We start from the raw sequence: 114,652 nt of genomic DNA, 5'->3' as shown, positions 1-114,652 counted from the left end.
GTAGCCGTGATGCGCGAAGACCGTCTTGAGCAGGCGGTAGTGCCTGTCGTAGATGTAGTAGCACCCGCCCTGTTCGGGCGCGCCGGCCGGCAGGTTCGTATACGCCGGGGGAAGCGCGAGGGTGCCCTGCCACCAGGTCAGCACCGGTTGTCCCCGGTCCCTGGGGCCGTTGTAGTAGGTCTGGACCTTGAAGTCGGCGTTCTGGAGGTTCGTGGAGGGCAGTGGGCGGAACCAGACCGGATCGCCGGAGTTGTCGTTGATCAGAGCTCCGGTCTGGCCGACCATCTGGTCCGCGCTGAACGGGGCGACGAAGATGTCTCCGCGAGCCGTCCCCGGTTTGTTCGCGGTCACCTTCACCCGCATGGGGTGAAGGGCCGGATCGGAGACGAAACTCCACACATCGCTGCCCGACAGGATCGGGGGCGGAGTACTTTCCGATGGGGGGAAGGGCTCCGTCGCGCACAGGCGCGCACCCCCCTGCGGGCTCGCTGAGGCCGAGGGCACGCAGCTTGCGATGACGCACCCCGCGACGAGCAGGCAGGCCCCGACAGTACGGCGGTTCCTGCTTTGTGTCCGGCGAACCCGCAGCTCTCGCGTCGCCATTACCGACCTCCTGGGCATCCGGGCACCCCTTCTCAGATGACGGTGCCGCCAAGTCTTCGAGACCTCTGTCCGGTTCACCCCTCCGACCCGGAATGGCGAAGATCGGGAGTTGTCCCTCGGGTGAGGCTATGCAGCAAGGGGCCTCTGCGTCGGCCTTGAAGCCACTCAAGTAAGCCATTCGGCAGGAGCGGGCCCACCCGGGTGGCACAGGACAGCGCCGTCGGAGGACCCGACGGGCGTTTCCTCGGCGACAACCGACACCGGATCCGGCACAGCAACCCGAATGCCTCACCGAACCGGCTCTCGGCAAGCACGGGCCCCCCTTGCCGCATACGTTCACTTACTGATGAGCACGCGGCCTCGCCGTCCTGTGCTTGCGGACTACGCACGCTTCGGGGCACTGCAGCAGGCATCGCGTGGACAGAAGGCGGAAAGCGGGGCAGCGGACATGACCGACGAAGCCAGACACATTTCTCCGGTGGGGCCCCCTCCCCGCGCCGGTCGCCCGAAGAGGCCGGAAAGACGTGGATTTCGCCGGAGGTCGCTCTTGCACGGGGGGAGAGCGTGCGCGGCTGCGCTGCTGACCGCGGTCCTCATCAGTGCGTTCGTCGCTCCCCCGGAAGGCTCGGGGGTCCCCTCCGGTGGCGCAGGAAACGGCGACGTGGTGGGTACTCCCACCCCTCTGCGTAACATACCCCGGGACATCTCCACCGTCGCCGACGGCGAATTGATCGTCTACCGCATGCCAGGGATGCATGGAAAGCAGACCAATGCGACGGCCATGCTGTTCACTCCCAAGAAAGCACCACCGGCAAAGGGCTGGCCGCTTCTCGTGTGGGGACACGGAACCACCGGATGGGCACGGCACTGCGCCCCCAGCGTGCAACTCCAGGAACACGGCACATGGGCTGACGGCCCGAACTCCGCGCTGCTGGCGTCCGTGCTGAAGATGGGCATCGCCGTCGTCGCGCCGGACTACGAGGGGCTGGGGCCGCCGTCCGCGGGCGTCAGAACGGGTCATGGCTACTACGACCTGTCCAGCGAGGGCTACTCCATGATCTACGCTGCGGTCGCCGCACAGCGACACCTCGGCGGCAGACTGTCCGGGCAGTGGGCCCCGGCGGGATGGTCGGAGGGCGGCTTCGCAGCGCTTGCCGCCGCCTACTACTCCGCCTCGGCCACCGAGGCGAACCCTGCCCTGGAGTACCGGGGCACCATCACCCTCGCCCCCGTGCCGGACGTTCCCGCCATGAACAGGATCCTGTGGCAGGACATCAACAACGCCTCTCAGTCCGGGCTCCCACCGACGGATCACCAGATCAGCCAGCTGGTCTTCGCCAACGCGGAAACCATCTACTTCACGAAGACCGAACGCTACGCGGGCTACGACGTCGACCCGAGACGGGTCTACGGCCCGAACATGCTCCGGTTCTACCGTCAGGACTGGCAGGCCTGCATCGACGACCTGAACGCTGCCGTCAGGAAGGACATCCAAAGCTATCTCAGCGCCTCTCCGGCCCACCGCCTGGACACCTATCCGGGGGTTCGCGGAGACAGCCCCAATTCGCTTCCGGAGAACAGACGATTCTTCGGACAGAACCAGGGGAAGCTCGAAAACTCGACCCTGCCGGGCTCGATCCTGTGGCTGTATGGGGCGGATGACATCACCAGCCCGAACTCCGTCACCTACAACGTCGTCAACAAGATGCTGACCAACGGAAACGACATCAACCTCTCGGTCCTGCAAGGGGCAGGCCACTACGACGTCCCCGTCGTCGGCCGGCCCCTGGTCCAGGCCCGCCTCGAACAACTCTTCGCGCTGGGGTGACGACGAACCGGCCCAGGTTTCGCACTCCTTGACGAGGTGGGCCTGCTGCCGGGCGCTCAGCCTGGGTTGCCGCCACAACCTCAACTCTGCTCCGCACATGTTCTGTTGACACCCCGCCGGGTCAAGCCCCCGTGCGAGACGCTCGCCTGGGTCGGCGCCCTCCTCCCCGTCCTGACAACCCTGGGCGGACCGGACACGCCGGAGCGGCTGTTCGACGTCGTCGAGGAGGTCGCCACCGCCTGGCCCTGACCGCGGAAACTTTTTTCTCCGAGTTTCGCCGAGGGGTGTATCAGGGCGCGGGGTGCGGGCTCTATACGGTGTGACGCCGAAGGTCCGCGGAGGAGATCGGGGGAACACGGGGGCCTCCGCGAGGCCTTTGGCGGAGCGCGCGGGGCCGGTCGACGGGGGGACACAGGGGGAAGGCGCCGCGCACGGGGGGAAGCACCGCGCAGTACAGGAACCGACGGGGGGGACGGGGATCGACGGGGGATCCCCGGCACGGGGGATCGGGTCGGCCGGCCGCTGTCACGGGGAGCGACCGGCCGGCCCGAATCGTGTCCCGGCCGCGCGTCCGGCGGAGCGGGTCAGGAGCGGCCCGATCCCCGGTACAGCTCCAGTTCGCCGTCCAGTTCCACGGCGAGCACCGTGGCGTACGGGTCGAGATCGGAGGCCGTCGGCGGGTCGATCCACAGCACGCCCACCGCCTCGTGCAGTCCGCCGACGATCCGGTGGGGCAGCTCCGTCCCGCTGCCGAGCACGGTGACCCTGCGGACGGGCGTGACGATCCCGCGGACGCCGATCTCGGCGCGCGGGGCGTCGAACAGGGTGAGGTAGAGCGTGCGGCGGTCGGCGGAGAGGGTGCTCGGTCCGTAGTGGTGCCCGGCGGGCAGTCCGCGCACCGTGCCGTACACGGCGTCGGCGTGCTTCGCGATCCACTCCCCCAGGCCCTCGAGCCGCTCGACCTGCGGCTGCGGGATGGTGCCGTCCTCCTTCGGGCCGACGTCGAGCAGCAGGTTGCCGCCCCCGCCGATGGTCTCGGTGAAGTAACGGACGAGCTGGGCGAGTGACTTGTGGTTGTGGTCGTGGTGCTGGTAGCCCCACGAGTCGTTGATCGTCAGACACAGTTCCCAGGGGCCCTCCGGCGGCACGACGGGGGCTCCCTGCTCCGGGGTCGCGTAGTCGCCCTCGCTGAGCATGCGCGCGTTGAAGACGACGTCAGGGGTGTACGAGCGGATGAGCGCGCCGAGTTCGGGGATGCGCCACTGCTCCTCGCTGCGGTCCCACTCGCCGTCGAACCACATCAGGTCGGGCCGGTGACGGGAAACGAGTTCGCGGATCTGGCCGTCGCGGTAGGCGATGAACCGCTCCCAGGCGTCGAGGTCCTCTTCCTCGGCCGGGCATTCGGAGTAGCGGTTGTCCTCCATCTCCGGCGGGCGGCCCGGCTTGCGGGTGGTGGCGTAGTCGGGGTGGTTCCAGTCGGAGTGCGAGTAGTAGAAGCCGACCTTGAGGTTCTTCTCGCGCAGGGCCTCGACGTACCCGGAGACGTAGTCGCGGCCGAGGCCGAGGTCGCCGAAAGCGGTGTCCCACAGGGCCACGCCGTCGTGGTGGCGCGTGGTGAGCACGGCGTAGCGGGCACCCGCGCGGGCGAACAGGTCTGCCCAGGCGCGGGGGTCGTAACGGGCTCCGGTGAACCGGTCGAGCTGGGACATGTACCGGTCGTGCGGCACGATGTCGTCGTAGAACGACCAGGACTCCTGGACGCCGTCGACAGCGTAGATCCCCCAGTGGACGAAGATCCCCAACTTGGCTTCGGTGAACCAGGGTTGCATCGGCATGGCGGAACTCCTCGGCGGGCTGGGGCACTTCGGATGGGGGGCGGGAGCGCGGCGGAACGCGGTCGCGCGCCCGCCCCCGGGTCGGCCTTCCCTATCGGCCGTCCGTGACGCGCTCCAGACGGAGCGTCAGGACCTGGAAGGGGCGCAACGTCACGCTGACGGCGCCCTGTTCGTCGGTGTCGGCCTGCTCCAGGGGGCGTTCCAGCAGGTCGGTCACCTGGGCGCCGGCCAGCGGGAAGCCCGTGCGCAGGGCGCCGGTCGCGCGGCCGCCCCGGGACTCGTACAGGCGCACCACCACGTCGCCGGAGCCGTCGTCGGCGAGCTTGACCGCCTCCACGGTCACGCCCTCGCCGCTGACGGAGACGACCGGCTCGGGGGCGCCGGCCGCGTCCGCCACGCGCAGCGGGAGGTTGAGGGCGTAGCCCTCGGCGACGGCGTCGTCGATGCTCGCGCCGGGCAGCAGGGAGTAGGTGAAGCGGTGGCGGCCCTGGTCGGCCTCGGGGTCGGGGATGCGCGGGGCGCGGACCAGGCTCAGTCCCACGGTGGTCGTCGTGCCACCGTCCTCGCGGACCGTGCGGGAGACGTCGTGGCCGTACGTGGAGTCGTTGATGACGGCGACGCCGTAGCCGGGTTCGCCGATGTGCACCCAGCGGTGGCCGGGCACCTCGAAGCGGGCCGCTTCCCAGGTGGTGTTGGTGTGGGTGGGGCGCTGGACGTGGCCGAACTGGATCTCGGCGGAGGAGTGCGCCGCGCGGACGTCGACGGGGAAGCCCGCCTTGAGGATCTTCTCGACCTCGTGCCAGTCGATGTCGGTCTCGAAGTCGATGCGGGCGCTGCCGGCGCGGAGACTGATCGTCTGCGTGATCGTGGAGCCCTTGCCGAAGGAGCGCGTGACGCGGATCGCCCCGGCCAGCGGGTCGTCCTCGACGACGGTCACCGCGTCGGCGTCCAGGAGGTCGGTGTAGCGGTTCTTGTAGTGCTTGTCGATGTCCCAGGCGTCCCAGCAGTTCGGGAGGTCGGTGTGCAGGCGGAGCAGGTTGCCCGGGCCGGCGAGGACTTCGCGGTTCGCCCGCAGGTCGGTCACGGAGGACAGGGTGCCGTCCGCCGCCACCTCCACCCGGACCAGGCCGTTGTCGAGGACGTGGCCGGTGACCTCGACCGGGTGCGGCGGCTCGGCGTCGTCGGTGAGGGGGGCGCTGCCGCCGGCCGGGACCGCCACGTAGGCGCGGGCGCCGTCGGCGGTGCGGACCACCTCGGCGCGGTCGAAGGGGCTCGTGTTGAACACGCGGGGGCCGCCGGCGCCGAGCGCGGCGACCGCCTGTGCGGTCAGTTCCTCCACCTCGCCCGCCACGCGGGCGTATTCGGCCTCGGCCTCGCGGTGCACCCAGGCGATGGAGGAGCCGGGCAGGATGTCGTGGAACTGGTGCAGCAGGACCGTCTTCCAGAGCCGGTCGAGCTCTTCGTGGGGGTAGGTGTAGCCCGGCGCGTGCAGTGCAGCGGTCGTGGCCCACAACTCGGCCTCGCGCAGGCGGTGTTCGCTGCGGCGGTTGCCCTGCTTGGTGCGGGCCTGGGAGGTGTAGGTGGCGCGGTGCAGCTCCAGGTAGAGCTCGCCGACCCAGACGGGGGCGTCCGGGTACTCCTCGCGGGCCTTGGCGAAGAACGCGTCGGGGTGCTCGACGACGACCTTGGCCGAGCCTTCCAGGTCGGCGAGCCTGCGCGCCCGTTCCATGATCTCGCGGGTGGGGCCGCCACCGCCGTCGCCCCAGCCGAAGGGCGCCAGGGAGCGGGTGCCGGCGCCCTTCTCGGCGTAGTTGCGGACGGCGCGGTCCATCTCCACGCCGTCGAAGCGGGCGTTGTAGGTGTCGATGGGCGGGAAGTGGGTGAAGATGCGGGTGCCGTCGATGCCCTCCCACCAGAAGGTGTGGTGGGGGAACTTGTTGGTCTGGTTCCAGGAGATCTTCTGGGTGAGGAACCAGTCGTTGCCGGCGAGCTTGGCGAGCTGCGGGTAGGCGGCGGTGTAGCCGAAGGAGTCCGGCAGCCAGACGCCCTTGGTCTCGATGCCGAAGTGCTCGATGAAGAACCGCTTTCCGTGGACGAGTTGGCGCACGATGGCCTCGCCTCCGGGCAGGTTGCCGTCGGCCTCGACCCACATGCCGCCGACCGGCACCCACTGGCCCTTCTTCACGGACTCCTGGATGCGGGCCCACACGTGCGGGTAGTTGTCGCGGACCCACTCGTACTGCTGGGCCTGGGAGCAGGCGAAGATGAAGTCGTCGTACTCGTCGGCCAGGGACGTCACGTTGGAGAAGGTGCGGGACGTCTTGCGCTTGGTCTCGCGGATGGGCCACAGCCAGGCGGAGTCGATGTGGGCGTGGCCGACGCCGGAGACGGTGTGCGCGCTGGCGTGGGCGGGCTTGGCGAGGACGGGCGCGAGGACGGCGCGGACGTCGGCGGCGCTGCCGGCGACGTCGTCCAGGTCGAGAGCGTCCATGGCGCGGTCGAGGGCGTGCAGGATCTCGTGGCGGCGGGGCTCGTGCTCGCCGAGGTGGACCATGAGCTGGCGCAGCACCTGGAGGTCGAGGTCGAGGTGCCAGACCTCCTCGTCGAGGACGGCGAGGACGGCGCGGCGGAAGGTGTACAGCGGCTTGTCGCCGGCGGTGAGGATGTCGCCGAGCGGGGTGGGGCGTGCGAAGTCGTCGGCCAGGATGTCGGGGTTGGAGGCGGCCTCGACCAGATAGTCGACGCGTTCGCCGCCCTCGGCGGGGTTGGCGACCGGCACGTACTGGTTGAGCGGGTTGACCGCCTTCAGGGGCCGGCCGTCGGGCAGGTGGACCAGGGCCTCGGCCTGGTTGCCGGGCCAGTCGCCGGTGAAGCCGAGGTCGATGACGGCCTCGACCCGCCGGCCGGCCCACTCGGCGGGAACCTCTCCGGCCATGCGGAACCAGGTCGTGCCCCAGGGCGGCCCCCACGGGGTGTCCATCGTGAAGGGCTCGTACGAGGCGGCCGCCGCCTCCTCGAAGGGGACGGGCTCCCCCGGCGCCTGCCAGGCCTCCACGGTGAGGGGGACGGTGGCCGCGTAGATGGCGGGCTGGATGCGCTGGGTGTGGAGACGCTCGGCGCGCTCCTCGATCCGGTTGCGTTCGTCGTGCATGAGAGGTTCTCCAGACAGGGAGCGGAGAGTGCGGGGAAAGGCCGGAAGAAAGCGCTTTCCGGTCGCGGAGCTTACTTGAGGTACCCGAGTCCGGGGTGCACCCGGGTGTAGCCCTCGACCAGCCTGCGGGCCACGTTGACGGAGTCGACGAGCGGGTGCAGCGCGAAGGCCTTCACCGCCGTCGCCCGGGCGCCGGACTCTGCGGCGCTCAGCACCTCGCGTTCGACCGCCTTGACCGCGCAGACCAGGCCGGTGGCGTGGTCGGGCAGCGGGTCCGCGGCGACGGGGTGCGCGCCGTTGGCGTCGACCAGGCAGGGGACCTCGACGACGGCCTCGGAGTCGAGCGCGGACAGGGTGCCGCCGTTGCGGACGTTGAGGATCAGCGTGGTGCGCTCGTCGCGGGCGATGGCCCGCATCAGCGCCAGGGCGACCTTCTCGTAGCCGCCGGACAGGTCGTCGGCGTCGCGTTCGCCCGCGCCGGCGGTCTCCCGGTTCTCCGCCATGTAGGTGGCCTCGCGCTCGGCGCGGGTGCGGTCCCAGGCGGTGAGGGCGGACACGCCGGGCTTGCGCGTCTCCTCGTAGAACCGGGCCTGCTGGTCCCGCAGGAAGGCCCCACGGGTCCGAGCAGCGGCCTTGTAGGCGTCGACGGCTTCCCTGTTGAAGTAGTAGTAGTGCAGGTACTCGTTGGGGATCGCGCCGAGGGACCGCAGCCAGTCGGCGCCGAAGAGCTTGCCCTCCTCGAAGGAGCCGAGCAGGTCGGGGTCGGCGAGCAGGCGCGGCAGTTCGTCGCGGCCGGCCACGCGCAGGCCGCGCACCCAGCCGAGGTGGTTGAGGCCGACGTAGTCGATCCACGCCTCGCGCGGGTCGGCGCCGAGCACCCGGGCGATGCGGCGGCCGAGGCCGACCGGCGAGTCGCAGATGCCGATCACACGGTGGCCGAGGTGGCGGGACATGGCCTCGGTGACCAGTCCGGCCGGGTTGGTGAAGTTGATGACCCAGGCGTCGGGAGCCAGCCGGGCCACCCGGCGGGCGATGTCGACGGCGACCGGAACCGTGCGCAGGCCGTAGGCGATGCCGCCCGCGCCGACGGTCTCCTGGCCGAGGACGCCCTCGTCCAGCGCGACCCGCTCGTCGTTCGCACGGCCCTCCAGACCGCCGACGCGGATCGCGGAGAAGACGAAGTCGGCGCCGCGCAGGGCCTCGTCGAGGTCGGTGGTGGCGGTCACCACGGGGGCGTCGGGCACGCCGTCCGCCTGTTCGGCCAGCACACGGGCGACCGCGTCCAGGCGGCCGGCGTCGAGGTCGTGCAGGACGACCTCGCTCACCCGGCCCTCGCCGCGGTCCGTGAGCAGTGCTCCGTACACCAGCGGCACCCGGAATCCTCCGCCGCCCAGAATCGTCAGTCTCACCCGTGCACCTCTCCTGCCACGACCACCTCGACGCCCGCCTCCTCCAGGGAGGACCGGGTCGCCGGGTCGACCGGCGCGTTCGTCACCACTGCGTCCAGGTCCTCGGGACCGCAGACCTTCGCCATCCCGGTACCCGGGAACTTCGCCGCGTCGGCGAGCAGCACGACTCTGTCGCTCGCCTTGATCATGGCTCTCTTCACCGGCACCTCTACGACCGTCGTGTCCATCACCTGCCCGCCGGGGCGCACGCCGCTGGTGCCGAGGAAGAGCCAGTCGGCGTGCAGCTGGCGCAGGTTGTCCTCGGTGAGGAAACCGACCAGGGAGCGGTACTCGCGGCGGACCATGCCGCCGAGCAGCACCAGCCCGATGCCCTCGTCGTCGGCGAGTTCCTCGTAGACCACCAGGTTGCTGGTGATCACTGTGAGCCGACGGCCGTGCAGTTGCCGGGCCAGCCGGTAGGCGGTGGTACCGATGTCGAGCAGCACCGACTGCCCGTCCTGGACCATCGCCGCGGCGTGCGCGGCGATGGCGTCCTTCTCGGGCACCCGCACCTCGGCGACCTCGGCGAAGGGCTGGTCGCCCTCGTCGGCGACGGCGCCGCCGTGCACCCGCGTCAGCAGCCCGTCCTCCTCCAGTTTGACCAGGTCGCGCCTGATCGTGGCGGGGCTCACGCCGAGCTGCCCGGAGAGATCGGTCACGGCCGCGGGACCGCCGGAGCGCAGGGCCCGCAGGATGAGTTGGTGTCGTCGTTCCGCCAGCACGCCATGGACACTACCCGTCATCTTCAATCATTTCCATGCTCAGTTCTGCTCGGGTATTGACCAATCTCCCGGAGCGGCGCACGATTCCGGTCACGAAATGAAGAAGTTTGACGAACCCTCCGCGTTCCCCCCGACGAGAGGACGTTTCCGTGGACGACGACCGGCCCGACGTGCTGCTGACCGGGCTGCTCTTCTACGACCTCGTCCTCACGGGGCTGGCGAAGCCCCCTACCCCGGGTGAGGAGGTCTGGACGGCCGGCATGGGCTGCGGCCCCGGCGGCATCGCCAACCTCGCGGTGACCGCCTCCCGGTTCGGCCTGCGGACCTCACTGGCCACCGTCTTCGGCGACGACTTCTACGGCGGCCACTGCCGGGAGGTGCTGGCCGGGCAGGAGGGCGTCGACCTCTCGCTCTCCCGCACGGCCGACGGCTGGCCCACCCCCGTCACCGTGGCCCTGGCCCACGGCCACGACCGGGCGCTGGTCACCCACGGCCAGGAGCCGCCGTACTCGCAGGACGCCCTGGTCGCTGACCCGCCCGAGGCGCGCACCGCCCTCGTGCACATCGAGGCCGAACCGCGCGCGTGGCTCGGCAAGGCCGCCGCGAACGGCACCCTGATCTACGCCGACGTCGGCTGGGACCCGACCCGTCAGTGGTCCCGCGACCTCCTGGACCAGCTCGCCCTGTGCCACGCCTTCCTCCCCAACGAGGCCGAGGCGATGGCCTACACCCGCACCGACAGTGCCGTCGCCGCCCTCGGCACACTGTGCGAACTGGTCCCGGTGGCCGTGGTGACGCGGGGCGGGGACGGCGCGATCGCCGTCGACCAGACGACCGGCGAGTACGCGGAGGCCCCCGCCCTCGACGTCGACGTGCTGGACGCCACGGGCGCGGGGGACGTCTTCGGCGCGAGCTTCGTCGCCGCCTCGCTCGGCGGCTGGCCGCTGGCGGAGCGGCTGCGGTTCGCGGTGCTGGCCGCCGGGCTGTCCGTCCGGCACCACGGCGGCGCGCTCGCGGCGCCCGGCTGGTACGGCGTGGACCGCTGGTGGCGCTCGCTGACCGACCCCGCCCTGAAGCGGGCGTACGGCTTCCTCGCGGACCGGCTGCCGGCCGACCCCGGCCCGCCCGTCCGGCACGCCCCCGTGACCCCGCCGGACCCACGGCGCTGAGCCATGGGCCGGCGCGAGGAACGGACCGCCTTGAACAGGCGCGGGACACCGGCCGACGACGGCCCCGCGAGAGCACCGCTCCCCCGACGGCACACCACCGCACGGTTCCCACCGGAACCGGGTGAGAGCACCCCTCTCCCGACGACTCATGACCGCACGGACACACCAGGACCGGGCGAGAGCACCGATCACCCAGGCGCGCGAGGGAGCCGGACGTCTCCGGCGCACGCGAGCGCCGATCCCGGGCGAGAGCACTGATTCCCCAGTAGGCATGCGAAGAAGCGAAGAGATCCGAAAGGCGGTGGGAGCTGTGCGGCTCTCACGAAGAGGCCTGCTCCGCGCCGGCGCGGCCGGCGCGGCCGCCACGGCGTTCGGCGGCCTGGCGTCCGGCTGTGCCGTCCCGGCCGGCTCCACCGGGCGCGACATGGTCCTGTGGTACTGGAGCGGCGGTCTGAGCGACACCGTCGTGAAGAACGCGAAGGCCCGCTACGGCGGCGAGGTGAGCCTGAAGGCCGTCCAGATCGGCGGCTACTACCGCTCCAAGCTGATCACCACGATGGCCGGCCGCGCCCACATCCCCGACATCGCGGGGCTGAAGGGCGAGGACATGGCGTCCTACCTGCCGAACGCCGGCCAGTTCGTGGACCTGCGCACGCTGGGCGCGGACCGGTACCGCGGCGGGTACCTGCCGTGGAAGTGGGACCAGGGCGTCGCCGACGACGGCACGATGGTCGGCTTCCCCATCGACTGCGGCCCGGTCGCGCACTACTACCAGTACGCCGTCTTCCGCAGGGCGGGGCTGCCCTACGAGCCGCCCGACGTCTCCGCGGAGCTGAACACCTGGGAGAAGTTCTTCGGCGCGGGCGAGCAGCTGAAGAAGCGGATACCGGGGACCTGTCTGCTCACCGACGTCAACAGCGTCTTCGAGAACGCGGTGCAGCAGGGCGGCAAGCGGTACGTCGACAAGGACCGCCGCTTCATCGGCGACCAGGAGCATGTGCGCCGGGCCTGGGACCTGGCCGTGGAGGCCAAGCGGCGCGGCATCGTCTCCGACATCGTCAACGGCACCCCGGACCAGTTGTCGGCGATCGAGTCCGGCAAGCTGCCCAGCCAGCTCGGCGCCTCCTGGGCCACCGGCGACCTCAAGAACGGCGTGCCGAAGACGGCCGGCCGGTGGCGGGTGGCGGACATGCCGGTGCGGCCGTCCAACAACGGCGGCTCCTTCCTGTCGATCACCAAGGCGTGCCGTGACCCCGAGCAGGCCTTCCGGATCATCACCTGGCTGCTGGACCCGGCCAACCAGGCGCGGAGCTTCGTAGACGCGGGCCTGTTCCCCTCCACCCCCGCCTCGTACGGCATGACGGAACTGCGTGAGCCCGACCCCTTCTTCGGCGGCCAGGTGACGATGGACGTCTTCGGGCCCGCCGCGCAGAAGATCACGGTCGCCTACAACAGCCCGTTCGACGTGGCACTCGGGCAGCCGGTCAAGGACGAGATCAAGAACGTCGGCGTCCTCGGCAAGGACCCGAAAAGAGCCTGGAGTGACGCCATGGGCAAATGCCGGCGCATCGCCGAACACCTGGGGGTGAGCTACTGATGGCCACCGTCCCCGCACTGGAGAAGCCCCCGGTCGCCGTGGTGGAGACGCCCGTCGCACGGCCGCGGTCGGCGCTGCGCAAGCACTGGCATCTCTACGCCGCGATCTCGCCGTTCTATCTGCTGTTCCTCGCCTTCGGCCTGGTGCCGGTCGGGTTCTCGCTCTACCTCTCCCTGCACCGCTGGGACGGCCTCGGCTCGATGGAGTGGGCCGGTCTGTCGCAGTACCGGTATCTGATCGGGGACTCGGAGTTCTGGAGCTCGATCGGCAACACCCTCGTCATCTGGGCCCTCGCCACCTTCCCGATGATCTTCCTGGCGATGGTGACGGCCGTGATGCTCAACTCGGCGGTCCGGTTCAAGAACGTCTACCGGTTCGCCTACTTCCTGCCCAACGTCACCTCGGTGGTGGCGGTCGCCATCGTCTTCGGCTCGGTCTTCTCCACCAACTTCGGCCTCGCCAACGCCCTGTTGCAGGCGGTCGGGCTGGACCAGGTGGCGTGGCTGAACACCCCCTGGGGCATCAAGGTCGCCATCGCCACGCTGATGACCTGGCAGTGGACCGGCTACAACGCGATCATCTTCCTCGCCGGTCTGCAGACGGTCCCGGGCGAGCTGTACGAGGCGGCGCGCATCGACGGCGCAGGTCCGGTGCAGACGTTCTTCCGGGTCACGCTGCCGATGATGCGGCCCGTGCTGCTGTTCGTGCTGGTGGTCTCGACGGTGACCGGCCTGCAGAGCTTCTCCGAACCGCAGGTGCTGCTGCAGACCACCGCCAACGACTCGACGTTCTCCGGCGGCCCGGACCACGCGGGGCGCACGATGGTCCTCTACTTCTTCCAGCAGACCTTCGACAACAACGACTTCGGCTACGGCGCCGCCGTCGCGTGGGGCATCTTCCTCGTCGTCGTCCTCTTCTCGATCATCAACTGGCGTCTGGTGCAGCGCCGGGGCGAAGACTAGGAGGGTCTGACGCCATGGCTTCCATCCACGACACGAAGCGGCCCGGGGCGATCCACGGCTCCCGGCGCCGGGGTCTCGCCCTGCACACCGTGCTGATCCTCGGACTGCTGCTCTCGGCCTTCCCGTTCTACTGGGCCGTGATCATGTCGACGCACACCTCGTCGGAGATCTTCTCCTACCCGCCGAAGCTGCTGCCGGGCTCGCATTTCGTGGAGAACGTCCGCAGCCTGTTCCGCACGGTCGACTTCTTCGGCTCGATGGCCAACTCCCTGCTGGTGGCGGGGTCGGTGACGTTCCTGGTGCTGCTCTTCGACTCGCTGGCGGCGTTCGTCTTCGCCAAGTTCGACTTCCCCGGCAAGCGGACGCTGTTCGTGCTGCTGATGTTCATCTTCATGGTCCCGGCGCAGCTTGCGGCGATCCCGCAGTTCGTCATCATGGCGAGGATCGGCTGGATCGGCTCGATGACCGCGCTGATCGTGCCGGCCGCCGCGAACGCCTTCGGCATCTTCTGGATGCGCCAGTACATGAAGGGCGCGATCCACGACGAGCTCCTCGACGCCTCCCGCATCGACGGCGCCGGCTTCCTGCGCCAGTACTGGCACGTGGCGCTGCCGGTCGTCCGGCCGGGCCTGGCCTTCCTCGGCATCTTCACCTTCATGGGCCAGTGGAACGACTACGCCTGGCCGCTGATCGCCCTGACGAACCCGGACAACGTCACCCTCCAGGTCGCGCTGTCCCAGCTGAACGGGACCCACGGCACGACGGACTACGGGATGGTCATGACGGGCGCGCTGCTCGCCCTGATCCCGCTGCTCGTCGTGTTCGCGATCGGCGCCCGCCAGATCATCGCGGACCTCGGCAAGGGAGCCATCAAGTGACCGACCCCCTGTCCCCCGCGGCCGACCCGCTGATCGCACTGCGCCCCTGGGAGTCGCCCGAGACGACCTCCTGGCGGCGGCTGCCCATGAACGCCGTCGACCGTCGCGCCGGCGCTCACGTCCTGGACGGCGAGTGGCGCTTCCAGCTGCTGTCCGCTCCGGACGCACCGGCCGGCGACACCTGGTCGACGGCGGCCGTCCCCGGCGTGTGGACGCTGCAGGGCACTGCGGACCTGCCCCAGTACCTGAACATCCGGATGCCGTTCGCGCAGTTCCCGCCGGCGTCGCCCGAGCGCAATCCGACGGGCGTGTACGAGCGGGAGGTCGACGTGCCCGCCGACTGGGCCGGGCGGCGGATCGTGCTCCAGGTCGGGGCCGCGGAGAGCGTGCTGCTGGTGCACGTGGACGGGCGGCCCGTCGGCCTGTCCAAGGACTCCCACCTGGCCGCCGAGTTCGACCTGACGGACGTGGTGCGCGCCGGGGAGCGGGCCGTCGTACGGCTGACCGTCGTCAAGTGGTCGGACGCCTCGCACATCGAGGACCAGGACCAGTGGTGGCACGGCGGGATCACCCGCTCGGTCCTGCTGTACGCGACCGACCCGCTGCATCTGGCCGACGTGGCGGTGCGGGCTTCGCTGGGCGGTGACTTGCGGGTGGACTGCCGGGTGCGGGACGCACGCGGGGCGCTGCCCGCGGGCTGGCACGTCAGTGCGGAGCTGGACGGGCTGCCGCTCGCGCCGGACACCGCCTTCGACCTGGCCAACGCCGAGGACGGGCGGGTCTCCGACTTCCTCGGCGAGGCCCGGCTGCTCGCGCGGGTGCCCGACGTGCGCCCGTGGAACGCCGAGACGCCCGAACTGTACGACCTGATCGTCCGGCTGCACCGCGCGGACGGCACGGTCGCCGACGTGTCCCGGCACCGGGTGGGCTTCCGCGACGTGGAGATCGTCGGACGGGACCTGCTGGTCAACGGGGAGCGCGTCCTCATCCGGGGCGTCAACCGGCACGACTTCCATCCGCTGACCGGGCGCACGGTGTCGTACGACGACATGCGGGCCGATCTGGTGCTGCTCAAGCGGTTCGGCTTCAACGCGATCCGCACCGCGCACTATCCGAACGACCCTGCGCTGTACGACCTCGCCGACGAACTCGGCTTCTACCTCGTCGACGAGGCGGACATCGAGTCCCACGACCACGCCCACGAGATCGCCGAGGACCCCCGCTATCTGAACGCGTTCGTGGACCGGGTCTCGCGCATGGTGCTGCGGGACAAGAACCACCCGTCGATCGTCGTCTGGTCGCTGGGCAACGAGTCCGACTACGGCGCGGGCCACGACGCGGCGGCCGGCTGGGTGCGCCGCCACGACCCGACGCGGCCGGTGCAGTACGAGGGGGCCGCCAAGCGCGGCTGGGCGGACCCGGACGTGGCCTCCGACATCGCCTGCCCGATGTACGCGCCGCTGGAGGACTGCCTGGCGCACGCGCTGTCGGGGCAGCAGACCAAGCCGCTCATCCAGTGCGAGTACTCCCACGCGATGGGCAACAGCAACGGCACGCTCGCCGACCACTGGGCCGCCATCGAGGCCACCCCGGGTCTTCAGGGCGGGTTCATCTGGGAGTTCTGGGACCACGGAATCCTCCAGCGTGTGAACGACGCGGGACCGGCCGGCCGTGAGGGCGCCGGACACTATGACAACGGTGTCGCCGCGCCCGGCTACCGCTGGGCCTACGGCGGCGACTTCGGCGAGCGGGAGCACGACGGGGCGTTCATCGCGGACGGCGTGGTCTTCCCCGACCGCACGCCCAAGCCCGTGATGTACGAGCACCGGGAGCTCGCGGCGCCGGTGCGGCTGACGGGCTCGCGGCACGAGGGCCTGGTCCTCTCCAACCACCAGCACTTCCGCGGTCTGGAGTGGCTCGCGGCCGAGTGGGAGCTGTCCCTCGAGTACGGCGGCACCCTGACCGCGCCGGCCGAACTGCCGCCGCTGCGGCCGGGCGAGACGGCGGTGGTGCCGCAGCCGTTCGAGCTGCCGGAGGACGGCGGCGAGGCGTGGCTGACGCTGCGGGTGCGCACCGCGCACGACCTGCCGTGGGCGCCGTGCGGCACCGAGGTGTGCGCGCCGCAGTTGCGGCTGCGGGCGGCCGAGCCGGTCGAGGAGCGGTCGGTGGCGGCGCGCGTGGAGGTCGACGACGAGGGGTTGCTGGTGCATCCGCTGCTGAGCGCGGCGCCCACGCTGTCGCTGTGGCGGGCCCCGACGGACAACGACGAGCTGGGCGGTGCGGCGCGGCGCTGGCGGGAGTGGGGACTTGACGCGCTCGTGCGCGAGCCGGTGTCGGTGGGCCGGCACGGCCTGTCGGTGACGGTGGTCGCCGAGTACGCGGGCCCGGCGGGCGTGGTGCGGCACCGGCAGGTGCTCACGCCGGTCGAGGGCGGGGTGCGCGTCGAGGAGGAGGCCGAGCTGCCGGAGGAGTTCGACGACGTGGCCCGGGTGGGTTCGGTGTTCGAGACGGTCGCGGGACCGGACCTGCTGGAGTGGTTCGGTCAGGGCCCCTGGGAGTCGTACCCGGACCGCTGTGCGGGAGCCGCGGTGGGCCATCACTCGGTCCCCGTGGACGCGCTGTTCACGCCCTACCTGCGGCCGCAGGAGAGCGGGGGCCGGCACGGGGTGCGGCGCTTCACGCTGTCCGCGCCGGACGCCACGGGTGTCGCGGTGACCCTGGACGAGCCGCGTCAGGTGTCCGTCACCCGGTACCGCGCCGAGGAGCTGGCGGCGGCCGCCCATCACGACGAACTGACGCCGCGCGCGGGCTGCGTGGTGCACATCGACGCTGCGCACCGGGGTCTGGGCACGGCGTCCTGCGGCCCCGACACCTTCCCCTCGTATCTCGTCGCACCGGGCGTCCACCGCTGGAGCTGGACCCTGCGCGTCCTGTAGCCGCCCGCCCCCGACTCCCCTTCTGCACGACTCACTTCACCCGGCTTTCCCATGGAGCACCCGTGTGTACTTCGCATGCCCGGAACCCGGGCGAGGCCCCGCCGGCCGGCGCCGGACGGCGTGGGTTCCTCAGAGCCACCGCGCTGCTCGGCGCGGCCGCGACGGCTTCGGTGGCGCTGCCCGCGACCGCCGCCGGCGCCGCCGGGGCGGGACGCTCGCGTCCTGATCCCGACAGCCGCCGGTTCACGCTCGCGGTGATGCCGGACACGCAGTACCTCTTCGACGGGCCGAGCATCGACAAGGCCCCGGTGGAGGCGTCGCTCAGGTATCTGCTGGCACACGGGGAGGACGAGAACATCGTCTTCCTGTCCCACCTCGGGGACCTCACGCAGAACGGGACGGAGGACGAAGTAGCCGCCGTCAGTGAGGCGTTCGCCCTGCTCGACCGGCGCGGGGCCGGATACAGCGTCTTGGCCGGCAATCACGACGTGCCCTCGTCCACGACCGACCGACGCGGGGCGACGCCCTACCTGGACGCCTTCGGCCCGCGACGCTTCACGGACAGGCCGACGTTCGGCGGCGCCTCCCCGGACGGTTACAACACCTACCACGTCTTCCGGGCCGGCGGGCGGGAGTGGATGGTGCTGGCACTGGACTGGCGGCTGTCGGACCAGGGGTACGCGTGGGCGGCCGACGTCCTGGCGCGGCATCCGCACACCCCTGTCATCCTCACCACGCATGAACTGGTCCTCGCGGACGACACGTTGTCGCCGTACGGGCAGCAACTGTGGGACCGGCTTGTCGCCGACCACGACCAGGTCTTCCTCACCCTCAACGGCCACTACTGGCCCGCCGGGCGGGCGGTCCGCCGCAACAAGGTCGGGCATGACGTCCACCTGCACCTGACGAACTATCAGAATCGTTACTTCGGCGGCGCGGCGATGATCCGCCTCTACCGCTTCGACCTCGACCGGAACGTCATCGACGTGGAGACGGTCTCCCCCTGGATCCTGGGCCGGGCGGCGAAGGGGCTCAACGAGCTGGAGCGGCAGGAGATCGAACTGAGCGGCGACGCCGACCGGTTCACCGTCGGCATCGACTTCGCCGAGCGGTTCTCCGGGTTCGCCCCCGCGCCGGCCCGTCCCGCGCGCCCGGCGTGGCGGATGCTGGTGAGCGGCACGGTCGCCTACTGGCGCTTCGACACGGCGGTCTCCGGCGCCGTACGGGACCTTTCCGGGCACGGCAACGACCTCGCCGTGGTGGCGGTGGGCGACGGTTCGCTCGGCTGGTCCCCGGACCACCACCCGGACCAACCGGGCCACGGCAGCCTGGAGTTCCAGGGCCACAAGTCCCCGTTGAGGGGGGCGTATCTGCGCACGGTCGACGGTGCGCCCATCAACTCGGCCACCTTCACCGGCGGTTACACCATCGAGGCGTTCTACCGCCTTCCCGCCGACTGGGACCCCGCGCACCACGCCTGGTCCGGGCTGGTCGGCCGCACCGGCACGGGAGGGGCCGCCGGGAAGACCGCCGACGACCTTGACGAGCCGCTCGCCACGCTCTCCCTGTCGAACGACCGTGAGCCGCAGTGGGCGATGCGCCCGCTGAACCAGCTGGGCATCGCCACCAACTAGGGCCAGGAGACGCCTCTTGAGACCTGGTGGCATGTCGCCGTAGTCAACGACGGCAGGCACACCACCCTCTACGTCGAAGGGTGCCCGGTGGTCCGCAACCCGAGGGCGTCCGCCGTCGGGATCGCCTCCGTCGGCCTGCCCTGGCTGCTCGGCGGCTACGAGTACGGCGGTCGCATCGACCAGATCCTGCACGGGCGGCTCGGCGACGTCCGGATCGTCGAACGGGCGCTGCCCGTGACGTCGTTCATGAACCACTGAGATCCACAGAGACCCGCTGAGATTCGCCGAGATCCACCGAGAGGCATCGATGACCGAGCAGCAACTGCCCGCCTGGGCCGATCCGTCCGTCCCACCGGCCGAACTCGACGCCCAGGGCGTGTCCCGGCGCGGAATCCTGCGCGGCGCGGGCCTGTTCGGCGCCGCGTTCGCCCTCGGCGGGGCGGCTACGGCCCCGGCGGCCGCGGCTCCCGCCGCCGCGAGCCCGGGACGCGCTGTCGGGGGCGAGGACCCCCAGCTCGCCTATCTCGTCGGCGACCACCACGTCCACAGCGTCTACAGCCACGACGCGAAGTACACGTTCTCCCAACTGGCCGCGGCGGCCGCCCGGTACGGCCTCGACTGGATGGTGTTCAACGAGCACTCCAACTTCGGGCACGCCCGCTACGGCGCGAAGGCGGAGCACCAGGAGATCCTCAAGGCCCGTGCCGAGAACCCCCGCCAGCTGATCTTCCAGGGCCTGGAGTGGTACATCCCCGCCGCCGAGCACTGCACGGTGTTCGCGGCGCCCGGCCCGCACGAGGTCGACGTGCTCACGCAGTTCGAGCTGGCCTACGACGGCAAGCTGCTCAAGTACACCGAGGGCGCACCTGACAACCCGAACACCGCCCGCAACGAGGCGCACGCCGTCAAGGGCATCAAGTGGCTCGCCGAGCAGCGCCGGACGGGGTATGTCGACGACGTCCTCGTCCTCGCCAACCACCCGATGCGCCTCGGCATCGACTCGCCGCACGAGATGCGCAACTGGCGGGACGCCGCCCCCGAGATCATGATCGGCATGGAGGGCGCGCCCGGCGCCCAGGGCGGCGGCATCCCGGGGTGGGAGGGGCCCGACTCGCAGCGCGGTGAGTACACCAACAAACCGTCGGTGGACTCGTGGGCGGGATACCCGCGGAACGCGTACGTGCTCTACGGCGGCTTCGACTGGATGACGGCGACGGTCGGCGGCATGTGGGACGCGATGCTGGCCGAGGGCAAGCTGTTCACCGTCACCACCAACTCCGACGTCCACCGGGTCGTCTTCGACACGTGGAAGAACGGCGACTGGCCGCCCGGCACGACGTTCGACGACACCGGCCGGCTCCCCGACCCCGTGAACACCGACTCCCCGCAGCCCGGCGGCGACTTCTGGCCCGGCCAGTTCAGCCGCACCCACGTCGGCGTCACCCGATACGGCTACCGCTCGGTGATGACGGGACTGCGCGCGGGCCGGGTGTGGCTGGACCACGGCCATCTCCTCGACGGACTGGAGGTGCGGCTGACCCGCGAGGGCGACCGCGGCCGGGGCGTCACGCTCGGCGGCCGGCTGCGGGTCCGCAGGGGTGAGAAGCTCACCCTGCACATCACCGTGACCACCGCCTCCCGCCCCAACCCCCACGGGATCCTGCCCCGGTTGGCGCATGTGGACATGATCCGCGGCGCGGTGCGCGGCCCGGTCGCCGACCGCGACGACTGGCGCGCGCCCGACAGCAGGGTCGCCTGGTCCCGGGACGTGAGCGGCCGCAAGGGGACGTATACGCTGCGCGTCCCGCTGACCGCGGGCGAGGAGTCCTTCTACGTGCGGCTGCGCGGCAGCGACGGCAAGCGGAACGGAACCGGTTACCTGGGCGCGTCCGTCGACCCGCACGGCCCGATCCCCCACCCGCCGGGCGACGGCGACCCGTGGCAGGACACGTGGTTCTACTCCAACCCGGTCTTCGTGGACGTGGTGCGCTGAAGCGGCCTGTCCGAGGGAACGGCCCTCACGCGTAGAAGCGGGAGAGACTCCGCAGCACCGCCGCCGGCTTCGCCCCGCCCTCGATCTCGATCGTCCCGTCCACGGTGATCTGCACGCCGCCCGGGACCTCCTCGACCTCCGCCAGTTTCCCGGCCAGCCGGATCCGGGAGCCGACCTTCACCGGCGCGGGGAACCGCACCTTGTTCAGGCCGTAGTTGACCTTGGTCGTGACGCCCTGGACGTCCAGCAGTTCGGTGAAGAGGGGGATGAACAGGGAGAGCGTCAGGTATCCGTGGGCGATGGGCGCACCGAAGGGCCCGTCCTTCGCGCGTTCGGGGTCGACGTGGATCCACTGGTGGTCCCCGGTCGCGTCGGCGAACGTGTCGACGCGCTCCTGCGTGACCTCGATCCACTCGCTCGTGCCGAGGTCGCTGCCGGCGAGCTTCTTGAGTTCGTCGAGGCCGTTGACGGTGATGCTCACGCGAGGGTCCTTCCGTGGGTCAGGAGTCGGCGCCGAAGCGTCGGCGCACCCGGGCTTTGAGGAGCTTTCCGGAGGCGGTGCGCGGGAGTTCGTCCGCGATCACCACCGACTTGGGGATCTTGTACTTGGCGAGCCGGCCGTCGAGGGAGGCGAGCACCTCGTCGGGATCCAGCGAAGCGCCCTCCCGGGGCACGACGACCGCGCGGGGCACCTCGCCCCATGTGTCGTCGTGCACGCCGATGACCGCGCACTCGACGATGTCGGGGTGGGTCAGGAGCCGGTCCTCGATCTCGGCGGGGTAGACGTTCTCCCCACCGGAGATGATCATGTCCTTGATGCGGTCGACGATGTGGACGTAACCGTCCTCGTCGACCTTCGCCGCGTCGCCGCTGCGGAACCAGCCGTCGGCGAAGGACGCGGCCGTCTCCTCGGGCAGCCCCCAGTAGCCGGGCATGACGTGCGGGCCGCGCACGACGACCTCGCCGGTCTCGCCGGCGTCGACGGGTGTCAGGTCGGGCCGCACGACGCGGACGTCGCTGAAGAAGTGCGGGACGCCGGCCGAGCCGGCCTTGCTGACGGCGTGCTCCGCGTCCAGGAAGAGCGTGCCGGGCGCGGCCTCGGTCATGCCGTAGCCCTGGAGGAAGGTGAGGCCGCGTTCCTGGTAGGCCGCGATCAACGGGGTCGGGACGGGTGAGCCGCCGCAGGTGAGGATGCGCAGCGAGGACAGGTCGGCGTCCGGCCAGCGCGGGTGGCGGGCGAGCTGGTCGAACATGGTCGGCACGCCGAACATGAAGGTGATCCGGTGCCGTTCGACCAGGTCGAAGGTGGTCTGCGGGTCGAACGCCTCGACCAGGACGCAGGCGCCGCCCTTGAGCAGCACCGGCAGCGTCAGCATGTTCAGCCCGGCCGTGTGGAACAGCGGCGCGGTCACCAGGGCGCGTTCGTCGGCGATCAGGTCGGTGTCGACGAGGACGTTGACCGCGTTCCAAGTGAGGTTGCCGTGGGTGAGCATGGCGCCCTTGGGACGGCCGGTGGTGCCCGAGGTGTACATGATGACGCAGGTGTCGTCGGGGCCGACGGGCTCGTCGAAGGGCTCGTCGTCGGCCGCGGCGAGCGCCTCCTCGTACTCGGCGCCGACCTCGACGTACGCGCGTACGTCGGTACTGCCGGGCAGTCCGGCGACGAGGCCCGCGGACGCCGGGCCGTGGACGAGGACCTTGGCGCCGGAGTCGGCGAGCTGGTAGGCGATCTCGGGGCCGGCCAGACGGGTGTTGAGCGGGACGAAGACCGCGCCGAGGGCGCCGGCCGCGAACAGGGTCTCCAGGTAGGAGGGGTGGTTGGGGCCGAGGTAGGCGACGCGGTCGCCGCGGCGCACGCCCCGGGCGCGCAGGGCGTGGGCCAGGCGTGTGGTGCGGGTGTGCAGGGTGGCGTAGTCGGTCGGCCGCCCGCCGTGGATCAGGGCGGTGCGGTGCGGGGTCTTGCGGGCCCGGCGTGCGGGCCATGACCCCAGTCCCTCGTTGCGCATCTCCACGCCCCTCTACGGTGTGGTCAGCCCGAGCAGACGGGCGGCGTTCTCCTTGAGGATCCTCGGCTTCACGTCGTCCTTGATCGTCAGCTTGTCGAAGTCGGCGAGCCAGCGGTCGGGGGTGAGGACGGGGAAGTCGGAGCCGAAGAGGACCTTGTCCTTGAGCAGGGTGTTGGCGTACTGCACGAGTTGCGGCGGGAAGTACTTCGGCGACCAGCCGGACAGGTCGATGTGGACGCCCGGCTTGTGGGTGGCGACGGCGAGGGCCTCGTCCTGCCAGGGGAAGGACGGGTGCGCCAGGATGATCTTGAGGTGGGGGAAGTCGGCGGCCACGTCGTCGACGTGGAGGGGATTGGAGTACTTCAGCCGGATGCCTCCGCCGCCCGGGACGCCGGCTCCGATGCCGGTCTGCCCGGTGTGGAAGAGGGCGATGGACCCGGTCTCCTCGATCACCTCGTAGAGGCCGTACGCCACCGCGCGGTCGTCGGGGAAGAAGCCCTGGACGCTGGGGTGGAACTTGAAGCCCTTCACCCCGTACTCCTCGACCAGGCGGCGCGCCTGCCTCACGCCGGCCTTGCCCCGGAAGGGGTCGATGGAGGCGAAGGGGATGAGGACGTCCGCGTTCGCGGCGGCGGCCTCGGCGACCTCCTCGTTGGGCACCGGCGGGGTGCCGGTCGCGGACTCGGCGTCCACCGTGAAGATCACGGCGGCCATCTTCCGCTCACGGTAGTAGCGGGCCGTCTCCTCGATGGTCGGCTTCCGCTCGCCCTCGACCTTGAAGTAGGCGGAGGACGCGTCGTGCAGGTCGTCGTCGAGCGAGGAGTGCCCGCTGGAGGACACCTCGGCGTGGGTGTGGACGTCGATCGCGACGAGTTCCTCGACGTCTATGCTCGCCATGACTCACGCCTCCGGGAACGCGGGCGCCGGGATGCCGACGGTCTGGAGCTCGGCGCCGACCGAGGTGGGGAAGGCGTCGGCCAGGGTCGCCGGGGTCCAGCCGCCGTCGGCGTAGGCCGCACGGATCTCCTGCGGATGCGACCAGAGTGCCACCTTGTCGCCGCCGATGCCGATGGCCTGGCCGGTGACGCCCCGGGCGGCCTCGGAGGCGAGGAAGGGCACGAGCGCGGCGCAGTCCTCGGGGGTGCCGAAACCCTCGCCCTTGCGCAGGAAGTCCGGGAGCGCCTCGCCGTTCCTCATGGCCTCGACGTAGGGGGCGAAGGCGGGGACGGTCTCGGTCATCACGGTCGCGGCGACCGGCACGATCGCGTTGACGGTGATGTGCGCGCGGCCCAGTTCCATGGCCCAGGTACGGGCGAAGGCGGCGATGCCGGCCTTGGCGGCGGCGTAGTTCGTCTGCCCGAAGTTGCCACGCTGTCCGGCCGGGGAGCCCACCAGGATCAGGCTGCCGCCCTCGCCCTGCTCGCGCATCCGTACGGCGGCGGCGCGGGCGCAGGTGAAGGTGCCCCGGAGGTGGGTGGCGATGACCGTGTCGAAGTCGTCGTCGGTCATCTTCCACAGCACCTTGTCTCGCAGGATGCCGGCGTTGGTGACCATGACGTCGAGCCGCCCGAACTCCGCGACCGCGCGGTTGACGAGCCGGTCCGCGGCCTCGGTCGTGCCGACCGGCACCACCTCGGCGACGGCGGCGCCGCCCGCCTCGACGACGGACTTCACGGCCTGCTCGGCGGCCGCCTCGTCGACGTCGTTGACGACCACGCGGGCGCCGTGGGCGGCCAGGGCCTGCGCGTAGGCGAGACCGAGGCCCCGGCCGCTGCCGGTGACGACGGCGACCTTGCCGGTGAGATCGATGGGAGGCACGGGTGGGTCCCTTCACGCGGTGACAGGGGCGGTACGGCCCGGGTCGAGCACCGGAGTGGGCCGCGAGATCGAAGGTAGGAGCAATAATTGTCGTCGTCAATAGTTGTTGTCGTCCGGAGGGTGGGTCATGCTGGAATCGGACCCGCGCGGCACGCACGACCGCATGCAGCGCATCGCACCGCACGCACCACCGCCCCCCGCCGGGGCCGACACCAAGGAGCCCGCCATCGCCCGCCGGCACGACACCGTGAACGCCACCCCGATCGACTCGGAGGAGCCGTGGATGCGCGGGCTGCACGCGGACGCGGGCTACCTGCTCTACCGGCTCGGCCTGCGCTCGGGTCAGTTGTTCAACACTTTCCTCCAGGAGTCGGGGCTGCGCCTGCGCCACTACGCGGTGCTGCGTTTCCTCGCCACGACGGAGGGCGCGCTCCAGCGCGAGCTGAGCGCACGGCTCGGGTACGACCCGAGCGCGATCGTCGGTCTCGTCGACGACCTGGAGAAGCTGGGCTTCGCCGAGCGCCGCCCGGCACCCGACGACCGGCGCAGCCGGATCGTCGTCCTCACGGAGGCGGGCGGGGAGTTCCTGCGCGGCACGGACGAGGCCGGCCTGCGGGTGACGAACGAGCTGCTGTCCCCGCTCGACCCGGCCGAGCGGGAGACGCTGCACGCCCTGCTGCTGCGCGTCGCCGGGGACGGGCTCGGCGGATGAGAGGGCCGGGCGGACGATTGACGCCGGCCCGGCGGTCTGCCTAACTTCGCGACGGTGCGGGGCGACGCCCGTCCCGCCGCAGCACGGGGAGGAGGAACCCGTTGCCGACGACGTCGAGGACACCGCCGCTCACGGGCACGCCCGCCGCACCCGTGCCGACGGTCGCGCCCACCCGTTCCGCGCCCGACCGGCTGCTGTCCGTGCTCGCCGCCTTCGACCACGCGCATCCGGCGCTGTCCCTGACCGACATCAGCCGGCGGGCGGGCCTGAGCCTGACCACCGCACACCGGCTCGTGGCGGCGCTGGCCGAGTGGGGCGCCCTGGAGCGGGACCCGGCGGGCACGTACCACGTGGGGCTGCGGCTGTGGGAGATCGCGGCGCTGGCTCCCCGGGGCCTGGCTCTCCGCCAGGCCGCGCTGCCCTACCTGGAGGATCTGTACGAGGCCACGCACGAGAACGTGCAACTGGCGGTACGGGACGGCGCCGAGGTCGTCTACACCGAGTGGCTCTCGGGACACTCGGCGGTCGGCGTGCGCATCCGCGTCGGCGCGCGCTGGCCGCTGCATGTGACCGGCGTCGGGCTCGTCCTGCTGGCGCACGGCGGAGCGGAGCTCCAGGAGACGTACTGCGCCGCCCCGCTGGCCTCGTACACGGCCCATACGATCACCGACCCCGCGCTGCTGCGCCGCACGCTCGCCGAAGTCCGGCGCACGGGAGTCGCGGTGAGCGACCGTCAGGTGACGGACGACGCCCTGTCGGTGGCCGCCCCCGTACGCGGCACGGACGGCGAGGTGGTGGCGGCGGTGTCGGTGGTCGTCCCGGCGGCGAACGCCCAAGTCCCTTCCCTGGCACCGGCGATACGGCTGGCAGCACGAGGAATCTCCCGCTCCCTGGGCTGGCACCCGACGTGAGGCTCACGCATGTTTGACGGCCCGTCATCCGGCGCCTCCTTGACGGCTCGCGCGGGCTGGGGCGCGCCTCACCCTCGCGTCACAACGTGCCCTGCCTGCAGGCTTTCGCATGATGATGTGCGCCGGGCAGGCGCGTCGGCCGCAGGCTCCGCTCACCACCCGTCACGGCGGCAGCCGCAAGCTCCCTTCACGGGCTGAACCCACCTGCACCGCAACGACTTTCACGGTTTCACCTCTTGACGGCCGAGGGCAACGGGAGCACATTGGGCGCACTTTGAGAGCGCTCTCAAAGAGCACTTCCCGCACCCGTACACCCCCACCCCGTACCCGAGAGGCACACCATGAGTGACACCTCCGGCACCCCCCGCGGACCGCGGCGCCCCCTGCGGCGGGCGTTCGTCGCCGTGCTCAGCACCCTCGGTCTCGCGGCGCTCGCCGCCACGGCCGCCACCCTGCCCGCTACGGCCTCCGCGCCCACGCCCCCGGCCGGCTGGACGCAGGTCTTCCTCGACGACTTCGACGGCGCCGCGGGAACCGGCGTCAGCACCGACAACTGGCAGTACTCGACAGGAACTTCATATCCCGGCGGCCCCGCGAACTGGGGCACCGGCGAGGTCGAGACGATGACGAACAGCACGAGCAACGTCTCGCTCGACGGCACCGGAAACCTGCGCATCACCCCGCTGCGCGACTCCGCGGGCCGTTGGACATCGGGCCGTATAGAGACCAGGCGCACCGACTTCCAGCCCCCGTCCGGCGGCAAGCTGCGCGTCGAGTCCCGGCTGCAGATGCCCTCCGTCACCGGGACCGCGGCCGAGGGCTACTGGCCGGCGTTCTGGATGCTGGGCGCGCCGTACCGGGGCAACTACCAGAACTGGCCCTCGGTGGGCGAGATGGACATCATGGAGAACGTGCAGGGCCTGAACCGCGTGTGGGCGACGCTGCACTGCGGCACCAGTCCGGGCGGCCCCTGCAACGAGACCACCGGCATCGGCGGTTCCACCGTCTGCCCCGGCGTCGCCTGCCAGTCCGGCTTCCACACCTACGCGTTGGAGTGGGACCGCTCGGTGACCCCGGAGACGCTGCGTTTCTCCGTCGACGGGACCGTCTACCACACCGTCACCGCGAACCAGGTGGACGCCACGACCTGGAACAACGCCACCCGCCACGGCTACTTCATCATCCTGAACGTGGCGATGGGCGGCGGCTTCCCCGACGCCTTCGGCGGCGGGCTGGACGCCGACACCCGCTCGGGCGTGCCGATGGTCGTCGACTACGTGCGGGTCCTCCAGGCCACGGGCGGCACCGGCGGAACCACGCCTCCCCCGAGCGGAAACCGTGACGCCTACACCGCCGTCCAGGCCGAGTCCCACGACGAGCAGTCGGGCACGACGACGGAGACGACCACCGACACCGGCGGTGGGCAGAACATCGGCTCCCTCGCCAACGGCGACTGGGCGCTGTACCGGGGCGTCGACTTCGGCTCCACCGCGGCGACCCAGTTCCTCGGGCGGGTCGCGAGCGGCGCGGGCGGCGGCGTCAGCGGTCTGGTCGAGGTCCGCCTCGACAGCCGCGGCAGCGCTCCCGTCGGGAGCTTCGCGGTGGCCGGCACCGGCGGCTGGCAGTCCTGGCGGACGGTCCCCGCGAACATCGCCCCGGTCACCGGCACCCACGACGTCTATCTGACCTTCACCAGCGGCCAGCCGTCCGACTTCGTCAACGTGAACTGGTTCAGCTTCGGCCATTGAGGCGACAGCCCGAGGGCCGGAGTTCACCCGGCGGCGTTTCAGCGCATCTCCGCGCGGAACGCCGCCGGTGTCGTGTCCGTGTGCTGGTGGAAGAACTTGGAGAAGTTCGCCGGGTCGGGGAAGCCCACCGCGACGCCGACGCGGCCGATGGGCAGATCGGTGTGCGCCAGCAGGCGCTTGGCCTCCAGGACCACCCGCTTGTCGATGAACCCCTTGGGCGTCTCACCGGTCGCCGCGCGGACCGCGCGCACGAGGGTGCGGCGGGAGTAGCCGAGCGCGTCGGCGTAGGCGCTGACACTGTGGACGGTGGCGAAGTCCCGCTCCACCGCCTCCCGGAAGAGGGTGAACGTGGTGTCGGCCTGCCGGCGGGCCGCCTCGGCGGAGCTGGTGGCGAGGTGCGCGAGGCGCAGCAGGAACGCCGTCAGGCAGTGGCGCAGCACGGAGGTGTGCAGGTTCGGGGGCAGGGTCGCGCTGTCCTCGTACTCGCGTCGCAGGTGGGAAAGGGCCGCGCGCAGAGCGGCCGACCGGGCGGCGTCGGGGCGCAGGAGGGGCGGGAGGTCGTAACGGTACAGGCCGGTGGCCTCGACGGTGTCGCGGGGCAGGAAGCCGGGCTGCATGGTGAGGGCGGTCCCCTGGTACTCGCCGGCCCGGGTGAAGCGGTGGACCTGGCCCGGGCGGATCCACAGGACGTCGCCGGCGGTCGCCTCGTACTCGTCGAAGTCGACCATGTGGCGGACGGGACCGCCGGTGAACAGCAGCACGACGTGGAAGTCGATGCGGTGGACGCGGTCCAGCGGCGCGTCGGCGTGCCAGGTGCGCCCGGCGCCCATGGGGCCGATCTGCATACCGACTCCGCCGACGCTGAGTTCGACGGGGAAGGGGAAGGTTCTGATCCCGTCATCGGCGGCTTCTTGGGTACTTGTATCCACCATGTCCTTCTTGTGCTGCTCCGCCGTCGCGGTCCGTGTCCCACTTTCACCACAGGCTGACACAGGCAGACCTTCCGCCGAAAAAGTCAGACTTTTAAGTTCGAACACGCAAGACCTGATCACCGGCTCCTATCGAGGACTTCTTGAAGATGAGCACGCAGAACCGGAACAGTTTCGAGTGGACCGACCTGGACCGGCGTGCCGTCGACACGGCGCGTGTCCTGGCCGCCGACGCGGTGCAGAAGGTCGGCAACGGTCACCCCGGCACGGCGATGGCGCTGGCCCCTGCCGCGTACACGCTCTTTCAGAAGGTGATGCGACACGATCCCGCGGATCCGGAGTGGACGGGGCGTGACCGCTTCGTCCTCTCCCCCGGGCACACCTCGCTGACGCTTTACACGCAGCTGTTCCTGTCCGGCTACGAGGTCGGTCTGGACGACCTCAAGGCGTTCCGCACCCATGGCTCCCGGACGCCGGGGCACCCCGAGTACGGGCACACGGCCGGTGTGGAGACCACCACCGGTCCGCTCGGCCAGGGTGTCGCCAACGCCGTGGGGATGGCGATGGCCGCCCGGTACGAGCGCGGCCTGTTCGACCCCGAGGCCCCCGAGGGCGAGTCGCCGTTCGACCACACGATCTGGGCGATCGTCTCCGACGGCGACCTCCAGGAGGGCGTGTCCGCCGAGGCGTCCTCCCTCGCCGGGCACCAGAAGCTCGGCAACCTGGTCTTCCTCTACGACGACAACCACATCTCCATCGAGGGCGACACCGCGACGGCCTTCTCCGAGGACGTGCTCAAGCGCTACGAGGCCTACGGCTGGCACACGCAGCGCATCGAGCCGCGGGAGGACGGCGACGTCGACGTGCACGCGCTGCACGAGGCGCTGACGACGGCGCGGGAGGAGACCGGGCGCCCCTCGATCATCGCGATGCGCACGATCATCGCCTGGCCCGCCCCGAACGCGCGCAACACCGAGGCCGCCCACGGTTCCGCGCTCGGCGAGGACGAGGTGGCCGCCACCAAGCGGATCCTCGGCTTCGACCCGGAGCGGACCTTCGAGGTCTCCGACGACGTCCTCACCCACACCCGGGCCGCCCTGGACCGGGGCGCCGAGGCCCACGCCGCCTGGGACAAGCGGCTCGCCGTCTGGCGCGGCGCCGACCCCGAGCGCGCGGAGCTGTTCGACCGGATCGTCGCCGGTCAGCTCCCCGAGGGCTGGGAGCAGTCGCTGCCGGTCTTCGAGGAGGGCCCGTCCGTCGCCACGCGCGCCGCGTCCGGCAAGGTGCTCCAGGCGCTCGGCGGTGTGATCCCCGAGCTGTGGGGCGGCTCCGCCGACCTGGCCGGCTCCAACAACACCACCATCGACAAGACGTCGTCGTTCCTGCCCGCCGGCAACCCGCTGCCCGAGGCCGACCCGTACGGGCGTACCGTGCACTTCGGCATCCGCGAATTCTCGATGGCGGCCGAGATGAACGGCATCGCCCTGCACGGCAACACCCGTGTCTACGGCGGCACGTTCCTGGTGTTCTCCGACTACATGCGCAACGCGGTGCGGATGTCGGCCCTGATGCAGCTTCCGGTGACGTACGTGTGGACGCACGACTCCATCGGCCTCGGCGAGGACGGCCCCACCCACCAGCCGGTCGAGCACCTCGCCTCGCTGCGCGCCATCCCGGGCCTGAACGTGGTCCGTCCGGCGGACGCCAACGAGACGGCGACCGCCTGGGCCGAGATCCTGAAGCGGCACGCCACGCGTCCGGCCCCGCACGGTCTGGCGCTCACCCGGCAGGGCGTGCCGACGTACGCGCCGAACCCGGACGCGGCGAAGGGCGGTTACGTGCTGGCGGAGTCCTCGACCCAGACCCCGGACGTCGTCCTGATCGCCACCGGCTCCGAGGTGCACCTCGCCGTGGCCGCCCGGGAGCTGCTGGAGGCCGAGGGGACCGGGACGCGGGTGGTGTCGATGCCGTCCGTGGAGTGGTTCGAGGAGCAGCCGCGGGAGTACCGCGACAGTGTGCTCCCGCCGTCGGTGCGGGCGCGGGTCGCGGTAGAGGCGGGCATCGGCCTGACCTGGCACCGGTTCGTGGGCGACGCGGGACGCATCGTCTCCCTGGAGCACTTCGGCGCGTCCGCCGACGCGAAGACCCTGTTCGCCGAGTACGGCTTCACCGCCGAGAACGTGGCCGCCGCGGCGCGGGCCGTCCTCGACGCGACCACCGGACCGGGCGCCGCGCGCGGCTGATCCGATCGCCAGAAAGAAGATGATCACAGTGACCGAAGCAGTCGCCACCGGGGGAGCGCTCGCGCGTCTCTCCGACGAGGGCGTCTCGATCTGGCTGGACGACCTGTCGCGCAGGCGCATCACGTCCGGCAACCTCGCCGAGCTCGTCGCCACCCGGCATGTCGTCGGCGTCACCACCAACCCGTCCATCTTCCAGGCGGCCATCGGCTCCGGGTGGGGGTCCCCCCGCTCGGGCGAAGCCGAGAGTGGGGGAGGTTACGAGGAGCAGCTCGCCGAGCTGGCCGCGCGCGGCGTATCGGTCGACGAGGCCGTGCGGATGATGACGACGGCGGACGTGCGCGCCGCCGCCGACGTCCTGGGCCCGGTGCACTCGGCCACCGGCGGCCGTGACGGCTGGGTCTCCATCGAGGTCGACCCCCGGCTCGCCCACGACACCAGGGCCACGGTCGCCGAGGCCAAGCAGCTGGCCTGGCTGGTGGACCGTCCCAACGTGATGATCAAGATCCCGGCGACGAAGGCGGGCCTCCCGGCGATCACCGAGGTGATCGGGCTGGGCATCAGCGTCAACGTCACGCTGATCTTCTCGCTGGATCGCCACCGGGAGGTCATGGACGCCTACCTGGCCGGTCTGGAGAAGGCCGCCGCGCAGGGCCTGGACCTGTCCGCGATCCACTCCGTGGCCTCCTTCTTCGTCTCCCGCGTCGACTCCGAGACCGACAAGCTGCTGACGGTCCTCGGCACGGACGAGGCCCTCGCCCTGAAGGGCCGGGCGGCGCTCGCCAACGCCCGGCTGGCCTACCAGGCGTACGAGGAGGTGTTCGGCTCGGCCGGGCGTCAAACGCCCGCGGGGTCGCGCTGGACCGCCCTGGGCGGGGCGCGGGCGAACAGGCAGCGTCCGCTGTGGGCGTCGACCGGGGTGAAGGATCCCGCGTACAAGGACACCCTGTACGTGGACGAGCTGGTCGCCCCCGGCACCGTCAACACCATGCCGGAGGCCACCCTCGCCGCCACCGCCGACCACGGCCGGATCACCGGTGACACCGTCACCGGCGGGTACGCGCAGGCCCGCGCCGACCTCGCCGCCGTCGAAGCGCTGGGCATCTCCTACGACGAGGTGGTCACCCGCCTGGAGGAGGAAGGCATCGCGAAGTTCGAGACGGCGTGGCAGGACCTTCTGGACGCGGTCGCCAAATCGCTGAACAGCAAGGGAGTTGACGCGGAATGAACGCACGGGTGTGGAGCAACCCGCTCCGGGACCCCCGGGACCGGCGGCTGCCGCGGATCGCCGGCCCCTCCGGGCTGGTGATCTTCGGCGTGACCGGCGACCTGTCCCGCAAGAAACTGATGCCGGCCGTGTACGACCTCGCCAACCGCGGTCTGCTGCCGCCGGGCTTCTCGCTCGTGGGCTTCGCCCGCCGCGACTGGGAGGACCAGGACTTCGCGCAGGTCGTCCATGACGCGGTCCGCGAGCACGCGCGCACGCCGTTCCGTGAGGAGGTATGGCAGCAGCTCGCCGAGGGCATGCGGTTCATACCGGGCGACTTCGACGACGACGCCGCGTTCAAGCAACTGCGGGACGCCGTCGAGGAGCTGGACGCCTCGCGGGGCACGGGCGGCAACTTCGCCTTCTATCTGTCGGTGCCGCCGAAGTTCTTCCCCAAGGTGACCGAGCAGCTCAAGAAGCACGGGCTGGCCAAGGCGCCGGAGGGGTCCTGGCGGCGGGCCGTCATCGAGAAGCCGTTCGGGCACGACCTGGCCAGCGCGCGGGAGCTGAACGCGATCGTGCACGATGTGTTCGAGCCGGACCAGGTCTTCCGCATCGACCACTACCTGGGCAAGGAGACCGTCCAGAACCTCCTGGCGCTGCGCTTCGCCAACACGATGTTCGAGCCGATCTGGAACCGGTCCTTCGTGGACCATGTGCAGATCACGATGGCCGAGGACATCGGCATCGGCGGCCGGGCCGGCTACTACGACGGCATCGGCGCGGCGCGCGACGTCATCCAGAACCACCTGCTCCAACTGATGGCGCTGACCGCGATGGAGGAGCCGGCCTCCTTCGACGCGTCCTCCCTGCTCACCGAGAAGCTGAAGGTCCTGCGGGCCGTGAAGCTGCCGGAGGAGCTGGGCGAGCACACGGTGCGAGGCCAGTACGCGGCCGGGTGGCAGGGCGGCGAGAAGGTGCGCGGCTATCTGGAGGAGGACGGCATTCCCCCGTCCTCGACGACGGACACGTACGCCGCCGTCCGGCTGAACGTCGACAACCGCCGCTGGGCGGGCGTCCCCTTCTACCTGCGCACCGGCAAGCGCCTCGGCCGCCGGGTCACCGAGATCGCGGTGGTCTTCCAGCGGGCCCCGCACTCCCCCTTCGACTCCACCGCGACGGAGGAGCTCGGCGAGAACGCCATCGTCATCCGGGTCCAGCCCGACGAAGGGGTGACGGTCCGCTTCGGCTCCAAGGTGCCGGGCACCTCGATGGAGATCCGGGACGTGTCCATGGACTTCGCCTACGGCGAGTCCTTCACGGAGTCCAGCCCCGAGGCGTACGAGCGTCTCATCCTGGACGTGCTCCTGGGCGACGCCAACCTGTTCCCGCGTCACCAGGAAGTGGAAGAGTCCTGGAAGATCCTCGACCCGATCGAGGAGTACTGGGCCACGCACGGCAGGCCGGCCCCGTACCCGTCGGGCACCTGGGGACCCGAGGAAGCCGACGAGATGCTCGCACGAGACGGACGGAGCTGGCGCAGGCCATGAAGATCGACCTGACGGACACCACGGCAAGCAAGATCAACAAGGCGCTGGTGCAGGGTCGCCGCGCCATCGGCACACCTGCCGTGGGCATGGTCCTGACGATGGTCATCGTCACGGACGAGGAGAACGCCTACGACTCGATCCGGGCGGCGGAGGAGGCCTCGCACGAGCACCCCTCACGCACCCTGGTCGTCATCAAGCGGCACACCCGCAACCCGCGCGACCGCACCAACTCCCGCCTGGACGCCGAGGTGCGCGTGGGCGCCGACGCCGGCACCGGCGAGACGGTGGTGCTGCGCACCTACGGCGAGGTCTCCGACCACGCGGACTCCGTGGTCCTGCCGCTGCTGCTGCCGGACGCCCCGGTCGTCGTGTGGTGGCCGGTGGGCGCCCCCGGGAACCCCGCGAAGGACCCGCTGGGCGCGCTCGCCCAGCGCCGCATCACCGACATGTACGCCGTCGAGCAGCCCCTCAAGGCGCTGGAGCTGCGGGCGAAGTCCTACGCCCCCGGCGACACCGACCTCGCGTGGACGAGGCTGACGCCGTGGCGTTCGATGCTGGCGGCGGCCCTGGACCAGGCTCGGGTGCCGATCACCTCGGCGGCGGTGGAGAGCGAGGCGGAGAACCCCAGCGCCGAACTGCTCGCCCGCTGGCTGGAGGCCCGGCTGAACGTGCCCGTCGAGCGGGTCGTCACCGCCGGTCCGGTCGTCACGGCCGTGCGGCTCGGCACCGACGCCGGCGAGATCGTCATCGACCGCCCCGAGGGCCCGCTCGCCACACTGACCCTGCCGGGCCAGCCCCCGCGCACCCTCGCGCTGAAGGTGCGCGACACCTCCGAACTGATCGCCGAGGAGCTGCGGCGCCTCGACGCCGACGAGATGTACGCCGTCGCCCTGCGGGGCGAGGGCGCCGAGGAGGCCTTCTCCCATGCCTGACACCCCCCTGCTCAGCCAGCGGCCAGAGTGGACCGCCCTGGCGGACCACCGCGCCGGATGGCAGACGCACCTGCGCGAGCTGTTCGCCGAGGACCCCGGGCGCGCCGAACGGTACGTGGTGCGCGTGGGCGATCTGCGGATCGACTACTCAAAGAACCTGGTCAACGACGAGACCCTCGCCCTGCTGCGTGAACTCGCCGCCACCACCGATGTGTTCGGGCTGCGCGACGCGATGTTCCGCGGGGAGAAGATCAACGTCACCGAGAACCGGGCCGTGCTCCACACGGCGCTGCGCGCCCCGGCCGACGCGGTGGTCGAGGTGGACGGCGAGAACGTCGTCCCCCGGGTGCACGCCGTGCTGGACAAGATGAGCGACTTCGCGCGCCGGGTGCGTTCGGGCGAATGGACCGGCCACACCGGCCGCCCGATCCGCAACGTCGTCAACATCGGCATCGGCGGCTCCGACCTGGGCCCCGCGATGGCCTACGAGGTGCTGCGGGCCTACACCGCAAGGGAGTTGACGTTCCGGTTCGTCTCCAACGTGGACGGCGCAGACCTGCACGAGGCCGTGCGGGACCTGGACCCGGCCGAGACCCTGTTCATCGTGGCGTCGAAGACGTTCACGACGATCGAGACGATCACCAACGCCACCTCGGCCCGCTCCTGGCTCCTCGAAGGGCTCGGCGGCGAGGAGAAGGCGGTCGCCCGGCACTTCGTGGCGGTGTCGACGAACGCGGAGAAGGTCACCGGCTTCGGCATCGACCCGGAGAACATGTTCGAGTTCTGGGACTGGGTCGGCGGCCGCTACTCCTTGGGCTCGGCGATCGGCCTGTCGCTGATGATCGCCATCGGCCCGGAGCGCTTCCGGGAGATGCTCGACGGGTTCAGGATCGTCGACGACCACTTCCGCAACGCCGAAGCCGAGTCCAATGCCCCGCTGATCCTCGGCCTGTTGGGCATCTGGTACGGCGAGTTCCTGGACGCCCAGTCGCACGCGGTGCTGCCGTACTCGCACTACCTGTCCAAGTTCACCACCTATCTCCAGCAGCTCGACATGGAGTCCAACGGCAAGTCGGTGGACCGCCAGGGCAGGCCCGTGCAGTGGCAGACCGGCCCGGTGGTGTGGGGCACGCCCGGCACCAACGGGCAGCACGCCTACTACCAGTTGCTCCACCAGGGCACCAAGCTGATCCCGGCCGACCTGATCGGCTTCGTCCGCCCCGTCGCCGAACTGGACGACGAACTCAAGGCGCAGCACGACCTGTTGATGGCCAACCTGTTCGCGCAGGGGCAGGCCCTCGCCTTCGGCCGCACCGCGGAGGAGGTCCGCGCGGACGGCGTGCCCGAGGAGCAGGTGCCGCACCGCACCTTCGCCGGCAACCGCCCCACCACGACCGTGCTCGCCACCGAGCTGACCCCGTCGGTCCTCGGTCAGCTCATCGCCCTCTACGAGCACAAGGTGTTCGTGCAGGGCGCGATCTGGAACATCGACTCCTTCGACCAGTGGGGCGTGGAGCTGGGCAAGGTCCTCGCCAAGCGCGTCGAACCCGCTCTGACCGGGACGTTCCCATCAGCCGCTGACGCGGCGGGCTCCGTCCCCGGCCTCGACCCGTCCACCGCCGCCCTCGTGGCCGCCTACCGCGAACTCAAGGAAGTGCACTGACATGGCATCGATGCAGTTGGGCCTGATAGGTCTCGGCAAGATGGGCGGCAACATGCGCCAGCGCATCCGCAACGCCGGCCACACCGTCATCGGTTACGACCGCAACCCCGAGCTGTCCGACGTGGCCGGCCTGCCCGAGCTGGTCGCGCGGCTCGAAGCGCCGCGCACCGTCTGGGTGATGGTCCCGGCGGGCCCCGCCACCCAGTCCGTCGTCGACGAGCTCGCCGACCTCCTGGAGCCCGGCGACACCGTCGTCGACGGCGGCAACTCCCGCTGGACGGACGACGAGAAGCACGCCGCCGAGCTCGGCGCCAAGGGCATCGGCTTCGTCGACGCGGGCGTCTCCGGCGGCGTCTGGGGCCTGGAGAACGGCTACGCCCTGATGGTCGGCGGCGACAAGGAGCACGTCGACCGTCTCCAGCCCGTCTTCGACGCGCTCAAGCCGGAGGGCCCGTACGGCTACGTCCACGCGGGCAAGGTGGGCGCCGGCCACTTCTCGAAGATGGTCCACAACGGCATCGAGTACGCGATGATGCAGGCCTACGCCGAGGGCTGGGAGCTGCTGGAGAAGGTCGACTCGGTCACCGACGTGCGCGAGGTCTTCCGTTCCTGGCAGGAGGGCACGGTCATCCGCTCCTGGCTGCTGGACCTGGCGGTCAGCGCCCTCGACGAGGACGAGCACCTGGACAAGCTGCGCGGCTACGCGCAGGACTCCGGCGAGGGGCGCTGGACCGTGGAGGCCGCCATCGACAACGCGGTACCGCTCCCGGCCATCACCGCCTCCCTGTTCGCGCGGTTCGCCTCCCGCCAGGACGACTCCCCGCAGATGAAGATGATCGCCGCGCTGCGCAACCAGTTCGGCGGCCACGCGGTCGAGTCCGCGAAGGAGTGAATCCCGGTGCGGGAGCGTGTGGTTGACACCTCCCGGGGGGCCCGCCAGAGTCGCGGCTGATGGAGATCGATGATCTGACACCGGCCGAACAGCGCGTCTGGCGGGCCTTCGCCACGGGGACCACCGTGGACCTGCGCGCCCTGGGCGAGGAGGGCGGCCCCGAACGCACCGTCCGAGCCCTCGTGTTGCGGGCCCTGCTGCTCAACGGCCCCCGTGAGGCGGGCGAAGTGGCCGCGCTCAAAGTGCTGGGGGCGCGTGTCACCGGTGTGCTCGACCTGCGGTACGCGGTCGTCGACAGCGTGGCCCGTCTCGCGTACTGCCGTTTCGAGGAGGCTCCCCGCCTCGCCGGCGCCCAGCTCGGCTATCTCAGTCTGCGCGACTCGGTCCTGCCCGGGCTGTCGGCGGCCAGGACCCGGATCGACGGCAGCCTGCGGCTGACGCGCTGCCGCATCGAGGGGCCGGTGTACCTCGGGGGCGCGCAGATCTCCGGCGCGCTGTTCCTCGACGAGGCGGAGATCGGCGGCGCGGACCCCGCCGAGCCGGTGCTCCAGCTCAACCAGGTCACCGTGGACGACGACCTCTGCGCCCGCGGGCTGCGCGTCCGGGGGCGCATCCGGCTCGACGGCGCCACCGTCGCCGGCTCACTCGACCTCCAGGACGCCGAGCTGAACAACCCCGGCGGGCACGTCCTGGACGCCGAGTCCCTGGACGTGGGCGCCAACCTGCTGGGCCGCCGGCTGCGCACGCAGGGCCGGATCGATCTGCGCGGCGCCCGCATACCCGGCCGGGTGGACCTGATGCAGACCACACTCGCCAACCCCGGCGACACCGCCCTGCGGGCCAGCAGTTGCGTCATCGGGGAGCTGTGGCTGCGCGCGGGCGACCCCGTCGTGGGCCGGCTCAACCTTCGGCGCGCCGAGATCAACCAGCTCCATCTCGCGCCCGAGATGCTGCCCGACCAGGTTCGCCTGCTCGACCTCACCTACACCTTCCTCACCCCGCACGAGCCCGCGGAGCGGCGCCTGCCGATGCTGGAGCGGGACGACGACGCCTTCGACCCGCACGCCTACGAGCAGCTGACCGCCGCGTACCGGCGCGTCGGCGACGACCGGGCCGCCCGCCTCGTCCAGCTCGCCAAGCAGCGCCGGCACCGCGGCACGCTGCCCTGGTACGGCAGGCTGTGGGGCCACCTCCAGGACGCCACCGTCGGCTACGGCTTCCGCCCGCTGCGCGCCGCGGTCTGGCTGCTGTCGCTGCTCGCCGTCGGCTCGGCCGCCTTCGCGCACCAGCATCCGCGGGCCCTGAAGGCGTCCGAGGCACCCGAGTTCGATCCGGTCTTCTACACCCTCGACCTGCTGCTGCCGGTGATCTCCTTCGGGCAGGAGTCCGCGTTCGCCCCGTCGGGCGGCTACCGGACGCTGTCGTACGTCCTCATCGTCACCGGCTGGATCCTGGCCACGACCGTCGTCGCGGGCGTCACCCGCAGCGTCAGCCGCCAGTGAGTCACCGGGAACGGGCCCTTGGAACTCGCGGGGCGGCGTGGCACGATCGCCCGGGTGACGAGCAGACCCGACCCGGCGCGGCGGCTCAGTGATCTGGCGCTGCTGCGCCGGGTGCGTGACCGGATCGACCGGGAGTACGCCCAGCCGCTGGACGTGGAGGCCCTCGCGCGGGGCGTGCACATGTCGGCGGGGCACCTCAGCCGCGCGTTCCGGCGCGCCTACGGCGAGTCGCCGTACTCGTACCTCATGACGCGTCGCATCGAGCGCGCGATGACGCTGCTGCGGCGCGGCGATCTCAGCGTGACCGAGGTCTGCTTCGCCGTCGGCTGCTCGTCGCTGGGCACCTTCAGCACGCGTTTCACGGAGCTGGTGGGCGTGCCGCCCAGCGTGTACCGGCATGATCCGGCGCGTGCGACCGCGGGCATCCCGTCCTGTGTCGCGAAACAGGTCACGCGACCGGTCAGAAATCGAGAAGCGCCGCCCCCCGGACGCCCATAGCGTGTGGCCCATGGACATCAGCACCCACGCGAGCCCGGACGACGACATGGGCACGAGCCACGGCACGGACGAGGGCACGGACTCCCCGGCGCACGCGGCCGACAGCCACGAGCTGATCCGCGTGCACGGGGCGCGCGAGAACAACCTGAAAGACGTCAGCATCGAGATCCCGAAGCGCCGGCTGACGGTGTTCACCGGCGTGTCCGGCTCGGGCAAGAGCTCGCTGGTGTTCGACACGATCGCCGCCGAGTCGCAGCGCCTGATCAACGAGACCTACAGCACCTTCGTGCAGGGCTTCATGCCGACGCTGGACCGTCCCGAGGTCGACGTCCTCGACGGACTCACCACCGCGATCATCGTCGACCAGCAGCGGATGGGCGCCGACCCCCGCTCCACCGTCGGCACCGCCACCGACGCCAACGCGATGCTGCGCATCCTCTTCAGCCGGCTCGGCCGGCCGCACATCGGCCCGCCGAGCGCGTACTCCTTCAACACCGCCTCCGTGCGCGGCAGCGGGGCGATCGCCGTCGGCGGCAAGAAAGCGGTCAAGGCGACGTACTCCCGCACCGGCGGCATGTGCACCCGCTGCGAGGGCCGGGGCACGGTGTCCGACATCGACCTCACCCAGCTCTACGACGACTCCAAGTCGATCGCGGAGGGCGCGTTCACCATCCCCGGCTGGAAGTCGGACAACGTGTGGACGGTGGGGATCTACGCCGAGTCCGGCTTCCTCGACCCGAACAAGCCGATCCGGGAGTACACCGAGCGGGAGATGCGCGACTTCCTGCACGGTGAGCCGACCAAGGTGAAGGTCAACGGCGTCAACCTGACGTACGAGGGGCTGATCCCGAAGATCCAGAAGTCGTTCCTGTCCAAGGACAAGGAGGCGATGCAGCCGCACATCCGGGCGTTCGTGGAGCGGGCGGTCACCTTCACCACCTGTCCCGAGTGCGACGGGAGCCGGCTCAGCGAGGGCGCCCGCTCGTCGAAGATCGGCGGGGTCAGCATCGCCGACGCCTGCGCGATGGAGATCCGGGACCTGGCCGAATGGATCCGCGGTCTGCGCGAGCCCACGGTCGCGCCGCTGCTCACCGCGCTGCAGCACACCCTGGAGGCGTTCACGGAGATCGGCCTCGGCTATCTCTCGCTCGACCGGCCGGCGGGCACGCTGTCGGGCGGTGAGGCGCAGCGCGTCAAGATGATCCGCCACCTCGGCTCCTCCCTCACCGACGTGACCTACGTCTTCGACGAGCCGACGGTCGGTCTGCACCCCCATGACATCCAGCGGATGAACAACCTGCTGCTGCGGCTGCGGGACAAGGGGAACACCGTGCTCGTCGTGGAGCACAAGCCGGAGACGATCGCGATCGCCGACCATGTCGTCGACCTCGGCCCGGGCGCCGGCACGGCGGGCGGCACGGTCTGCTTCGAGGGCACCGTCGAAGGGCTGCGCGGCAGTGACACCGTCACCGGGCGGCATCTGGACGACCGGGCGGCGCTGAAGGAGTCGGTGCGCAAGCCGACCGGCACGCTGGAGATCCGCGGCGCGAGCGCGCACAACCTGAAGGGCGTGGACGTCGACGTCCCGCTCGGCGTGCTGTGCGTGGTGACGGGTGTGGCCGGTTCCGGCAAGAGCTCGCTGATCCACGGCTCGATCCCGGCCGGCGAAGGCGTGGTCTCGGTCGACCAGACGCCGATCCGCGGCTCGCGCCGCAGCAACCCGGCGACGTACACCGGTCTGCTGGAGCCGATCCGCAAGGCGTTCGCCAAGGCCAACGGCGTGAAGCCGGCCCTGTTCAGCGCCAACTCCGAGGGCGCCTGCCCCACGTGCAACGGCGCGGGCGTCCTGTACACCGACCTGGCGATGATGGCCGGCGTCAGCACGACCTGCGAGGAGTGCGAGGGCAAGCGGTTCCAGGCCTCGGTGCTGGAGTACCGGTTCGGCGGCCGGGACATCAGCGAGGTGCTGGCGATGTCGGTGACGGAGGCGGAGGAGTTCTTCGGCGCCGGCGAGGCGCGCACGCCGGCCGCGCACGCCGTGCTGACCCGGCTCGCCGAGGTGGGCCTCGGCTACCTCACCCTCGGCCAGCCGCTCACCACCCTCTCGGGCGGCGAGCGGCAGCGGCTCAAGCTGGCCACGCACATGGCCGACAAGGGCGGCGTGTACGTCCTCGACGAGCCGACGACCGGGCTCCACCTCGCCGACGTCGAGCAGCTGCTCGCCCTGCTGGACCGGCTCGTGGACTCCGGGAAGTCCGTCATCGTGATCGAGCACCACCAGGCGGTCATGGCGCACGCCGACTGGATCATCGACCTCGGCCCGGGCGCCGGTCACGACGGCGGCCGGATCGTCTTCGAGGGCGCCCCGGCCGACCTGGTCGCGGCCCGCTCCACGCTCACCGGCGAGCATCTGGCGGCGTACGTCGGGCAGTTGTGAGGGGCTTCCATTGAGCGGCTGACGCCTGCCCGGTTGCCCAGGCAGGCGTAGACAGTGTCTACCGAGGCGTGGTAGACACTGTCTACAGCCGAGCCTTCCGGAAGTGAGCCCCAGTGACACCGCCGCAGGAGAACGAGCCCGATCTACGCACGCGACTCGTCGACGTCGGCGTGGAACTGCTGGCCGAGCAGGGCGCCGACGCGTTGACGCTGCGGGAGATCGCCCGCCGGGCGGGCGTGTCGCACGGGGCTCCGCGCCGCCACTTCCCCACCCACCTGGAACTGTTGTCGGCCGTGGCCCACCGGGGGTTCACCGGACTGGCCGGCCGGGTGACCTCGGCCCTGGGCGACGGAGGCGCTCCCCCGCGCGCACAGCTCTCCGAACTCAGCCGCCTTTACCTGGAGTTCGCCTTCGAGCAGCCCGGCATGTACGAGCTGATGTTCCGTCACGATCTGCTGGCGAGCGGGCATCTGCGGCTGAGGGACACCAGCCTGCCCCTGTTCGGCGTGCTGGTGGAACTCGTGGCCCGCGTGCGGCCCGAGGCCGACGCGCGGGCGGTCGCCGGCGCGCTGTGGGCCAACCTGCACGGCCTGGCCCAGCTGTGGCGCTGGGGCAGTCTCCAACTGGCCACCGGGAGCGAGGACTTCGGCCCGCTCCTGGGGACCGTGCTCGACGCCCACCTGGGACCGGAGGCCGGGCGGTGAAGCGCTCCCTCGCACTGGCGAGCAGTGTGGCGGGCGCCGCGGTCGTCGCCCTGGACGGCACCGTGCTGACCGTCGCGCAGCCCACCCTGCGGCACGACCTGCACGCGTCGTTCGCACAGGTGCAGTGGACCAGCACCGGGTATCTGGTGGCGGTGGCGAGCCTGTTGGTCTTCGCCGGCCGGCTCGGGGACCGCTACGGTCACCGCCGTGCCTTCGCCGTCGGCATGCTCGGCTTCGGCGCCGCCTCCGTGGGCATCGCGCTGGCCCCCGACATCGGCTGGGTGATCGGACTCCGCGTTGTACAAGGCGTGTTCGGCGCGCTGTCGCAGCCCGCGACGCTCGGCATGCTGCGCGTCGCCTACCCGCCCGAGCGGCTGCGGCGGCCCATCGCCGTGCGCACGGCCGCGATCGGACTGGCGGCGGCCGCCGGGCCGGTGATCGGCGGTGCGCTGGCCACCTCGTACGGCTGGCGGGCGGTGTTCCTCGTCAACATCGTGCCCGCGCTGGTCTTCGGCGTGCTCGCTCTCGCCTCGCCGGGCGGGGGCGGGGAGCGTGTGCGCTCCGGGGCGGCGGGCCGTCCGGCGTTGGACGTCACGGGTGCGCTGCTGCTCGCGGTGGCGCTGGCGGGACTGGTGCACACCCTGGCCAGCCCTCTCGCCTCCCCCGGCACAGGCGGCCCGGGCACCGTCGTCACCGTGCTCGTCGCGCTCATTGCGGGCGTAGCGGGCCTCGCCTTCGTCCGGCACGAGCGCCGCACGCCGGCTCCGCTGCTGCCGCCGGACGTGATCGGCTCCCCGATGGTGGGCGCGGCGCTCGCCCTGCTGGTCACCGCCTCCGCCACACTCAACGGCGCGCTCTTCGCCTGCGTCCACCTCCTCCAGGACGGCCTGGGCCTCACGCCGCTGCGCACCGCGCTGCTCAGTCTTCCGCTGGCCGTGCTGCTGGTGGCCGCGGCGCCCGCGTCCGCCGTCCTGCTGCGGCGGGCCGGCGCACGGGCGACCCTCGCCGCGGCGACGGCCGTCCTCACCGCGGGTCTGCTCGTCCTCGCGGGGGCCTCGGGAGCCGCGGCCTTCTGCGTCGGGTTCGGCCTGCTGGGCGCGGGTTTCGGCACGGTGATGGTCGCGGGGACCCATGTCGTCGTACGGCGGGCTCCCGTGGAGTCGGCCGGGGTGGCGGGCGGTCTGCAGCAGACGGCGATGAACGTCGGGCCGGCGCTCGGCGTGGCGGCCGCGGCGCTGCTGATGGACCTGGGCGGCTCGCGCCTCCCCCTCGCCGTCCTGGCCGCGGCGGCCGCGGCGGCGATCTGGGTGTGCCGCCGGCTGCCGGGCCGCGCCCCGGACACCTCGCGCCCGCGGCCCGCTCCGCCGGAGGAGGTCTCGTCCCGGGCCGGCCGGCGCGACACAGAGCACACAGGTCACGGCGTGGAAAGGGGCTCCTGGGCGCCGTCCCTGGGCGACGATGAGTGCTGAGGGCGTTCCGCGAGGTGTGCCGGAGCGCGCCTCGTACGAGCGCAACGGAGGCAAGCGATGGCACAACTGCGGCAAGAGGTCGACCCGCGCGAGGTCGGGCTCGACGCGAAGGCGCTGGACCGTCTGGACCGGCATGTCGCCCACCACGTCGACGAGGGCCGTCTGCCCGGCTTCCTCTTGGCCGTCGCCCGCGGCGGCCGGGTCGCCCACCTCACCACGCACGGCCGGCGTGACATCGCCTCGGATCTCCCCGTCGAGGCCGACACCCTCTACCGCATCTACTCCATGACCAAGCCGGTCACCTCGGTCGCCGCGCTGACGCTGGTGGAGGACGGCGCCCTCTCCCTCGACGATCCGGTCGCCGACCACCTGCCCGCCTTCGCCGATCAGCGGGTGTACGTGTCCGGCTCCGGCGCGGACCTGACCACCCGGCCGGCCCGGCAACCGCTCCTGGTGCGGCACCTGATGACCCACACCGCCGGCCTGACCTTCGCCTTCTACCACTGTCACCCGGTCGACGCCCTCTACCGCGAGGCCGGACTCGATTCGGCCGTGCTGCCGGGCTCGGACCTGGCCGGCACCGTCGAGGCGTACGCACGCCTTCCCCTGCAGTTCGAACCGGGCACTCAGTGGAACTACTCGGTCGCCACCAACGTCCTCGGCAGGATCATCGAGGTCGTCTCCGGCCGGCCCCTGGACGAGTTCCTCGCCGAGCGCGTCTTCCGGCCGCTCGGCATGCCCGACGCCGGCTTCCAGGTGACGGACGAACAGGCCGTACGGCTGGCCGAGTTGTACGGGGACACCGACGGCGGCGCCATACAGCCGATCGCGGGGCTGCCGCTGTCCGGGCGGCCCCGGTTCCTGTCGGGCAGCGGCGGCATGGTGGCGAGCGCCTACGACATCCACCGCTTCATGGAGATGCTCCGCCGGCGCGGCGAGCTCGACGGCGTGCGGGTGCTGCGGCCCAAGACGGTGGACCTGATGACCCGCAACCACCTGCCCGGCGGCGCCGACCTGCGCACCGTCGGCAGCCGCCCCGCCCACGACGAGCCCGGTAACGACGGCGTGGGCTTCGGCCTGGGCGTCTCCGTCGTGATCGACCCGGCCCGCACCCAGGCCCCCGCGGGTATGGGCACGTTCGGCTGGAGCGGGGTGGCCACGACCACGTTCTGGGTCGACCCGAGCCGGGATCTGACCGTGCAGTTCCTGACCCAGCTGCGGCCGAGGAAGTCCCTGAAGCTCTACCCCGACCTCAAGCGCCTGGTGCACGAGGCGGTCGTCGGCTGAACCGGGGCGCGGCCGTTCACGCGCGCGGCCTCGGCCCGAGTCGCCGAGGCCGAGGCCGTCGTACCCCGGGGCCGCGCGTTCGGGACGACGCTCGTGCGACCGGGAGCGGGGTCAGGACCAGTGGGCCACCGCGTCCAGGTGCGGCAGGTGGTGGTCCAGCCGCTCACGCTTGGTGCGCAGGTAGGTGATGTTGTTCTCGCACGGCGGGATCAGCAGCGGCACCTCTTCGGCGACCTGGATGCCGTTGTCCACCAGCGCCTCGCGCTTGCGCGGGTTGTTCGACATCAGGCGGACCGAGCGCACGCCCAGGTCCTTGAGCATCTCGGCGGCCACGCGATAGTCGCGGGCGTCCACCGGCAGGCCGAGGGCGAGGTTCGCCTCGACGGTGTCCAGGCCCTCCGCCTGCAGCGCCATGGCCCGCAGCTTGGCGAGCAGACCGATGCCGCGGCCCTCGTGACCGCGCAGGTAGACGACGATGCCGCGGCCCTCGGCGACGACGGCGCGCATCGCGGCGTCGAGCTGGTCGCCGCACTCGCAGTGCTGGGAACCGAAGGCGTCACCGGTCAGGCACTCCGAGTGCAGCCGGATCAGCACGTCCTCCGAGCCGATCTCGCCGTGGACGAGGGCCACTTGCTCGTCACCGCGGTCGTGGTCGAGATATCCGACCGCCTGGAACTTCCCGTAGACGGTGGGCAGGGGCGCATTCACCACGCGTTCCACACCGGTGCGCTGCGAGGTCTTCTTGCCGAGCACGCCAATTTTTTCTGTCATGATCTGGTTCCTAAGCAGAGACGAAAGGCCGGGAAAAGATGAGTGGTTCGGACAAACGGTCGGCGGCGCACGGACTGTTGCCGGCGGACACCACGGAAGACGTACGAGGGCGGCTGTCGGGCGTCCCGGTCAAGGTGGCGGTCCTTCCGGTCGGAAGCTTCGAACAACACGGTCCGTACCTGCCGTTGGCCACCGACACGCTGGTCGCGTGCGCCATAGCCGCGGAGGTCGCCGCAGCGTACCCGGTGCAGCTCCTCCCTCCGGTGACCATCGCCTGCTCGCACGAGCACGCTGCCTGGCCGGGAACCGTCAGCATCTCCTCGGTGACCCTTCACGCGGTGGTACGGGACATCGCGGCGTCGCTGCGCCGCTCGGGCGTCGAAGCCCTGGTCGTGGTCAACGGACACGGGGGGAACTACGTCCTGGGCAACGTCGTCCAGGAGGCTTCCGCCCGCGGTGAGCGGATGGCGCTCTTCCCCGCCCCGGAGGACTGGGAGGAGGCGCTGGAGCGGTCCGGGGTGTCGACCTCTCTCCTCACCGACATGCACGCCGGGGAGATCGAGACCTCGATCCTGCTGCACACCCACCCCGAAGTCGTCCGGCCCGGTCACGAGTCGGCCGATTTCACGGCGGACGACCGTCGCCATCTGCTCACGCTGGGAATGTCCGCCTATACCGATTCGGGCGTCATCGGCCGTCCTTCCCTGGGGTCGGCGGAAAAGGGCAAGGAACTGCTGGCGAGCCTGACGGATTCCTTCGCCGCGTATTTCTCGCTGCTGACGGACCCGTCCGCGGATTCCGCGCGGACGCCTTCCTGGAGTTCGGCGGAAACGCCCGCGGAGGACGATCGCTGACCGCCCGCCCGGTGCGCGGCCGCCGGCGCCGGGTCCGCGGTCCCGGTCGTCGCAGCGGTGGTCGCGGGCGCCTCCCGGCGGGCGCGCAGGGCGCTGTACCAGCGGACCAGCAGGACCACCGCGCCCGGCAGGGCCGCCGCGAAGGTGAGCACGCCGTAGACGACGGCCACGGAGAGGCCGGTGCCCGCGCCGAGGCCGGCCGCGCCGAACGCCCAGGCGGTGACGCCCTCCCGGGGCCCCCAGCCGCCTACGTTCAGTGGCAGCCCCATCGCCAGCAGGGCGAGGACGGCCAGCGGCAGCAGCGCCAGGACGGAGGCGCCGGACCCGGCGACCCGGGCGGCCACGACGAACGTGGCGATGTGCCCGGCGAGGACGACCAGCGACGACAGGGCGACGCCGGGCCCGTTGCGCCGGGACAGCAGCCCCTCGCGCGCCTCGGCCAGCGCCGCCCGGATCCGGCCGCCCCTGCGCCGCGCCGGGGAGTTCATGCGCACGGCGAGGAGGACGGCGAGCGCGCCCACGGCGCCGAGGGCGACGAGCGGGACGACGTGCCGTACGTCCGCGCGCACCGGCGACGGCAGCGTCAGCAGCACCCCGGCCCCGGCGACGACCAGCGCGAGCTGTCCCGCCGTGCGCTCCAGGACGACGGCCCGCACGCCGCGTCCGACGTCGCCGGCGCTCTGCCCGTGCCGCACGGCGCGGTGCACGTCGCCGAGGATGCCGCCGGGCAGGGCGGCGTTGAGGAAGAGGGAGCGGTAGTAGTCGGCGACCGCCGGGCCGAGCGGCAGCCGGATCCGCAGGCCGCGCGCCACCAGCGCCCAACGCCAGGCGCTGAACACCGTGGTGACCACGCCGATGCCGACCGCCGCCAGCAGTGTGGGCGCGTCGATCCGCCGCAGCCCGTCCAGGAATACGCCGGTCCCCATCCGCCACAGCAGGACGGCGAGGATGACGACTCCGGCGAGCGTGCCGATGTGGGTGCGGAGAGCGGGGGACTTGAGACGGGCGAGGAAGGACCGCGCCGGCCCGTCCGCCGTCACCGCGGCGGAGGCTCCGGACAGCCGCACGACCGCAGTCGTGTCCTCGCGCCGGCTCGTGCGCGCGGTCGGGGGCACCTGCGCGTCCGCCGTCTCCGCACCCATCAGGCGCCGCCCGTCGGCCGGGCGAGGGCCAGCAGGTCGCTGTGGTGGACGTCGACCCGCAGCTCGCCGGCCGAGCAGGCGGCCAGCCGGCGGGTCAGGTACTCGTCGGCGCGGGCGGCCAGTTCGGGGCGCTGCTCGACGGCGGCGCCGACCCAGCCGCGCAGCCACTGCGCGGTGAGGGCCGCCTGCTCCGGGCCGAGCCGCCAGGCGCTGGGGTTGACCTTCACCGTCGCGCCGCGGTCGGCGAACGCCTCGCAGGCCGCGGTCACCGCGTCGGGGCCCAGGAGGCCGCCGCGCCGCTGGTGGTCGTTGAACGCGGAGGCGATCTCGTCGTCCATCGGGTCGGCCTCGCCGAAGTCGACGCGCCCGGCGACCGACAGGGTGAGCAGCGCCGGGCAGCCCGCTCCGGTGCAGGCGGCGGCGAGAGCGTCGATCTCCTCGGGGGTGAGGACGTCGAGCAGCGCCGACGCGGTGACCAGCGAGGCGCCGACCAGGGCGTCCGGGGTGAGCCGGGCGACGTCTCCGCGCCGCGTCTCGACGGTGACCCGGCTGCCGTCGGCGGCGGCGCGCGGGGAGGCGACGGCCGCGAAGTGCAGGAGGTAGGGGTCGCGGTCGTGCAGGATCCAGTGCTGGGGGCCGTCGAGGCGGGGGGCCAGCCAGCGGCCCATCGAGCCGGTGCCGCAGCCCAGGTCGTGCACGACCAGCCCGCCGGGGCGGCCCGGCAGGTTGGCCAACCGGATCCGCAGCGGGTCGAGCAGGTCCAGCGCGCGGGCGGCCGCGTCGGCGGGCTCGCGCAGCTGCAGCCACTCGGGGGCGTAGCGGGGCGGCTCCTCCGGTCCGGCGTCGTCGCGCAGCCGCACGGTGGGCCGCTCGCCGGGGCGGGTCACGGGGCCGGCGCCGGCGATGACGGCGGAGTCGTCGCCCGCCGGGAGGTCCCGGTTGTCGACGCTGGTGCTGATGTCGGTGTCCAAGGACGCCTCCCGAGGCCCCGGCTGGGCCGGAACGGCCGATATGGCGGATGTGGCGGGCGTGGCCGCGGCGGGCCGCTCCGCGGGGGTCACCGTCGTCTTGCTCATGCGGCCCTCCGGGGTTCGCTGGGAAGCCGGCCGAGGACGCCGGCCAGGCTCTGGGCGGTGGAAGCCCAGCCGTTCAGGGCGGCGCGGCGGCCGCGGGCGGCGGCCTTGAGCCGGCGGCGCACGTCGGCCTCGCCGAACCAGCCGCGCAGTTCGGCGGCGAGGGCGGCCGGGTCCTCCGGCGGGACGAGGATGCCGGGGACGCCGCCGTCGGGGGCGCGGCCGACGGCCTCGGGCAGTCCGCCGACGTCCGTGGCGAGGACGGGGATGCCGCGCGCGAGGGCCTCCGTGACCGCCATGCCGTAGGTCTCGGCGTAGGAGGTGAGGACCATCAGGTCGGCGCGGGCGTAGGCGGCGTCGAGCTCGGCGCCGGCCTTCGGGCCCGCTAGCTCCAGGCGGTCCTCGAGCCCGTACTTGGCGATGAGGCGGCGCAGGTGGTCGACGTACTCCGGGTCCTGGCCGAGGCCGCCCACGCAGGAGCAGGTCCACGGCAGGTCGGTGACCGCGGCGAGCGCCTCGATCAGCCGGTGCTGGCCCTTGCGCGGGGTCACGGCGGCCACGCACAGCAGGCGGGAGACGCCGTCGGTGCCTGAGGCGAGCGGCGCGATGTCGGCGCCGGGGGCGGCGACGTGCACCTTCTCGGGGGCCAGGCCGTGATGGGAGACGAGGCGGCGGACGGCCCACTCGCTGGTGGCGACCACCGCGGGGACGGCGCGCAGCACCTCGCGCTCCTTGGCGTCGAGCTGGGCCGCCACCTCGGGGGCGATGCCCCGCTCGTCGCCGAGCGGGAGGTGCACGAGGATGACGAGCCGCAGCCGCTCCGCCTCCGGGACGACGATCTCGGGGACGCCGCAGGCGACCAGTCCGTCCATGAGGACGATGGTCCCGTCGGGCAGCTCGCGCAGGGTGCGGGCCAGTTCATGGCCGGCGGCGGCGCCGGGGCGGGGCCACTCGCCGGACACGAGGTGCTTGTGGACCTGCCAGCCGAAGCCGGGGAGGTCGAGGCAGAGCCGCCGGTCGTAGGCGTTTCCGCCGCTGGGGTTCGCCGGGTCGTCGACGCCGCCCGGCATGACGAAGTGCACGGTGCGCAGGGACATGGGGATGATCCCGCCGGTCTTGGGAGCGTCCGTTTTCGTGGGCCCGGTCTGCGCCGGCACCGTCTGCGCCGGCACGCTCTGCGCGGGCGGCGACTGCACGGGCACGTAGGCGAGGGGGGCCTGGGGGACGGCCTTCTCCAGGGTCACGTCGGTCACAGCGCACGCTCGTAACTCGCCCAGGCGATGTGCGACTCGTGCAGGGTGACGGAGATGCCGGCGACACCGCGGGCGCCCTCGCCGAGCGCGCCCTTGTGGATCCGCTCGGCGAGCCGGTCGGCGATCACCTTGGCGAGGAACTCGGTGGAGGTGTTGACTCCGGCGAAGTCGGGCTCGTTGTCCAGGTTGCGGTAGTTGAGCTCGCTGACCACGGCTCCGAGCTCCTGGGTCGCCAGGCCGATGTCGACGACGATGTTGTCGTCGTCCAGCTGCTCGCGGCGGAACGTGGCGTCCACAAGGAACGTCGCCCCGTGGAGGCGCTGCGCGGGTCCGAAGACCTCGCCGCGGAAGCTGTGGGCGATCATGATGTGATCGCGGACGGTGACACTGAACAACGGACGACCCTCCAGGTGCGGCGCGTCTGGTCCTCCGGCCGTCGGGCGCCGGGGGATGCCGAGTAGTACGGCTCTTCGCTTCCCCGTGTTCAGCCGTCTCTCACTCTTTTCTCAGGTCAGGCGCTTTCGTCGTGGTCGCGGCCGGGATCGGCCTCGTACCTGACACGGTGGCACAGCGCGGGGATCTCCCCTGCGGCGAGCCTCGGCATGACCGCCGGCAACTCCTCGAAACCGCTTTCTCCGGTGACGAGGGCGTCCAGCGCGGGGTCGGCCAGCAGATCGAGGGCGAGGGCGAGCCGGTCGGCGTAGGTACGGCCGGCGCGGCGCGGGGAGACGGTGCCGACCTGGCTGCTGCGGATGACGAGCCTGCGGGAGTGGAAGGCCTCGCCGAGCGGGAGGGTGACCTGCCGGTCGCCGTACCAGCTCAGTTCGACGACCGTGCCCTCGGGGCTGAGCAGCTCCAGGCAGCGGGCGAGGCCCTGTTCGGTGGCGCTGGCGTGCACGACGAGGTCGCAGCCGTCGAGGGCGTCCTCGGGGCGCGCGAAGCCGACGCCGAGCGCCTCGGCGACAGCGGCGCGGGCCGGGTCGGCGTCCACCAGCTGGACGCGGACGCCGGGGAAGCGGGCGAGCAGCGCGGCCACCGAGCAGCCGACCATGCCGCCGCCGACGACCGCGATCCGGTCCCCGACGAGCGGCGCGGCGTCCCACAGGGCGTTGACGGCCGTCTCCACGGTGCCGGCGAGGACGGCCCGTGCGGCGGGCACGGAGTCCGGGACGACCGTGACCGCGCTCGCCGGGACGACGAAGCGGGTCTGGTGCGGGTAGAGGGAGAAGACGGTACGGCCCTTCAGCTCGGCCGGGCCCTCCTCGACCACGCCCACGTTGAGGTAGCCGTACTTCACCGGCGCCGGGAAGTCGCCTTCCTGGAACGGCGCCCGCATCGCGGTGTGCTGGCTCTCGGGCACGCCGCCGCGGAAGACGAGGGTCTCCGTGCCACGGCTGACACCCGAGTACAGGGACCGTACGACGACCTCGTCGTGCGCCGGGTCCGGCAGGGTGAGGTCACGGATCTCGCCATGACCGGGCGAACCGATCCAGAACGCACGTGCGGTGCGGTTCATCGGCGTCCTCCTGAACGATCGGGAACTTGTTCACGTACCGAGGTGTGGCACAGGTCGCGCACAGTACGCGGCCTTGATCGACTCTGTCACCTGGCCGGAGGATGTGCGGTGGCCCTGAACAACACTTACGACGCGAGGCTGGTCCAGCAGGAGACCGCCGTGGGAGCGGGCGTGCAGGTCCTGTTGCTGGCCTTCCTCGGCACGGCGATCGGCATGGGGCCGGCGGGCTGGGTGACCGGGCTCGTCTTCGCCGTCGCCACCTGGGCGGTGCTCTCCCGGGCGCTGCACCGTTCGCAGTTGCGCTCCTTCGGCCCGGCCAACCGGGTCACCCTCGGCCGCGCCACCCTGGTGGGCGGAGTCACCGCGCTGGTCGCGGACTCCTTCGTCAGCGCGCCGCCGGTCTCGCTGCTGGTCGGGCTGACCGCGGTGGCCCTGGTCCTGGACGGCGTGGACGGCAAGGTCGCCCGCCGCACCGGGACGTCGACGGCGCTGGGAGCGCGGTTCGACATGGAGGTCGACGCGTTCCTGATCCTGGTGCTCAGCGTGTACGTGTCGATGGAGCTCGGCCCGTGGGTGCTGCTGATGGGCGGCATGCGCTACGCATTCGTCGCCGCGGCCCGCGTCGCCCCGTGGCTGAACGCTCCGCTCCCGCCGAGCATGGCCCGCAAGACGGTCGCCGCGATGCAGGGTGTCTGCCTGCTGGTCGCGGGCGCGGGCCTGCTCCCGTACGCCGCCAACTTCGGTGTCGCCCTGCTCGCGCTGACCCTGCTGGTGTGGTCCTTCGGCCGGGACGTCCTGTGGCTGTGGCGCACCTCCCGGGTGCTGCCCGCCGCCGCCGCGGAGCCCCGCCTGGAGCTCGCCACGCGCTGAACCCACAACCCCCGCCAGGGGGCCAGGACTTGACGGCGAAGGGCCCGAACCGGTCTCACGGTTCGGGCCCTTCGCCGTCGTCCGTGCCGCTCGTGCGCCCCGGCGTCGACGTCGGCGTCGGCGTCGGCGTCGGCGTCGGCGGGTGCGGCTACTCCGCCGCCACGATGCGTTCGACCGCCGCCGCCACCAACTCGTCCCGTTCGGCCTCGGTGAACACGTCCGGCAGGGTGAGCTGTTCGACGATCAGCCAGTTCAGCGTCAGAATCAGCAACTTGACGGCCATGGCGTCGCCGGGGAGGCCGGACGCCTCGTGGTAGGCGACGTTGGCGTCGACGTCGGCCCGCACCCGTTCGGTGAGGACCGTGCGCAGTTCGGGGCGTCGGGTGGCCTCCAGGCGCAGTTCGAGCAGCGCCAGGTATCCGGTGCGGAACGCGGCGACGCGGCCCACGAGTTCACGCATCAGCTCCACGTACGTCTCCCGGTCGCGGCCCGCCGTCCGCTGCCGGGCGATCGTGGCCTCGTCGGGCTGGAGCCGTTCGTAGACCCGGGCGCCGGCCTGGGTGAGCAGATCGTCGCGGCTCGCGAAGTAGTTGGACGCGGTGCCGACGGGCACGGCGGCCTCGGCGTCCACCGCCCGGAACGTCAGCCCTCGCGCGCCCTGCGCTGCCAGCACCTCGATCGCGGCGTCGACGAGCGCCGCCCGCCGTTCCTCGTTCCGCCTCACCATTGACACCACTCCACATGTAGTACTACGGTTACACCACTACAGAGAGAGTACTACGTATGGAGTTATCTCGGATGCGAAAGCTCGTGTACTACATCGCCGTCTCCCTCGACGGCCGGATCGCCGGCCCCGGCGGCGAGTTCGACTTCTACCCGGCCGGTGACGAGCGGCAGGCCGCCGCCTACGTCGCCTGGACCAACGCCCTGTACCCCGAGACGGTCCCGACCGCCTTCCGCGCCGCAGCCGGCCTCGCTGACGCGCCGAACCGGCACTTCGACACCGTCGTGATGGGCCTGGGCGGCTACCGTCCCGCCCTCGACGCGGGCATCACCAGCCCGTACGCCCACCTGCGGCAGTACGTCGTCTCCAGCACGCTCGACCCCGACGTCGACCCGGCCGTCACCGTCGTCCCCGGCGACCCGCTCGCCCTCGTCCGCGAACTCAAGCGGGAGGAGGGCACAGGGCTGGACGTGTGGCTCTGCGGCGGCGGCAAGCTCGCGGGCGCCGTCCTGCCCGAGATCGACGAACTGGTGGTCAAGAGCTACCCGGTGGTGGCCGGCGCCGGTATCCCGGCCTTCGACGGCGCCTTCGACCCCACGGTGTTCGACGTCGCCGAACGCACCGCGTTCCCCAGCGGGGTCACCCTCACCCATCTCACCCGCCGGTGAGCGAACCGGCGGGGCGGTGCGGGCGCGCGGGGCGTCATCGCGTCGCCGCCGACTCCGGTTCACTGGTGACGCGTTCCGCGACAGGTTCGGCGGTACGCCCCTGTCGTCGGCCTCGTCGCAGCCGGGGCAGTCGCACGCCGCCCGCCGCCGTCACGGCGAGCGCTCCGAGCAGGGCGAGGACGGCGGCCGGGGCCAGGACGGCCCAGGGGGCGCGTTCGGCGCAGGGCTGGTTCTCGGCGAGCGGCAACCCCCACTCGGCGGACGGGAGTAGGGCGCCGAGGCCCAGGAAGCCGAGGGAGTCCAGGGCGAGGGCGACGCCGGGCAGGCGCAGCAATGCGTGGCGGGCGACGGGCGGGAGGACGGCCGGCAGGAGTTCGCTGCGCAGCAGGTACCAGGGTCCGGCGCCGAGGGCCCGGGGCGCCGTGAGGTGGACGGTGGCGCGTTCCTGGCTCAGCAGCGCCGAGGTGTGCGCGGCGAGCGGGTCCCAGGCGACGACGGCGACGGCGAGGACGGGCGGCCGGTGGCGCCGTCGGCCTGGGCGGTGAGGGCGACGCCGGAGAGGGCGGCGGGGGCGGGCCGGGCCCGGGTGGCGTGGGTGAGGGAGGCGGCGACGGCGGCCGGGGTGAGTGCGGTGCCGTCCTGGAAGTCGGCCTCACGCAGGGTGAACAGCCAGGTGCGGTCGTTCTCCCGGCGCCAGGAGGAGGCGAGCGCGGGGGCGGCGGCGAGCCGCCGTCGGCGGGGGAAGCGCATCGGACTTACCGGCCTATGACGTGGTGGGGTGAGGGTGCGTCGGAGAGGTGGGCGTCGAGGGGGACGTCGAAGTGCACGACCGCGTGGGCGGCGGCGGGGTCCTCGCGCTCGTCGTGCACGACGGTCCCGATCGAGCGCCAGAAACCCTCGGCGCCTTCGACGGACGGGTCCGTGTGCAGGTAGACGGAGCGGTAGCCGCCGTCCGCCGCCGCGAAGGCGAGCAGGCCGGCGACCAGCCGCCGGGCGAGTCCGCGCCGGCGGTGTTCGCGGCGGACGTACACGCGACGCAACTGCGCGGTGGCGCCGGACGGGTAGCGCTCGGCGATGTGCCGGGGGTTCGGCGGATGCAGCGGACCGCGCGAGTCCAGCGCGCCCGTGGCGACGACCTCGCCGTCCGCGTCCAGCGCGACCAGCAGCGTGTGCCGGTCGGGGATCAGGTACGCGGCGGCGGGATCGATGATGTCGCCGTGCCAGCGCGGCACGTACCCGGTGCCGAAGTCGCGGTAGACGGTGTCGAGCATGAGGGCCCGGGCCCCGTCGAGGTCGCCGGGACGGGCGGTGCGAATGCAGTAGTCAGGCACTTGCACATCATAGGCAACAAATGGAACTCAGGGCTCCGCGAACTCGGCCCGGCTGTACCCCGCGTGCTCGCGGAGCGCCCGGCTGACGGCGCCCCAGGTGCACAGGCTGTCCGAGGGGTCGGGCTCACGGGCCGGCTCGCAGTCGCCGGAACCGTCCTCGCCCTCCTCGTCGTCCCCGTGGAGGAAGCCGCCCTCGTCCCCCTCGAAACCGTCGTCGACCGCGCCCCTTTCGGAGCCACCGGCGCCGGCCGCACCCTCCTCGACGCCTTCACCCTCGTCGTCCATGCTCATGCCGCTGAAGGTCATGTGCGGCCACCTCCCGTTCGCTTACGCGCTGTTCCTGGCCCCCACGCCTCGTCAACACCGAGAGTGGCGTCAAGATCCGCGTACCGTCTGCAGAAAGTGCCCGTACGCCGACTCAGCGTACGGAACCGTTCGCGGGCTCGCGGCCCCCGTCGCGAGAGCGGTGCCGAACCGTTCACGGCTCGGCACCGCCCCCGTCACCGGCTACGGCGTCGCCGCCACCGTCGGCGCCGGGGCGTAGCCGGTGGGGCGGGCCGTGAAGGTGCCGCGGCCCTGGGTGCGGCTGCGCAGGCGCGTCGCGTAGCCGAACAGTTCGGCCAGCGGCACGGTCGCGGTCACCACGGCCGCTCCCCCGCGCACCTGCGAGTCGGTGACCCGGCCGCGGCGGGCCGCGAGGTCGCCGAGGACCCCGCCGACCGCGTCCTCGGGCACGGTCACCGTGACCTCCACGACCGGCTCCAGCAACCGCATCACGCAACCGCGCAGGGCTTCCCGGAGGGCGAGCCGGCCCGCCGTGCGGAAGGCCATCTCCGAGGAGTCCTTCACATGGGTGGCGCCGTCGGTCAGGGTGACGCGCAGCCCGGTCACCGTGTGCCCGCCGAGGGGACCCTCGACGAGCGCGTCACGGCAACCGGCCTCGACCGCGCGGACGTACTCCTGCGGCACCCGCCCGCCGACGACGGCGGAGCGAAAGTCGAACCCGTCCTCCAGCGGCTCCACATCGAGCACGACATGGGCGAACTGGCCCGCGCCACCGTCCTGTTTGACGTGCCGGAAGACCAGGCCGGACACTCCGCGCGCCACCGTCTCGCGGTAAGTGACGCGTGGGCGGCCGACGTTGATCTCCAACCCGAGGGCGCGACGGATCTTCTCCACCGCGACCTCCAGGTGCAGTTCACCCATGCCGGACAGCACCGTCTGGCCGGTCTCGGCGTCGGTGCGGACCGTCAGCGACGGGTCCTCCTCGGCCAGCCGGGCGAGCGCCGTGACCAGCCGTTCGGTGTCCGTGCTCCGGCGCGGCTCGACCGCCACCGAGACCACAGGGTCGGCGACGCCGGGCGGCTCCAGGACGAGCGGGGCGTCCGGCGCGCACAAGGTGGAGCCGGCCCGCGCCGACTTCAGGCCCACCACGGCCACGATGTCCCCGGCGACCGCCCGCTCCAACTGGGCGTGCCGGTCGGCCTGGACGCGCAGGATGCGGCCGATGCGTTCGGTGCGCCCAGCGGTCGCGTCCCACACGGTGTCTCCTTTCTCGATCGTGCCGGAGTACACCCGCACATAGGTGAGCCTGCCGGTGCTCGTGGCGCTGACCTTGAACGCGAGGGCCGCGAACGGTGCCCCCGGGTCCGCGGGCCGCCGCTCGTCGGCCCCTTCGTGCGTACCGCGCACGGCCGGCACGTCCAGGGGTGAGGGCAGGTAGTCGACGACGGCGTCGAGCAGCGGTTCGACGCCCCGGTTGCGGTAGGCCGAGCCGCACAGCACGACCACGCCGTCACCGGTGCGCGTAAGGTCGCGCAGGGCCGAGGACAGCGTGCTCGCCGAGAGCGTCTCCCGGTCGCAGAACTCCTCCAGCGCGGCCGGATGCCGTTCCGCCACCGCCTCCTCCAGCAGCCGCCGCCGGCGCAGCGCCTCCTCCCGCAGCTCCTCGGGGACGGGCCCCTCGGTCATCGTTCCCGCGCCGTCCTCCCAGGTCAGCGCACGCATGCGGAGCAGGTCGACGACACCGGTGAAGGCGTCCTCCGCGCCGATCGGCAGCTGGACCACCAGCGGTACGGGGTGCAGGCGCTCGCGGATCGACGCCACGGCGGCGTCGAGGTCGGCGCCCGCGCGGTCCAGCTTGTTGACGAACGCGATCCTCGGCACGCCGTGCCGGTCGGCCTGCCGCCACACCGACTCGCTCTGCGGCTCCACGCCCGCGACGGCGTCGAACACCGCGACCGCCCCGTCGAGCACCCGCAGCGAACGCTCGACCTCGTCGGCGAAGTCGACGTGCCCCGGGGTGTCGATCAGGTTGACGCGTTGGTCCCGCCAGGCGCAGCTGACGGCCGCCGCGAAGATGGTGATGCCGCGGTCGCGTTCCTGGGGGTCGAAGTCGGTGACGGTGGTGCCGTCGTGGACCTCGCCGCGCTTGTGCGTGGTCCCGGTGGCGTACAGGATCCGCTCGGTGACGGTGGTCTTGCCGGCGTCGACGTGGGCGAGGATGCCCAGGTTGCGCACGGCGGCGAGGTGACGGTCGAGGTTGTTGCGCACGGCCCTTGGCCTTTCAAGGTGTTCCGGGAGAACGGGCAGCGCGATTCGCCTGTGGGACGTGATGCTGACGCACCGGCAGAAGTGTTCCGGTGCGGAGTGTTCGGAGCGACGGTCCCGTCAGGCCGTCCGGTGCCGGCCGCGCAGCGGGCACCGGACGGACGGGGACACGAGGATCACCTCGAAGCGGGAGGGGGGAACGACGGCAGCGGTGCGCTCACGCATGGCCGGCTCCCCTCGCTTGTTCGTCTTCGCCCTGATGACACGCTCGCCCTGTCCGGGGCGGACGCGTGGTGTGTGGTGAGTGTAGGGAGGGACGGGCGGGCCCCGCACGGGGTTTTCCGCGCCCGCCCTGCGCTCTCTCAGGCCGCGTAGAAGTGCCGCCGCACGCGGCGCAGCCAGGCGTCGGCCGCCCTGTCGTCGGGGTGTTCGGGCAGGGCGCTGCGCGTCTCCGTGAACGCCTCCTCGTAGCGGCGCAGCAGCGGCAGCGCCGCCTCGGGGTCGGCGGCCACCTGCTCGCCGAAGCGGTGGAAGCCGTCCGGGTCGTCGACGCGTATGGTCAACTCGCCGGTCGCGTACAGCTGGTAGCCCTGTTCGCACAGTCGCTTGAGATGCCGGGCGTGCTTGGCGGTGCGTCTGCCGGTGGCGGTGCTGTCCTCGCCGGGTCCCGCCGCGCCGCTGCGGTTCTGCAGCTTGCGGAACTGCTGGGTGGCGTAACCGAGATAGGCGTCGCGGATCCGGCGTGCGCTGAGGAACGTCCCGCGGATGGCGATGAGTTCGTCGCCGAGCGGCGTGCGTGTCTCGTACAGGTCGTCGGGCAGCCAGACGAGTTCCATGACGGTGGGGTTGCCGCCGAGGGCGAGCCGGCACCACTTGGCGGCCTCGTGCAGGGTGCGGTCGGGCGCCGTGCTGACGTGGGACTCCTTCGGGCCGTGCAGGCCGAGCAGTTCCTCGGTGGGGGCCGCGAACATGCCGAGCCGGTCCACGTCGGATGCCGCGTGCGCGAGTCCGTAGGCCGTCGAGCCGACGACGCCGGACAGCAGGATGTTCGGGACGGTCACGTCGTGGACGGTCACGTCGTGGACGGTCCCGCTCTGGACGGTCATGGGAACCCCCGGGTGGTGATCGGCCGCCCCGGCCCGGACGTGAACGGCGGGCGGGAGCGGCGGGCGACGGAACCGACATGATGCCCTGGCGACGGGCCCGTCCACCTGGCATTTACGCGACGGGACGGCGGCTGCCCCGGCGAACGCCGATCGCCTCGCGCCCGGGCCCGCCCCGGACGCTCTCCGTCACCCGGATGACCCAGTGCGCTGGTGACGCGGCCGGGCCGGTGGTGCGGTGGGAGGGCAGGGGGCAGCCGCCACGCCCGGCGCGCGCGGACGCGTCCGGCACCCGTTCCGTCTCCAGGAGGCACCTGTGACCACCTCTCGCCCGTCCCGTCCGTCACACCGGTCCCACCGGAGCACGGCCCGAGCGGCCCGTCCCGCCCGTCTTCTGACCGGCGCCCTCGCCGCCGGGGCGCTGCTGGTCACGGCGGCCTGCTCCGGTGGCGGCGACGACACGACGGCCGAGTCGGACACCGCGGCCTCCGCCGTGGCGGAGCGGCCCGTCGCCGAGCAGCCGATCGCCCGGCAGACCAGCCCGACGGCCACCGGCACGCCGTCGGGCAAGCAGTCCGGGAGCCCGTCGCCCGCCGCGAGCCTCACCCAGTCCGGCGCGGAGACCGCGCTGATCACCGAGGCCGACCTGGAGGACGACTGGAACCAGGTGGACGACGCGCAGGACTGGCGCGACTCCCTCCTCGTCGGCCAGGTGGACGTGAACGACTTCATCTCGGGCAAGGCGGACGCCTCCCAGTGCCAGCGCCTCATCGACACGCTCTACGACGAGGACCTGCTGGGCGACCCGTCCGGCGCGTCGGCGCTCAGAGGATTCCAGCAGGGGCAGTCACGGCTGCTGTACCAGGTCGCCGCCTACGACCAGGCCGACCTGGAGAAGTCGATGGACTGGCTGGGTGCCCTGCCCGACAACTGCGACCAGTTCACCGTGACGGGCAGCAACGGCGGTGACCGTACCGTGCAGGTCGTCGAGGCCTCGGTGCCCAAGGTGGGCGACGACGTCAAGGCGCTGACGATGACCATGCAGGGGACGTCGGACGGCGACCCCGTCACGCTCACCCTGGACGTCGCCGTGGTGCGGATCGGTGCCGACGCCATCACGGTCACCAACGGCGGGCTCGCCGGCGTCGACCATGACAGCACGGTGGCCGCGGTCCAGCAGGGCACCCCGCGACTTCAGGACGTGCTGGCCGGCCGCAGCCCGCAGTCCACTCCGAGCGGGATCAACTGACCCCTCGCTTCGAGTTCCTGAGGCATTCCGGCGCGCGGGGCCATGTGACATATTACTGGCGTGACCAACCATCCCAGGGGTGACGTCGTGGTCGTGGGCGCCGGCATGGTGGGCGCCGCCTGCGCGTTCTACGCGGCGCGCGCCGGCCTGGACGTCGTCGTGGTGGACCGGGGTCCGGTGGCCGGCGGTACGACGGGAGCGGGCGAGGGGAACCTCCTCGTCTCCGACAAGGAGCCCGGCCCGGAACTCGAACTGGCCCTGCTCTCCCTGAGGTTGTGGGGTGAGCTGGCCGAAGAGCTGGGCACGGCGGTGGAGTACGAGCCGAAGGGCGGCCTCGTCGTCGCCTCCACGCCCGAGGCGCTGACGGCCCTCGCGGAACTGGCGGCCGGGCAGCGTGCGGCGGGGGTGCGGGCGACCGAGGTCGATGCCGGTGAACTCGCCGACGTGGAACCTTGTTTGGCGGCGGGCCTGGCCGGCGGCGTCCTGTATCCGCAGGACGCGCAGGTGATGCCGACCCTGGCGGCAGCCCATCTGCTGCGGGCGTCGGGGGCCCGGCTGGAGACCGGCCGGACGGTGACGCGGGTGCTGCGCGACCCTGACGGAGGCGTACGCGGCGTCGGGACGGACCGTGGCGATCTCCTCGCGCCGATCGTGGTGAACGCGGCCGGCACCTGGGGCGGCGAGGTCGCCGCGCTCGCGGGCGTCGGGCTGCCCGTGCTCCCCCGCCGCGGCTTCGTCCTGGTCACAGAGCCGCTGCCGCCCCGTATCCGGCACAAGGTGTACGCCGCCGACTACGTGGCCGACGTCGCCAGCGACTCCGCCGCGCTCCAGACCTCGCCGGTCGTCGAGGGCACCGCGGCAGGGCCCGTGCTGATCGGCGCGAGCCGTGAACGGGTCGGGTTCGACCGGTCCCTCTCCCTCCCCGTGGTGCGGGCGCTGGCGGCGGGCGCGACCCGCCTCTTCCCGTTCCTCGCCGACGTCAGGGCGATGCGCACCTATCTCGGTTTCCGCCCCTACATGCCGGACCACCTGCCCGCCGTCGGACCGGACCCGCGCGTTCCAGGCCTCTTCCACGCCTGCGGTCATGAGGGCGCGGGGATCGGACTCGCCCCCGTCACCGGGCAGTTGATCGCCCAGGTCATGACCGGGGAGGCGCCCGCCCTCGACCTGACGCCGTTCCGCCCCGACCGCTTCGCCGAGGAGGCCGCCTCGTGAACCCGCTGGATCTGGTCCGGGCCCGGCCCGGCGCCCCCTTCACCGTGACCTTCGACGGCCGGGTCGTGGAGGCGCTGCCGGGACAGACGATCGCGGCGGCCCTGTGGTCGGCGGGCGTCACCTCGTGGCGCACGACCCGCCGTGAGGGGCGGCCCCGTGGCGTGTTCTGCGGGATCGGCGTGTGCTTCGACTGCCTGGTGACCGTGGACGGCCGCCCGGGTCAACGGGCGTGTGTGACACCGGCCTTGCCGGGCGCGGACGTCCGCACGCAGGAGGGGACGGGTCACGATGGCTGAACGCGCCGTGGTGCTCGCGGTGATCGGCGCCGGACCGGCCGGGCTCGCCGCCGCACTCGCGGCCGCCGCCCGGGGCGTCCGGGTCGTGCTGGTCGACTCCGCGGCCGAGGCGGGCGGGCAGTACTACCGGCAGCCCGCCCGCGCGCTCGGCGCCCGCCGCCCGCAGGCGCTGCACCATCAGTGGCGCACCTGGGAGCGACTGCGCGAAGGGCTCGCCGCCCACATCGCCGCCGGCCGCGTCACGTACCTGAGCGACCATCATGCGTGGTGTGTGGAGCGGCAGTCGGCTGGCTTCGAGGTGCACGCGCTGGTCGGCGCACGGCAGGAGGAGCCGGTCGCCGTCCGTGCGGACGGGGTGCTGCTGGCGACGGGCGCCTACGAGAAGGTCCTGCCGTTCCCGGGGTGGACCCTGCCCGGCGTGGTCACCGCGGGCGGCGCCCAGGCCATGCTGAAGGGCGGGCTCGTGCTGCCCGGCCGTACGGCGGTCGTGGCCGGCACCGGCCCCCTGTTGCTGCCCGTCGCCACCGGCCTCGCGACGGCCGGCGCCCGGGTCGTGGGCCTGGTCGAGTCGGCCGACCCGAGGGACTTCGCCCGCCGGGCCCGCGCGCTGGGCGGCCAGGCCGCCAAGCTCGTCGAGGCGGCCGGTCACGCGGTCCGGCTCGCGTCCCGGCGCGTGCCGGTGATGACGCGGCACGCCGTGCTGGAGGCGCACGGCCGGGACCGCCTGGAGGCCGTCACCGTCGCCCGACTCGACTCGGCAGGACGGGCCTTGCCCGGCTCCGGGCGGCGGCTGCCCTGCGACACCCTCGCCGTCGGCCACGGCCTGCTCCCCCACACCGACCTCGCCGAAGGGCTCGGCTGCCGTCTCGACGGGCCGAACGTCCACGTCGACGACGAGCAGCGTACCGACGTCCCCGGCGTCTGGGCCGCCGGGGAGGCCACGGGCGTCGGCGGCGCGGCCCTGTCCCTCGCCGAGGGCCACCTCGCCGGACGGTCCGCCGCCGCCCGGCTCCAAGGTGCCGCCCCCGACCTCCGGGGACGGGCCGCGCCCGCCCGGACACGCGATCGCCAGCGGTCCTTCGCTGCGGAGTTGGAGGGCGCGTACGCGGCGCCCGTGCGGTGGGAGGAGTCCGTGACCGACGCGACGGTCGTGTGCCGGTGCGAGGAGGTGACCGCCGGCGCGGTCCGCGAGGCCGTCGGCTCGCTCGGCGCGGGCGACCTGCGCACCGTGAAGCTGCTGACCAGGGCGGGCATGGGCTGGTGTCAGGGCAGGATGTGCGAGCCCGGGGTCGCGGGCGTCGCCGGCTGCGGACTCACGCCCGCAAGACGCTCGTTGGCCCGCCCGGTGCCCCTCGGAGTCCTCGCCGCGCCGCCGCCCCGCGCGGTCCCGCCGGACGATACGGCGCCACCGCCCGGATGACCCTTCACCGCCGCCGCCCGATCGGCGAGCCAGTGCAGTCCCGACCGAGAAGAGAGGGTTTCGTATGACCGCCCCGACCGCCCGCCCCTGGCGCGGCGTCCTCGTCGCCACCGCGCTTCCCCTCGACGACGACCTCCGCGTCGACCACGACCGCTACGCCGACCACTGCGCCTGGCTCGTCGCCAACGGGTGCGACGGCGTCGTGCCGAACGGCTCGCTCGGCGAGTACCAGGTGCTCACGCCCGAGGAGCGCGCCGAGGTGGTGAAGACGGCGGTCGCCGCCGTCGGCGGGGAGCGGGTGATGCCCGGCGTGGCCGCGTACGGCTCGGCGGAGGCGCGCCGCTGGGCCGAACAGGCGCGGGATGCGGGCTGCGCAGCGGTGATGCTGCTGCCGCCCAACGCCTACCGCGCCGACGAGCGGTCGGTGGTGGCGCACTACGCCGAGGTGGCGAAGGCGGGCCTGCCCGTGGTGGCGTACAACAACCCGATCGACACCAAGGTCGACCTCGTGCCCGAACTCCTCGCCCGGCTGCACGGAGAGGGACTGATCCACGGGGTGAAGGAGTTCTCGGGCGATGTGCGCCGCGCCTACCGCATCGCCGAACTCGCACCGGAACTCGACTTGCTGATCGGCGCGGACGATGTGCTGCTGGAGCTGGCGGTGGCCGGTGCGAAGGGCTGGGTGGCCGGGTACCCCAACGCGCTCCCCCGCGCCTCGGTCGAGCTGTACCGGTCCGCCGTGGCCGGGGACCTCACCGCGGCGCTGCCCCTGTACCGGCAGCTGCACCCGCTGCTGCGCTGGGACTCACGGGTGGAGTTCGTGCAGGCCATCAAGATGTCGATGGACGTCGTGGGCCGGTACGGCGGCCCCTGCCGGCCGCCGCGGGTCCCGTTGCCGCCGGAGCAGGAGGCGGCCGTCCGGGCGGCCACCGAGAAGGCCGTCGCCGCCGGGCTCGCGTGACCGCCGTTCCCAGAAGGGAGTTCCCATGCGCAGCAGACTCGTCCTGCACGCCGTCGACTCGCACACCGAGGGCATGCCCACCCGGGTGATCACCGGCGGGATCGGCACGATCCCCGGGGCCACGATGAACGAGCGCCGGCTGTACTTCCGTGAACACCGCGACGACATCAAGCAGTTGCTGATGAACGAGCCGCGCGGCCACTCGGCGATGAGCGGTGCGGTCCTCCAGCCGCCCACCCGGGCGGACTGCGACTGGGGCGTGGTCTACATCGAGGTCTCCGGCTATCTGCCGATGTGCGGTCACGGCACGATCGGGGTGGCGACCGTGCTCGTCGAGACGGGCATGGTGGAGGTCGTCGAACCGGTGACCACCATCCGTCTGGACACCCCGGCGGGGCCGGTCGTCGCCGAGGTGGCGGTCGAGGACGGCGCGGCCCGCGCGGTGACGCTGCGCAACGTGCCCTCCTTCGCCGTCGGCCTGGACAGGAAGGCGACACTGCCCGACGGCCGTACGGTGACCTACGACCTCGCGTACGGCGGGAACTTCTACGCGATCCTTCCGCTGGAGGAGTTCGGGCTGCCCTTCGACCGGGCACGCAAGGACGACATCCTGCGGGCCGGGCTGGCGTTGATGGAGGCGATCAACTCCGAGGCGGAGCCGGTGCATCCGGAGGACCCGTCGATCCGGGGCTGCCACCACGTGCACCTCTACGCGCCCGGCGCCACCGCCCGTCACTCCCGGCACGCGATGGCCATCCACCCGGGCTGGTTCGACCGCTCGCCCTGCGGCACGGGGACCAGCGCGCGCATGGCGCAACTGCACGCACGCGGTGAACTCCCCCTGCACACCGAGTTCGTCAACGAGTCGTTCATCGGCACGCGCTTCACCGGGCGGCTGCTCGGGACTACGGAGGTGGCCGGACGTCCGGCGGTGCTGCCCAGCTTCACGGGCCGCGCCTGGATCACCGGCACGGCCCAGTACCTGCTGGACCCGACCGACCCGTTCCCCGCCGGGTTCGTGCTGTGACCGGCGGAGCCTCCGGCGCCGCACGGCCCGCCGCACCGCGGCTTCCCGTGCTCGGGGGGCGTCGCAGCAGCTACCGCGAGCGGGTCGCCGAGGCGCTGCGGGCGGCGCTTATCGCCGGCGAACTGCGTCCCGGTCAGGTGTACTCGGCGCCGGCGCTGGCCGCACGGTTCGGCGTGTCGGCGACGCCCGTGCGGGAGGCGCTGCTCGACCTCGCCAAGGAGGGCCTGGTCGACGCGGTCCCCAACAAGGGGTTCCGGGTCACCGACGTCTCCGAGCGGCAGCTCGACGAGTACACGCACGTCCGGGCGCTCATCGAGATCCCCACGGTGGCCGCGCTGGCGACGAGCGCCGACCCGGTGGCGCTGGAGGCGCTGCGTCCGGCCGCCCGGGAGATCGTCGCCGCGGCCGCGGCGGGCGACCTCATCGCCTACGTCGAGGCCGACACCCGCTTCCATCTGGACCTGCTCGCCCTCGCCGGCAACGCCCACCTGGTCGAGGTGGTCCGCGACCTGCGCGGCCGGGCCCGGCTGTACGGCCTGACCGCGCTCTCCGCGTCGGGTCGTCTGCCGGCCTCGGCGGAGGAACACCTGGAGCTGCTGGACGCGTTGATCGCCCGGGACGAACGGGCCGTGCGCGAGGTCATGACACGGCACCTGGGACACGTCCGGGGCATGTGGGCGTCCGCAGAGTCCTGACCGCACCGCGCGACACGAGAGCCGGGCGCGACCGCCGCTGCGTGAGCGTGGGGCGCAATCACCGCACGCCGTCCCGCAATCGCCCCGCTCCCCGGCCGCCACCCCCAACTCCTGTGATCTTTCTCGCGGGTTGCTGTAGACAGAGGATGGGCAGGCACTGCGCGTGTCCGATGAAGGCGGGGTCGTTCCAGTGGGGGAAGTCGTGCGTGTGTGTCTCGTCGGTGCGGGTCTGTCGGGGCTGGCGACGGCACACGCGCTCAAGTCCGCGGGCATCGAGTTCGTCTGCCTGGAGCAGGCGCCCGACGTCGGCGGCATCTGGCGGCGGCCCCAGGCCGGGGAGCGCGGCCCGGGCTATCTGTCGCTGCACCTCAACACCGCCAAGGACCTGACCGGTTACGCCGCTTTCCCGATGCCGGCCTCCTACCCCACCTACCCCCGGCACAGCGACGTCGCCGCGTACCTGCGCTCCTTCGCCGAGTGGGCCGGCGTCCTGGACCACGTCGAGACGGGGACGACCGTGGAGTCCGTACGGCAGGAGGAGGACGGGACGTGGACCGTCGACAGCCTCGACGCCGGCGGCGCGCGCGCCTCGCGGAGCTTCGCCCACGTGGTCGTCGCGTCGGGGCACAACTCCGAGCCGTCCCTGCCCGCTCCGCCGCCCGGCTCCGACACGTTCACCGGGCGGATCCTGCACGCCCTCGACTACCACGACGGCGCCGAGTTCGCGGGCCAGGACGTCGTCGTCGTGGGGCTCGGCGCGTCGGCGGTGGACATCGCCGCGGACCTCTCCCGGCACGCCGCGCGGACCCTGCTCTCCGTGCGCCGCGGGCTGCACGTCCTGCCCAAGCAGCTGTTCGGGATGCCGCTGGACGAGATCGCCCGCGCGCCCTGGTGGTCCGCCATGTCCCTGGCCGAGCAGCGGCGTTTCGTCGAGCAGGCGCTGCTCGTCATCCGCGGCCGGCTCGCCGACTACGGGCTGCCCGAGCCCGACCACCCGCTCTTCGCCTCGGCCGTCACCATCTCGGACGAGCTCCTCAGCCGTATCCGCCACGGCGCGATCACGCCCAGGCCCGCGATCGAGCGTTTCGACGGCGACCGGGTGGTCTTCACCGACGGCACCTCGGAGCGGGCCGACGCCGTCGTCCACTGCACCGGCTACCGCATGTCCTTCCCGTTCCTGCCGGCCGGCTGCCCCGTCGGCGCGCAGGGGTCGGTCGAGCTGTACAAGCGGGTCGTGGCCGCCGACCGGACCGGGCTCTACTTCGTGGGCCTGGTGCGGCCGTTGGGCTCCATCACCCGGCTCGTGGAGGCCCAGTCGCGGTGGATCGCGCGCCTCGTCACGGGCGACGCCGTCCTCCCGGAACCGGAGGTCATGCACAAGGAGATCGCCACCCACCTCGCGGGCATCGCAGGCCAGTACGGCCAGACGGAGGGCGCGTCGATCCAGGTCAACGTGGAGCCCTACCTGCGGGAGCTGGGCGAGGTGTGAGCGGGTGAGGCGGTGAGGGGAGCGGTGCGGCGGTGTACGGCTCCCCTCCGGGCCCTGCGCTGCGTGCGTCAGCCGGTCGCCGTGGCGGCGGTGACGGGGCGGGGGGTGGCGGGCGGGCGGACGTCGTACGCCTCCGAGGAGATGTACGTGGTCACGCGCGGGGGGCGGCCCTGCTGGTGGGCCAGCGCCAGGTAGGCGACGAGTCCCACCCCGTCCTTCAGGGGGCGCGAGGTGACGGCGGCCAGGGCCCTGGGCAGCGGAGCGGGGTCCATGCCGTAGGCGCGCAGGAGGTCGGTGGCCCGGGAGAGGGACTCGCCGTCGTGCTCCGCGTAGCCCCGGACCGGGACGTGCAGGGTGAAGCCGGTGGGACGCCCGACGCTCGTCTTGGTGAAGGCATGACATGTCAGGACGGGACGTCCGGTGAGCCGTTCCGCTCCGTCGGGGCCGGTCTCGAAGACGTCTAAGAGGTCGTCGCCGAAGACGCTCTCCCCGAGTCCCGAAGCCGTGCGCAGGAACCGCTCGATCTCCGCCGGGCCGGGACCGGCGTCCATCCGGGACAGGCCGGCCGCCTCTGCGACGGAGAGGCGGTCGTGACGCAGGTAGACCTTGACCCGCGGGCTCTCCCAGTCGCCCAGGTCCAGGGCGAGGAAGGGGTAGCCGTCGGCCGGGGGCAGTGAGGCGAACGCCTGCCCGTGGCCGAGCCGGTCCAGGGCCTCGCGCACCGTCTCGGCGCAGCGCTCGGCCCCGTTGGCGGCCGGGTTCAGGTACACCTTCAGCATGGGAATGCCGCCGGGGCGCAGCTCCAGGGCGCACCACAGGGCGAGGGCTCCCTGCGGGGCGGGCGGCAGGAAGAGGTCCTCCAGCTCGTCGAGCCGGTCGGTGGAGAAGCCCCAGCGGTAGGCCATGTCGCGGATGACGTCGAGTCCGACGCGGCCGTTTCGCGCCAGGTCGGGGGCCGCGCAGCCGGGTTCGACGAGGACGCGCAGGGCGCAGGTGCCGTCCGGGAGGAAGGAGAGCGAGTACTCGACCGGCGTGTGGTCGTCGGAGAGGAAGGTCCGCGAGGGCGGCGGAAGGTGCAGCGGCCGTTCGGCGACCGGTCCCAGCGCCTCGGTGAGCACGGCGGCGTAGGTCTTCGCGTCGACGGGGCTCAGCCCGGCGACGCCGCACAGGCGCTCCAATTGGGCGGAGGTGAGGGAGCCGAGCGTCGAAGTGCCTGTTTTCCTCGACCCGTTGAACCTGGGTGCGGTCACCGTGCCTCCCCGTGGGCGAGGGGGCGGGCATGAAGATACCCGCCGGTCGGGGCGGGTATCTCGCTGTCGTGCGTGTGGAGTTGATCCCGGCGGATGGGGGCGGCGACGCGCCCCCAGGCTATGTGGGGCGCGGGCTGGGGCCGTCCGGTGTCGGGTCTGACGGCTTCGGCGTCGAGGCACATGAGGTCCACGACACCTCCTTCTTCTCGTGAGCAACACGGGTTCCGCGTTGCTCACTACCCCCGCCGTTGAAACTTCATGCAGTTGTCGGGAAGGCTGTGGATGTCGTGTGAATCACTTCGTCAGCCAGTTGAGGAACTGGCTCCACATGCCTCCTCGTTCACCCCTGCGGCCGGTGCCCGCCCTGGGAGCCGAGGGCGCCTCCGTGCGGGTCTGCGCGGCCGGTCGGCGCACCGGCTGGACCGGGGTGAACCGCGCGGGCAGAGTGGTCAGACCACGGCTGAACGCCCCCGGCCGCCACGTCAGACTGTCCTCCGGGACGGACAGTTCGACGTCCGGCAGCTGGTTGAGCAGGTTCTCGATGGCGGCGACGGCGATGTGCCGGGCGGGGTCCTTGGAGGGGCAGGCGTGCGGGCCCGCGCTCCACGCCAGGTGCGCCCGGTTGCTGCCCGCCTGCCGGGCCGCCGTCAGCGCCGGGCCGGTGTTGGCGGCGGCGAAGCTCACCAGCACCAGGTCGCCCGCCGAGAGCTTCTGGCCGGCGAACTCCATGTCGGCCACCGGGTAGTGGGCCGCGTAGTTCGTCATCGGCGGGTTCTCCCACAGCGTGTCGTCCAGTGCCTCCTCGATCAGTCCGCCCTTGTAGGCGTACCGGTCGTCGGTGAGCAGCCGGTGCAGGGTGTTGCCGATGAGGTTGACCAGTGCCTCGGCGCCCGCCCCGAGCAGCAGGGCCAGCTGGTGGACCATCTCCTCGTCACTGAGCGCGGACTGATGCTGCATCAGCCAGGAGGTGACGTCGTCGCCGGGCTTGGCCCGCTTGAGCGCGATGAGCTCGCCGACCGCCTCGAACAGCACGGCGATCGCCTTCTCGGCGTTGACCCCGTCGAACATGCCGGAGATGCCGAAGAACACGCGGTCGCCGATGTCGGCGGTGCAGCCGAACAGCTCGTTGAACACGAACAGCGGCAGCTGCCGGGCGTAGCCGCCGACCAGGTCGGCGGAACCGCGGGCGCTGAACTGGGAGATGAGGAAGTCGGAGATCCGCTCGGTGGACTGGCTCAGCTGGCGCGAGTCGATGCGCGCCATGCTGTCCGTGATCGCCTGACGCAGCCTCAGGTGTTCGGCGCCGTCGCTGAACATGCAGTTCGGCCGGTACGACAGGAGGGGCACCACGGGGCTGTCCGGAGCGATCTTGCCGTCGTTGAAGTCACGCCAGCGGCGGGAGTCCTTGCGGAACGAGGCCGAGTCCTGCAGGAGGTGCAGCGCGGTGGCGTAGTCGGTGACGAGGGTGGCCTCGACGCCGGGGGCGAGCTCGACGGGCGCGGTGGGCCCGAAGTGCCGCAGGTAGGCGTAGTAGGCCTGTGGGTCGGCGGCGAACTCCGGCCCGTGCAGCGGCACTGCGCCGCCGCTGTTGTGCGCCGGGCACCCGGGCGGGGGCGCCGGAGCGGTGGGGCGGTCCATGTGTTGCTCCTAGTGGGCACGGTCCTGCAGATGGCGGACGAGAGTGATCAGCGCTTCGGCCGACGACTGCTCGTCCCGCGCGTCGCAGGTGACGACGGGGGTGTCGTCGAGCAGGTCCAGCGCCTCGCGCAGGGCGTTCTCGTCCCGCAGGGGGCTGCCGTCGAAGTGGTTGACGGCGATGGCGTAGTCGAGGCCGTACTGCTCGATGAGGTCGATCACGGCGAAGGAGTCCGCGAGCCGCTCGGGGTCGACCAGCACCAGCGCGCCGAGCGCGCCCCGGGCCATGTCCTCCCACATCTGCACGAAGCGCTGCTGGCCCGGCGTTCCGAACAGGTAGAGCACGACCCGGTCGCTGATGGTGAGGCGGCCGAAGTCCATGGCGACCGTGGTGGTGGTCTTGCCCTGGACGCCCTTGAGGTCGTCGACGGACTCGGCGGCCCGTGTCATCGTCTCCTCGGTGGACAGCGGCTCGATCTCGGAGATCGCGCCGATGAACGTGGTCTTGCCCACCGCGAAGTGGCCGACGACGAGGATCTTCACGGCGGTCTGCGTCGCACCGCCGCGGACGTACGCCTGCTCATCCAAACTTGGCCCTGAGACCATTCAGCACCTCCTCCAGGATCTCCCGGTCGGCGAGGGGCGCCCGCTGCACGGGCGGGCGGGTGACGAGGTAGCCGCCCTCGGTGAGGGCGGCGAGCAGGATCTTCACCACGCCGAGGGGCAGTTGGGTGTGCCCCGCGATCTCGGCGACCGAGAGGTAGCCGGCGGAGCACAGGTCGAGCAGCTTCTGCTCCTCCGGGGACAGCCGGGTGGGCCGCTGCCGGTGGTCGGCGGTCGCCGTGACCAGGGTGATGAGGGAGAGCTTCTCCTCGTCGGGCAGTCCGCGTCCTTTGGTGATGACGTACGGACGCACTAACTCCGGTGTCTGCGGCTCGAGTTCACCGAAACCCGTCATGAGCGCACGCCGAGGTTCTCACGCGGCGGTGTCGTCAGGGCCTTGCCGAGCTGGCCGACGAGCTGCTGCATCCGGAAGGTGATGTCAGCCATGTCGACGTCCGGGGAGGCCGAGACGCCGAGGTAGGCGCCCTCGCCGGCGGAGATGAGGAAGACCCAGCCCCCGTCGAACTCGACCAGGGTCTGCCGCCACCTCTGGGTGGTGTCCTCGCAGAAGAAGGCGAGGGAGCGGCTGAGCGACTGCACGCCGCTCATCGCGGCGGCGACCCGGTCCGCGTCGTCCTTGCCGAAGTCCTGTGTCCGGGCCATCAGCAGCCCGTCGGCGGAGATCAGGACGGCGTGCAGGGCCCCGGGAATCTCCAGGGCGCTGTCAAGCATCCATGACAGATCGTCGTTCACGAGAACTCATGCCCTTCGTTTCTCGTACCGCGTGTGCTGCTCGTCTGTTCCGCGTTGTCCGCAGGGGTGGCCCGTCGGCCCGACTGGGTGCCGCGCTGGAACGCGCCCATGATCGCCGCCGTCTCCGCGCCCGAGCGGGCGGTGGAGGGGGCGTTCGACGCGCTGCCGGGGACGATGGCCATCGGCCTCTTGCGGCGCCGCTTGGGCAGTCCGTCGGCCGTGGTGCCGGTCGCGGTGGGTACGGGTTCCGGCCCGCCGCGGGTGGGGGCGGGGGCCGGGGCCGCGGTGACGGCCGGGGCCGGCTCCTTCTGCTCGGGCGCGCTGGTGAGCAGGTCGTGCGGCAGGAGGAGGACCGCCCGTACGCCGCCGTAGGGCGAGGAGGAGTCGACCGACACCTCGAAGCCGAAGCGTTCGGCGAGGACGCCGATCACCGCGAATCCGAACTGGGGCGGGTTTCCGAGCGCCGAGACGCCGGAGACGCGTTCGCTCGACAGCAGTTTCTCCGCGCGGGCCCGCTCCTCGTCGTTCATTCCGACACCCGCGTCGTCCACGACGATGCAGATTCCCTTGGGGACGGTGCGGATGTTGATTTCGACGACGGTGTCCGGGCTGGAATAGCTGGTGGCGTTGTCGAGCATTTCGGCGAGGGCCAGCGCCACCGGTTCGACGGCGCGGCTGGTGATGCCGAAATCGACCTGCGAGAGGATTTCCACCCGCCGGTAGTGGCGGATCCTGCCCTGGGCGCTGCGGACCACGTCGTACACCGAGGCCACGTCGCGCTGGCGGCCGAGCCAACCGTCGCAGAGCACCGCGATGGACTGGGCCCGGCGGCCGAACTGGGAGTTGGTGTGGTCGATCTCCAGGAGATCCTGGAGGATGACCGACTCGCCGTATTTGTTCTGCAGCCGGGAAACGATCAACTGCTGTTCCGCGGCGAGGCCCTGAAGGGTCCGCATCGCGGACTTCAGGACGGTTTTCGTTGCCTCTTCGGCTCTGTCCTGGGCTGCCTCGACGGATTTCGCGTACCCGTTCTCCAGCTCGGTGTGCTGAGCCCTGAGATCTGCGAACTCCTGCCTTAACGTGCGCGTGGCCCTCCGCTGGCGAACAAGGAGGGCGACTGCGACGATCACGGCGACGAGGAGAGCCCAGAATACCGGGTTCTGTATGTAATCAGTCATAAGACTCTCTTCAGGCGACTGACGGCCAGTGCTGAATTCCCGTCAATGCGGGTGGACCGGCGGACCGCCCGCAGCGGGGTCAACGCCCGGACCGTCCCCGTAGTCGAGGATGTCGTCTTCCACCCATCCGCCCGCTCTACAAGCGCCGTGATCGTATCACCACAAGGTGCGATCAACGACCGCCAACATACGTACCCTTGACGGTCATTGACGGCCCGTCAGACAGCCTTCCGACAGCTCCGCGACAGGCCGCGCCGCCCGGAAGCGATAAACGGGGTTCCGCGGCATAACGGCGCTCTGCGACGTAACGGTGTTCTGCGACGTAACAGCGCTCTGCGGCATAACGGTGTTCCGCGGCATTCGAGGAGATCGGCGGCGGGCGGCGGGCGGCGGGCGGCGGGCGGCGGGCGGCGGGCGGCGGGCGCATACGACAAAACCCGCACCGGGTGTCCCCCGGATGCGGGTTTGTGATGAGTGGGTCGTTCATGAGATCCCCTGGCCAGGCACAGCGCCCTTATGCATATGCATGTTTGAGCGTCGCGGAGATCCCGTGGCCTGTGCCCCCTGGTCTGGGAGCGGCGTCAGCCATGGAGAGGCCACAGCTGCATCCAGGGCGAGCTCTCCAGATCGGGCCATCTCATCGCCGCGTCGACGGTCTGGGAGATCCTTCACGCTGCACCTCCCCTTCCTGCTGTGGAGACCGTGACCGGAGGGATAGTTGGGGTCATGGCATCCAGGAAGCGCATCTATGACGCCGAGTTCCGCGAGGGGGCGGCACGGATCGTGACGGAGACCGGGAAGCCGATTGCTGGAGGTGGCCGAGGATCTGGGCGTCCATCCCGGGACGCTGCACAGCTGGGTCTCGCGGGCGCAACGGGTCGCCGTCATCTACGCTGCGAGGGTGACACCGCTCACGCTGGCGTCGTCCCGGTCGGACCACCGGCATGCCCCGGGTCCGAGCCGTACCGGTGCCCATACTCCTCGTGCAGCCAGCGCACGAGGTCGTGGACCTCGGCGGCGATGGCGGAGACGAGAGGCCATGGTCCGTCCGGAGCGGGATCGGCCCTGGGATGCCGCCCGGCACTCGCGTACCCACTCAGCTCACGCGTCGGCCGTCCCCATGAGCTCTGTCGGCTCGTCCTGCCACGCGTCACTGTTCGTCTCCTGGATCTTCGCGACCGGACTGGTCACCACCCGGCACCGGCGGCCCGTACTCGGCTCGCGGCACCATGAGCCGGGCGGCGACGGAGGCGAACCAGCCGTTGGGGGTGTACGGGGCCGGAGGGTCGACCTCCATTCCCAGCTCTGCGGCGGCCAGAGCGTAGTCCGACTCGTCCAGGTCGAGGGCGAGGAGTTCGTGGAGCTCACCGGCCAGCCGGGCGACGAGGTGTGGGTCGGTGTGCGCGAGGTAGTCGGCGACGGCCGCGTCGTGGTCATCGAACTCGTCCGGCATGTCCTGGGAGAACCAGCCGCCGAGGAACTGCCCGAGCTCCGGGAAGCGCGTGTGCCACTCCCAGTGGGTCGTGGGCACGGCCGGGGGCGGAACCGCTCCCTCCGTGACGCTGTGCTCGATATGGTCGGCGAGGCAGTGGAGCCACTGCTGAATGTCACTCTCGGGCAGTCCGACGTCGGGAATGGCGTAGAACTCCCCCAGGCGCCGGCGCAGTCGTCCCGGCGGGTGCTCCGCGTACTCGCGCAATTGCCGCTCCGCGACAGCCAGCGCCCACGGGCGGGTGTGCCAGGTGTGCCGCAGGTAGGCGGTCAACGCCTGGCTCGGGCGCTCCGGTGTGTCGTCAGCCGGCTGGCCTGCGTAGGCGCGGATCACCTGGTCCAGCTCGCCGTAGCGCCGGTCATGCTCGAGAGGGGTCAGGGGCACGTGTATTCAGCCTCTACTGGGTCACAGATAAATGGGGAACGTGGACTGCACCACGAACCCGTGGGGACGGGACGCATCGCGTTTGAGGATCACTCGCGCGGCCCGCACATCGACGGGCTCCCGTCCCGCCAGCATCATCGCCTGCAGGAGTACCTGCCCGACGGGCTCGGACCGGGAGGGCCAGGAAGCCTCGATGGTCAGTCGTGACCTCGTGGATCGCGCCAGCCACCGGTGAATGACCTGCTCATTCGCAGTGACGACCCGCTGCGTGGCCCATTGAGCGGTTTCGCGGTCGGGGTAGGTCGCGCTTCGGGTACGCACCACAGTGGCCCCCTTCACCTGGCATCGAACGACCAGAAGACGCCAACCTCTTCCGGTGAGACGACGACGAACCCGAAGTCGCCGATGAACTCAGTGAGAGGCATCCAGCCGGTAACCCCGTTCGTGAGATCCGGTGACGGGGTATTCCGCGCTTCGGAGACGTTGCTGTAGCAAGAGATTCGGTCTCCGTACCGGTCGAGCACGGTTCGGGCGTCAGCGAGTGCCGCCCTGGTCTGTTCCTCCGCTCCGGCCGGGCCCCATTCGTATGTCATCTCGACCAGGAGGCGAACGGCCGTGTCGGCCGTCACCGGGTACAGCCGGCTACCCAGACCCTCCTCGGACAGGGAGACGAAGGGATAACAGGACCGGCTCCCGGTCCGCTCCTCGTCGCGCTTCTTGTCCCAGTCCAAGGTGATCCATCCGCGAGGATCGTCGACCTCCCGGTTCATCACCGCCAGCGCGTCCCTTTGCCAGCCGGCGGGGGTCCTCGGGCCGGTTGCAGCGAAGGTGTACACGTCATCCAACAGACGCAAGACGGCGTCCTCCCATGTGGCTTGGGTCATGGTGGGCGTTCTCCTTTCAAACGGAACGGTCACAGCGCCGGCATGGACGTCACGACAACGAACGGCGGATCAAGGTTGGGATCGTACTTCAGGCGCGTATCAATGTTCTTCACTTCAATGGATTTGACATTCATTCCTCCTTCCTTGAAACCCGTCATGGGATCGGATGGGTCGTATGGCTGCTTCCTCACACCGATACCCGTGACTTCTCCGTTGGGCCCTGGGCCAACAATTTTCTTGTACGGATTATTGGGGTCGGGTGGGCCGTCCAGCCACGCCTTGATCTCGGCGGAATGAGCGTCGATGTTGTACTGCGTATACCGCTGCGCGCTCTTCAGATCGGTAAAGGTCGAAGCACCCCCGATGCTCGGTTTCCCGTGCACCCAGCTCCCGCCCGGAGGGTCGCCCTGGTCACGAAGGCGCTGAGCGAGTTGCTCCGAGCTCTTTCCGACGTGTCTGTCCAGGGTGTGTCCGTTCTCAAGCCATTCGCTACTCGCCAGATCAATCCGGTAGACGCCGTTTTTGGTGTCCTCCGGATCGGTCCAGCGATGCTCGGTCTTGAAATCGTTGAGCGCCCTCATACCGAAGCCTTCCGCACGGGCCTCCTGGGCCTCGAACTTCGGAGCGCTCCGGTGCGCCTCGTCCAACGGATCCATGAGCGCGTCAAGTTGCGGGACGAGCGCGTCGACCCGTCGGTTGTACTCGGTGACGATCGAGTTCAGCTTGGCGGTGTCCATGTTCAGGACGATGCCCTGGCCCAGCTGGCTCGCGCCCTTGCCGACCCCCTTGACCACGCCTTTGACCAGGCCCTTTACGTCGTCCATGCCGACGCCGTCCTTGAGGTTGACCTCGACCTTGGGAATCGCGTCGCGCACGGCCTCGATGTAGACGTCCCACACCTCGCGATTGAGATAGACGGCCGCCTCGGCGAAGTCGTAGAGGAGATCGCTGACTTTCTGAGCCGTGTCGAAGAGCACGGTCATCACGGGGTGCGTGGCGGTCTGCGAGGAGGAGCTGTCGTGTTTCCACTCGTAGCCCTCGCGGCTCTTGCCCCACGCCGTCGTGCCCCACAGCGAACTGCAGAACTGACGCATCGCGTCGTGCCACTCGCTGTTGGTCTGCTGCGTGATGCTGCTGACGTTCCCGGTCAGCCCGCTCTCCGCCCGTGGAGAGCGAGGCGGTCGTCGCCATCCACGCCTTGGACAGCGAGTTCAGGTAGTGCTGCTGTGGAAACGGATAGACCTCGGCGACCTTGCCCATCCGGAAGGCGTGCTTCACCACCGGTCTCAGCACGTCCCGGACCGGCTCGGGCACCCACTCGAGGATCCCGCGGATGAAGTCGTCGCCGCCGTCGTCGTCGCCCCACTTCAGATTCGGCACGGAGCCGTAGGCGGGCGGCTTCTCGATGACCTTCGGCAACGGCTAGACGACCGGCTTCGCCTTCCCCGTGGGATCGTTGGCCGCCTCCGCCTTCGCATAGATGTTGGCCGTCGAGGTGAAGCCGACTGCCGCTCCCCCGATGCTGACGACGCTCTTGGCCCACACCTCGAGGAAGCGGTTGCCGACCTTGACGTACGACGTCGCGAACGCCTGGGGCGAGGTGCCGTAGCCGCCGGCGTCCGGGTACTTGTGCAGGTCGTCGAGCAGGCTCTTGGCACCTTTGTCCATCACCGTCTGCTGGCTCGCCACACCGCCGGAGACGCGGTGGAGGTCGGCCGGCTTGACGTCTATGGTGCCGTTCTGGCCCGGCGGTGGCGTCCCCATCAGCCGGCCCCCCAGCCGCGCAGCACGGCCTGGTGTGCTGCCGCATAGTTGATGTGGCTCGTGGTCGCACACTCGTGCAGCCACTTCTGGGCCGCCTGGAGGTCCTCGGCCGAACGGTCCCACTCGTCGAGCTTTTCGACGAAGACCTCGCGGGCCTCCCCCTCCCACGACAGCACGACCGGCACGACCCGGTCGTGGAGGTCGTCCAGACTGTCGTTGAGCTTTTTGAGGATGTCCTCCAGTTCGGCTGCGAGTTCGCGGAGGGTGGCGAAGGAGACGGTGATGTGCCCGTCGTCCGCGCTCCCGGTCGGCATGGTTCCCCGTTTCGTAGGTGTCGTCGTCGCGGTTGCGGCAGAGGTTCTCGGAGAGGCCGTCAGAAGGAGTCGAGACTGCTGCGCGGAGGGATGGGCCCGGTCGTCTCCGGATTCGGTGTCGACAGTTTGTCGACCTCGCTGTCGATGTCCACCGGAATGCTCCCCAGTCGGGCCATCACGTCCAGCTCCTGTTCCGTGAAACCGTCCCGACTCAGACGCACGGCCTGCTCGAGGTGCCGGATCACTTCGCGGATGCGCACGGCGTCCTCGGCCGCTGCCCGGTGGAACCCGCGGTACGCCGTCGCCGCCGGTCCTCGCCAACCCGCCTCGATGCGGTCGACGATCGCGTCCATGCGCCTGACCTGCTTGTCCAGGTGATCCTGCATGTCGTCGAGGTCATCGGCCAGTTTGGTGAGGTCCTGGCTCGACGCCGCCCTCTTGGCCCGCGCCCGCACCACGTACGCCCATGCTCCGTACCTCCGCCCCCGTGTACCTCGGCATGACAAAATCGCGTATTCGCAGTGATCCTAACCTCGCGCTCTCCGGAGGCCGGCCCCCAGCGGCGGCCCAGGGGAGGGCAGTCGGCGGGAAGGCGCCGTCCGGTCATGGGCATCACCGGGCACCCGCGGCCCGTCCTTGCCGCGCGGCCGGGGTCCGGGATTCGACCAGGTAGGTACCGATGCCCGAGGTGGGCGTTATTTGTGACGCCGGTCGTCACGCTGCCTTGCGTCGGTGTCATAGCTCCGCGTACCCGGCGGTCCCGGTAACCGTCCTGTCCGAAAGGTCCTCGTGAAGACCACCCTGGCCGCCGCGCAGCTCCGCGGCAGTCTGACGCAGTACCTCACGACGACTTACGCGCTGGCCGAGGAGGACACGCGGCTCGCGCTGGAGCGGCTCCTCGGGATCCGGAGACGGGCATCTTCCGGGGGTCGTACCTGCGGATCAGGACGCCGTTCCACCCGCCGGCGACGGGTGGCAGTCGGCGCTGGAGTGGCAGCCGTCGTTCACGCCGTGGCGGCACCAGGCGACGGCGTGGGAGCGGCTGAGCACGTACAAAGGCGCCGCCGAGCCGACACTCGTGACGACCGGCACGCGGATCCGGCAAGACCGAGTCGTTCCTGATTCCCGTGCTCGACCACTGTCGGCAGCAGAAGGCACTGAGGCGGCGCGGGGTGAAGGCCGTGCTGCTGTACCCGATGAACGCGCTCGCCACCGACCAGGCGGGCCGTATCGGCGACTACCTGGCACAGCCCGAACTGGCGCAGGTGGCGGCCGGTCTCTACATCGGCGACAAGCCGGACACGGACTTCCGGCGGGTCATGACCCGGCGCGAGGAGATGAGTCGCCGCCGGACGTGCTGATCACCAACAGAGCGCCACACCCCAACCCCGGTGAGCCCTCCGACCCGCCCCAGGCGCGACCGCTTCCGACCGAGCAGGTCGAGCCTCCGCCACGCGAGTGCCGCAGTACCTGGACCGCCACCGCCTCACCCCCTCATCGAGCCGATCACGAGGCCCGAGGCCCCAGAAACGACGAAATACCGGTGAGTCACATGACTCGACCGGTAATTCGTGAACGCTTCGGGACGATCTCGTGAACGTCCCAGTTGAGTGTCCGAGGGGGGACTTGAACCCCCACGCCCGATAAAGGGCACTAGCACCTCAAGCTAGCGCGTCTGCCATTCCGCCACCCGGACAAGGTGTCTGCCGCCCGTGCGGGGTGGTCCCCGCGGCGACGAGGACAACCATACCAAGCTTTGGGAGTGCCTTTCACCTGCGTATTCACCGGCCCGGGGCCCCGCCCCGCCGGGGCCCGATCACGGGCAGCGGACGACCTGTCCCGCGTACGACAGGTTCCCGCCGAAGCCGAACAGCAGGACCGGGTCGCCGGTGGAGAGCACGCCCTGCTCGACCAGCTTGGAGAAGGCGAGCGGGATGCTCGCGGCGGAGGTGTTCCCGGAATCGGTCACATCGCGCGCGACCACCGCGTTGACGGCGCCGATCTTCTGCGCGAGGGGTTCGATGATCCGCAGGTTCGCCTGGTGCAGGATGACGGCGGCGAGGTCCTCGGGGGTGAGGCCCGCACGCTCGCACGCCTGCCGGGCGAGCGGCGGCAGCCGGGTCGTCGCCCAGCGGTAGACGCTCTGTCCCTCCTGCGCGAACCGGGCGGGCTGCCCCTCGATGCGCACCGCGTTCCCCATCTCGGGCACCGAGCCCCACAGCACCGGCGCGATGCCCGGCTCGTCGGACGCCTCGACGACGGCGGCCCCCGCGCCGTCACCGACGAGTACGCAGGTGGTGCGGTCGTTCCAGTCGGTCACCTCGGACATCTTGTCGGCCCCGATCACCAGGGCGCGGCGCGCGGCCCCGGCCCGGACGGTGTGGTCTGCGGTGGCCAGCGCGTGGGTGAAGCCGGCGCACACCACGTTGACGTCGATCACCGCCGGGCCCGGGATGCCGAGGCGGGCGGCGACCCGGGCGGCCATGTTGGGCGAGCGGTCGACGGCCGTGGAGGTGGCGACCAGCACGAGGTCGATGTCGGCGGGGGTGAGGCCGGCCGTCGCGAGGGCCTTGGCGGCGGCGTGCGCGGCCAGTTCGTCCACGGGCTCGTCGGGGCCCGCGATGTGGCGCGTGCGGATGCCCACCCGGCTCGTGATCCACTCGTCACTGGTGTCGACCATGCCCGCCAGTTCCTCGTTGGTGAGCACCTTGGCGGGCTGGTAGTGGCCGATGGCGGTGATGCGCGAGCCGTTCATGAGCGGGTCCCCCTCGTTGCCTTGGGTAGCGGGATCCACCAGTCTGGTGAGTGACTCGCGGGTACGAGGACGCGACAAGCGACAGGAAACACGAGCCGGGCTTGTCGGCTTCCCGCTAACCTCCGGGCCGCGACCCGCGCTCCGCGTGCAGGACAATGAGATCGTCAGGGTCACGTACAGAACCGGGGCTGATCACGCCATGGGACGAGTCACCGAACGACGCAAGGTGCTCCGCATACGGGACGGAGCGCTCTCCACCCGGCCGGACACGCTCGTCGCGGAGGAGCCGCTGGAGATCCGGCTCGACGGCCGGCCGCTCGCCATCACCATGCGCACGCCCGGCGACGACTTCGCGCTGGCCGCCGGCTTCCTGGTCAGCGAGGGGGTCCTGGGCGAGGCGTCCGATCTGCTGAACATCGTGTACTGCGCCGGGGCGACGGCGGACGGCACGAACACGTACAACGTGGTGGACGTGAGGACGGCGCCGCACGTGGTCGTCCCCGACATCACCCTGGAGCGCAACGTCTACACCACCTCCTCCTGCGGCCTGTGCGGCAAGGCGAGCCTGGACGCGGTCCGCACGACGGCGCGCTGGCCCATCGCCGACACGCCGCCGCTGCGGGTGGAGCCGGAGCTGCTGTCGGCCCTGCCGGACCGGCTGCGCGCGGCCCAGCGGGTCTTCGACCGGACCGGGGGGCTGCACGCGGCGGCGCTGTTCTCGGAGGGCGGGGAGCTGCTGGACGTGCGGGAGGACGTCGGGCGGCACAACGCGGTCGACAAGCTGGTGGGCCGGGCCCTGCGGGACGGCGCGCTGCCGCTGTCCCGCACCGTCCTGCTCGTGTCGGGCCGGGCGTCGTTCGAGCTGGCCCAGAAGGCCGTGATGGCGGGCATCCCGGTGCTCGCGGCGGTCTCGGCGCCGTCCTCGCTGGCGGTGGACCTCGCGACGGAGACCGGGCTGACGCTGGTGGGCTTCCTGCGGGGCTCCTCCATGAACGTGTACGCGGGTGAGGACCGTATCGCCCTGCGGAGCACGGCCGCCCTGGACTGACCGGCCCCGAAGGGTCCTCGCGCCGTCGTCATCCCGTCCCGAACGTCACCTGCCCCGCCGAGGTCACCGTGCCCAGACGGGGGAAGTCGAGCCGTACCGACGCCTCGTGCTCCGGTTCGGTGAGGGCGGACAGAGCGTCCTCGACGAAGACGAGGTCGTAGCCGAGGTCGCTCGCGGCGCGGGCCGTGGACTCCACGCCGAGGTTGGTGGCGATGCCGCCGAACACCAGCGTGGCGACACCGCGCCGGCGCAGCCGGTCGTCCAGGCCCGTGGCGTGGAAGCCGCCCAGGGTTTGCTTGACGACCTCGATGTCGCCGTCGCGGGGCAGCCCTTGGGCCAGCGAACTGCCGGGCGGCTGCTCGGCGGCGCCGGGCCGTTCGACGCGGACGAGGACGACGGGAGCCCCGGCCGCACGGAACCTGCCTGCCAACTCCTCGGCGGTGGCGAGCACTTCGGCTCCCTTGCGGGGCGCCAGGGGCAGCGCGAGGATCCGGTCCATCAGGTCGACGAGGACGAGGGCGGTGCGCGCGGGGTCGAGCACGAGGGGTGCGGTCATGACGGAACGTTATCCGTCGTCAGCCGTCCGTACCGGAAATCCCGGTCAACGGCTGCGTGAACTGGTCGCGTTCGGGTTCCGGCCGCGGGTCGCGGGCCCGGCGCTTGGCGATCACCGCGCAGACCATGAGCTGCATCTGGTGGAAGAGCATCAGCGGCAGCACCGCCAGCGAGGCGTGCGCCCCGAACAGCACGCTCGCCATGGGCAGCCCCGAGGCGAGGGACTTCTTGGAGCCGGCGAACTGGATCGCGATCCGGTCCGCGCGGCCGAACCGCAGTGCCTTCGCGCCGTACCAGGTCAGCGTGAGCATCACGGCGAGGAGCACGGCCTCGACGACCATCAGAGCGCCCAGCCGCCCCACGCCGACCTGGGTCCAGATGCCCTGGACCATGCCCTCGCTGAACGCGGTGTAGACGACGAGCAGGATGGAGCCCCGGTCGACGTACCCGAGGACCTTCTTGTGCCGGGTGACGAAACCGCCGATCCAGCGCCGCAGCACCTGCCCCGCGGCGAACGGCACGAGCAGTTTCAGCACGATCTGGACGAGCGAGTCCGCCGAGAAGCCGCCGCCGGTGCCGCCGAGCAGCGCGGCGGCCAGCAGGGGGGTGACGACGATCCCGGCGAGCGAGGAGAAGGACCCGGCGCAGATCGCCGCGGGGACGTTGCCACGGGCGATGGAGGTGAAGGCGATCGACGACTGGACGGTCGACGGGACGAGGGTGAGGAAGAGCAGGCCCTGGTAGAGCGGGTCGGTCAGGACCTCCGGGACCAGTCCGCGGGCGGCCAGGCCGAGCACCGGGAACACGACGAACGTGCAGGCCAGGACGGTGATGTGCAGTCGCCAGTGCTTCAGGCCGTCCAGCGCCTCACGGGTGGACAGCCGGGCGCCGTACAGGAAGAAGAGGAAGGCGATCGCGGCCGTGGAGGCGCCGGAGGCCACGTCGGCGGCCGTCCCGCGCGCCGGGAGGAGCGCGGCGAGGCCCACGGTCCCCAGCAGCAGGAGGATGTACGGATCGATCGGCAGACGGCTCGGCAGTCGGCTCGGCCGGCGCAGGCGTTTCACGGTGCTCCACATGCTCTTCGTGCTCATGCTCTTCGTGCTCATGCTCTTCGTGCTCTTCTTGCCCTCACCATCGTGCCCGCCGCCGTCGTGATCGGGAATCCGGCATACCCCTCTGACTGTCATCGCGATTTGTGATGACCACTGCCTTCCGGGGGTACCGTGACCGGTATGTACGACCCGTCCCAGCTGCGCACCTTCCTCGCGGTGGCCCAGACGCTGAGCTTCACGCAGGCCGCTCGTCGGCTGGGGCTGCGCCAGTCCACGGTGAGCCAGCACGTGCGCCGGCTGGAGGAAGCGGCCGGGCGGACGCTGTTCTCCCGGGACACGCACTCCGTGGAGCTGACCGAGGACGGTGAGGCGATGCTCGGCTTCGCCCGCCGGATTTTGGAGGTGCACGAGCAGGCGACGGCGTTCTTCACCGGCACCCGGCTGCGCGGCCGGCTCCGCTTCGGCGCCTCCGAGGACTTCGTGCTGACGCGGCTGCCGGAGATCCTCGAGGGCTTCCGCCACGACCACCCGGAGGTGGACCTGGAGCTCACCGTGGAGCTGTCCGGCACCCTCCACGAGCAGCTGGCCGCCGGGGAACTGGACCTGGTGCTGGCCAAGCGGCGTCCCGAGGACGGCCGGGGCGAGCTGGTCCACCACGACGAGCTGGTGTGGATCGGCGCGGAGCGGCTGCGCCTGGACCCCGACCGCCCGGTCCCGCTCATCGTCTTCCCGCCGCCCGGCATCACCCGGGCGCTCGCCCTGGAGGCGCTGGAGCGGCAGGGCCGGGCGTGGCGGATCGCGTGCACGAGCGGCAGCCTCAACGGGCTGATCGCGGCGGCCCTGGCCGGGCTGGGCGTGATGGCGCACTCACGGGGCCTGGTCCCGCCCGGGCTGGTCCGTGTCCCCGAGCGGTCGGGGCTGCCGGAGCTTGGCCGGGTGGACTTCGTCCTGGTGCACGGCCGCCGCCACCCGTCGGCGCAGGGCGCGGCGGACGCCCTGGCGACGGCGATCCTCGCGGCCGGCGACCGGCTGCGCCGCCGCACCTGAGACGGGGAGCCGCAGGGGCCGCACGGGAGCCGTGCAGGGCCGCACGAGAGCCGCTCGGGGAGTCGGACGGCGTGACCGGAACGGGAAGATTCGGTGGAGGTTACGGCACCGAAACTTACTCGGACGTCAGCTTCCTGTCCGACCCTTCCCCATGTGGGCCCTTTTTCCGGCACTGACCGGCGCAGACGAGAGCATCGCTCGCTTTTCCACCCCCTCCCGCACCCGTCGGGGGTGGGGTAGCTTTCACGCGCTGTGAGGCATTGAGAAGCGGGGTGCGGGATTTGCGCGAGTTTTCCAACCCTCCCTTGGCGCTGGCGCCGCCGGTGGGCGGACTGGCCGACGTCGTCTTCCAGCACGCCCAGGAGGATCCGCAGCACATCGCGCTCGGCCGCAAGGTCGAACGGGGCGAGTGGCGGGACGTCACCTCCGCCGAGTTCCGCGACGAGGTCCTGGCGCTCGCCAAGGGCCTGCTCTCGCAGGGCGTCCGCTTCGGCGACCGCGTCGCGATCATGTCGCGCACCCGGTACGAGTGGACCCTCTTCGACTTCGCCCTGTGGACCATCGGCGCCCAGGTGGTGCCGGTCTATCCGACGTCCTCCGCCGAGCAGTGCTTCTGGATGCTGTACGACGCGGAGGTCACGGCCGCCGTCGTGGAGCACGAGGACCACGCGATGACGATCGCCACCGTCATCGACCGCCTACCCGCGCTGCGCAGACTCTGGCAGCTCGACTCCGGCTGTGTGCAGGAGCTCTACGAGGCCGGCGCCGGGCTGGACGACGACGTGGTGCACCGGCACCGGGAGGCGGTCACGCCCGACTCGGTCGCCACGATCATCTACACCTCCGGCACCACCGGCCGCCCCAAGGGCTGCGTCATCTCGCACGGCAACTTCATGTTCGAGGCGGACACGGTCATCGAGCGCTGGGAGCCGGTGTTCCACTCCCGTCGGGGCGACGAGGCGGCCACCCTGCTGTTCCTGCCGCTCGCGCACGTCTTCGGGCGGATGGTGGAGGTCGCCGCGATCCGCGGCCGGGTCCGCCTCGGCCACCAGCCGCAACTGCACGCCGCCGCCCTGCTGCCCGACCTCGCCGCCTTCAAGCCGACCTTCTTCCTGGCCGTGCCGTACATCTTCGAGAAGGTCTTCAACGCGGCCCGCCGCAAGGCGGAGCGGGAGGGGAAGGCCGGGCCGTTCGAGAAGGCGGTCGGGGTGGCCGTGCAGTACGCGGAGGCCGTGGAGGCGAAGGCCTGGGGCACCGGACCGGGACCGTCGGCGGGTCTGCGCGTGCAGCACCAGCTGTTCGACAAGCTCGTCTACTCCAAGGTGCGCGCCGCGATGGGCGGCCGGGTCCGGCACGCCATGTCCGGCGGCTCGGCGATGGACCGCAGGCTGGGGCTGTTCTTCGCCGGCGCGGGCGTGCAGATCTACGAGGGCTACGGCCTGACCGAGTCGACGGCGGCCGCGACCGCCAACCCGCCCGGGCGCACCCGGTACGGCACCGTCGGCCAGGCCATCCCCGGCATGACCGTGCATCTCGCGGACGACGGGGAGATCTGGCTGCGCGGGGGGAACGTCTTCCAGGGATACCTGAACAATCCCAAGGCCACCGACGAGACGCTGCACGACGGCTGGCTGGCCACCGGCGACCTGGGCTCCCTCGACGAGGACGGCTACCTCACCATCACCGGCCGCAAGAAGGAGATCCTCGTCACTTCCGGCGGCAAAAGCGTTTCCCCCGGGCTGCTGGAGGAACGTGTTCGGGACCATCCGCTGGTGAACCAGTGCATCGTCGTCGGCAACGACCGGCCGTTCGTCGCCGCTCTGGTCACCCTCGACCAGGAGGCCGTCGAACACTGGCTGCAGATGCGGGCCAAGCCGCAGCTGGCTCCGGCCGAGCTGGTGCGCGACGCGGACCTGGAGGCGGAGGTGCGCCGGGCCGTCGTCGCCGCCAACACGCTGGTGTCGCAGGCGGAGTCCATCCGCACCTTCCGCATCCTCGCCCAGCCGTTCACCGAGGAACACGGCCTGCTGACGCCGTCGCTGAAACTGAAGCGCAAAGCCATCGAAAACACGTACGCCGACGAGGTCGACGCGCTGTACCGCACCTGAGGCTCCCCGGAGACCCGCCGAAGCGGATTCCGGAGTCAGGAATGCATCACGCCTCGTGATCGTTGACGATGGGAGACACATTTGACGGACAACCGAAGGATCAAGGGCTCGTGAGCAGCAAGGTATCCCCGATCACCCTGAACAACGGCGTCGAGATGCCCCAGCTGGGCTTCGGCGTCTGGCAGGTGCCGGACGACGAGGCCGCCCAGGCGGTCAGCACCGCGCTGGAGGCCGGGTACCGCAGCATCGACACAGCGGCGATCTACGGCAACGAAGAGGGCACCGGCAAGGCGATCGCCGATTCCGGCCTGCCCCGCGAGGACATCTTCGTCACCACCAAGCTCTGGAACAGCGACCAGGGGTACGACGCGACGCTCCGCGCGTTCGACGCCTCCCTCGACAAGCTGGGTCTGGACTACGTCGACCTGTACCTGATCCACTGGCCGCTGCCGGCCAAGGACACCTACGTCGACACGTACAAGGCGTTCGAGAAGCTGCTCGCGGACGGCCGCGCGCGGGCGATCGGCGTCTCCAACTTCCTGCCGGAGCACCTGGAGCGGCTGATCGAGCAGACGTCGGTCGTCCCGGCGGTCAACCAGATCGAGCTGCACCCGCACCTGCAGCAGCAGGCCTCGCGCGACTTCCACGCGAAGCGGGGCATCGCCACCGAGGCCTGGTCGCCGCTCGGCCAGGGCAAGGGCCTGCTGGAGGTCCCGGCGATCGTCGCCATCGCGCGGAAGCACGAGCGCACCCCGGCCCAGGTCGTGCTGCGCTGGCACCTCCAGCTCGGCAACGTCGTGATCCCGAAGTCCGTGACGCCGTCGCGGATCAAGGAGAACATCGAGGTCTTCGACTTCAGCCTGGACGACGAGGACCTGGCCGCGATCAGCGCCCTCAACGAGGACCGGCGCATCGGCCCGGACCCGGCCACGTTCGACGTGGTCTGAGACCGGCCGCCGGCACCAGGCCGCCGGCGCGGGAAGCACCACCGGTGGCCGGCCCGGAAGCATCCGGGCCGGCCACCGGTGCGTCCGGGCGACGCTGTTTTCGAAACCCGCCCTACCCAGGCTTGACCGCCGTGTGGACGGTGTGGGCCGCCAGGAGGAACACGTCCGGCCGCTGGTGCAGGCCGGCCGGGTCGCGCGGGTCGAGGAGCCGGTTCAGCGCGGCCCGGTCCTCGGGGGCGAGAGCCTCCTCGGAGGCGTCGCGCCAGCGCTCGAACTGCGCGACGGCGTAGGCGCGGACCGGTTCGGAGGCGGGGGCGGGCAGGTCGAGAAGGAAGCTGCGGCTGCGGACGTGCTTCAGGCCCGCCCCGCCGAGCAGCGCCGGCCAGTCCTCCACCTCGCCGACGGCGCCGGACAGGTCGGCCCGCATCCGGGCGAACCATTCCTCCCGCACGGCGTCGAGCCGCGCCTCCAGACCGGGGCGGCCGAAGCCGAGGTCGCGGGGCAGGAACCGGGACGGCAGCCCGCCCTCCATGATCGCCAGCATGCCGCCGGGCGCCAGCCGCTCAGCGAACGCGGTGAGGGCGGCCCGCTGGTCCCCGAGGTGGTGCAGACTGCGGCCGACCCAGATCAGATCGGCCCGGTAGTCCAACTCGTCGAGCACTCCGGGGAGTTCACCGGCCACGGTGTCGAACCGGTCGCCGTGTCCGAAGCGTTCGGCGCGTGCCCTGGCCCGCTGGAGGAGCGGCTCGGAACCGTCGACGGCCAGGACGCGCGCGCCGGGGAAGGTCTCGGCGAACAGGCAGGAGACCACCCCGGGACCGCTGCCCACGTCGACGATCAGCCCCGGCTCGGTCACCTCCGTGCCCAGCCAGGACAGCGCCCGCTCGTACAGGGGCGTGAACAGCTCGGCCTGGGCCTCCAGATGGGGGGCCATCTCCGCCCAGTCGATCTCGGTGCCGCTCCCCGGCCCGGCGGGCCCGTGCCGGTGTCCTTGAAGGCCGTGGTGGTCGTGCTGTTGGTGCTGCTGGTGCTGCTGGTGCTGCTGGTGCTGCTGGTGCGCCATGGTGGTCAGCCTCTCGTCCGCTGGGCCGACAGCGTGCGCCGACGCACCGGGGGAAGGCCATCTGTGTTGCCGCTACGGCAAAAACGGGGGTCCGGACCGGCACGCCCGGCCGTTCCCGGAGAGGGGAACGGCCGGGCGCGACTGCGCTCAGGCGGCTACGGCAGCGGCGGGTACGCGTTCTGCATCAGCTGCTGGAACTGCGCCGAGAACCATTTCCCGGACAGCGGGGCGTTGGGCAGGGCGCCCGACATGTTGTTGTTGTTGCGCGGGTTGCCCGTGTACGTCGGGTCGCACATGCGGTCGAAGCCCTTGCCCTCGTCGTTCGGGATGAGCGAGCTCGCCCCGTCGGACTCACCCGGCGGCTTCATCCACACGTAGGCGTCGATCCCGGCGGCCGGGGCCGCCTTCGGGCGCTCGCCGAGGCCGGCGCCGGCCTGGTTGCACCAGTTGCCGGTGTTGAGACGGCGGTCGTAGCGGCCGCCGTCGACGTAGGCGTCGACGTCGGTCGTCGGCCCCGGTCCGGCGGGCCGGGCGGAGCCGCCCCAGCCGTTGCGGGAGGTGTCGATCAGCATGCCGATGCCGGAGTTGAAGCCCGCCGTCACCAGCTGGTTGCGGAACGCCTGGGCGTAGGACAGCTCGTCGACGTAGCGGTTCCAGTCGACCCACTTGGACTCGCGGACCGACTTGCCGCCCGCGTTGTCGTTGACGGTGAAGTTGTTCTCCTTCAGGGCGCTGTAGTTGGCCGTGTTGGTGATGAAGCCGTGGACGTCGCCCACCGTGGCGCCCTCGGTGGTCGCGGCCTCCTTCATCAGGGCCGCGGTGGGGGCGAAGTTGTCGTCCCAGCCGAGCCAGCCGTGGTGGCCGGCGTCGATGTAGTTGTAGACGTTGGGCACGTCGCCGAGCTTGTTCAGGGCGTAGCCGACGCCCTTCTGGTAGTTGCCGTTGGCCTTCATCACGTCGCACTGCGGGGTGGCCGTGGCCCGGCTCCCGGTGTTGGTGACGAGGTTGGGCAGCGAGTCGATCTCGATGGTGGTGACGATCCGCAGCGAGGCGTACTTGGAGTCCGCGAGGATCGTCTTGATCGGGTCGATGTACTGCGTCTTGTACTTGTCGATCTCCGTCGGGCCGAGCTCGCCGTTGGAGGCGAGGGCGGAGCAGTCGCGTCCGGGCAGGTTGTAGATGACGAGCTGGACGACCATCTCGCCCGAGCCCTTCTGCCGCAGGGCCTCGTCGAGATGGGCGCGCAGACCCATCTTGCCGCCTGCGCCGTTGATCGCGGCGATGCGGTCGAGCCAGATGCCGGTGGGCTGGTTGGAGATGCGGCTGCCGCCCGGTTCGGCGGCGGCGTTGGCGGCCCACTCGGGGTTCACGTACACCTTGGCGCCGACGTAGGGGTTGTCGACCTTGGTGCCGGGGGTGCCGGGGCCGGTCGGGCCCGGGTCGGTCGGGCCCGGGTCGGTGGGGCCGCCGCCGTCGACGTTGCAGGTGACGCCGTCCAGGGTGAACGTGGCGGGGACGGCGTTGCCGCCGCTGTACGTGCCCTGGAAACCGAAGCTGACCGAAGCGCCGGTCCCCAGCGAGCCGTTGTAGGTCTCGTTGGCCGCGGTGACCGCCGCGCCGGACTGGGTGACCTTCGCGTTCCAGGCGTTGGTGACCCTCTGGTTCCCGGCGTACGACCACTTCACCGCCCAACTCGACTTTGCGGCTGAGTTGTTGGTGACGGTGACGTTGGTGGTGAAGCCGCTTCCCCAGTCGTTCTGCACCTTGTAGTCGACGGTGCAGGGCGCGGCGGCGAGGCCCGAGGCGCCGGGGACGACCGCGAGCGCCGTCCCGGAGGCTCCGGCGACCAGTGTCAGCGCGGCGAGTATCGCTGTTCTGCTACGGCTCATGAGTGCGGGTTTCCTTCTCTCGTTCCGGGGGTGTGGGGTGGTGCGGGTCATCCGTTCAGGGCGCGCGGGTGATCGCGCAGCCCGGTGCCGAAGGCGGTGGGCGTCCCGTTGCAGTCGCTGATCAGAGCGGGTCCCGTGGAGCAGTTCCAGGTGTTCCAGGTCCGGCCGAGGCAGGACAGCCGGTGTTCGTCGAACCACCGCATGACCTGGTCGACGAACCTGTGCGAGCAGGTGTTCTCGCCGATCTCACCGGCGACGAACGGCACCGGGTCGGCGACGGGGGCCTGCGTGGACGCCTTGATCGCGGCGTCGTCGACGGGGCCGTCGATGATGCCGCGGCCCTGGACGCACATGAACTCGCCGCCGCTGCGGTTGACGCCGAGCAGCCGGCGGGTGGCTCCGCTCGCGTCCACGAACCGGTTGCCGAGGACGCGCAGTGCGGGCGGCCGCCCGCCGTCACCCGGTGGGGTGGTCGGGGACGATGTCGGGGTGAGGGTGGGCGTCGGCTGGGTGTCGACGTTGCAGGTCGCGCCGTTCAGCCGGAAGGTCACGGGTAGGGCGTCGGCTCCCGTCCGGGAGGCGACGAACCCGGCGGTGACGCTCGCGCCCGTGCCGAGCGCGCCGTTGCAGCTCTCGTTCGCCGCCGTGACGGTGACGCCGGACCGGGACCACTTGGCGTTCCAGCCCCGGGTGACCTTCCGTCCGTTCGTGAAGTCGAAGCTCAGGCTCCAACCGTTCACCGCCGCCGCGTTGTCGGTGACTCTCACGGACGCCTGGAAGCCGGCGTCCCACTGCCCGGTGACCGAGTACTCCACCGTGCGGACGGGCGCGGCTCCCTGCGCCGCCACGACCGGCAGCAGGGCGCCCGCGACGAGGGCGGCCGTGCCGGCGACGGCTAAAAGTACTGAACGCGGGGGGTGTCGCATGAGCGACTCCTCACAGTTCGGGCGCGTCGTGACGGACGCGTCGACTGATGGAATCGCTCCCACTGGTGTCACCGAAGCTAGCGCCAAGCGTCGGCAAAGAACAGGGCAGTCGCTGATTTCCCTCAACTTCGGGAGTCGAATCTTTTCGACTCTTCAAGCACCTTGACCGCACTCCAGGGTCTCCGCACTATGGGAGCGCTCCCACTGGTTCAAGGCTTGTTGCTCCTCCCCCCACCCTCTCCCGAGCCGCAAGGAGGAACCAGCACCATGGATCCCGCACGCGGACGCCGTGGGACGCGGCGCCTGTGGACCGCCCTGGCGGCGGCTTTCGCACTCCCCCTGGCCATGCTGAGCACCGGTACGACGCCCGCCCGGGCGGCGGCTCTCCAGTGCAGCGTGGACTACAAGGCCAACGACTGGGGCTCCGGTTTCACCGCGGAGCTCACCCTCACCAACCGGGGCACGGACCCCATCAACGGCTGGTCCCTGGCGTACTCCTACACGGGCAACCAGAAGCTGACGAACGGCTGGAACGGCACCTGGTCGCAGTCGGGCCAGACGGTCACCGTGGTCAACGCCCCCTACAACGCGACGGTCGCGGCCGGAGCGGCCGTCAGCGCCGGCGCGCAGTTCACCTACAGCGGCGCCAACGCCGCCCCCACCTCGTTCTCGGTCAACGGCACGCCGTGCACCGGCGCCCACCAACCCCCCGTCACCGTGCTGACCAGTCCGGCGCCGGGCGCGGTCTACACGCAGGGGGCCGCGGTGCCGCTCGCGGCGACCGCCGCGGCCGCCGACAACGCGACGATCACCAAGGTGGAGTTCTACGACGACACCACCCTGCTCGGCACCGACACCAGCGCCCCGTACACGCTGTCGGCCTCCGGGCTGACCGTGGGCAGTCACTCCCTGGTGGCGAAGGCCTACGACAGCCTGGGCGCGTCCGGGACGTCCACCCCGGTGGGCGTCACGGTCGCCTCGGGACCGGCCGTGGTGGCCTCCGCCGGCCAGCTGGCCGTGCAGCAGAGCGGGACGGGGTCGTACGACCTCAAGCTGTCGACGCAGCCCTCGGCCAACGTGACCGTCACGACCGCCCGGACGAGCGGGAACACCGGTCTCACCGTCACGGGCGGCGCGAGCCTCACCTTCACCCCGTCGAACTGGAACACCGCGCAGCGGGTGACCATCGCCGGCAACGCCACCGGCACCGGTTCGGCGACCTTCGAGTCGACGGCGACCGGACACGCCAAGGCGTCCGTCACGGTCACCCAGATCGCCGGCTCCAAGGTGTACGACGCCCGCTTCCTGGAGCTCTACGGCAAGATCACCAACCCGGCGAACGGCTACTTCTCCCCCGAGGGCATCCCCTACCACTCGGTGGAGACGCTGATCGTAGAGGCGCCCGACCACGGTCACGAGACCACGTCGGAGGCCTACAGCTACCTGCTGTGGCTGCAGGCGATGTACGGCAAGGTGACGGGCGACTGGTCCAAGTTCAACAGCGCCTGGGACATCATGGAGAAGTACATGATCCCCACCAACGCCGACCAGCCGACCAACTCCTTCTACAACGCCTCCAAGCCGGCGACCTACGCGCCCGAGCTGGACACCCCGAACGAGTACCCGGCGAAGCTGGACTCGGGCGTCTCCGTGGGCTCGGACCCGATCGCCGGTGAGCTGAAGAGCGCCTACGGCACGGACGACGTCTACGGCATGCACTGGCTCCAGGACGTCGACAACGTCTACGGCTACGGCAACTCGCCCGGCAAGTGCGAGGCGGGTCCGTCGGACACCGGCCCTTCGTACATCAACACCTTCCAGCGGGGTGCCGAGGAATCCGTGTGGGAGACGATCCCGCAGCCGACCTGTGACGCCTTCAAGTACGGCGGCAGGAACGGCTACCTGGACCTGTTCACCGGTGACTCCTCCTACGCCAAGCAGTGGAAGTTCACCAACGCCCCGGACGCCGACGCGCGTGCCGTGCAGGCCGCGTACTGGGCGGACGTCTGGGCCAAGGAGCAGGGCAAGGGATCGAGCGTCTCCGCGACCGTGGGCAAGGCCGCGAAGATGGGCGACTACCTGCGCTACGCCATGTACGACAAGTACTTCAAGAAGGTCGGCAACTGCGTCGGCCCGGCCGCCTGCCCGGCCGGCACCGGCAAGGACGCCTCGTTCTACCTGCTGTCCTGGTACTACGCCTGGGGCGGTGCCACCGACACCAACGCCGGCTGGGCCTGGCGCATCGGCTCCAGTCACGCCCACGGCGGCTACCAGAACCCCCTGGCGGCCTACGCGCTGAGCAGCTACGCCCCGCTGAAGCCCAAGTCGGCGACCGGACAGGCGGACTGGACCAAGTCCCTCCAGCGGCAACTGGAGTTCTACCGCTGGCTGCAGTCCGACGAGGGCGCGATCGCGGGCGGCGCGACCAACAGCTGGGCGGGCCGGTACGCGACCCCTCCGGCCGGCAAGTCGACCTTCTACGGCATGTACTACGACCAGCAGCCCGTCTACCACGACCCGCCGTCCAACCAGTGGTTCGGCTTCCAGGCGTGGTCGATGGAGCGGGTCGCCGAGTACTACCAGCAGACGGGGAACGCGGCCGCCAAGGCGGTCCTCGACAAGTGGGTCGACTGGGCGCTGTCCAAGACCACGATCAACCCGGACGGCACCTACCGGATCCCCTCGACGCTCCAGTGGTCGGGCCAGCCCGACACCTGGAACGCCTCGAGTCCCGGCGCCAACAGCGGACTCCACGTCACCGTCGCCGACTACACCGACGACGTCGGGGTGGCCGCCTCGTACGCCAAGACCCTGACGTACTACGCCGACCGCTCCGGTGACACGGAGGCGAAGACGACGGCGAAGGCGCTGCTTGACGGCATGTGGACCAAGCACCAGGACGCGCTCGGGATCGCCGTCCCGGAGACCCGCACCGACTACAACCGCTTCGACGACGGCGTGTACGTCCCGAGCGGCTTCAACGGCAAGATGCCGAACGGCGACACGATCAACTCCTCGTCCACCTTCGCCTCACTGAGGTCCTTCTACAAGAACGACCCCAACTGGTCGAAGATCGAGGCCTATCTGGCGGGCGGGGCGGCGCCCTCGTTCACGTACCACCGGTTCTGGGCCCAGGCCGACATCGCACTGGCCATGGGCTCGTACGCGGAGCTCCTCGAATAGTCCCCGCCGAGCGCTCCGCGGGTGGAGCGGTGGTTCAGACTGCCGGCCCGCTGTGGCTGGTCGCGCAGTTCCCCGCGCCCCTTTCCGGGCGCGGGGTCCGCACCGCCCTTCCACGGAACCGCTTGAGAGCTGCGCGTACGCGGTCTCGTCACCGGACGACGAGGCCACCTGGCCGGGCGGCCCCCACCCGCACTGGGGGCCGTCCGGCCCTCGCACGTTCCCCTCCTCCACGAAGGCACCCAGGAAGGAACCCCACCGTGCGAAGAACCCGCGTCCTCACCGCCGTCCTCGCCCTCGCCGCCGGGCTGCTCGCGGGCACCCCGCCCGCACTGGCCTCGGGCGCCGAGAAGACGACGGTCGCCGCCGAGTCGTACACCTGGAAGAACGCCCGGATCGACGGCGGCGGCTTCGTGCCCGGCATCGTCTTCAACCGCAAGGAGAAGAACCTCGCCTACGCGCGCACCGACATCGGCGGGGCGTACCGCTGGCAGCAGAGCAGCAAGACGTGGACGCCGCTGCTGGACTCGGTCGGCTGGGCGAACTGGGGGCACACGGGCGTGGTCAGCCTGGCCTCCGACCCGGTCGACCCGAACCGCGTCTACGTCGCCGCCGGGACGTACACCAACAGCTGGGACCCGGGCAACGGGGCCGTGCTGCGCTCCGCCGACCGAGGTGCGAGCTGGCAGCGCGCCGACCTGCCGTTCAAGCTGGGCGGCAACATGCCCGGCCGGGGCATGGGCGAGCGGCTCGCGGTCGACCCGCACCGCAACAGCGTGCTCTACCTGGGCGCGCCCAGCGGGAAGGGACTGTGGCGGTCGACGGACTCGGGCGTCACCTGGTCGCAGGTGGCGAACTTCCCCAACGTCGGCAACTACGTGCAGGATCCGGGCGACACCAGCGGCTACGCCTCCGACAACCAGGGCATCGTCTGGGTCACCTTCGACGAGTCCACCGGCACGGCGGGCAGCGCGACGCGGACGATCTACGTCGGCGTGGCGGACAAGGACAACGCGGTGTACCGGTCGACGGACGCGGGCGCGACCTGGTCGCGGCTGGCGGGGCAGCCGACGGGACAGCTTGCGCACAAGGGCGTGCTGGACACCGTCAACGGCCAGTTGTACGTGGCCTACAGCGACAAGGGCGGCCCGTACGACGGCGGCAAGGGCCGGCTGTGGCGGTACACGACGGCGACCGGTGTGTGGACGGACATCAGCCCGGTGGCGGAGGCCGACACCTTCTACGGTTTCAGCGGACTGACGGTCGACCGGCAGCGGGCGGGCACGGTGATGGCGACCGCGTACAGCTCCTGGTGGCCGGACACGCAGATCTTCCGCTCGACGGACAGCGGCGCGACGTGGACGAAGGCGTGGGACTACACCTCGTATCCCGAGCGGGCGAACCGCTACACCATCGACGTCTCGTCCTCGCCGTGGCTGACCTGGGGCGCGAACCCGTCGCCGCCCGAACAGAGCCCGAAACTGGGATGGATGACGGAGGCGCTGGAGATCGACCCGTTCGACTCGGACCGGATGATGTACGGGACGGGCGCGACGATCTACGGCACGGAGAACCTGCGGAACTGGGACACCGGCGGGCAGTTCGCGGTCAGGCCGATGGTGCAGGGGCTGGAGGAGACGGCGGTCAACGACCTCGCCTCTCCCCCGTCCGGGGCGCCGCTGCTCAGCGCGCTCGGTGACGTCGGCGGATTCCGGCACACGGACCTGACGAAGGTCCCCTCGATGATGTTCACCTCGCCGAACTTCACCACGACGACGAGCCTGGACTACGCCGAGGCCGGACCGAACACGGTGGTGCGCGTCGGCAACCTCGACTCCGGTCCGCATGTCGCGTTCTCGACGGACAACGGGGCCAACTGGTTCGCGGGGAGCGACCCTTCGGGGGTGAGCGGCGGCGGGACGGTGGCCGCGGCCGCCGACGGCAGCCGCTTCGTGTGGAGTCCGGAGGGCGCGGGCGTGCAGCACACGACCGGCTTCGGCTCGTCCTGGACGGCGTCGGCCGGCATCCCGGCGGGCGCGGTCGTCGAGTCCGACCGGGTGGACCCGAAGGTCTTCTACGGCTTCAAGTCCGGCCGTTTCTACGTCAGTTCCGACGGCGGCGCCACGTTCACCGCTTCGGCGGCCACGGGGCTGCCGAGCGGCGACAGCGTGCGCTTCAAGGCGCTACCGGGCGCGAAGGGCGACGTGTGGCTGGCGGGCGGGGCGAGCGACGGCGCGTACGGCCTGTGGCACTCCGCGGACGGCGGCGCGAGCTTCGCCAAGCTGGCGAACGTCCAGGAGGCCGACACGGTCGGCTTCGGCAAGGCGGCCGCGGGCGCCTCCTACCAGACCCTCTACACCAGCGCGAAGATCGCCGGGGTGCGGGGCGTCTTCCGCTCCACGGACAAGGGCGCGACCTGGACGAGGATCAACGACGACGCCCACCAGTTCGGCTGGACGGGAGCCGCGATCACCGGCGACCCGCGGGTGTACGGCCGGGTCTACCTCGCCACCAACGGCCGGGGCGTGATCTACGGCGACACCTCGGACGCCGGCGGCGGGGGCGGCGGCACGGACCCGCCGCCGACCCCGGCCGGCGCCTGCGCGGTGACCTACACGATCACCAACCAGTGGTCGGGCGGCTTCCAGGCGGAGGTGAAGCTGACCAACACGGGTGCGAGCGCCTGGTCCGGCTGGAGCCTCGACTGGACGTTCCCCGACGGCCAGAAGGTCTCCCAGCTGTGGAACGCCCAGTACACGCAGTCGGGTTCGTCGGTGACGGCGAGGAACACCACCTGGAACGCCGTCGTGGCGGCAGGTTCGTCGGTGGGCTTCGGCTTCACGGGCAACTGGTCCGGCAGGAACGGCGAACCGACGGCGTTCCGGCTGGGCGGCCAGGAATGCACGGTGAGTTGAGCCGCTCACGGTCCTGAACCGTCGGTCAGCCGCCTGACGAGGAGGGCGCGGCCGGCTTCCGGAACGCCCTGAGCGTGAACTCGGGGTCGGGGCGTGGGCGGTCCTGGTCGGGCAGCCGCGCCAGCCTCCCGGCGAAGACCTCGGCGAGGGGTTCGCCGGGGGGCAGGGTCAGGAACCAGCCGCGTCGCAGGTCGGCGATCGTGCGGCGCGGACTGCGGCCCTGCCCCCGGCCCGGGAAGCGCGCCCGCCCGGCCGGGACGAGGCCGCAGGCGACGGCGTACGACTCGACGCGGGCCTCGTCGTCCCTGGCGTCGTGGGGCGGCCGGGAGGCGAGGACGGCGTCGATGTCGCTGCCGACGTTGTGCGCTGCGGCCTTGTCGACCGTCGTGACGTAGACGCCGCCGGGCCGCAGCACCCGCGCGCACTCGGTGACGATCGTCCGCGCGTCGGCGTCGCTCGGCGCGAGGTGAAGCAGCCACACACTGCTGACGGCGTCGAACTCGCCGTCGCGGAAGGGCAGTCGGCGGCTGTCGGCCCGCACGATCGCGCCGGGCAGCCGTGCCGCGGCCTGCCGGACCATCGCGGCCGAGAGGTCCACGCCGGTCACCCGCGGAGCGTCGCGCCCGGCGGCGAGCCTGCGGGTGACGATGCCGGTGCCGCAGGCGACGTCGAGCAGACTGGCCGTCCCGTCCGGCAGCAGGCCGAGGACGGCCCGTGCGGCGGCCGCCGCCCTGGGCTCACCGCCCCGCGCGGCGTCGTAGCGTTCGGCTTCCTCGTCGTAGTCCAGCACGCGCACCCCCCGTATCCCGTTGTCCCCGATCCCGCCCCGTCCGCCTCGTGCGTCAGCGCGCCCCGTGGCCCGGGGCGAGATCCTCGACCCTGCGGGCGAGCTCGAAGTCGAGCTCGGTGAGGGCGCCGCCCGCGCTGTGGGTGTTCACCGCGAGTGTCACCGAGTCGTAGCCGAGGGTGAGGTCGGAGTGGTGGTTCAGCTCCTCCTGCACCTGCGCGACATGGATGACCAGGGCGGTCGCGGCGAAGTGCGAGGCCAGCCGGTAGGAGCGGGTGAGGCGGCCCGCCTCGACGGACCAGCCCGGCAGCTCCGAGAGGCGGTCCTCGATCTCCTTCAGCGACAGCGGTTCGACGGCCATGGCCCGGCTCCCTTCCTGGATGTCGTGCGATGTCGCGGTGTCACGGTGTCGCGTACCCGTCCAGCCTCCCACAGCGCCGCCGTGACGGCCCCCGCCCGAAGCCTTACCGGGCCGGCGGGCTCGTGGCGCGCCGCTCCGTCGGCTACGGTCGGCGGCATGACCGTTGTCGCCTCCGAACCCGCCCAGGCCGTCGGCCCCCTGCTGCGGGCCTGGCGGGAGCGGCGGCGGGTGAGCCAACTGGAGCTGGCGCTGCGCGCGGACTCCTCGGCGCGGCACATCAGCTTCATCGAGACGGGCCGCTCCCGGCCCAGCGAGGAGATGGTGCTGCGACTCGCGGAGCACCTCGGTGTGCCCGTGCGGGAGCGCAACTCGCTTCTTCTCGCGGCGGGTTACGCCCCCCGGTACCGGGAGACCCCGTTGGACGACCCGGCGCTGGACGCCCTGCGCACCGGCATGGAGCGCCTGATCCGCGGCTACGAGCCCTACCCGGCGCTGGTCGTGGACGCGATGTACAACGTGCTGGCGGCGAACCGCGGGATCACCCTGCTGCTGGACGGCCTCCCCGAGTCGCAGCTCACTCCCCCGCTGAACGCGATGCGCCTGACCCTGCACCCGGAGGGCCTCGCGCCGCGCATCCGGAACCTGCCCGAGTGGCGCGGCCATCTGCTCGCCCAGATGGAGCGCGACATCGCCCTGCACCGGTCGGCGCCGCTGCGGGCGCTGTACGAGGAGGTGGCCGCGTATCCGGCGCCGAAGACCGGGCCCGGGGCGGAGGCCGGCTCGGGGGGTGAAGGCGACGATCCGGTGCCGTACTTCGCGCTGCCGTTGCTGATCGAGCACGAGGGCCGGACGCTGTCGTTCATCTCGTCGATCTCCACGTTCAACACGCCCATGGACGTGACCGTCGCCGAGCTGGCCATCGAGACGTTGCTCCCGGCCGACCCGGCGACGGTCAAGTACCTTCATTCGCTCGGAGCCTGATTGCCAGTCAGTTGTCGCGCGCCTTCAGTGCCGTCTGCTGGAGTGCCGCGAAGCCGGCCACGACGAGGGCCTGCGCCACGGTCCACGCCTCACCCACGAAGGTCGGTGAGAGCCACAGTGCGAGGGCACCGCAACTGAGCACCGCCCAGACCGCGTTGGCCTCGATCACCGCCCGCACGGGCAGCGCCGCGGGGCGGACGCGGGTGGCGAGCAGGCCCACGCCGGCCGCGTACGCCGTGAGGAACGCGCCGAGCCCGAGCAGTGTCGCGGAACCGACGCCGAGGAGCCGGCCGAGGGGCCCGGAGGCGGCGAGGTAGGCGAGGCCGTTGACACCGGTCACCACCGCGTCCAGGGCGAGGAAGCGGCGCAGCGCGGTGTGCGGCTCGGCGGTGCGGGCGAGTGCGAGGAGCGCGGTGCGCCGGGCGGGGCGGACGGGCGCGGTGGTCTGGGTGGCGGACATGGCGGATCACCCTCCGTCGAGGTCGGGATGCGGCTGAGGCTGCGGGTCCGGACCGGAGTGCGCCGGCCCGGACCCGCTGCCCTTACGATCCCGTGCGGGGGAAGCGGGGTCGATTACTCCCGGGGTAATGCCGTCCGGGCGATCACGGCGCACCCCGCCGGACGATCTTCTTGCCGTCTCCCCTGCGAGTGGGAACCGGAACATGACAGACTGTCCGCGTGTCTCGACGCGCAGGGGAGACGTGGCGTGAGTGAGCGACGGCCCGCGCCCACGGTGGGCCAGGTGGTACTGGGCAGGCGGCTCCAGGAGCTGCGCGAGGCGGCCGGGCTGAGCCGCGAGGAGGCGGCCCGCGCGCTGCGGGTCGCCCCGGCGACCGTGCGGCGCATGGAGACCGCCGAGGTCTCGCTGAAGATCCCGTACGTACAGGTGCTGCTGGAGGCCTACGGCGTGCCGGCGCAGGAGACCGACGCGTTCGTGGCGCTCGCCGAGGAGGCCAACCGGCCGGGCTGGTGGCAGCGGTTCCACGACGTGCTGCCCGAGTGGTTCAGCCTGTACGTGAGCCTGGAGGGCGCGGCCCGGCTGATCCGCTCCTACGAACCGCACTTCGCGCCGGGCCTGTTGCAGACCGAGGCGTACGCGCGTGCCGTGCTGGAGTCGGGGACGGTCGGGCGCAGGAGCCCGGAGGCGATCGAGCGGCACGTGTCGCTGCGGATGGCCCGGCAGCGGCTGCTGGAAGGCCCCGACGCACCCCATCTGTGGGCGGTGATGGACGAGACGGTGCTGCGCCGGCCGGTGGGCGCCGACCCGGCCGTCATGCGCGGACAGCTCGACAAGCTCCTGGAGTTCGCGGAACGGGACCGGATCACCTTGCAGGTGGCGGAGTTCGCGGACGGCCCGCACCCCGGGACGTCCGCGCCGTTCTCCCTCTTCCGGTTCGCCGAACCGGAGTTGCCCGACATGGTGGTCACCGAGTACGTCTCCGGCGCGCTGTACCTCGACTCCCGCAACGAGGTCTCCGCGCATCTGGAGGTCCTCGACCACATCACGACGCACGCCGCGTCGGCGGAGCGCACGAAGAAGCTTCTGCGGGACGCCCGCGGAAGCCTCTGATCCCGCTAAAGCCGCCCAGGGCCCGGCACGGGTCCCGCGGGCTCGCACGGCCCTGACCATCCGTACCGCACGCCCGAGGAGCGACCCCGTATGACCGGATCCGAGTCCGAGACCCCCCTGCGCATCGACACCAGCCGGCCGCACCCGGCCCGGGTGTACGACTGGTGGCTGGGCGGCAAGGACAACTACCCCGTGGACGAGGAGCTGGCGCGCAGGATCCTCGCCGTGGACCAAACGGTGCTGCGCGGGGCGCGCGCCAACCGCCGGTTCATGCAGCGGGCCGTGCGTGCCGTCGCCGAGGCCGGGATACGCCAGTTCCTGGACATCGGCACGGGCATCCCCACCGAGCCGAACCTGCACCAGGTCGCGCAGGGCGTCGCCCCGGAGGCGAAGGTCGTGTACGCGGACAACGACCCGATCGTGCTGCGGCACGCCGAGGCGCTGCTGCACGGCTCCCCCGAGGGCTCCACCCGGTATGTGCACGCCGACGTCCGCGACCTGGACGCCGTGCTGCACCGGGCCGCCGAGTCGCTGGACCTCGGCCGGCCGGTCGCGCTGTCGCTGGTGGCGCTCACCCATTACCTGGGCGAGGACCCCTCGGGCGACGACGTGTACGGGCTGCTGAAACGGTACGTCGCCGCGCTCGCGCCAGGGAGTTACCTGATCCTCTCCCAGGTCACGCCTGATCTGAACCCGGAGGCCATCGAGCAGGCGGCGAACCACTTCCGGCGCAGCGGCACCCCCTTCCACCCGCGTTCGCTCGCGGAGTTCTCCCGCTTCTTCGAGGGTCTGGAGCTGCTCGGCCCTGGAGTGATCCCGGTGTCGGGCTGGCGGCCCGAGCCGGAGGACGTGGCGCTCCAGGCGGAGGGCATCGTGCCGGTGTACGCGGGGGTCGCCCGCAAGCCCTGACCTCCGCGCAGCGGGCGCCCTCCCGCGTGCCGGACGCGAACCGGCCGGCCGTGCGGGGTGCGCGACGGCCGGCCGGGGCGGTCCGGGGCTCAGGCGAGCTTGGCGGACAGGGTGATCGTGGTGCCCGCGAGGGCCTGGCTGACCGGGCAGTTCTTCTTGGCGTCCTCGGCGGCGGCCACGAAGGCGTCCTCGTCGACGCCGGGCACCGTGCCCTCGACGGTCAGATGGATGCCGGTGATGCCCTCACCCGGCTGGAAGGTGACGTCGGCGGAGGTGACGAGCCTGGTGGGCGGGGTGCCCGCGCCGGCCAGGCCGTGCGACAGGGCCATGGAGAAGCAGGAGGAGTGGGCGGCGGCGATCAGCTCCTCGGGGCTGGTCTTGCCGTTCGCCTGCTCGGCGCGCGACGGCCACGACACCGGCTGCCGGCCGATGCCGGAGGAGTCGAAGGTGACGACGCCGTTGCCCTCGAGCAGGTTGCCTTCCCATTCGGTGTGTGCGGTGCGCGTGGTGGCCACGGTTGTTCCTTTCGCGTGGGGGTCCCGTCGGACGGGTTCACGGGTGACGGGTTTCCGTGTTCCCATCCGATCACACTCGCCGTCGTCGCACCCGGAAGACCGGCCCACGGGCCGTGAACGGCAGTCGGCGCCCCCGGGGGGGACGTCGGGGCATACACGCAAGACCTCTCAGGCGGCCCGTTCCTCGGGGGTCGGCTCCAGGGGCGTCTCGGGGGCGTTCCGCTCGCTCAGCCAGCGGCGCAGGACGCGGTGGACCTGTTCGGCGCCCACGAGGTCCTCGCCGTCCCCGACCGGGGCGGACAGGTCGAGCGGCGACAGCAGGAACGGCCTGGCCTGGGGGCCGCCGAGGCCGCCGTGCGAGCCGATCTGCTCCTCGAAGGCGAGCACCTCCCCGTCGGCGGGGTCGTGGAAGGAGTTGACCATGATGTCGGCGGTGTGCGGGAACGCGTGCGTGCGGCGCACCGCGTCGGCGGCGCGCGGCCCGAACCCGGCGAGCGGGCCGGGTTCCTCGTCGAGCCGGTCGAGGGGTATCTCCGCGCCGAACGCGCCGAGCACGACCGCGCCGTGCCGCTCGCTGCGCACGAGGAGGAAGCCGACGCCGGGGTGGTTGGCGAGCGTGGACAGCAGTGCGGGGTGGCGGGCGTCTATCTCCTCCTTGCTCATCCGGTGCGGCACGTCGGGGAAGGAGACCAGGCCCAGGTTGCCCGAGGCGAGGACGAGGGGCTCCGAGCCGGGGGCCGGACGGTGCCCGCCGTCGGTCTCCTCCTCCGGTCTGCGCAGCGCCGCCCGGACGGCCGCGCGCGCCTCGGCGCCACTGTGGGTGTGCCGCGCCCGGCGCGGGACGGGCAGACCGCAGCCGGCCCGCACCAGGTCGCCGAGGGTGAGGCCGTAGCGGGCGCGGAAGGTCTCCCCGGGGCTCTGCCCGTGGTCGGACAGGACGACGATCCGGTACGGGCGGGGCGCGTGCTCGGCGACTTTCGCGATGAGCGCGAGGGACCGGTCGAGGCGGGCGAGGACCTTCTGCGCGTCGCGGCTGCGCGGGCCGGAGTGGTGCGCGACCTCGTCGTAGGCGACCAGGTCGGCGTACACGGCGCCGCGGCCGGCGAGCAGGTCACCCATGACGGCGGCCACGACGACGTCGCGTTCGACGACGGTCGCGAAGGCGCGGATGAACGGGTAGAGGCCGCCGCGCCCCACGCGCGGGCGCTGTCTGCGCAGCCGGGCGCGGGTGGACTCGACGATCTCGCGGACGACCTCGGCGACGAACGACAGCGCGGTGCGCACCGCGTTGGCCGGGTCGGAGAAGTAGGCGAAGTAGCCGGCCCGGGAGCGGGTGGCCGCGTCGCGGCGGCCGACGGCTATGGACAGGACGAGGGCCTGCTCGTCGGCGCCGCCGCCGAAGAGGTTGCCGCGGCTCGCGCCGTCGCCGGCGAGCAGTCCGGCGTCACCGGTGCGCTCGACCGCGCGGCGCTGGAGTTCGGCGGCGCTGGTGGGCCGGTTGCAGACCATGACCTCGCCGCTGTCCTTCTCGTACCAGCGGAAGGCGGGCACGTCGTGGTTGCTGCCGTGCAGGATGCCCAGCTGGCTCGCACCGGTCTGGCTCGACCAGTCGGTGTGCCAGAGCGTCAGGCGGTGGGTGGCGGCGTGGCCCGGAGTGTGTCCCAGCCAGCGGGCCGTCGTGGGCATCACCCCGGTCGCGGCGGCCGCGAGCAGCACGTCGTGGCCCACGCCGTCGAGCTGGAGGAAGACGGTGCCGGGGGTGGTCCCGCAGGCCGGGCCGCCCCGGCGGCGGCGGACGGACAGCCGGTGCAGGCGGTGCCGGTAGGCGTCGTCGTCGCGTACGGCGAGCGCGCCGCCGGTGGCGGAGGCGACGGCGGACATCACGGCGGCGACGATCACCGCCGTCTCCGGTGCCGCCTCGCTCTGCCCGGAGGGGTTGAGCCGCAGCGCGAGCAGGAGCAGCGAGCCGTTGAGGAAGAACACCAGCAGGCCGAGGACGAGCGCCGGCACGAGCAGCAGCAGGCGCACCAGGACGGGCCAGACCAGCGCCGACAGCAAGCCGAAGACGCCCGCGCCGACGGCGGCCGTGACGGCGATCGTCGGGGAGTCGTCGCCGTCCGGCGACTGCAGCCGGAAGTCCGGCAGGATGCCCGCGAGCGCGAGCATGGTGACCGTGGAGACCGCCCACACCGCGACGCTCCGACCGGCCTGACTGACGGCCCGCCGCCAACGCACTCCCCGCACGCCCAGCCACCTCACGTTCCGGCCCCGCCACCCGGGGGACCGCCACCCACCTTGTCATACCGCGCGGGGGACGGTTCGGGGCCGGTTCCGGCGGCCGGGGGCGCCGCGTCAGCGGCCGTCGTAGCCCGCCGTCGGCATGGACAGCCGGCGGTGGACGCGGGCCTTCATCTGGGCGTCGTAGGCGGGTTCCGCGAGGCCGACCGTCTCCACGCGGACCCCGCGCCGCTCGCACTCCTCGGTGAACTCCTCGACGGAGGACAGGGCGCTCTCCAGCACCCGGCGGCTGGGCGCGACGAACACGTCGACGCCGGGCCGGACGCCCTCCCACAGCACGCAGTGATCGGGGCGCAGCGCGCGCACCAGCAGCTCCCGGCGGACGACGTACCCGTGTTCCTCGGCCCACCGCGCGCACATCGCGTGCTGGCCGCGGGAGTCCACCAGGAAGGGATCGGCGTCCAGTTCCTCGAGCGGCGTCAGACTCGCGATCGCCGTGACCCGCACCGGCCCCATGGCGTCCCCCCTCACCTCCGGGTTTCGCCGCCGACCCTACTCCTGCCCGTAGGCTTCGGGGGAGTCGCACGAAGGAGGCAAAGAGGTGCCGGTGGAGATCACCTGGTGGGGTCACGCCACCTGCACGGTCGAGGATTCGGACGTCCGCGTGCTCACCGATCCCCTGTTCGCCCGCCGGCTCGCCCACCTGCGCCGCCGCCGCGGCGCCGTGCCCCCGCCGGAGGCGTGGCGCGCGGACGTGGCGGTCGTGTCGCACCTGCACGCCGACCATCTGCACGTGCCCTCCCTGGCCCGCCTCGCGCCGGGCACGCGCCTGCTCGTGCCCCGGGGTGCGCCGCGCGCCGTGCCGGGGCTGCGCCGCCTGACGCATCTGCGGGTGACCGAGATGGCGCCGGGCGACGAGACGGACGCCGGGCCGGTGCGGATACGCGCCGTCCCCGCGGAGCACGACGGCCGGCGGCTGCCGGTCGGACCTCGCCGCTCCCCCGCGCTCGGATACGTCGTGGAGGGCGAGGCCAGGACGTACTTCGCCGGGGACACGGGCCTGTTCGAGGGGATGGCCGAGGAGGTCGGGCCGGTCGACGTGGCGCTGCTGCCGGTGGGCGGCTGGGGCCCGTATCTCGGCGAGGGGCATCTCGACGCGGGGCGCGCGGCGGAGGCGCTGGCGCGGCTCGCGCCCCGCAGCGCCGTGCCGGTGCACTACGGCACGTACTGGCCGATCGGGATGGACGCCGTGCGCCCCCATGAATTCCATGCGCCGGGCGAGGAGTTCGTGCGCCGGGCCGCGCAACGCGCGCCGGCGGTCGCGGTGCACCGGCTCGCGCACGGGGAGAGCGTGCGCCCGGTGGTCACGCCGTGACGCCGCCCGCCGCCCTGACGGCGCTGGCCGCGTGGACGTCGGCCGCCCTCAGACCCGAGGCCGATCCGACGCCGCTGGCCGTCGTCGCGCTCCTGCCGACGGAGTCCACGCAGCAGGCGATCGGCTATCCGACGCTGTTCCTGCTGGTGCTGGCCGGCGCGCTGGTGCCGGTGGTGCCGACGGGCGCGCTGGTGAGCGGGGCGGCCGTGGTCGCCTTCCACCAGACGGCGCCCTTCTCGCTGCTGCTGGTGTTCGTGACGGCGTCCCTGGCCGCGTTCCTCGGGGACGCGGCGCTGTACTGGCTGGGCCGGCGCGGACTGGGCTCGAAGAACGGCTCGCGCTGGCTGGAGGCGATCCGCAACCGCGCGCCGGAGGAGCGGCTCGCCCAGGCGCAGGCCAAGCTCGCCGACCACGACGTGGCCGTCCTGGTGCTGTCCCGGCTGGTGCCTGCGGGCCGGATCCCGGTGATGCTCGCCTGCCTGCTGGCGAAGTGGCCGCTGCGCCGATTCGCCCGGGGCAACCTGCCTGCTTGTCTGGCCTGGGCGCTCACCTACCAGCTGATCGGCATCCTCGGCGGCTCGCTGTTCCCGGAACCCTGGCAGGGCGTGCTGGCCGCGATCGCGCTGACGGTCGTGATCGGCGCGGCCCCCGGCGTGTGGCGCCGCCTGCGGCACACGGACCCGGCGTAGTCCTCCGGCCGCAGCGCCGGCTCAGGGCAACAGCTCCTTCCTGAGCACGAGTTCACCCAGTTGTTTGCGGTTCAGCGGGAGTTTCGTCGAACGCGCCGTGGCCCGCTGCGGCACGGCGCCGAGCCTCTGCGTTCGACGAGGGCGCGCAAGGCCGCTTCCGCCCCCGGGTCATCCGTCCCCCTCATCCGGCCCTCACGTGCTGACGGCCCTCCCACCCGGTCAGTGCGGTGGGAGGGCCGTCAGGACGCGGGCCACGCCGACGAATTCTCGCTCAGGTCGCAGCGGGGCCCGGGCGGTCGAGCACCCGGGAGCCTCCCACCGGGAGGTCCCACAGGTCGGCGCGGGGGCGGCCCGCCTGCTGCCAGGCGGCGCGGACCCGGGTGAGGGGTTCGAGGACCGGTTCGGCGGAGAGGACGAACGTGCCCCAGTGCATCGGGGCCATCCGGCGCGCCCCCAGGTCCTGGACGGCCCGCACCGCCTCCTCCGGGTCGCAGTGGACGTCGCTCAGCCACCAGCGGGGATCGTAGGCGCCGATGGGCAGGAGGGCGAGATCGATGCCCGGGTAACGCTGTCCGATGCGGGAGAACCAGTGGCCGTAACCGGTGTCGCCGGCGAAGTAGAGGCGCTGCCCGTCGCGGTCGGTGAGCACCCAACCGCCCCACAGGGAACGGCAGGTGTCGGTGAGGCTGCGCTTGGACCAGTGGTGGGCGGGAACGAAGTCGAAGCGGACGCCGGACAGTTCGGCCGCCTCCCACCAGTCCAGCTCGGTGACGCGGGTGAACCGGCGGCGCAGGAACCAGCGGCCGAGCCCGGCCGGCACGAACACCGGTGTGTCGCGCGGGAGTCGGCGCAGGGTGGGCGCGTCCAGATGGTCGTAGTGGTTGTGGCTGACGACGACCGCGTCGACGGGCGGCAGCGCCTCCCACGGGACGCCGACGGGTGTGACGCGGGCCGGGGTGCCGAGGATGCGGCGGGACCAGACCGGGTCGGTCAGCACGGTCAGCCCGCCGATCCGCACCACCCAACTGGCGTGCCCCGCCCAGGAGACGGCGACGGTACGGGCGTCCACGGCGGGCAACGGTCCGGGCTCGAACGGCAGTCGGGGGATGTCGGCGAGGCCCTCCCGGCCGGGGCGTACGGAGCCTTCGCGGGCGAAGCGGGCCATGGCCTTGAGGCCGGGCAGCGGGGCGGTGAGCCGGTCGTGGAAGGAGCGCGGCCACACCCGCCGCTCCCCCAGCGGCCGGGGCTCGGCGAGCGGCGGCGCGGAGGGCGCCGGGGGCACGGGCGCCGCCGTCGACGAGGGCCCTGCGGGCACGAGGGGCGCCGAGGACGCCTGCGGGACGGCGGGCGGAGCGGGCAGGGGGCTCGCGGGGGACGCAGGGGCCGGGGGGTCGGCCTTCCGGGGGCCGCCGGGGGCGGTGGTGACGGTCGTGCCGGTGAAGGCGGTCGCACGGGTGGTGGTCGACTCGGACTGCTGCGTCATCGAGGAGGCTCCCATCGCTGAGCGTCGCCGCCGAGATCGTCGAAGACCGACCTCAGGAGGGTCAACGCGCGGTGCACGTGTGGCAGTTCCAACGGGGTGGGTGAGGTGAGGCTTTCGGTGCGCTGGGCGTCCGTGCCGCCCAGCAGCGCGCCGGTGGACAGGCGGACGCGCAGTGCGGCGAGGTCGTCGCCGAAGCGGTGGCCACCCGGCGCGGGCATGCCGAGCCGGGCGGTGAGATGGTCCTCCAGGTCCTGTGCGTCGTCGACGTCCCGCGCGGCGAGCGCGTCACGCAACGGGCCGAGGTCGACGTAGAGGTGACGGCCGGCCTGCGGCGGCGGGGCGAGCGCCCCGGCGGACACGACGGCGTCGTGCGCGGCGGCCGCCAGGCGTGCGTGCAGCCGTACGGCGTCCCGCACGCGCGTGCGGACCGGCTCGGGCTCGGTCAGGGCATGGGCGGCGGCCGCGGCGACCGGGGCGGCGACACGGGCGTCGAGAGCGGTGAGGACGTCGAGCACACGCGCGTGCAGGTCGTCCCCCGCCGCCCCGGGTGGCAGCCGGGCCACGGCGGCGGGCCAGCCCGGCGGCAGCAGCGCGCCGGCGAGGTCGCTGACGACGGTGACCCGGTCCGGCAGCATCTCGGCGGGGCTGACCAGCACGGTGGCGTGCGGGTCGTGGAGCGTGTCGCGCCAGGTCTCGTCGCTGACGAGGTGCAGTCCCTCGTCGGCGGCGGCCTCCACGGCCTCGTGCAGCACCTCGGGCGGGGCGACGGTGGCGGTGGGGTCGTCGGCGACGGACAGCACCAGCAGCCGGGGGTCGCCGCCCTCGGCGCGCACCCGCCGCACGGTCTCCAGGAGCGCGAACGGGTCCGGGACGCCACCGCACTCGGCGGGCGTCGCCACATGGAAGACGGGTCTGCCCAGCAGTCGCGCATACGGCGCCCACCAGGCCGCGCAGGGTCTCGGCACGAGGACGTCCCCGCCGACGGCGGCGGTCAGCGCGAGCAGCAGCGCCGGGGCGCCGGGGCCGGCCACGATCCGCTCGGGTCCAGCGGGGGTTCCGCGCCGCTCCCAGTAGCCGCGGGCCGCGTCCAGGAGGGCGGGGCCGCCGCCGACGGGTTCGCCGTCGCCGTGGGAGGCGGCGGAGGCGAGGGCCTCGGCGAGGCCGGGAGGCACGGGCAGACCGTCACCGGGGAGCGGGGGGCCGTAGCGGACGGGCCCGTGGCCTTCCGGTTCCGTCCGCCGCATGAGGTCCTCCGCGCAGTCCGTCCCTGGTGCCGAGTGCCGTCGCCGGCCGGTCGCCACACGTCCGCCGGCCGGGGCCGCTGTCCGCCCGTGCGCCGGATGGTGCGTGACATCTCGTACGGGGCCGGGTGTGCCCTCGGGCACCGAGTACCCCGTGTGCCGCCTTCCCATGGCCGCCTCGCCGGTGTTGCGCCGGTCACGGCGCGGGGGCGGCGTCAGAGGCGTCCCGCGGCGTCCCGGCGGCGCAACCGGTGGACGGCGGCGCCGAACGCGCCGGCGATGAGGAGGGCGCCGGCCGCCAGTGCCGGCACGGAGTCGGTGAAAGCGCCGCCCGCCCCGGCCCGCACCCCGTGCTGGACGGCCGCGCCGGCGCAGGCGTCGTCACGCGGGTCGGCTCCGCGGGTGTGGTCGGGGCAGGGTGCGGGCCGGGGGGTCCCGCAGGGCCGGCCGCGCTCGGCGTCGCCTTCCTCGCCTTGACCGTCGGGGCAGGGTTCGCGGCCGGCGCAGGGTTCGTCGGAATTGAGGGAATCGGGGGCCTCGGGATCCTTGGCGTCCTGCGGGCTTTGCGCACAAGTCTCGCGCGCTCCGCAGGCCTCGGGGTGGTCGTCCTCGCAGGGCGCGGACGGCGGTGTGCAGGCCTTGCCCTCGCAGGGCGCGGACGGTGGCGCGCAGGCCTTGCCCTCGGGACAGGTGGGCGCCCCGGCGTCGCTCCCGCCCTCGGTGATGTCGAAGCCGGCGCTCCACGGCGCGCCGCGCCCGCCCGGCGGGGCGGGGCAGACCCCGTCGACTTTCCAGGCGGAGCCCGCAGGTGGCGACGCGGCGCCGTCGGACGCGTCGGCAGGGGGCGACGCGGCACCGTCGGACGCGTCGGCAGGGGGCGACGCGTCGCCGTCGGGCGCGTCGGCAGGCGGATCGCCGGCCCCGTCCGCGTCCACCGGCACGGTCAGGGCCGTGGCGGGGGCGATGCGGGCGGTGCCCTTGTAGGCGGGGCCGGTCAGCTCGTCGCCGCCCGGCACGAGGGTGAGCGTGACGGTCCCGTCGGCGAAGGCCCGGGAGGTGGCGTCCACGGTTTCGGGCGCGGGACCGCCGAGGGGGTCGCACGTCACCGAGACGGTGACGCTGCCGCCCGGGGGGACGGCGGCCGGGCCGATCTCCGCCGCCGGCTCCGCGGACGCGTCCGGGACGGCGCCGGCCAGTACGGCGGCGCCCAGGGCGGCGACGGACAGGACACGGGCGGTGCGGCGCATGGAACGGCTCCTTCGGCCGACGACTGCGGGGCACGACGTCCATGCCCCACACCCATCACAGCCCGCCCCCGGCCCGACCCGCGCGCGACCACCCGCCATTAGCGGGACCCACCCCCACCAACCGGGTGACTCCCCCGGCGAGTCGCCCCGCCGCCGAGACCGGCGATGCCGAGCCCCGCCCAGTGGCAGGGGCGGGCGGGCTCCCGTGACGGAGCCGCGCCCGGCTCCCGCGAAGCAGCGTCGGCTCCCGTCCCTCAGTGCCCAGACCGTTGCCTCGTCCGGCGGCACGGCTGCGTCGGGCAGTGGCGGCTCCCGGGAGACGGGTCCGCGCCGCGCACGGCGGCGACGGGAAAGGCGGTGACGGCTCCCGCGAGGCGCTGGCGGCGGCGCCGGCGATGCCGACGCTCCGCGCGGCGACGCCCACCCCCGTCCCGTGGTCCATGTCTCGCCCCGCCCGCGCCGGCTCCCGGCGAGGGGCACGCGGCACCCCGGGTCTCGGCTCCCTTTACGCCGTTTCCTTCAGGGCCTGTTCGCGGAGGCGTTCGCAGCAGCGGTTGATCAGGCGGGAGACGTGCATCTGGGAGATGCCGAGCTGCTCGGCGATCCGGCTCTGCGTCATGTCCTGGAAGAAGCGCATGTAGAGGATCGTCCGCTCCCGTTCGGGCAGTGCGGCGAGCCCGGCCTTCACCGACTCCCGGTCGACGACCGTGTCCAGCGCGGGGTCGGCCGAGCCCAGGGCGTCGCCGAGGGAGTAGTCGTTCTCGCTGCCCGCCGTCTGCGCGTCGAGCGACAGCGCGCTGAAGCTGTCCAGCGCCAGCAGCCCCTCGCGCACCTCCTCCTCGCTCAGCCCGGTGTGCCGGGCGATGTCGGCGACGGCGGGGTGGTGGGCGGAGCCGGCCTGGGACAGCTCCCGGCAGGCGACCCGCACCCGGTTGCGCAGCTCCTGCACCCGGCGCGGCACGTGCAGGGTCCACATGTGGTCACGGAAGTGCCGCTTGATCTCGCCGGTGATGGTGGGCACGGCGTAGCTCTCGAACGCCTTGCCGAGCCAGGGGTCGTAACGGTCGACGGCCTTGACCAGGCCGAGGGCGGCCACCTGGCGGAGGTCGTCGGTGTTCTCGCCGCGGTCGCGGAAGCGGCCGGCGAGGCGGTCGGCCATGGGCAGCCAGGCCTCGACGATCCGGGCGCGGAGCGCGTCGCGCTCGGGGCCGGGCGCCAGGGCGGCGAGGCTGCGGAAGTCGTCGGCGGTGTCGGGGGCGTCATGGTGCGGGTGGCGCTTCGCGCTCGCCCGGTCGTGCACGGGGTTGGGCACGGATGTACGCATGAACGTGGCAACTCCCTTGGAGTGCTTGGGTTGGCCGGTCACCGTGGAGGTGCGACGCGGCGCGCCGGAGGGGCCCGCCGGGGTCGCGAACTGCGGTGTCCCACGGACGTGCCTCCGGTCCGAAGCACTGATTCCGCGCCTGCCCCGGACCTGGACCCGCAAACACCCCGCCCGATCCGGCGCACATCCGCTCCAAGTACCCCGTGTCGGCGTCCGCGCCTCGGGTACGCGGTGGGCCGACCCCGAAGATCTGGAGGGAGACATGCAGCGAGGCAGCGACCGGCTGAGTGTCCACCGGGACGACGAGATGAAGCACGAACTGCAGGGTCTGCTGAGGTCCGGGCATCCCACCCGGTCCGAGGAGTGGCACGACCCCGAGCCGTCCGCCGACGACGACCCCGAGGTGTGGGGCGGTCCGGTGGTGCCGGGCACGTCCCGGGCGTCGCTGGCGACCGTACGGCTGGAGCTGGCCCGCATTCTGGGCCGGGGCTCCTTCCCCGCGGGGCCGGAGGACCTGACGCGAGCCCTGCGCCGCAAGAACGCCCCGGACGGCCTCGTGGAGGCGGTGGGGCGGCTGCCGCGCGAGGAGCGTTACGCCACGGTGCAGGAACTGGCCGAGGCCCTGGTCGGAAGCGAGCGGTGAGCGGGGCGGGGCCTCGCCGATGTGCCCGCAGTGGTGAGAGGAACGAGCAGCGGCGGGCCGGGGCCCAGGAGGCCGGCCGGCCCGCCGCGGAAGGACGGTGAACGAACATGCGTATCGCGTTTCTGACGGCTCCTGAGGGCGTCGAGCAGGTGGAGCTGACCGATCCGTGGCAGGCGGCGCTGGAGGCGGGTCACGAGCCCGTGCTGGTGTCGACCGACTCCGGTGAGGTCCAGGGCTTCAACCACCTCGACAAGGCGGACACGTTCCGTGTCGACGAGGTCGTCGGGGAGACGTCAGCGGACTCCTTCGGCGGGCTGGTGCTGCCGGGCGGGGTCGCCAACCCCGACTTCCTGCGCACCGACGACAAGGCCGTGGCGTTCGTCAAGGACTTCTTCGAGCAGGGCCGTCCGGTGGCCGCGATCTGCCACGCCCCGTGGACGCTGGTCGAAGCGGACGTCGTACGGGGCCGGACGCTGACCTCGTGGCCGAGCCTCAGGACGGACATCCGCAACGCGGGCGGCACCTGGGTCGACGAGCAGGTGAAGATCTGCGACCACGGGCCGAACAAGCTGGTCACCAGCCGCAAGCCGGACGACCTGAAGGCGTTCTGCAAGGCGTTCCTGGACGTCTTCGCCAAGGAGACCGGGGCGGCGTGAGGCCCCGGCGGCGGCCGGGCCGGCCTGGGAAGGGTCACCTCGGCCGCCCCGGGCGATGTCCGGTCGCCCTCGCGGCCCCGGTGGGTTCACTCCCCGCCGGGGCCCTCCTTCGTCCCGCGGCCCGGTCTGGCCGTACCGCCGGCCGAGCCCGGGCCCCACTTGCCGACCGGGGTGTCCGCGCGGCCTGCTCTGCCGCCGCTCTCCGTCGCCGTGTCGCGTTCGCGGGCGCCCTCCCGGGTGCGGCTGTGGGCGACGAAGCGGTCCGGGTTGCGGCGCAGGTACTCGCCCTCCAGCTTCGCCATGCGGTCGTTGTGGGCGCGCAGCGCGTCGTTCGAGCCGTGCAGGAGGGTGTCGTGGCGCGTGCGGTGGATCGTCTCCAGCTCTTTCATCAGCTGCTGGTCGTCCAGCCGATCCGGGTCGACTCCGGTCATCGTGGTGCCCCGCTCGTTGTGTTCGTCCATGTCGTCCGGGTACCCGCCCGGTGCGAAACGACCCCCGAGCGCCATCCGGGAGGGAGCATGCATCTCGCCTTTCTGCATCCACTGTACGAACATTCCGGCCCCTGGGCCTCCGTCTGCGTCGACACCTCACGGCACACCGAGAGCACCCCGCACGAGCGGCGTCTGACGGCCGCCGCGATGGCGCGGCAGCCGTCCGAGCAGGGCGCGGACGAAGCCACCTGCCGGACGGTGGAGACTGCGATCGACGAGTTGCGCCGCTCCGGGGAACCGCACGGGCGGGCCCTGTTCGCCCGCGCCGGCGAGGTCGTCCTCGATCCGCCGTCGGCGCGTCCCGCGCAGGACGACCACGCGAGTGGGCGCCGCTGCCGCGGGTGACACCGCTGCTGGAGCCGGCCGGCCAGGACCCCGTGTGCCTGGTGCCTCACGTGGACCGCCGGGGCGCGGGCCCCGAGCTGCGCAGCGGACTGGGCCGGCAGGAGGCCGGCACGGTCACCGGCCGGCAGTACCCGATCCACCGCACGTCGTCCGCCGACTGGTCGGAACGGCACTTCCAGCTGAAGGTGGAGAACACCTGGGAGCACAACGCCGGGGAGATCGCCGACCACGTCTCCGCCTGCCAGGAGGAGACCGGCGCCGACCTGATCGTCCTGCCGCTCGGCCGTCACCACGGACGCGCCGGTCCTGGTGCTCCCGCCGGAGTCCGAGGAGACCCCGGTGGGCGGCCTGGGCGCCCTGCTCCGCTGGAAGTGACCCCGCGCAGAGCGGACCCCCATCCCGGCCAGGGCGTGTTTCCGCCCTAGGGCCTGTCTGACGAACCCCCGCCTGCTCTGCGGGCGGACGGCGGGGATTTGTCAGGCAGGCCCTAGCTGTATTGACCCGCAGCGTTGTTCACACGGCTGATGGGTGGCTGGCCTCCGAGTGCGGTGTGGCAGCGATGGTAGTTGTAGCCGTGGAGGAAGTCG

96 protein-coding genes, 1 tRNA gene and 9 pseudogenes (1 of these 106 cut by a window edge) are annotated in these 114,652 nt (G+C 72.0%); 50 read left to right on the top strand and 56 right to left on the bottom strand.

Translation table 11 applies throughout. The annotated features are described in order from the left end of the window. Positions 1–363: the 5' end (the start) of an arylsulfotransferase family protein gene (locus ACIOC0_RS37185; protein ID WP_402160899.1), read on the bottom strand. It extends 1,083 nt beyond the left edge of the window; only the first 363 of its 1,446 coding nucleotides appear in the window; it begins with the start codon at positions 361–363; its stop codon lies beyond the left edge, outside the window. A 901-nt stretch (positions 364–1,264) separates the two neighbouring features. On the opposite strand from ACIOC0_RS37185, the gene ACIOC0_RS37180 reads away from it, so the two are divergent. Next, entirely contained in the window at positions 1,265–2,431 is a 1,167-nt protein-coding gene (locus ACIOC0_RS37180) for a hypothetical protein (RefSeq protein ID WP_402160896.1), read from the top strand. 105 nt (positions 2,432–2,536) lie between these two features. After that, on the top strand, positions 2,537–2,680 hold the full coding sequence (locus ACIOC0_RS37175) for a hypothetical protein (protein WP_402160894.1): 144 nt from the start codon (positions 2,537–2,539) through the stop codon (positions 2,678–2,680). A 335-nt stretch (positions 2,681–3,015) separates the two neighbouring features. Here ACIOC0_RS37175 and ACIOC0_RS37170 read toward each other — a convergent pair whose 3' ends face one another. The 4 genes from ACIOC0_RS37170 to ACIOC0_RS37155 form a co-directional block, all read right to left on the bottom strand. Continuing rightward, positions 3,016–4,266, bottom strand: a complete 1,251-nt coding sequence (locus ACIOC0_RS37170) for an alpha-L-fucosidase (RefSeq protein ID WP_402160891.1) — start codon at positions 4,264–4,266, stop codon at positions 3,016–3,018. Between the two features lie 91 nt (positions 4,267–4,357). Continuing rightward, positions 4,358–7,417 (bottom strand): alpha-mannosidase, encoded by a 3,060-nt coding sequence (locus ACIOC0_RS37165; RefSeq protein ID WP_402160888.1) that lies wholly within the window; start codon positions 7,415–7,417, stop codon positions 4,358–4,360. Positions 7,418–7,488: 71 nt separating this feature from the next. Then, positions 7,489–8,826, bottom strand: coding sequence for a 6-phospho-beta-glucosidase (locus tag ACIOC0_RS37160; protein ID WP_402160885.1), 1,338 nt, complete (start codon positions 8,824–8,826; stop codon positions 7,489–7,491). Next, complete coding sequence (locus tag ACIOC0_RS37155; RefSeq protein WP_402161156.1) at positions 8,823–9,587, bottom strand: DeoR/GlpR family DNA-binding transcription regulator; 765 nt, start codon at positions 9,585–9,587, stop codon at positions 8,823–8,825. Before ACIOC0_RS37155 ends, ACIOC0_RS37160 begins: the two co-directional genes overlap by 4 nt. Before the next feature lie 149 nt (positions 9,588–9,736). On the opposite strand from ACIOC0_RS37155, the gene ACIOC0_RS37150 reads away from it, so the two are divergent. The 7 genes and pseudogenes from ACIOC0_RS37150 to ACIOC0_RS37120 all read left to right on the top strand — a co-directional run bounded on the left by ACIOC0_RS37150 (position 9,737) and on the right by ACIOC0_RS37120 (position 20,756). Continuing rightward, positions 9,737–10,756, top strand: a complete 1,020-nt coding sequence (locus tag ACIOC0_RS37150; protein WP_402160882.1) for a carbohydrate kinase family protein — start codon at positions 9,737–9,739, stop codon at positions 10,754–10,756. 310 nt (positions 10,757–11,066) lie between these two features. Beyond that, positions 11,067–12,353 (top strand): ABC transporter substrate-binding protein, encoded by a 1,287-nt coding sequence (locus ACIOC0_RS37145; protein WP_402160880.1) that lies wholly within the window; start codon positions 11,067–11,069, stop codon positions 12,351–12,353. Beyond that, positions 12,353–13,315 carry a carbohydrate ABC transporter permease gene (locus ACIOC0_RS37140; RefSeq protein ID WP_402160877.1) on the top strand — a complete coding sequence of 321 codons (963 nt, stop codon included), beginning with the start codon at positions 12,353–12,355 and terminating at the stop codon, positions 13,313–13,315. Before ACIOC0_RS37145 ends, ACIOC0_RS37140 begins: the two co-directional genes overlap by 1 nt. A gap of 14 nt (positions 13,316–13,329) precedes the next feature. After that, on the top strand, positions 13,330–14,193 hold the full coding sequence (locus ACIOC0_RS37135) for a carbohydrate ABC transporter permease (RefSeq protein WP_402160874.1): 864 nt from the start codon (positions 13,330–13,332) through the stop codon (positions 14,191–14,193). After that, positions 14,190–17,129: a glycoside hydrolase family 2 TIM barrel-domain containing protein gene (locus ACIOC0_RS37130; protein ID WP_402160872.1), complete on the top strand. Its 2,940-nt coding sequence runs from the start codon at positions 14,190–14,192 to the stop codon at positions 17,127–17,129. Before ACIOC0_RS37135 ends, ACIOC0_RS37130 begins: the two co-directional genes overlap by 4 nt. 62 nt (positions 17,130–17,191) lie before the next feature. Next, a pseudogene (locus ACIOC0_RS37125) lies at positions 17,192–19,021 on the top strand (LamG-like jellyroll fold domain-containing protein). Between the two features lie 49 nt (positions 19,022–19,070). Continuing rightward, positions 19,071–20,756: a PHP domain-containing protein gene (locus ACIOC0_RS37120; RefSeq protein ID WP_402160870.1), complete on the top strand. Its 1,686-nt coding sequence runs from the start codon at positions 19,071–19,073 to the stop codon at positions 20,754–20,756. 25 nt (positions 20,757–20,781) lie between these two features. On the opposite strand, the gene ACIOC0_RS37115 is transcribed toward ACIOC0_RS37120, so the two are convergent. From ACIOC0_RS37115 to ACIOC0_RS37100, 4 genes are read right to left on the bottom strand one after another with little or no spacing between them, the layout of a single operon-like run. Further along, entirely contained in the window at positions 20,782–21,237 is a 456-nt protein-coding gene (locus ACIOC0_RS37115; RefSeq protein WP_130437686.1) for a MaoC family dehydratase, read from the bottom strand. Between the two features lie 19 nt (positions 21,238–21,256). Continuing rightward, entirely contained in the window at positions 21,257–22,762 is a 1,506-nt protein-coding gene (locus ACIOC0_RS37110; protein ID WP_402160868.1) for a long-chain fatty acid--CoA ligase, read from the bottom strand. 12 nt (positions 22,763–22,774) lie between these two features. Continuing rightward, complete coding sequence (locus tag ACIOC0_RS37105; RefSeq protein WP_402161154.1) at positions 22,775–23,650, bottom strand: amidohydrolase family protein; 876 nt, start codon at positions 23,648–23,650, stop codon at positions 22,775–22,777. Between the two features lie 12 nt (positions 23,651–23,662). Further along, positions 23,663–24,580 carry an SDR family NAD(P)-dependent oxidoreductase gene (locus ACIOC0_RS37100; RefSeq protein ID WP_402160866.1) on the bottom strand — a complete coding sequence of 306 codons (918 nt, stop codon included), beginning with the start codon at positions 24,578–24,580 and terminating at the stop codon, positions 23,663–23,665. Between the two features lie 283 nt (positions 24,581–24,863). Here ACIOC0_RS37100 and ACIOC0_RS37095 point away from each other — a divergent pair, with 283 nt between their 5' ends. The 3 genes from ACIOC0_RS37095 to ACIOC0_RS37085 all read left to right on the top strand — a co-directional run bounded on the left by ACIOC0_RS37095 (position 24,864) and on the right by ACIOC0_RS37085 (position 27,951). Next, entirely contained in the window at positions 24,864–25,292 is a 429-nt protein-coding gene (locus ACIOC0_RS37095) for a MarR family transcriptional regulator (RefSeq protein WP_351340962.1), read from the top strand. Positions 25,293–25,444: 152 nt separating this feature from the next. Beyond that, positions 25,445–26,203 carry an IclR family transcriptional regulator gene (locus ACIOC0_RS37090; protein ID WP_402161152.1) on the top strand — a complete coding sequence of 253 codons (759 nt, stop codon included), beginning with the start codon at positions 25,445–25,447 and terminating at the stop codon, positions 26,201–26,203. 341 nt (positions 26,204–26,544) lie between these two features. Then, entirely contained in the window at positions 26,545–27,951 is a 1,407-nt protein-coding gene (locus ACIOC0_RS37085; protein WP_402160864.1) for a glycoside hydrolase family 16 protein, read from the top strand. A gap of 38 nt (positions 27,952–27,989) precedes the next feature. Here the strand turns inward: ACIOC0_RS37085 and ACIOC0_RS37080 are convergent, their stop codons facing one another. Continuing rightward, the gene (locus ACIOC0_RS37080) at positions 27,990–28,883 is read right to left on the bottom strand and encodes a helix-turn-helix domain-containing protein (RefSeq protein WP_402160862.1); all 894 of its coding nucleotides are present in this window, start codon (positions 28,881–28,883) and stop codon (positions 27,990–27,992) included. Between the two features lie 146 nt (positions 28,884–29,029). On the opposite strand from ACIOC0_RS37080, the gene tkt reads away from it, so the two are divergent. From tkt to ACIOC0_RS37020, 12 genes are all read left to right on the top strand, one after another. Continuing rightward, entirely contained in the window at positions 29,030–31,123 is a 2,094-nt protein-coding gene (gene tkt, locus ACIOC0_RS37075; protein WP_402160860.1) for a transketolase, read from the top strand. Between the two features lie 19 nt (positions 31,124–31,142). Then, positions 31,143–32,348 carry a transaldolase gene (tal, locus tag ACIOC0_RS37070; RefSeq protein WP_402160858.1) on the top strand — a complete coding sequence of 402 codons (1,206 nt, stop codon included), beginning with the start codon at positions 31,143–31,145 and terminating at the stop codon, positions 32,346–32,348. Continuing rightward, positions 32,345–33,877 (top strand): glucose-6-phosphate dehydrogenase, encoded by a 1,533-nt coding sequence (gene zwf / locus ACIOC0_RS37065; protein WP_402160856.1) that lies wholly within the window; start codon positions 32,345–32,347, stop codon positions 33,875–33,877. The genes tal and zwf overlap by 4 nt, the downstream gene beginning before the upstream one ends. After that, entirely contained in the window at positions 33,874–34,809 is a 936-nt protein-coding gene (gene opcA, locus ACIOC0_RS37060; protein ID WP_402160854.1) for a glucose-6-phosphate dehydrogenase assembly protein OpcA, read from the top strand. Before zwf ends, opcA begins: the two co-directional genes overlap by 4 nt. Further along, on the top strand, positions 34,802–36,472 hold the full coding sequence (pgi, locus tag ACIOC0_RS37055) for a glucose-6-phosphate isomerase (RefSeq protein WP_402160852.1): 1,671 nt from the start codon (positions 34,802–34,804) through the stop codon (positions 36,470–36,472). Before opcA ends, pgi begins: the two co-directional genes overlap by 8 nt. A 10-nt stretch (positions 36,473–36,482) precedes the next feature. Further along, on the top strand, positions 36,483–37,364 hold the full coding sequence (gnd, locus tag ACIOC0_RS37050; RefSeq protein ID WP_402161149.1) for a phosphogluconate dehydrogenase (NAD(+)-dependent, decarboxylating): 882 nt from the start codon (positions 36,483–36,485) through the stop codon (positions 37,362–37,364). 59 nt (positions 37,365–37,423) lie between these two features. Beyond that, entirely contained in the window at positions 37,424–38,866 is a 1,443-nt protein-coding gene (locus tag ACIOC0_RS37045) for a membrane-associated oxidoreductase (protein ID WP_402160849.1), read from the top strand. A gap of 54 nt (positions 38,867–38,920) precedes the next feature. Next, positions 38,921–39,364 carry a helix-turn-helix transcriptional regulator gene (locus ACIOC0_RS37040; RefSeq protein ID WP_402160847.1) on the top strand — a complete coding sequence of 148 codons (444 nt, stop codon included), beginning with the start codon at positions 38,921–38,923 and terminating at the stop codon, positions 39,362–39,364. Positions 39,365–39,410: 46 nt separating this feature from the next. After that, positions 39,411–41,801, top strand: coding sequence for an ATP-binding cassette domain-containing protein (locus ACIOC0_RS37035; protein WP_402161147.1), 2,391 nt, complete (start codon positions 39,411–39,413; stop codon positions 41,799–41,801). Positions 41,802–41,914: 113 nt separating this feature from the next. After that, positions 41,915–42,505, top strand: coding sequence for a TetR/AcrR family transcriptional regulator (locus ACIOC0_RS37030; protein ID WP_402160844.1), 591 nt, complete (start codon positions 41,915–41,917; stop codon positions 42,503–42,505). Further along, positions 42,502–43,974: an MFS transporter gene (locus ACIOC0_RS37025; protein WP_402160841.1), complete on the top strand. Its 1,473-nt coding sequence runs from the start codon at positions 42,502–42,504 to the stop codon at positions 43,972–43,974. Before ACIOC0_RS37030 ends, ACIOC0_RS37025 begins: the two co-directional genes overlap by 4 nt. A 57-nt stretch (positions 43,975–44,031) precedes the next feature. Beyond that, positions 44,032–45,261, top strand: a complete 1,230-nt coding sequence (locus tag ACIOC0_RS37020) for a serine hydrolase domain-containing protein (RefSeq protein ID WP_402160838.1) — start codon at positions 44,032–44,034, stop codon at positions 45,259–45,261. 111 nt (positions 45,262–45,372) lie between these two features. On the opposite strand, the gene ribA is transcribed toward ACIOC0_RS37020, so the two are convergent. Beyond that, positions 45,373–46,032, bottom strand: a complete 660-nt coding sequence (gene ribA / locus ACIOC0_RS37015) for a GTP cyclohydrolase II (RefSeq protein WP_402160836.1) — start codon at positions 46,030–46,032, stop codon at positions 45,373–45,375. A gap of 38 nt (positions 46,033–46,070) precedes the next feature. Between ribA and ACIOC0_RS37010 the strand changes: the two are divergent. Further along, a pseudogene (locus tag ACIOC0_RS37010) lies at positions 46,071–46,736 on the top strand (creatininase family protein); the annotation flags it as partial. Here ACIOC0_RS37010 and ACIOC0_RS37005 read toward each other — a convergent pair. The 5 genes from ACIOC0_RS37005 to ACIOC0_RS36985 all read right to left on the bottom strand — a co-directional run bounded on the left by ACIOC0_RS37005 (position 46,703) and on the right by ACIOC0_RS36985 (position 51,870). Next, positions 46,703–48,028 carry a lysylphosphatidylglycerol synthase transmembrane domain-containing protein gene (locus tag ACIOC0_RS37005; RefSeq protein ID WP_402160833.1) on the bottom strand — a complete coding sequence of 442 codons (1,326 nt, stop codon included), beginning with the start codon at positions 48,026–48,028 and terminating at the stop codon, positions 46,703–46,705. The pseudogene ACIOC0_RS37010 and the gene ACIOC0_RS37005 sit on opposite strands and share 34 nt — an antisense overlap. Further along, positions 48,028–49,104, bottom strand: a complete 1,077-nt coding sequence (locus tag ACIOC0_RS37000) for a trans-aconitate methyltransferase (protein WP_402160831.1) — start codon at positions 49,102–49,104, stop codon at positions 48,028–48,030. Before ACIOC0_RS37000 ends, ACIOC0_RS37005 begins: the two co-directional genes overlap by 1 nt. Next, entirely contained in the window at positions 49,101–50,354 is a 1,254-nt protein-coding gene (locus ACIOC0_RS36995) for a glycosyltransferase family 4 protein (RefSeq protein WP_402160828.1), read from the bottom strand. Before ACIOC0_RS36995 ends, ACIOC0_RS37000 begins: the two co-directional genes overlap by 4 nt. Further along, the gene (locus tag ACIOC0_RS36990) at positions 50,351–50,749 is read right to left on the bottom strand and encodes a 6-carboxytetrahydropterin synthase (protein WP_130437707.1); all 399 of its coding nucleotides are present in this window, start codon (positions 50,747–50,749) and stop codon (positions 50,351–50,353) included. The genes ACIOC0_RS36995 and ACIOC0_RS36990 overlap by 4 nt, the downstream gene beginning before the upstream one ends. A 116-nt stretch (positions 50,750–50,865) precedes the next feature. Next, entirely contained in the window at positions 50,866–51,870 is a 1,005-nt protein-coding gene (locus ACIOC0_RS36985) for a zinc-binding alcohol dehydrogenase (protein ID WP_402160825.1), read from the bottom strand. A gap of 108 nt (positions 51,871–51,978) precedes the next feature. On the opposite strand from ACIOC0_RS36985, the gene ACIOC0_RS36980 reads away from it, so the two are divergent. Then, positions 51,979–52,740 (top strand): CDP-alcohol phosphatidyltransferase family protein, encoded by a 762-nt coding sequence (locus tag ACIOC0_RS36980; protein WP_402160823.1) that lies wholly within the window; start codon positions 51,979–51,981, stop codon positions 52,738–52,740. A gap of 148 nt (positions 52,741–52,888) precedes the next feature. On the opposite strand, the gene ACIOC0_RS36975 is transcribed toward ACIOC0_RS36980, so the two are convergent. Beyond that, on the bottom strand, positions 52,889–53,467 hold the full coding sequence (locus ACIOC0_RS36975) for a TetR/AcrR family transcriptional regulator (RefSeq protein WP_402160820.1): 579 nt from the start codon (positions 53,465–53,467) through the stop codon (positions 52,889–52,891). 71 nt (positions 53,468–53,538) lie between these two features. Here ACIOC0_RS36975 and ACIOC0_RS36970 point away from each other — a divergent pair, with 71 nt between their 5' ends. Then, a complete protein-coding gene (locus ACIOC0_RS36970; protein WP_402160817.1) occupies positions 53,539–54,132 on the top strand; it encodes a dihydrofolate reductase family protein in 594 nt (197 codons plus the stop codon). 34 nt (positions 54,133–54,166) lie between these two features. On the opposite strand, the pseudogene ACIOC0_RS36965 reads toward ACIOC0_RS36970, so the two are convergent. The 6 genes and pseudogenes from ACIOC0_RS36965 to ACIOC0_RS36940 all read right to left on the bottom strand — a co-directional run. Further along, positions 54,167–54,646 (bottom strand): annotated as a pseudogene (locus ACIOC0_RS36965) (ABC transporter permease subunit); the annotation flags it as partial. Then, positions 54,619–54,855: pseudogene (locus ACIOC0_RS36960) on the bottom strand (ABC transporter substrate-binding protein); the annotation flags it as partial. The pseudogenes ACIOC0_RS36960 and ACIOC0_RS36965, both read right to left, overlap by 28 nt. Positions 54,856–54,887: 32 nt before the next feature. Further along, complete coding sequence (locus tag ACIOC0_RS36955; RefSeq protein ID WP_402160815.1) at positions 54,888–55,463, bottom strand: GNAT family N-acetyltransferase; 576 nt, start codon at positions 55,461–55,463, stop codon at positions 54,888–54,890. Between the two features lie 33 nt (positions 55,464–55,496). Then, a pseudogene (locus ACIOC0_RS36950) lies at positions 55,497–55,748 on the bottom strand (hypothetical protein); the annotation flags it as partial. A 222-nt stretch (positions 55,749–55,970) separates the two neighbouring features. Beyond that, positions 55,971–58,016: an elongation factor G gene (fusA, locus tag ACIOC0_RS36945; protein WP_402160812.1), complete on the bottom strand. Its 2,046-nt coding sequence runs from the start codon at positions 58,014–58,016 to the stop codon at positions 55,971–55,973. A gap of 359 nt (positions 58,017–58,375) precedes the next feature. After that, positions 58,376–59,119 carry a DNA polymerase beta superfamily protein gene (locus ACIOC0_RS36940; protein ID WP_402160810.1) on the bottom strand — a complete coding sequence of 248 codons (744 nt, stop codon included), beginning with the start codon at positions 59,117–59,119 and terminating at the stop codon, positions 58,376–58,378. A 313-nt stretch (positions 59,120–59,432) separates the two neighbouring features. On the opposite strand from ACIOC0_RS36940, the gene ACIOC0_RS36935 reads away from it, so the two are divergent. The 8 genes from ACIOC0_RS36935 to ACIOC0_RS36900 all read left to right on the top strand — a co-directional run bounded on the left by ACIOC0_RS36935 (position 59,433) and on the right by ACIOC0_RS36900 (position 67,468). Beyond that, the gene (locus ACIOC0_RS36935) at positions 59,433–60,365 is read left to right on the top strand and encodes a hypothetical protein (protein ID WP_402160809.1); all 933 of its coding nucleotides are present in this window, start codon (positions 59,433–59,435) and stop codon (positions 60,363–60,365) included. A 60-nt stretch (positions 60,366–60,425) separates the two neighbouring features. Further along, positions 60,426–61,580 (top strand): NAD(P)/FAD-dependent oxidoreductase, encoded by a 1,155-nt coding sequence (locus ACIOC0_RS36930; protein ID WP_402160807.1) that lies wholly within the window; start codon positions 60,426–60,428, stop codon positions 61,578–61,580. Further along, a complete protein-coding gene (locus ACIOC0_RS36925; RefSeq protein ID WP_402160805.1) occupies positions 61,577–61,876 on the top strand; it encodes a (2Fe-2S)-binding protein in 300 nt (99 codons plus the stop codon). The genes ACIOC0_RS36930 and ACIOC0_RS36925 overlap by 4 nt, the downstream gene beginning before the upstream one ends. Next, positions 61,869–63,296, top strand: coding sequence for an FAD-dependent oxidoreductase (locus tag ACIOC0_RS36920; protein ID WP_402160802.1), 1,428 nt, complete (start codon positions 61,869–61,871; stop codon positions 63,294–63,296). The genes ACIOC0_RS36925 and ACIOC0_RS36920 overlap by 8 nt, the downstream gene beginning before the upstream one ends. 64 nt (positions 63,297–63,360) lie before the next feature. Further along, positions 63,361–64,257 (top strand): dihydrodipicolinate synthase family protein, encoded by an 897-nt coding sequence (locus tag ACIOC0_RS36915; RefSeq protein WP_402160799.1) that lies wholly within the window; start codon positions 63,361–63,363, stop codon positions 64,255–64,257. Between the two features lie 25 nt (positions 64,258–64,282). Further along, positions 64,283–65,284, top strand: coding sequence for a proline racemase family protein (locus ACIOC0_RS36910; RefSeq protein ID WP_402160796.1), 1,002 nt, complete (start codon positions 64,283–64,285; stop codon positions 65,282–65,284). Next, complete coding sequence (locus ACIOC0_RS36905) at positions 65,281–65,979, top strand: GntR family transcriptional regulator (protein WP_402160793.1); 699 nt, start codon at positions 65,281–65,283, stop codon at positions 65,977–65,979. The genes ACIOC0_RS36910 and ACIOC0_RS36905 overlap by 4 nt, the downstream gene beginning before the upstream one ends. Positions 65,980–66,181: 202 nt before the next feature. Beyond that, on the top strand, positions 66,182–67,468 hold the full coding sequence (locus tag ACIOC0_RS36900; RefSeq protein ID WP_402160791.1) for a flavin-containing monooxygenase: 1,287 nt from the start codon (positions 66,182–66,184) through the stop codon (positions 67,466–67,468). Positions 67,469–67,536: 68 nt separating this feature from the next. Here ACIOC0_RS36900 and ACIOC0_RS36895 read toward each other — a convergent pair whose 3' ends face one another. From ACIOC0_RS36895 to ACIOC0_RS36830, 14 genes are all read right to left on the bottom strand, one after another. Next, entirely contained in the window at positions 67,537–68,718 is a 1,182-nt protein-coding gene (locus tag ACIOC0_RS36895; RefSeq protein WP_402160788.1) for a tryptophan dimethylallyltransferase family protein, read from the bottom strand. Beyond that, the gene (locus ACIOC0_RS36890; protein ID WP_402160785.1) at positions 68,715–68,909 is read right to left on the bottom strand and encodes a hypothetical protein; all 195 of its coding nucleotides are present in this window, start codon (positions 68,907–68,909) and stop codon (positions 68,715–68,717) included. The genes ACIOC0_RS36895 and ACIOC0_RS36890 overlap by 4 nt, the downstream gene beginning before the upstream one ends. A 103-nt stretch (positions 68,910–69,012) precedes the next feature. Then, the gene (locus tag ACIOC0_RS36885) at positions 69,013–70,356 is read right to left on the bottom strand and encodes a cytochrome P450 (protein WP_402160783.1); all 1,344 of its coding nucleotides are present in this window, start codon (positions 70,354–70,356) and stop codon (positions 69,013–69,015) included. A 9-nt stretch (positions 70,357–70,365) separates the two neighbouring features. After that, positions 70,366–70,959 carry an ATP/GTP-binding protein gene (locus ACIOC0_RS36880; RefSeq protein ID WP_130437729.1) on the bottom strand — a complete coding sequence of 198 codons (594 nt, stop codon included), beginning with the start codon at positions 70,957–70,959 and terminating at the stop codon, positions 70,366–70,368. After that, the gene (locus ACIOC0_RS36875; RefSeq protein WP_130437730.1) at positions 70,934–71,311 is read right to left on the bottom strand and encodes a DUF742 domain-containing protein; all 378 of its coding nucleotides are present in this window, start codon (positions 71,309–71,311) and stop codon (positions 70,934–70,936) included. The genes ACIOC0_RS36880 and ACIOC0_RS36875 overlap by 26 nt, the downstream gene beginning before the upstream one ends. Further along, positions 71,308–71,709: a roadblock/LC7 domain-containing protein gene (locus ACIOC0_RS36870; protein WP_358800196.1), complete on the bottom strand. Its 402-nt coding sequence runs from the start codon at positions 71,707–71,709 to the stop codon at positions 71,308–71,310. The genes ACIOC0_RS36875 and ACIOC0_RS36870 overlap by 4 nt, the downstream gene beginning before the upstream one ends. Further along, on the bottom strand, positions 71,706–72,887 hold the full coding sequence (locus ACIOC0_RS36865; protein ID WP_402160779.1) for an ATP-binding protein: 1,182 nt from the start codon (positions 72,885–72,887) through the stop codon (positions 71,706–71,708). The genes ACIOC0_RS36870 and ACIOC0_RS36865 overlap by 4 nt, the downstream gene beginning before the upstream one ends. A 1,150-nt stretch (positions 72,888–74,037) precedes the next feature. Next, positions 74,038–74,763, bottom strand: a complete 726-nt coding sequence (locus ACIOC0_RS36860) for a contact-dependent growth inhibition system immunity protein (protein ID WP_402160777.1) — start codon at positions 74,761–74,763, stop codon at positions 74,038–74,040. A 21-nt stretch (positions 74,764–74,784) separates the two neighbouring features. Next, a complete protein-coding gene (locus ACIOC0_RS36855) occupies positions 74,785–75,084 on the bottom strand; it encodes an RNase A-like domain-containing protein (RefSeq protein WP_402161145.1) in 300 nt (99 codons plus the stop codon). 14 nt (positions 75,085–75,098) lie between these two features. After that, positions 75,099–75,647 (bottom strand): hypothetical protein, encoded by a 549-nt coding sequence (locus ACIOC0_RS36850; protein WP_402160774.1) that lies wholly within the window; start codon positions 75,645–75,647, stop codon positions 75,099–75,101. A 29-nt stretch (positions 75,648–75,676) separates the two neighbouring features. Next, positions 75,677–76,741, bottom strand: coding sequence for an RNase A-like domain-containing protein (locus ACIOC0_RS36845; protein WP_402160772.1), 1,065 nt, complete (start codon positions 76,739–76,741; stop codon positions 75,677–75,679). A gap of 328 nt (positions 76,742–77,069) precedes the next feature. After that, positions 77,070–77,411 carry a hypothetical protein gene (locus ACIOC0_RS36840; RefSeq protein ID WP_402160770.1) on the bottom strand — a complete coding sequence of 114 codons (342 nt, stop codon included), beginning with the start codon at positions 77,409–77,411 and terminating at the stop codon, positions 77,070–77,072. After that, complete coding sequence (locus ACIOC0_RS36835) at positions 77,411–77,725, bottom strand: WXG100 family type VII secretion target (protein WP_221759102.1); 315 nt, start codon at positions 77,723–77,725, stop codon at positions 77,411–77,413. Before ACIOC0_RS36835 ends, ACIOC0_RS36840 begins: the two co-directional genes overlap by 1 nt. A 59-nt stretch (positions 77,726–77,784) precedes the next feature. Beyond that, a complete protein-coding gene (locus ACIOC0_RS36830) occupies positions 77,785–78,111 on the bottom strand; it encodes a WXG100 family type VII secretion target (RefSeq protein ID WP_402161142.1) in 327 nt (108 codons plus the stop codon). A 403-nt stretch (positions 78,112–78,514) separates the two neighbouring features. Between ACIOC0_RS36830 and ACIOC0_RS36825 the strand changes: the two are divergent. Then, positions 78,515–79,094: pseudogene (locus ACIOC0_RS36825) on the top strand (DEAD/DEAH box helicase); the annotation flags it as partial. 242 nt (positions 79,095–79,336) lie between these two features. On the opposite strand, the gene ACIOC0_RS36820 reads toward ACIOC0_RS36825, so the two are convergent. Both ACIOC0_RS36820 and ACIOC0_RS36815 read right to left on the bottom strand, forming a co-directional pair. Further along, positions 79,337–79,421 (bottom strand) — tRNA-Leu (locus ACIOC0_RS36820). A 120-nt stretch (positions 79,422–79,541) separates the two neighbouring features. Continuing rightward, positions 79,542–80,480: a beta-ketoacyl-ACP synthase III gene (locus ACIOC0_RS36815; RefSeq protein ID WP_402160768.1), complete on the bottom strand. Its 939-nt coding sequence runs from the start codon at positions 80,478–80,480 to the stop codon at positions 79,542–79,544. A gap of 199 nt (positions 80,481–80,679) precedes the next feature. Between ACIOC0_RS36815 and fdhD the strand changes: the two genes are divergently transcribed. Further along, on the top strand, positions 80,680–81,528 hold the full coding sequence (fdhD, locus tag ACIOC0_RS36810; RefSeq protein ID WP_402160762.1) for a formate dehydrogenase accessory sulfurtransferase FdhD: 849 nt from the start codon (positions 80,680–80,682) through the stop codon (positions 81,526–81,528). A 28-nt stretch (positions 81,529–81,556) separates the two neighbouring features. On the opposite strand, the gene ACIOC0_RS36805 is transcribed toward fdhD, so the two are convergent. Beyond that, complete coding sequence (locus tag ACIOC0_RS36805) at positions 81,557–82,084, bottom strand: isochorismatase family protein (protein WP_402160760.1); 528 nt, start codon at positions 82,082–82,084, stop codon at positions 81,557–81,559. Between the two features lie 19 nt (positions 82,085–82,103). After that, the gene (locus ACIOC0_RS36800) at positions 82,104–83,108 is read right to left on the bottom strand and encodes a bile acid:sodium symporter family protein (RefSeq protein ID WP_402161140.1); all 1,005 of its coding nucleotides are present in this window, start codon (positions 83,106–83,108) and stop codon (positions 82,104–82,106) included. A gap of 207 nt (positions 83,109–83,315) precedes the next feature. Here ACIOC0_RS36800 and ACIOC0_RS36795 point away from each other — a divergent pair, with 207 nt between their 5' ends. The 3 genes from ACIOC0_RS36795 to ACIOC0_RS36785 all read left to right on the top strand — a co-directional run bounded on the left by ACIOC0_RS36795 (position 83,316) and on the right by ACIOC0_RS36785 (position 87,237). Then, the gene (locus ACIOC0_RS36795; protein WP_402160757.1) at positions 83,316–84,182 is read left to right on the top strand and encodes a LysR substrate-binding domain-containing protein; all 867 of its coding nucleotides are present in this window, start codon (positions 83,316–83,318) and stop codon (positions 84,180–84,182) included. Between the two features lie 281 nt (positions 84,183–84,463). Further along, positions 84,464–86,290: an AMP-dependent synthetase/ligase gene (locus ACIOC0_RS36790; protein WP_402160755.1), complete on the top strand. Its 1,827-nt coding sequence runs from the start codon at positions 84,464–84,466 to the stop codon at positions 86,288–86,290. Positions 86,291–86,400: 110 nt separating this feature from the next. Beyond that, positions 86,401–87,237: an aldo/keto reductase gene (locus ACIOC0_RS36785; RefSeq protein ID WP_352250168.1), complete on the top strand. Its 837-nt coding sequence runs from the start codon at positions 86,401–86,403 to the stop codon at positions 87,235–87,237. Between the two features lie 112 nt (positions 87,238–87,349). On the opposite strand, the gene ACIOC0_RS36780 is transcribed toward ACIOC0_RS36785, so the two are convergent. The 3 genes from ACIOC0_RS36780 to ACIOC0_RS36770 all read right to left on the bottom strand — a co-directional run bounded on the left by ACIOC0_RS36780 (position 87,350) and on the right by ACIOC0_RS36770 (position 91,115). Then, positions 87,350–88,300, bottom strand: coding sequence for a class I SAM-dependent methyltransferase (locus ACIOC0_RS36780; RefSeq protein ID WP_402160752.1), 951 nt, complete (start codon positions 88,298–88,300; stop codon positions 87,350–87,352). Between the two features lie 155 nt (positions 88,301–88,455). Continuing rightward, positions 88,456–90,189: a glycoside hydrolase family 6 protein gene (locus tag ACIOC0_RS36775; RefSeq protein WP_402160749.1), complete on the bottom strand. Its 1,734-nt coding sequence runs from the start codon at positions 90,187–90,189 to the stop codon at positions 88,456–88,458. Between the two features lie 47 nt (positions 90,190–90,236). Continuing rightward, the gene (locus tag ACIOC0_RS36770; RefSeq protein WP_402160746.1) at positions 90,237–91,115 is read right to left on the bottom strand and encodes a cellulose binding domain-containing protein; all 879 of its coding nucleotides are present in this window, start codon (positions 91,113–91,115) and stop codon (positions 90,237–90,239) included. Positions 91,116–91,382: 267 nt separating this feature from the next. On the opposite strand from ACIOC0_RS36770, the gene ACIOC0_RS36765 reads away from it, so the two are divergent. Beyond that, positions 91,383–94,298 (top strand): glycoside hydrolase family 48 protein, encoded by a 2,916-nt coding sequence (locus ACIOC0_RS36765; RefSeq protein ID WP_402160743.1) that lies wholly within the window; start codon positions 91,383–91,385, stop codon positions 94,296–94,298. A gap of 257 nt (positions 94,299–94,555) precedes the next feature. Continuing rightward, positions 94,556–97,210, top strand: a complete 2,655-nt coding sequence (locus tag ACIOC0_RS36760; RefSeq protein ID WP_402160740.1) for a cellulose binding domain-containing protein — start codon at positions 94,556–94,558, stop codon at positions 97,208–97,210. Between the two features lie 25 nt (positions 97,211–97,235). Here ACIOC0_RS36760 and ACIOC0_RS36755 read toward each other — a convergent pair whose 3' ends face one another. Further along, on the bottom strand, positions 97,236–98,000 hold the full coding sequence (locus tag ACIOC0_RS36755; protein WP_402161138.1) for a class I SAM-dependent methyltransferase: 765 nt from the start codon (positions 97,998–98,000) through the stop codon (positions 97,236–97,238). 52 nt (positions 98,001–98,052) lie between these two features. Then, positions 98,053–98,358: a 4a-hydroxytetrahydrobiopterin dehydratase gene (locus ACIOC0_RS36750; RefSeq protein WP_402160737.1), complete on the bottom strand. Its 306-nt coding sequence runs from the start codon at positions 98,356–98,358 to the stop codon at positions 98,053–98,055. Positions 98,359–98,514: 156 nt separating this feature from the next. Between ACIOC0_RS36750 and ACIOC0_RS36745 the strand changes: the two genes are divergently transcribed. After that, positions 98,515–99,339 carry a helix-turn-helix domain-containing protein gene (locus tag ACIOC0_RS36745; protein WP_402160734.1) on the top strand — a complete coding sequence of 275 codons (825 nt, stop codon included), beginning with the start codon at positions 98,515–98,517 and terminating at the stop codon, positions 99,337–99,339. A gap of 7 nt (positions 99,340–99,346) precedes the next feature. Here ACIOC0_RS36745 and ACIOC0_RS36740 read toward each other — a convergent pair whose 3' ends face one another. Next, entirely contained in the window at positions 99,347–99,799 is a 453-nt protein-coding gene (locus tag ACIOC0_RS36740; protein ID WP_402160732.1) for a hypothetical protein, read from the bottom strand. 246 nt (positions 99,800–100,045) lie between these two features. Between ACIOC0_RS36740 and ACIOC0_RS36735 the strand changes: the two genes are divergently transcribed. Together ACIOC0_RS36735 and ACIOC0_RS36730 are read left to right on the top strand one after the other, a co-directional pair. Next, positions 100,046–100,909 carry a helix-turn-helix domain-containing protein gene (locus tag ACIOC0_RS36735; RefSeq protein ID WP_402160729.1) on the top strand — a complete coding sequence of 288 codons (864 nt, stop codon included), beginning with the start codon at positions 100,046–100,048 and terminating at the stop codon, positions 100,907–100,909. A 90-nt stretch (positions 100,910–100,999) separates the two neighbouring features. Further along, a complete protein-coding gene (locus ACIOC0_RS36730) occupies positions 101,000–101,818 on the top strand; it encodes an SAM-dependent methyltransferase (RefSeq protein ID WP_402160727.1) in 819 nt (272 codons plus the stop codon). An 89-nt stretch (positions 101,819–101,907) separates the two neighbouring features. Here the strand turns inward: ACIOC0_RS36730 and ACIOC0_RS36725 are convergent, their stop codons facing one another. The 3 genes from ACIOC0_RS36725 to ACIOC0_RS36715 all read right to left on the bottom strand — a co-directional run bounded on the left by ACIOC0_RS36725 (position 101,908) and on the right by ACIOC0_RS36715 (position 105,087). Continuing rightward, entirely contained in the window at positions 101,908–102,333 is a 426-nt protein-coding gene (locus ACIOC0_RS36725; protein WP_351092921.1) for an OsmC family protein, read from the bottom strand. A gap of 168 nt (positions 102,334–102,501) precedes the next feature. Continuing rightward, positions 102,502–104,577, bottom strand: a complete 2,076-nt coding sequence (locus ACIOC0_RS36720; RefSeq protein ID WP_402160724.1) for a phage holin family protein — start codon at positions 104,575–104,577, stop codon at positions 102,502–102,504. A gap of 108 nt (positions 104,578–104,685) precedes the next feature. Then, entirely contained in the window at positions 104,686–105,087 is a 402-nt protein-coding gene (locus tag ACIOC0_RS36715) for a hypothetical protein (RefSeq protein ID WP_402160722.1), read from the bottom strand. Between the two features lie 85 nt (positions 105,088–105,172). Between ACIOC0_RS36715 and ACIOC0_RS36710 the strand changes: the two genes are divergently transcribed. Next, a complete protein-coding gene (locus tag ACIOC0_RS36710) occupies positions 105,173–105,946 on the top strand; it encodes an MBL fold metallo-hydrolase (protein ID WP_402160719.1) in 774 nt (257 codons plus the stop codon). A gap of 74 nt (positions 105,947–106,020) precedes the next feature. Continuing rightward, complete coding sequence (locus ACIOC0_RS36705; RefSeq protein ID WP_402161135.1) at positions 106,021–106,635, top strand: DedA family protein; 615 nt, start codon at positions 106,021–106,023, stop codon at positions 106,633–106,635. Between the two features lie 271 nt (positions 106,636–106,906). Here ACIOC0_RS36705 and ACIOC0_RS36700 read toward each other — a convergent pair whose 3' ends face one another. The 4 genes from ACIOC0_RS36700 to ACIOC0_RS36685 all read right to left on the bottom strand — a co-directional run bounded on the left by ACIOC0_RS36700 (position 106,907) and on the right by ACIOC0_RS36685 (position 111,930). Beyond that, positions 106,907–108,118, bottom strand: a complete 1,212-nt coding sequence (locus tag ACIOC0_RS36700; RefSeq protein ID WP_402160716.1) for an MBL fold metallo-hydrolase — start codon at positions 108,116–108,118, stop codon at positions 106,907–106,909. Then, complete coding sequence (locus ACIOC0_RS36695; RefSeq protein ID WP_402160714.1) at positions 108,115–109,362, bottom strand: aminotransferase class I/II-fold pyridoxal phosphate-dependent enzyme; 1,248 nt, start codon at positions 109,360–109,362, stop codon at positions 108,115–108,117. Before ACIOC0_RS36695 ends, ACIOC0_RS36700 begins: the two co-directional genes overlap by 4 nt. A gap of 212 nt (positions 109,363–109,574) precedes the next feature. Beyond that, on the bottom strand, positions 109,575–110,606 hold the full coding sequence (locus tag ACIOC0_RS36690; RefSeq protein WP_402160712.1) for a hypothetical protein: 1,032 nt from the start codon (positions 110,604–110,606) through the stop codon (positions 109,575–109,577). A gap of 505 nt (positions 110,607–111,111) precedes the next feature. Next, a complete protein-coding gene (locus ACIOC0_RS36685) occupies positions 111,112–111,930 on the bottom strand; it encodes an RNA polymerase sigma factor SigF (RefSeq protein WP_402160710.1) in 819 nt (272 codons plus the stop codon). Between the two features lie 262 nt (positions 111,931–112,192). Here ACIOC0_RS36685 and ACIOC0_RS36680 point away from each other — a divergent pair, with 262 nt between their 5' ends. Both ACIOC0_RS36680 and ACIOC0_RS36675 read left to right on the top strand, forming a co-directional pair. Then, a complete protein-coding gene (locus ACIOC0_RS36680) occupies positions 112,193–112,573 on the top strand; it encodes a DUF2795 domain-containing protein (protein ID WP_402160707.1) in 381 nt (126 codons plus the stop codon). 107 nt (positions 112,574–112,680) lie between these two features. Continuing rightward, positions 112,681–113,229 carry a type 1 glutamine amidotransferase domain-containing protein gene (locus ACIOC0_RS36675; RefSeq protein WP_402160704.1) on the top strand — a complete coding sequence of 183 codons (549 nt, stop codon included), beginning with the start codon at positions 112,681–112,683 and terminating at the stop codon, positions 113,227–113,229. A 215-nt stretch (positions 113,230–113,444) separates the two neighbouring features. Here the strand turns inward: ACIOC0_RS36675 and ACIOC0_RS36670 are convergent. Further along, a pseudogene (locus ACIOC0_RS36670) lies at positions 113,445–113,690 on the bottom strand (DUF6158 family protein); the annotation flags it as partial. A 57-nt stretch (positions 113,691–113,747) separates the two neighbouring features. Between ACIOC0_RS36670 and ACIOC0_RS36665 the strand changes: the two are divergent. Further along, positions 113,748–114,340: pseudogene (locus ACIOC0_RS36665) on the top strand (Vms1/Ankzf1 family peptidyl-tRNA hydrolase); the annotation flags it as partial. A 212-nt stretch (positions 114,341–114,552) separates the two neighbouring features. On the opposite strand, the pseudogene ACIOC0_RS36660 reads toward ACIOC0_RS36665, so the two are convergent. Beyond that, positions 114,553–114,652: pseudogene (locus ACIOC0_RS36660) on the bottom strand (IS481 family transposase); the annotation flags it as partial.

This window comes from Streptomyces sp. NPDC088254 (assembly GCF_044740925.1).
Classification (GTDB): Bacteria; Actinomycetota; Actinomycetes; order Streptomycetales; family Streptomycetaceae; genus Streptomyces.
This window is presented reverse-complemented; position numbering and strand designations above follow the sequence as displayed.

Excerpts from the sequence above, each read along its gene's own strand:
- ACIOC0_RS37110 (WP_402160868.1), bottom strand. The coding sequence starts at position 22,762 with ATGCGCAACGAGGGACTGGGGTCATGGCCCGCACGCCGGGCCCGCAAG.
- ACIOC0_RS36700 (WP_402160716.1), bottom strand. The coding sequence starts at position 108,118 with ATGACGCAGCAGTCCGAGTCGACCACCACCCGTGCGACCGCCTTCACC.
- ACIOC0_RS36885 (WP_402160783.1), bottom strand. The coding sequence starts at position 70,356 with ATGGACCGCCCCACCGCTCCGGCGCCCCCGCCCGGGTGCCCGGCGCAC.
- ACIOC0_RS36765 (WP_402160743.1), top strand. The coding sequence starts at position 91,383 with ATGGATCCCGCACGCGGACGCCGTGGGACGCGGCGCCTGTGGACCGCC.
- fdhD (WP_402160762.1), top strand. The coding sequence starts at position 80,680 with ATGGGACGAGTCACCGAACGACGCAAGGTGCTCCGCATACGGGACGGA.
- ACIOC0_RS36740 (WP_402160732.1), bottom strand. The coding sequence starts at position 99,799 with ATGTCCGCCACCCAGACCACCGCGCCCGTCCGCCCCGCCCGGCGCACC.
- ACIOC0_RS36730 (WP_402160727.1), top strand. The coding sequence starts at position 101,000 with ATGACCGGATCCGAGTCCGAGACCCCCCTGCGCATCGACACCAGCCGG.
- ACIOC0_RS36920 (WP_402160802.1), top strand. The coding sequence starts at position 61,869 with ATGGCTGAACGCGCCGTGGTGCTCGCGGTGATCGGCGCCGGACCGGCC.
- tal (WP_402160858.1), top strand. The coding sequence starts at position 31,143 with ATGATCACAGTGACCGAAGCAGTCGCCACCGGGGGAGCGCTCGCGCGT.
- ACIOC0_RS36805 (WP_402160760.1), bottom strand. The coding sequence starts at position 82,084 with ATGACCGCACCCCTCGTGCTCGACCCCGCGCGCACCGCCCTCGTCCTC.
- ACIOC0_RS36795 (WP_402160757.1), top strand. The coding sequence starts at position 83,316 with ATGTACGACCCGTCCCAGCTGCGCACCTTCCTCGCGGTGGCCCAGACG.
- ACIOC0_RS36985 (WP_402160825.1), bottom strand. The coding sequence starts at position 51,870 with ATGAACCGCACCGCACGTGCGTTCTGGATCGGTTCGCCCGGTCATGGC.
- ACIOC0_RS36745 (WP_402160734.1), top strand. The coding sequence starts at position 98,515 with ATGACCGTTGTCGCCTCCGAACCCGCCCAGGCCGTCGGCCCCCTGCTG.
- ACIOC0_RS36850 (WP_402160774.1), bottom strand. The coding sequence starts at position 75,647 with ATGACCCAAGCCACATGGGAGGACGCCGTCTTGCGTCTGTTGGATGAC.
- ACIOC0_RS37165 (WP_402160888.1), bottom strand. The coding sequence starts at position 7,417 with ATGCACGACGAACGCAACCGGATCGAGGAGCGCGCCGAGCGTCTCCAC.
- ACIOC0_RS37080 (WP_402160862.1), bottom strand. The coding sequence starts at position 28,883 with ATGGTGGATACAAGTACCCAAGAAGCCGCCGATGACGGGATCAGAACC.
- ACIOC0_RS36750 (WP_402160737.1), bottom strand. The coding sequence starts at position 98,358 with ATGGCCGTCGAACCGCTGTCGCTGAAGGAGATCGAGGACCGCCTCTCG.
- ACIOC0_RS37095 (WP_351340962.1), top strand. The coding sequence starts at position 24,864 with ATGCGCGGGCTGCACGCGGACGCGGGCTACCTGCTCTACCGGCTCGGC.
- opcA (WP_402160854.1), top strand. The coding sequence starts at position 33,874 with ATGAAGATCGACCTGACGGACACCACGGCAAGCAAGATCAACAAGGCG.
- ACIOC0_RS36690 (WP_402160712.1), bottom strand. The coding sequence starts at position 110,606 with ATGCGCCGCACCGCCCGTGTCCTGTCCGTCGCCGCCCTGGGCGCCGCC.
- ACIOC0_RS37045 (WP_402160849.1), top strand. The coding sequence starts at position 37,424 with ATGGAGATCGATGATCTGACACCGGCCGAACAGCGCGTCTGGCGGGCC.
- ACIOC0_RS36695 (WP_402160714.1), bottom strand. The coding sequence starts at position 109,362 with ATGCGGCGGACGGAACCGGAAGGCCACGGGCCCGTCCGCTACGGCCCC.
- ACIOC0_RS36910 (WP_402160796.1), top strand. The coding sequence starts at position 64,283 with ATGCGCAGCAGACTCGTCCTGCACGCCGTCGACTCGCACACCGAGGGC.
- ACIOC0_RS37020 (WP_402160838.1), top strand. The coding sequence starts at position 44,032 with ATGGCACAACTGCGGCAAGAGGTCGACCCGCGCGAGGTCGGGCTCGAC.
- ACIOC0_RS36875 (WP_130437730.1), bottom strand. The coding sequence starts at position 71,311 with ATGACGGGTTTCGGTGAACTCGAGCCGCAGACACCGGAGTTAGTGCGT.
- ACIOC0_RS37005 (WP_402160833.1), bottom strand. The coding sequence starts at position 48,028 with ATGGGTGCGGAGACGGCGGACGCGCAGGTGCCCCCGACCGCGCGCACG.
- pgi (WP_402160852.1), top strand. The coding sequence starts at position 34,802 with ATGCCTGACACCCCCCTGCTCAGCCAGCGGCCAGAGTGGACCGCCCTG.
- ACIOC0_RS37120 (WP_402160870.1), top strand. The coding sequence starts at position 19,071 with ATGACCGAGCAGCAACTGCCCGCCTGGGCCGATCCGTCCGTCCCACCG.
- ACIOC0_RS37085 (WP_402160864.1), top strand. The coding sequence starts at position 26,545 with ATGAGTGACACCTCCGGCACCCCCCGCGGACCGCGGCGCCCCCTGCGG.
- ACIOC0_RS37140 (WP_402160877.1), top strand. The coding sequence starts at position 12,353 with ATGGCCACCGTCCCCGCACTGGAGAAGCCCCCGGTCGCCGTGGTGGAG.
- ACIOC0_RS37135 (WP_402160874.1), top strand. The coding sequence starts at position 13,330 with ATGGCTTCCATCCACGACACGAAGCGGCCCGGGGCGATCCACGGCTCC.
- ACIOC0_RS36880 (WP_130437729.1), bottom strand. The coding sequence starts at position 70,959 with ATGGTCTCAGGGCCAAGTTTGGATGAGCAGGCGTACGTCCGCGGCGGT.
- ACIOC0_RS37035 (WP_402161147.1), top strand. The coding sequence starts at position 39,411 with ATGGGCACGAGCCACGGCACGGACGAGGGCACGGACTCCCCGGCGCAC.
- ACIOC0_RS36815 (WP_402160768.1), bottom strand. The coding sequence starts at position 80,480 with ATGAACGGCTCGCGCATCACCGCCATCGGCCACTACCAGCCCGCCAAG.
- ACIOC0_RS36865 (WP_402160779.1), bottom strand. The coding sequence starts at position 72,887 with ATGACTGATTACATACAGAACCCGGTATTCTGGGCTCTCCTCGTCGCC.
- ACIOC0_RS36775 (WP_402160749.1), bottom strand. The coding sequence starts at position 90,189 with ATGAGCCGTAGCAGAACAGCGATACTCGCCGCGCTGACACTGGTCGCC.
- ribA (WP_402160836.1), bottom strand. The coding sequence starts at position 46,032 with ATGACAGAAAAAATTGGCGTGCTCGGCAAGAAGACCTCGCAGCGCACC.
- ACIOC0_RS36845 (WP_402160772.1), bottom strand. The coding sequence starts at position 76,741 with ATGCGTCAGTTCTGCAGTTCGCTGTGGGGCACGACGGCGTGGGGCAAG.
- ACIOC0_RS36970 (WP_402160817.1), top strand. The coding sequence starts at position 53,539 with ATGCGAAAGCTCGTGTACTACATCGCCGTCTCCCTCGACGGCCGGATC.
- ACIOC0_RS37000 (WP_402160831.1), bottom strand. The coding sequence starts at position 49,104 with ATGAGCAAGACGACGGTGACCCCCGCGGAGCGGCCCGCCGCGGCCACG.
- zwf (WP_402160856.1), top strand. The coding sequence starts at position 32,345 with ATGAACGCACGGGTGTGGAGCAACCCGCTCCGGGACCCCCGGGACCGG.
- ACIOC0_RS36830 (WP_402161142.1), bottom strand. The coding sequence starts at position 78,111 with ATGCAGGATCACCTGGACAAGCAGGTCAGGCGCATGGACGCGATCGTC.
- ACIOC0_RS36840 (WP_402160770.1), bottom strand. The coding sequence starts at position 77,411 with ATGGGGACGCCACCGCCGGGCCAGAACGGCACCATAGACGTCAAGCCG.
- ACIOC0_RS37170 (WP_402160891.1), bottom strand. The coding sequence starts at position 4,266 with ATGCCGATGCAACCCTGGTTCACCGAAGCCAAGTTGGGGATCTTCGTC.
- ACIOC0_RS36685 (WP_402160710.1), bottom strand. The coding sequence starts at position 111,930 with ATGCGTACATCCGTGCCCAACCCCGTGCACGACCGGGCGAGCGCGAAG.
- ACIOC0_RS36915 (WP_402160799.1), top strand. The coding sequence starts at position 63,361 with ATGACCGCCCCGACCGCCCGCCCCTGGCGCGGCGTCCTCGTCGCCACC.
- ACIOC0_RS36675 (WP_402160704.1), top strand. The coding sequence starts at position 112,681 with ATGCGTATCGCGTTTCTGACGGCTCCTGAGGGCGTCGAGCAGGTGGAG.
- ACIOC0_RS36835 (WP_221759102.1), bottom strand. The coding sequence starts at position 77,725 with ATGCCGACCGGGAGCGCGGACGACGGGCACATCACCGTCTCCTTCGCC.
- tkt (WP_402160860.1), top strand. The coding sequence starts at position 29,030 with ATGAGCACGCAGAACCGGAACAGTTTCGAGTGGACCGACCTGGACCGG.
- ACIOC0_RS36770 (WP_402160746.1), bottom strand. The coding sequence starts at position 91,115 with ATGCGACACCCCCCGCGTTCAGTACTTTTAGCCGTCGCCGGCACGGCC.
- gnd (WP_402161149.1), top strand. The coding sequence starts at position 36,483 with ATGCAGTTGGGCCTGATAGGTCTCGGCAAGATGGGCGGCAACATGCGC.
- ACIOC0_RS36680 (WP_402160707.1), top strand. The coding sequence starts at position 112,193 with ATGCAGCGAGGCAGCGACCGGCTGAGTGTCCACCGGGACGACGAGATG.
- ACIOC0_RS36780 (WP_402160752.1), bottom strand. The coding sequence starts at position 88,300 with ATGGCGCACCAGCAGCACCAGCAGCACCAGCAGCACCAGCAGCACCAA.
- ACIOC0_RS36940 (WP_402160810.1), bottom strand. The coding sequence starts at position 59,119 with ATGACCGTCCAGAGCGGGACCGTCCACGACGTGACCGTCCACGACGTG.
- ACIOC0_RS36715 (WP_402160722.1), bottom strand. The coding sequence starts at position 105,087 with ATGGGGCCGGTGCGGGTCACGGCGATCGCGAGTCTGACGCCGCTCGAG.
- ACIOC0_RS36975 (WP_402160820.1), bottom strand. The coding sequence starts at position 53,467 with ATGGTGAGGCGGAACGAGGAACGGCGGGCGGCGCTCGTCGACGCCGCG.